We start from the raw sequence: 85,273 nt of genomic DNA on the forward strand, positions 1-85,273 counted from the left end.
TCTAAGTTCTAAGTTCTAAGTTCTAAGTTCTAAGTTCTAAGTTCTAAGTTCTAAGCTCTAAGCCATAAAAAAACGATCTTACCGGCGCGGCTATCGCCTCGGTTAATTTTTATAAAAAAACATCTTTTCTTTTGCCCCACAAATTTGGTGACTTATGTCACGGAATTTACCCCTGCCTCGCGATCCTGCTGACGATGCTTCACGTGTCATGATTATCTGCCGATTTATGCTGATGCTTTCGGCTGCCATGCTGGCCGCAAAGCAATCGTTTGTATTGCCGCGCGCGTAAATTTTGATATTTTGACAGAAGGCTGACTTATTCCTCACGGAGTCAGTCACTTCTGAAGTCTGCTGAATAGGGTCGGGAAATGGCAAAAGTATCACTGGAGAAAGACAAGATTAAGTTCCTGCTGGTCGAAGGCGTGCACCAGAGCGCGATTGAGAATCTTCGGGCGTCAGGCTACACCAACATAGAATTTCACAAGGGCGCGCTGGACAGCGAAACGCTGAAAGAAGCGATCCGCGATGCGCACTTTATTGGTATCCGCTCGCGTACCAACCTGACCGAAGAGATTTTCGCCGCGGCAGAAAAACTCGTCGCGGTAGGCTGCTTCTGCATCGGCACTAACCAGGTCGATTTGCAGGCCGCAGAAAAACGCGGTATTCCGGTGTTCAATGCGCCTTTCTCCAATACCCGATCCGTAGCAGAACTGGTCATCGGCGAGCTGCTGCTGATGCTGCGCGGCGTACCGGCCGCCAATGCTAAAGCGCACCGCGGCATCTGGAACAAGCTGGCGGTCGGCTCTTATGAGGCGCGCGGCAAAAAGCTGGGCATTATCGGCTATGGCCATATCGGTATGCAGCTGGGCGTGCTGGCCGAAAGCTTAGGGATGCACGTCTACTTTTACGATATCGAAAGCAAGCTGCCGCTCGGCAACGCCACGCAGGTTCGCTACCTCTCCGAACTGCTGAATATGAGTGATGTGGTCAGCCTGCACGTGCCGGAAACGGCCTCCACCCAGAATATGATGGGTGCGGAAGAGCTGGCGATGATGAAACCCGGCTCGCTGCTGATCAACGCTTCACGCGGCACGGTAGTGGATATTCCGGCGCTGTGCAAAGTGCTGGCGGACAAACATCTGGCCGGCGCGGCCATCGACGTCTTCCCGGAAGAGCCGGCAACTAACGCCGATCCGTTTAATTCGCCGCTGTGCGAGTTCGACAACGTGATCCTGACGCCGCATATCGGCGGTTCAACGCAGGAAGCGCAGGAAAATATCGGGATTGAAGTAGCGGGTAAACTGGCGAAATACTCAGATAACGGCTCGACGCTGTCAGCGGTTAACTTCCCGGAAGTGTCGCTGCCGATGCATGGCCAGCAGAGCCGCCTGCTGCATATTCACGAGAACCGTCCCGGCGTGCTGACCGCCATCAACAATATCTTTGCCGGTCAGGGCATCAACATTGCCGCGCAGTATCTGCAAACCACGCCGCAGATGGGCTATGTGGTGATCGATATCGATGCGACGAAGGAAGTGGCCGACAACGCGCTTCAGCAGATGAAAGCGATTCCGGGCACCATTCGCGCTCGTCTGCTTTACTGATGACGCAAAGCGTCCCCGCTCGTGGGACGCTTTTCCTGCCATTGCCAGAGCCGCGAAGGCGTAATTATCGCCGGCAAAGGCACATCCCATTCCGCCACGGGCAATGTTTCTACCTGCTGACAGTCATGCGCCAGGCCAATCGGCAACAGGCCGTGCTGCGGCCAATTTTGCAGAGTGCGGTCATAAAAGCCGCCGCCCATACCCAGACGCTGTCCGGCCCGATCGAACGCCACCAGCGGCACCATTATCACATCCAGCTCGTCCAGCGTGGCCAGGTTGCGGATATCCAGCGGCGGTTCCGGGATACGCAGACGGTTAGGCTGCAACAGCGTTTCCGTGTCATAGCGCAGAAAAAGCAGCTGGCCGCGTGAAAAAGGGTGCAGTACGGGCAGATAAACTTCCTGATGACGCTGCCAAAGTTTGGCAATCAGCGGACGGGTATCCAGTTCGCCGTCGAAGGACAGGAACAGCGCGATTTTGCGGGCCTGCTGAACGGGTTTGAAGCTTAGCGCATGTTCGGCGACCGTTACGGCGGCCAGGCGCTGCTGTTCTGGTGTCAGGTCACGACGCAAATGGCGAATGTGAGTACGAATATCCTGACGATCGAGAAGGCTGAGGTTCATCAGTTTCACCGTGTCGGAAGCGGGATAAAGCAGGGAACCCGAAAGCGCCGGGAAAAACATGGCTTTGCAGGTGGTAAAGAAGGGAATCTCCGAGATGCCGCCGCAGGCTGTAACCCTTGAACCCTTGGTTCAAGGTGAGTGTACCGTCATAACCATCAGGCTTCTCGGACGGACCGAGCATGCACACAGGTTACAGAGCGCCACACTCTGTTTGGTATGAAATATCGGCTCAGGGGACTGGCCCGCTTGCAAACACCTCAGAGAATTTTTTACATCACCGTTACTGTAACACAGATAACGTTAACGTGTTATTCGAATTGCGTTCCAGTTCTTTCCGTAATGCGACCTTGTTCAAGCAATGCCTGCTCGATAGTCTGCTGTAACATTCGGATACGCTGTTCCATATTACTGGCATAATCGCGGGTTTTCATCTTTTCCTGCGCTAACTCGTGGCAGATGTTCAACGCGGCGATAAAAACCAATTGTTCAGTATTGGTGACTCTAGTGCGAACTTTAAGATCTTGCAACCGTTGATTAAGGTCTTCGGCGGCCAGATTCAGCGCATCTTGCTGTTCAGGCGGACAATTCACTCTTAAGGAACGGCCAAAAATTTGAATATCTACGGGCTGTGCAGACATAAAACCATCCTGACTGATTACTTCGCCGGTAATCTCCCTTGCCGCTCAATGGCTTGGGAGGGGCGCAACTATATCTACCCCTGGCAGAAGAAACAACCCCTTTCTGGAATCAAAGAGGCACCTGGTGGTAGCATAACACGAACTTATCCAGCCAACGATGACCAAAACCTATGTCACTAACAAACACAATGCCGGGCTACGACGCGCTGGCTTCAGCACTGACGCAGCAGGGCGTGGGAATGACCCCGGCTGAAATACACGGCCTGATCAGCGGAATTCTCTGCGGCGGTAACAAGGACAGCAGCTGGCAGACGCTGGTACACGACTTAACGAACGAAGGCATGGCCTTCTCGCAGACGCTGGCTCAGCCTTTACAGCAGCTGCACCAGGGCATCGGCGATACGCTGGAAGACGAAGGTTTCCTGTTTCAACTCTATTTGCCGGAAGATGACGATATCACCGTCTTCGATCGGGCGGATGCGCTGGCGGGCTGGGTTAACCACTTTCTGCTGGGCCTGGGCGTGTCGCAGCCGAAGCTCGATAAGGTCAAGGGCGAAACGGGCGAGGCGATTGACGATCTGCGTACTATCGCCCAGCTCGGCTATGATGAAGATGAAGACCAGGAAGAGCTGGAACAGTCGTTGGAAGAGGTGATTGAGTATGTGCGCGTAGCGGCGCTGCTTTGCCACGACACCTTTACCCATATCGCGCCAACGGCGGTGGAAGTGAAAAAACCAACGCTGCACTAATTTCTGCCACGCCAGGGGCGGCGACAGAAAAAAAGCGCGCTGTATGCGGGCGCTAAGATGGATTGCATTCAGGAGAAGCGGATGACACAGCAAGAGTTCGTGCGCCGTCGCCAGGCGCTGCTGGCAAAAATGGCACCGGCCAGCGCGGCGGTGATCTTTGCCGCGCCGGAGGCGACGCGCAGCAATGACAGCGAGTACCCTTATCGGCAGAACAGCGATTTCTGGTATTTTACCGGCTTTAACGAGCCTGAAGCGGCGCTGGTGCTGATCAAAAGCGCGGAAAACCATAACCACAGCGTGCTGTTTAATCGCGTTCGCGATCTGACCGCTGAAATCTGGTTTGGCCGTCGTCTGGGTCAGGATGCCGCGCCGGAAAAACTCGCTGTCGATCGCGCGCTGCCCTGGGATGCCATCAGCGACCAGCTGCCGCAGCTGCTGAACGGCCTGGACGTGGTTTATCACGCACAGGGGCTTTACGAGCAGGCCGACACGCTGCTGTTTGGCGCGTTGGAGAAGCTGCGGCGCGGCGCTCGTCAGAGCCTGACCGCGCCGTCGACGCTGACCGACTGGCGGCCCTGGGTGCACGAGATGCGCCTGTTTAAATCGCCGGAAGAGCTGGCCGTGCTGCGTGAAGCCGGTCGTATCAGCGCGCTGGCGCATACGCGGGCGATGCGGCAGTGTCGGCCCGGAATGTTTGAGTATCAGCTCGAAGGCGAAATCCAGCACGAATTCAACCGTCACGGCGCGCGCTTTCCCTCTTACAACACCATAGTTGGCGCCGGTGAAAACGGCTGCATCCTGCACTACACCGAAAACGAGTCCAGGATGCGCGACGGCGATCTGGTGCTGATTGATGCGGGCTGCGAGCTGAAAGGCTACGCGGGCGACATTACGCGCACTTTCCCGGTTAACGGCAAATTCAGCAAGCCTCAGCGCGCCGTCTACGATATCGTGCTGGCATCGCTTAATCGGGCGCTGGAACTGTTTCGTCCCGGCACCAGCATCCGCGAAGTTAATGCGGAAGTCGTGCGCATTATGGTGACGGGGCTGGTCGGGCTGGGCGTAATGCAGGGTGATGTTGAGACGCTGATTGCGGAACAGGCGCATCGCCAGTTCTTTATGCACGGCCTGAGCCACTGGCTGGGGCTGGACGTGCACGATGTCGGCGGCTACGGTCACGAGCGCGATCGCGTGCTGGAGCCGGGCATGGTGTTGACGGTCGAGCCCGGTCTGTATATCGCGCCGGATGCGGATGTGCCTGTGGAATATCGCGGCATCGGTATCCGGGTGGAAGATGACATTCTGATCACCGAGGATGGCAACGAAAACCTGACCGACAGCGTGGTGAAAGATCCGGATGAGATTGAAGCATTAATGGCGGCGGCTAAAACATTATGAGCATGATCATCGCAGGCGGCGGGATGACGGGCGCGACGCTGGCGCTGGCTGTTTCCTGGCTGACCCAGGGCAGGCTGCCGGTGACGCTGGTCGAAGCGCAGGATCCGGCTTCAAGAGCGCATCCCGGCTATGACGGACGGGCGATAGCGCTGGCGGAAGGCACCTGCCAGCAGCTGGCGGCGATCAACCTCTGGCCCGCGCTGAAAGCGTGCGCCACGCCGATCACCCACGTTCACGTCAGCGATCGCGGGCATGCCAGCTTTGTGTCGCTGGCTGCGGAAGATTATGACATTCCCGCGCTGGGGCAGGTGGTTGAGCTGCACGATATCGGCCAGCGGCTGTTTAAGCTGCTGCAAAAAGCGCCGGGCGTACGCGTGGTCTGTCCGGCGAAGGTGGCGAAGGTCGAGCGAACGCAGCAGCAGGTCAGCGTGCTGCTGGATAATGACGAAACGCTGACGGCGCAGCTGCTGGTGGCCGCAGACGGTTCCCGCTCCGCCGTGGCCGCCTCCTGCGGCGTGCAGGTGGCTTCTGAGGATTATCAGCAGGTTGCTGTTATTGCCAACGTTTCCACCGCACAGCCGCATCAGGGAAGGGCATTTGAACGCTTTACCGAAAATGGCCCGCTGGCGCTGCTGCCGATGTCCTCTGGTCGCAGTTCGCTGGTGTGGTGCCACCCGCTGGCGCAAAAAGCGCAGATTGATAGCTGGGACGATCGGCAATTTTTAGACGAGCTGCAAAAAGCCTTTGGCTGGCGGCTGGGACGCTTTACCCAGGTTGGGCAGCGCTACAGCTATCCGTTGGCGCTGCTGTCCGCTTCGCAGCACGTTTCCCATCGGCTGGCGCTGGTTGGCAACGCGGCGCAAACGCTGCATCCGATTGCGGGCCAGGGATTTAATTTAGGTATCCGGGACGTAATGTCGCTGGCGGAATCCGTGGCCGCCGCCTGGCGGGCGCAGCAGGATATCGGCAGCTACGGCGTGCTACAACAGTTTCAGCAGCGTCGCCAGCCGGATGCCGTTGCTACTATCGGGATAACCGACAGTCTGGTCAGGCTGTTTGCTAACCGCTACACGCCGCTGGTGCTGGGGCGAAATCTGGGCCTGATGGTGATGGATTCGCTGCCGCTGGCGCGTAATTTGCTGGCCGAGCGCACGTTAGGCTGGGTCGAGCGTTAAGGAGAAAGCAGTGATGCAAACTTATGATGTTATTGTCGCCGGTGGCGGAATGGTCGGCCTGGCCGTCGCCTGTGGCTTACAGGGCAGCGGCATGAAAATCGCCGTGCTGGAACGCGAAGCGCCGCAGGCGACGAACGACAGCGCGCCGGCGCTGCGCGTCTCCGCCATTAATGCCGCCAGCGAGCGCCTGCTGCAGCACCTTGATGTCTGGAGCGCCATTCAGGCCAACCGCGCCAGCGCCTATCACGGGATGGAAGTCTGGGATCGCGACAGCTTCGGCCGGATTGAATTCGATGACGCTCAGCAGGGCCTGGCGCATCTGGGCCACATTATTGAAAATCCGGTTATTCACCGGGCGCTGTGGCAAAAAGCCAGCGAATCACGGGATATTACGCTGATTACGCCAGCGGAGCTGCAGCAGGTGGCGTTTGGCGATAACGAAGCTTTCGTCACGCTGGGCGATGGCACCATGATGACGGCGCGGCTGCTGGTGGCCGCCGACGGCGCCAACTCCTGGCTGCGTAACAAGGCGGATATTCCGCTGACGTTCTGGGATTACGATCACCATGCGCTGGTCGCTAATATTCGTACCGAACAGCCGCACGACGCCGTAGCGCGCCAGGTGTTTCACGGCGAAGGTATTCTGGCGTTTCTGCCGCTCAGCGATCCGCACCTCAGCTCAATCGTCTGGTCGCTGCCGCCGCAGGAAGCCACGCGTTTACAGTCAATGCCGGAAGAGGTCTTTAACCAGCAGCTGTCGGTCGCCTTCGATATGCGTCTGGGGCTGTGCAAACTGGAAAGCGAGCGTAAGGCTTTCCCGCTGATGGGCCGCTATGCGCGTAATTTCGCGGCGCATCGTCTGGCACTGGTTGGCGACGCGGCGCATACCATTCATCCCCTGGCGGGGCAGGGCGTTAACCTGGGCTTTATGGATGCCGCCGAGCTGATCGGCGAGATCAAACGTCTGCATCAGCAGGGCAAAGATATTGGCCAGCACCTTTACCTGCGACGCTACGAGCGCAGCCGCAAGCACAGCGCGGCCGTGATGCTGGCAAGTATGCAGGGCTTTCGCGAGCTGTTTAAAGGCAATAATCCCGCGAAGAAGCTGCTGCGTGATATCGGCCTGAGCCTGGCAGATAATTTGCCTGGCGTGAAGCCGCGTCTGTTAAAGCAGGCGATGGGCCTGCACGATCTGCCGGCGTGGCTGCGGTAATAAATTGCAGCGTTCAGGCCCAACCTGAACGCTGGTTATTTTCTTATCAGCTGTTGCAGACGGGCGCTCTGCCACTTTTTAAGCTATTACTTTTCATTTTTTTCCCCTTTATCAGTTTCTGCCTGCATATTAATCCTCCCGGCGTGCCTAATCATGACAGTAACCCGACTTCTGCCCGACACCAGCCCGATCGCAATAAAATGTGAAGCTGTACCCAGCGTAGCTCCGGCACTTCCCATACCCGGAACGAGAGAAGATTCGCATGGTATCGCTTATCCGGCTGCACGTAGTAAACCGTCAGGTCCCGGTCATTTGATTCGCCTGTGATCATAACTTCTTTGCGCAGCCCGGTGCGCAAAACCGGCTCGGCGATGCTGCGCTCGTCGTAACGTGGGAACAGGTATTGTTCGATGCTGTATGTGCCGGTGGTTGATGCGGCCATGGTGAGTCCGCGTAATAAAAATTGCGGGAATGGGTTGCTATACAGGAACTAAATCTATGGAAGCGCCCGGCGCGCTGGTTTGTGCCATCCGTGGAAGTTTGAAAAGAGCCCTTTCAGCTGCGGGCTATGTGAGGGTTGTGCAGGAAGTCGCTTGTCAAGGCTCTTTTCTGAGGGAAATAAAAAGCCCACTGTTACGCGGGCTGGTGGCAGAGGTCAAAGGAACCATTGCGGCTTCACGCCGAACCGGTGCGAAAGCGCCTTGATGTGTGAGATCGTCAGGGAGCGCTGGCCGGAGAGTATCTGGCTCACCAGGGATTTAGATCCGATCTCCTCCTTCAGGTCGGAGTAGGACAGCTTATGCTGGTCAATCAGCGTGCGCAGCAGCGCGACGCCAACCGGCATTTCATCCACTGACTTATTGAACTCGGCGAAACGCTTGCTGTTATCTTCGTAGTCAGCGATGCTGGCCGCCAGTAAGTCGATCAACGGATTTTCGTCGTCGTGGTCGATCAGGTAGTCCACCAGCGCCAGTGCGTCACGGTAGTCTTTTTCTGAGGCGCTGCCCCCCAGCAGGGGAACAGCGGCTACCAGTTGTTTCGTTGCTTCGATAGCTTTAATGGGGTCGGCGATCATTCTTTGTTCTCCCGATAGTAGCGAGTCAGCTTATCGTATTCAGCGTGGGTGGCAATGTGCTTCACGTAGAAGCGCTTATTCACGAAGTTGATGTAGGCGATGATTCGCAGATTGTTCCCACCAACATCTAAAACCCACCATTTGTTACGGTACTTAAAATTATCCAGGCTTGACACGGCGGCACGCAGTTCATCCGGGGATTTAAAATCTGTTTCGCGAACCAGATGATACAGCGCCTTTATGGCTGTGGCATCGTTTGGGAAGAGCCGCGCCGCTTGCTCAAATGGCTCTCTGGAAATGACGTGCATTAAAAGATTCCCTTCCTGTGTTCACAATATGTAAACACTTTAACGCACAATAACCCCGGTGGCAATACGGTTCTAAAAGCTGATGGAGAAGGATAAAAGCTCGCCGTAGCTGTTGCTCACCAGACGGCAGATATGCCCTGCCATTAGTATGACTTGCCCGCGCTTATTCACCTCTGGTCAGGGTTTCGTCAAAGTATCTTGCCGAAAGCGAAACAGTTTTTCGTATTGCTGCACCTTTAACAGGCAGCCTGCCCCAAACGGGCGCGTCGTTTGAGAAATTCTAATTTAGCGTGCTTCTTCGCATTACTTTTACTAATCATCAGGTTTGAGCCATAAAGCAGGTTTTTATCTTCAACGGGCTGATACCTTACTTTTATCCTGAGATTTTGGCTGCTTAATAACATATTTGCGTATTAACTGCGCAAAAAGTGGTGATTTTATCTGTCTGATTTTGCTGCCTGAGAACACCGTCAAAAAAATCATACCCGTTTTAACTTATGGTTAACGCTGGATTTCGGTGGTAAGTTCGGAGCAAGGATATCGTTTGCGCCGGGCTGCCTGCCGACGCCGAACACTTTGCCTGAGGAAGAAGATGAAACAGACCCCTTTGTTCGAACAGCATCAGGCCTGCGGCGCGCGCATGGTGGATTTTCATGGCTGGATGATGCCGCTGCACTACGGTTCGCAGCTGGATGAGCATCATACGGTTCGTAGCGATGCCGGCATGTTCGACGTGTCGCATATGACTATTGTCGATCTGCACGGCGTCCGCACCCGGGAATTTTTACGCTACCTGCTGGCCAACGACGTCGCCAAACTGACCCAGCCCGGCAAAGCGCTTTATACCGCTATGCTCAACGCCTCCGCTGGCGTAATTGACGATCTGATTGTTTACTTTATGACCGAAGAGTTTTTCCGGCTGGTGGTGAACTCCGCCACGCGGGAAAAAGATCTCGCCTGGATTACCCAACATGCGGAAGGCTATGGCGTGACGCTGACCGAGCGCGACGACCTGGCGCTGATCGCGGTGCAGGGGCCGCAGGCGCAGGCAAAAGCCCGTTCGCTGTTCGATGAGGCGCAGCGGGAGGCCGTAGCGGACATGAAGCCCTTCTTTGGCGTGCAGGCTGGCGAGTTGTTTATCGCTACCACAGGCTACACCGGCGAAGCCGGGTATGAAATCGCCCTGCCCAACGAGCAGGCGGCGGATTTCTGGCAAAAGCTGCTGGCGGCGGGCGTGAAGCCTGCCGGTCTGGGCGCGCGCGATACCCTGCGCCTGGAAGCCGGCATGAATTTATACGGGCAGGAAATGGACGAGGGCGTTTCGCCGCTGGCGGCCAATATGGGCTGGACAATCGGCTGGCAGCCTCAAGAGCGCGATTTTATCGGCCGCGAGGCGCTGGCGTCGCAGCGTGAAAAAGGCACCGAGCAGCTGGTCGGTCTGGTGATGACCGAGAAAGGCGTACTGCGCAACGGCTTACCGGTGCGCTTTACCGACGCGACCGGCAACCTGCAGGAAGGCATTATCACCAGCGGCTCTTTCTCGCCAACTTTAGGCTACAGCATTGCGCTGGCTCGCGTTCCCGCAGGCATTGGCGAGCAGGCGATTGTGCAAATCCGCAACCGTGAAATGCCGGTTCGCGTGACCAAACCCGTTTTTGTACGCGCCGGTAAAGCGGTGGCGTAAAAGGCGCTTTCCGCGCTTCAGCTGCGGAAAACGACCCGGAATTATTTTAAGGAGATCAGGCGATGAGCAATGTTCCAAACGAACTAAAATACCGTGAAAGCCATGAGTGGGTGCGTAAAGAAGAAGATGGTACCTATACCGTAGGCATCACCGCCCACGCGCAGGAGCTGCTGGGCGATATGGTGTTTGTCGATCTGCCCGAAGTGGGCAACACCTACAGCCAGGGCGAAGACTGCGCCGTAGCCGAGTCGGTAAAGGCCGCATCCGATATTTATGCGCCGGTCAGCGGCGAAATTGTCGAAGTCAACGGCGCGCTGGCAAGCGAACCGGAGCTGGTCAACAGCGATCCCTACAGCGATGGCTGGCTGTTCCGCATTAAGGCCAGCGACGAGTCCGAACTGGAATCGCTGATGGACGCGGACGCCTACAAAACCAGCATTGACGAATAGACGGCGGCAGCGCGGGCCGTGCTTCTGCGGCCCGGATTTATTTCGTCAGCAATTTATTAGCCCTCTCCGGAGCTTCGTCTCCTTAATGCCTTTGCCCGATGCAGGATTTACCGCTAATGACTACTCTCAGCCAGCTTGAACATACCGGCGCTTTTATCGAACGCCATATCGGCCCTTCGCCAGCCCAGCAGGAAGCGATGCTGAACGCGGTAGGCGCCGCCTCTCTCAGCGAGTTGATTACCGCTATCGTCCCGGCTGATATTCAGCTGCCCGGCGCGCCTGCCGTCGGCGATCCCCTGACCGAACATCAGGCGCTGGCCGAGCTGAAAGCGATCGCCAGCCGCAACCTGCGTTATAAATCCTGTATCGGGATGGGCTACACGCCGGTGCTGACGCCGCCGGTTATTCTGCGCAACATGCTGGAAAATCCCGGCTGGTACACTGCCTACACGCCTTATCAGCCCGAGGTTTCTCAGGGCCGACTGGAAGCGCTGCTGAACTTCCAGCAGGTCACGCTGGATTTGACCGGCCTGGATATCGCCTCTGCTTCGCTGTTGGATGAAGCAACCGCCGCCGCCGAGGCGATGGCGATGGCGAAGCGTGTCAGCAAGCTCAAAAACGCCAACCGCTTCTTTGTGGCCGAAGATATTCATCCGCAAACGCTGGACGTGGTGCGGACGCGGGCGGAAACCTTTGGCTTTGAGGTGGTGGTCGATAAGGCGGCGCGCGTGCTGGATCATCAGGACGTGTTCGGCGTGCTGCTACAGCAGGTCGGCACCACTGGCGAGGTACATGACTACACCTCGCTGATCCATGAGCTGAAGGCGCGGAAAGTGATAGTTAGCGTCGCTGCGGATTTTATGTCGCTGGTGCTGCTGACCGCACCGGGAAAACAGGGCGTGGATATCGTGTTTGGCTCTGCGCAGCGTTTTGGCGTTCCGATGGGCTACGGCGGCCCTCACGCAGCCTTCTTTGCCGCCCGTGACGAATACAAACGCTCAATGCCAGGGCGCATTATCGGCGTCTCGCGCGATGCGGCGGGCAACACGGCGCTGCGGATGGCAATGCAGACTCGCGAGCAGCATATCCGTCGTGAAAAGGCCAACTCCAATATTTGTACGTCACAGGTGCTGTTGGCCAATATCGCCAGCCTGTACGCGGTCTTCCACGGCCCGCACGGCCTGAAACGCATCGCCTCGCGCATTCATCGCCTGACGGATATCCTGGCGGCCGGGCTGCAAAAGGGCGGCATGACGCTGCGCCATCAGAGCTGGTTCGATACGCTGACCGTTGAAGTCACGGATAAAGCCGCGGTGCTGGATCGCGCGCTGAGTTTCGGCATCAATCTGCGCACCGATATCCACAACGCGGTGGGCATCACCCTGGATGAAACCACGCTGCGGGAAGATGTGGCGGCGCTGTTCTCCGTGCTGCTGGGCGAAAATCACGGTCTGGATATCGACGAGCTGGACAGCGCCGTGGCCGACAGCGCGTCCGTTCCGCCAGCGATGCTGCGCAAAGAGCCCATCCTGACGCATCCGGTCTTTAACCGTTACCACAGCGAAACCGAGATGATGCGCTATATGCACAGCCTGGAGCGCAAGGATCTGGCGCTGAATCAGGCGATGATCCCGCTCGGCTCCTGCACCATGAAGCTGAACGCCGCCGCTGAGATGATCCCGATTACCTGGCCGGAATTCGCGGAGCTGCACCCGTTCTGTCCTGCCGATCAGGCCGCCGGCTATCTGCAAATGATCGGCCAGCTGTCGCAGTGGCTGGTGCAGCTGACCGGCTATGACGCGCTCTGTATGCAGCCTAACTCCGGCGCGCAGGGCGAGTATGCGGGCTTGCTGGCGATCCGCCGCTATCATGAAAGCCGTGGCGAAGCCGGACGTAATATCTGTCTGATCCCCAGCTCGGCGCATGGCACCAATCCGGCATCGGCACAGATGGCGGGCATGGCGGTAGTCGTGGTGGCCTGCGACAAACAGGGCAATATCGATCTGCACGATCTGCGGCAGAAAGCGGAACAGGCGGGCGAAGCGCTCTCCTGCATTATGGTGACCTATCCTTCCACGCACGGCGTCTATGAAGAAACCATCCGCGAGGTTTGCCAGATCGTTCATCAGTATGGCGGCCAGGTTTATCTGGACGGTGCCAACATGAACGCCCAGGTCGGCATCACCACGCCTGGCTATATCGGCGCGGACGTCTCGCACCTTAACCTGCATAAAACCTTCTGTATTCCGCACGGCGGCGGCGGGCCAGGCATGGGGCCGATTGGCGTAAAAGCCCATCTGGCGCCATTTGTGCCGGGCCACAGCGTGGTGCAGATTGACGACATGCTGACGCAGCAGGGCGCGGTGTCCGCCGCGCCGTTCGGCAGCGCTTCTATTCTGCCTATCAGCTGGATGTATATCCGCATGATGGGCGCGGAAGGGCTGAAGCAGGCCAGTTCGGTAGCGATCCTGAACGCCAACTATATTGCTGCGCGCCTGAAATCGGCCTATCCGATCCTGTATGCCGGACGGGATGGGCGGGTAGCGCATGAATGCATCCTGGATATTCGTCCGCTGAAAGAGCAAACCGGCATCAGCGAACTGGATATTGCCAAACGCCTGATCGACTATGGCTTCCACGCGCCGACCATGTCCTTCCCGGTGGCGGGCACGCTGATGGTGGAGCCGACGGAATCGGAAAGCAAAGTGGAGTTGGATCGCTTTATCGACGCCATGCTGGCTATCCGCATGGAGATCGACCGCGTGGCGGAAGGTGAGTGGCCAGCGGAAGATAACCCGTTAGTTAATGCGCCCCATACGCAAATGGAGCTGGTCGGCGAGTGGTCGCATCCCTACACGCGCGAGCTGGCGGTCTTCCCGGCGGGCAGCGCGAATAAATACTGGCCGACCGTCAAGCGTCTTGACGATGTTTATGGCGATCGAAATCTGTTCTGCTCCTGTTTGCCGATGAGCGAATATGAATAAAGCAGCATAGCGATACAGACTGAAGGGCACCCTGGTGCCCTTTATTTTTATCGGGAGGCAAAAATGAAAACGGCTTTGGTAACCGGCGGCAGCCGGGGAATTGGGCGAGCCACCGCGCTGCTGCTGGCGCAGCACGGCTATCAGGTTGCGGTTAACTATCGTCAGCGTGAGGAAGCGGCGGCGGAAGTAGTGTCGCTTATTCAGCAACAAGGCGGAAAAGCGTTCAGCGTGCAGGCCGATATTTCTGATGAACAACAGGTAGTAGCGATGTTTCGCAGCCTTGATCAACAGGGCGCCGTGCTAAGCGCGTTGGTCAATAATGCCGGGATCCTGTTTCAGCAGACCAGCGTGGCGCAGCTAAACGCCGAACGCATCAATCGCGTTTTCGCTACCAATGTCACCGGAACCTTTCTCTGCTGTCGCGAAGCGGTAAAGCGCATGAGTTTTCAGTACGGTGGGCAGGGCGGTGCAATCGTAAACGTCTCTTCCGCCGCAGCCCGTAGCGGTGCGCCGCACGAATATGTCGATTATGCCGCCTCGAAAGGGGCTGTAGATACGCTAACCAGAGGGCTGGCGTTGGAAGTGGCGGCGCAGGGCATCCGGGTTAACGCGGTACGGCCGGGATTAATCTATACCGATATGCATGTCGACGGCGGCGAGGCGGATCGCGTCAACCGTATTGCGCCGACTCTTCCCATGCAGCGCGGCGGCGAGCCGGATGAAATTGCCAACGCCATTCTCTGGCTGCTTAGCGAAGCGGCTTCTTATGTTACCGGCACTTTTATCGATGCCGCTGGCGGACGATAACGGGATAAAGGCTGCCGAATAACGGCACCCGCGCCATTTTGTGGCTGCTTAGCGAAGCGGCTTCTTATGTCACCAGCACTTTTATTGCTGCCGCAGCCGGGCGTTACAGGGTGAAGGTCGCCGAATAACGGCCTGTTTTTCCTGGTTAAACAGCTGTTACAGCCGTTCACAGTTTATTTAAGCTTACAGTTGTACTCTGAAATCACTCTCGTCTAAGCTAAACGTGCGCAACTTTCGGACGGGCGGCTGAAAACGAGCCTGGATGCGATCCCCTTTGGCCGCCCCTCCGCTTCAGATTGGAAGAGGACAATGCATGACCAATAAAAAAGTGTTAACGGAGGGCTACTCCGTTGCAGAGGAGATAGCTAATAGCATCAGCCACGGCATCGGCTTTATCTTTGGTATTGTAGGGCTGGTGCTGCTGCTGTCGCAGGCGCTCGACAGCCAGGCCAACGCCGTCGCCATCACCAGTTACAGCCTCTATGGCGGCAGCATGATCCTGCTGTTTCTGGCCTCGACGCTTTATCACGCCATCCCTCATCCGCGCGCCAAAAGCTGGCTGAAAAAGCTGGACCATTGCGCTATTTACCTGCTGATTGCCGGCACCTATACGCCTTTTCTGCTGGTGGGACTTAAGTCGCCGCTGGCGCATGGCCTGATGGTGGTGATCTGGAGCCTGGCGCTGGTGGGCGTGCTGTTTAAACTGTTTTTTGTGCACCGCTTCGAAGCCTTATCGGTCATAACCTATCTGCTGATGGGCTGGCTGTCGCTGGTTGTGATTTATCAGCTGGCGATGAAACTGTCGGCGGGCGGCGTCTGGCTGCTGGCGGCGGGCGGCATTATCTATTCGCTGGGGGTGATTTTTTACGTCTCAAAGCGCATTCCCTATAACCACGCCATCTGGCACGGCTTTGTGCTTGGCGGCAGCATCTGCCATTTTCTGGCGATTTACTTTTATATTTCATAAAAAAAGGGGCCGTCCGGCCCCTTATTATTACGAAATCTCGTAGGGCAGCGGCTGGATAGCCAGACTGCCGCCTTCGTCGCCCTGTACCCGCAGCGCCGTTTCCGGCTCCAGATCGTTATTCAGCACCGCCTGCACCCAGACATCGCCATTATCCAGCTGACAGGCGGCCAGAATGGTGCCGGTGCGGCGCCAGTTGTCGCCCAGCTTCATTTCCAGCGCATCCGCAGCGGCCGGAACGCGGGCGGCCTTGCCGGCCAGCCAGTAAAGCGCACGCTTGTTGGCGCCGCGGAATTTAGCGCGCGCCACCATCTCCTGGCCCGTATAGCAGCCTTTTTTAAAGCTGATAGCGTCCAGCGCCTGCAGGTTTGTCGCCTGAGGAATAAACTGCGCGCTGTTCGCCGCGTCGATAACGGGCAGGCCAGCTTCGATATTCAGCGCCAGCCACTGCGAGCTGTCGGTTAGCTGTGCCTGACCGTCCAGAGCCGCGCGCAGCGCTAGTGCACTGTCGCGATTCAGGATTAGCAGAAAGCGTTCCGCCGGTGCGGAAAACCACAGCAGCGTGGCATCATCCTGCTGCACGACTGGGTTTTCAGCGTCCGGCAGCGTGTCAAACAGCCCGGCCAGCGCGGTGCGCGCCTGAAAACCGGCTACACCCAGCAGCACCGCTTCGTCATCCGCTTCGATAGCGACTTTGGCGAAAACGGCATACTTTTTCAGCTCGCTGATTTGCGTATCGCGCAGGCTGCGGCGTTCCAGATAGGCAAAGCCTTCGCCACGGTGAAACAGACGCAGATTGCTCCACATTTTCCCTTTTGCATCACAGTGGGCGGCGGGAAGATGCGCATTGGCATCCAGCGCAGCGACGTCCAGCGTCAGCTGACCCTGCAAATAGCTGACGCGGTCCGCGCCGGTCACGTTGACCAGCGCCCACTCTTCCAGCGAGATCAGCGTAAGCGGCAGACGGGCAGAGGCCGCAGGTTGACGAGGCGGGAAAGATAAAGTCGGCATAGCGGATTCCTGAAGTCAAATAAGCCTGCATTCATGTTAAAAGAGCCGCCCGGCTTTGCAACCAGTTTTCTGAAGGCGACGCACAAAAGGCGCGCTTGCGCGGCAACAAATGCTTTTATCGTGCGGCGCATTACGCAAAGCCAAATTGCGCCATCAACATCGGCTTAAAAAAGCGCTACACTAGCGGCCATCTTTCACCGACTGACGATGGAAAGCATGGATATTGAAAATAGAGCGCGCGTGCAGTGGGCCTGCCGGCGCGGTATGCGGGAACTGGATATCTCCATCATGCCGTTCTTTGAATATGAATATGACACGCTGAGCGATAGCGATAAAAAGATCTTTATTCGCCTGCTGGAAAGCGACGATCCCGATCTGTTCAACTGGATGATGAATCATGGCGAACCTGCCGATCCGGAACTGAAACGCATGGTTCACCTGATCCAGCAGCGAAACCAGCAGCGTGGCCCTGTGGCGTTCTGATCTGCGGGTCTCCTGGCAGGCGCAGTGGATGTCGCTCTCGCTGCACGGCGTGGTAGTGATAGCGCTGCTGTTGGCGCCGTGGCCGGCCAGCTTAACGGTAGTGTGGATGCTGCTGCTGACGCTGGTGGTGCTGGAGTGCGTGCGTAGCCAGCGACGCATTCGCAGCCGGGAAGGCGATATCGCGCTGCTGGCGGACCATCAGCTGCAATGGCGGCAGAAGCACTGGCGCATCTGCGGTCGGCCGTGGATGACGCGGCGGGCGATCCTGCTGGCGCTGCGCTCCGCTAAAGGCGAGCGCGAGAAGCTCTGGCTGCTGCGCGACAGCATGAACGAAAGCGAGTGGCGGCAGCTCCGTCAGCAGCTGCTCGCTATTCACTAAACGGCAGGCTTACAGCGTGGCGGCCATTTCCGTCAGGATTTGTTCGCACCACTGCGCGATACGCTCGTCCGTCAGCTCAAACTGGTTAACGTCGTCCAGCGCCAGGCCGACAAACTGCTGGCCGTCGGCGGTTAGCGGTTTGCGGCTGATAAACTCGTAGCCTTCGGTAGGCCAGTAGCCGACAAAAACGACGCCCAGCGGCTGCAGCACCTCATGCAGCATGCCAAGCGCGTCCAGAAACCACTCGCTGTACTCGGCCTGATCGCCCATGCCGTACAGCGCCACGGTTTTGCCGCGCAGGTTTAGCGTAGCGAGGTCGGTCCAAACCGCCTCCCAGTCCTCCTGGATTTCGCCGAAATCCCAGGTGGGAATGCCCAGGATCAGCATGTCGTACTGCTCCATCAGCTGCGGCGAGTCCTCTTTCAGATTGTGCAGCGTAACAAGATCCTCGCCGATAAAATCGCGGATTTTCTCCGCCGCCATCTCGGTGTAGCAGGTGCTGGAACCGTAAAAAAGCCCGATGTTCATACGCGGTTTACTCAATTCTCCTGGTTCAATGGCGCGAATTATATCAGAATTGAGCTTTGACGGCGTGCCGTCGGGTAAGTGGAAAAGGAGTCAACGTGCAGGACAGCGATCTGACAGAGCAGTTTCTTGATGCCTTATGGATTGAGCGAAATCTTGCGCAAAATACGGTGGCTTCCTATCGGCTTGATCTGATGTCGCTGGTGAACTGGCTGGCGCATCACCAGCTGGATCTGCTGCATGTAGACAGCGCCGGGCTACAGAACTTTCTGGCCGAGCGCGTGGAAGGTGGCTATAAGGCCAGCAGTTCCGCTCGCCTGCTCAGCGCCATGCGGCGCCTGTTCCAGTATCTTTACCGGGAAAAGCTGCGTGAAGACGATCCCAGCGCGCTGCTGGCCTCGCCTAAACTGCCGCAGCGGCTGCCGAAAGATCTCAGCGAAGCGCAGATAGAGCGGCTGCTGCAGGCGCCCTCTACGGATATCCCGATAGAGCTGCGCGACAAAGCCATGCTGGAGCTGCTTTATGCCACCGGACTGCGCGTCACGGAGCTGGTCAGCCTGACGCTCAACAACGTCAGCCTGCGCCAGGGCGTGGTGCGCGTGGTGGGAAAAGGCGATAAAGAACGGCTGGTACCGCTGGGTGAAGAGGCGCTGCACTGGCTGGAGCATTACATTGAATATGGTCGTCCGTGGCTGCTGAACGGACAGACGCTGGACGTGCTTTTCCCCAGCAACCGCGCGCAGCAAATGACCCGACAAACGTTCTGGCACCGCATCAAGCATTATGCGACGCTGGCGGGCATCGACAGTGAAAAGCTCTCCCCCCACGTGCTGCGACACGCTTTCGCCACGCATCTGTTGAACCACGGCGCGGATCTGCGGGTCGTACAGATGCTGTTAGGGCATAGCGACCTGTCCACCACGCAAATTTATACCCATGTCGCCACCGAGCGGCTACGGCAGTTACATCAACAGCATCATCCCCGCGCCTGACGCGGTGATCAAACGGCCAAACTATAAGGCCATGAGGATAATCAATGAAAAAGCGTTACTTTCTCCTTTCTCTGCTGGTAGCAGCTGGCCTGGCGCATGCCGACGATGCGGCCATCAAGCAATCCCTGGCGAAGCTGGGACTGCAGCAGATGGAGATCCAGCCGTCGCCTTTGCCAGGGATGAAAACCGTGCTGACCGAAAGCGGCGTGCTTTACGTCAGCGAAGACGGCAAGCAGTTTATTCAGGGGCCGCTGTACGACATCAGCGGCGCGCAGCCGATCAACGTCACCAACAAACTGTTGGAGAAAAAAGTCGACGCGCTGAGCAGCGAAATGATCGTGTATAAAGCGCCGAAAGAGCAGCATGTCATCACCGTCTTTACCGACATCACCTGCGGCTACTGCCATAAGCTGCATTCGCAGATGGCGGACTACAACGCGCTGGGGATCACCGTGCGCTATCTGGCCTTCCCACGCGAAGGCATGAACGGACAGGTCGCCAAAGAGATGAAATCAATCTGGTGCGTGGCCGATCGCAAAAAAGCGTTCGACGCGGCGATGAAAGGCGAAACCCCTGCGGCGGCCGACTGCAAAATTGACCTGGCTAAGCATTACCAGCTGGGCATTCTCTACGGTATTCAGGGCACGCCAGCCATCCTGCTGCAAAACGGTATGATGATCCCTGGCTATCAGGGGCCGCAGGAGATGAAAAAGCTGCTGGATAGCCAGAAGACAGGCGGCTAAGCCCAGTGAAAGGAAAAACCGAATTACGCCGCCGCGTGGCGGCGCAGGCGTGCGAGCTGCCGGAGGATCTCCATCCTCTGCTGCGTCGCCTCTATGCGCATCGGGGCGTTAAGCAGGCCGTGGAGCTGGAGCGCGGTGCCAAAAATCTTCACGCGTTTCACTCGCTCAGCGGCATTGAGCGGGCGGCAGAGATCCTGCAAAAGGCCATTGCCGATAACCTGTGCATTATGATCGTTGGCGATTTCGACGCCGACGGCGCCACCAGCACTGCGCTGACCGTGCTGGCTTTACGCAGCATGGGCGGCCGCAATATCAAATATCTGGTGCCAAACCGGTTTGACGATGGCTACGGCCTGAGTCCGGAAGTGGTGGAGCAGGCGGCGGCGCGCGGTGCGCAGCTGATTATGACCGTGGATAACGGCATTTCTTCCCATGCTGGCGTCGCGCTGGCGCACGAAAAAGGCATCGCCGTAGTGATCACCGATCACCACCTCCCCGGCGATACGCTGCCGGATGCGGAAGCGATTGTTAATCCTAACCTGGCGGACAGCGAGTTTCCTTCACGCACGCTGGCGGGCGTGGGCGTCGCGTTTTATCTGATGCTGGCGCTGCGCGCGCGGCTGCGCGACAGCGGCGTCGCCACGCTGCCAAACCTGGCCGAGCTGCTGGATCTGGTGGCGCTGGGCACGGTGGCGGACGTGGTGCCGCTGGACGCCAACAACCGCATCCTGGTCTGGCAAGGGCTGAGCCGTATTCGCGCCGGCAAATGCCGCGTCGGCATCCGGGCGCTGCTGGAAATCGCCAATCGCGACGCGCGCCAGCTTGCCGCCAGCGACCTGGGTTTTGCGCTGGGGCCGCGTCTCAACGCTGCCGGACGGCTGGACGATATGTCGGTCGGCGTCGCGCTGTTGCTTAGCGAAGACATCGCCCAGGCGCGCATGCTGGCCAGCGAGCTGGATGCGCTGAACCAGACGCGCAAAGAGATAGAGCAGGGGATGCAGACGGAAGCGCTGGCGTTGTGCGATGCGCTGGAGCGCAGCAGCGAAGCGCTGCCGCTTGGTATCGCCATGTACCATCCGGAATGGCACCAGGGCGTGGTCGGCATCCTGGCTTCGCGGCTGAAAGAGCGCTTTCACCGTCCGGTTATCGCCTTTGCGCCCGCCGGTGACGGCACGCTGAAAGGGTCGGGACGCTCCATCAGCGGGCTGCATATGCGTGACGCGCTTGAGCGGCTGGATACGCTCTATCCCGGCCTGATTATCAAGTTTGGCGGCCACGCGATGGCGGCGGGCCTGTCGCTGGAGGCAGAAAAGTTCGATGAATTCCGCCAGCGCTTTGGCGAGCTAATCGGCGAATGGCTCAGCGAAGAGTCTTTGCAGGGCGTGGTCTGGTCAGACGGCCAGCTGATGGCGCAGGAGCTGACGTTGCCCACCGCAGAGCTGCTGCGTGAAGCCGGGCCATGGGGGCAGGCGTTTCCCGAACCGCAGTTTGACGGCAAATTTAAGCTGATCCAGCAGCGGCTGGTGGGCGAGCGTCATCTGAAGGTCATGCTGGAGCCGCTGGGCGGCGGGCCGCTGCTGGACGGTATCGCTTTCAATATTGATACCGCGCTCTGGCCCGATCCCAGCGTGAAGCAGGTAGAGCTGGCCTACAAGCTGGATATCAACGAGTTTCGCGGCAACCGCAGCGTGCAGCTGATTATCGAGCATCTCTGGCCGCTGTAGCCTGAACAGGCAAGTCTTACTCAGTCAGGAAGAGGTTGTGATTTGTCATGGCAGAGGGATAGCGTAATAAGTAAGCGCTTTTCATTATCTTGCAGTCCCAAAATGGGACTGGTATAGTCAAGGCGAATGTTTACCCAGGGAGGGGACATGAAGATTATCGCGGTAGCGCCATTACGGGAATTCTGGACCCTCCACAATCAGGCTGAGCAACCGCTTAAGGCCTGGGTTGATGAAGTCAGAAAAGCGACCTGGCGGACGCCACAGGATATAAAGAGGCGCTATCCGTCAGCCGATTTTGTGGCGAAAAACCGGGTGATATTCGAGATAAAGGGTAACGACTATCGGTTAATAGCCGCTGTGGCTTACCGCTTTCAGGCGGTATACGTGAAGTTTGTTGGAACCCACGCCCAATATAACGACATTGACGCTAAGACGGTGGAGCTATGACAAAGTATCAAATCAAACCTATTCGCACTGAAGAAGATTATCACTATGCGCTGGCTGCGGTTTCGCCGCTTTTTGATAATGAACCTGAACCCGGCTCAGAGGCGGCAGATTTTCTGGAAGTGACTATTTTGCTTATAGAAAAATATGAGCAGGAGCATTATCCCATTGAAGCGCCGGATCCAGTCGCGGCCATTAAATTTCGCATGGAGCAAATGGGAATGACCGCCAACGATCTGGTGCCGGCAATCGGTCTCAAAAATCGCGTTTATGAGGTGCTGAATTATAAACGAACGCTGACGCTGCCGATGATCCGCAGGCTGCATAAGATGTTTAACATTCCTCTGGCTTCGTTAGTGGCAGAATATCCGCCCGAGCCCCCAGCTTCTGCCGGTTAAGCGTCAACAAGCGTAACCAGCGCCGGTGCGCCTTCCGACTAAGGGATTGGCTGCGGTAAACTGCTGCCGCGCTAACGCTACAAACTCCCCGCAAATTCGTTTAAACTGCGTAGTTACATTGCAGACTTTTGAAGATCTAAATCATGTTTGAAATTAATCCGGTAAAGAACCGAATTCAGGATCTCACTGAGCGCAGCAGCGTTCTCAGGGGGTATCTTTGACTACGATGCCAAGAAAGAGCGCTTAGAAGAAGTTAACGCCGAGCTGGAACAGCCGGACGTCTGGAACGAGCCTGAACGCGCGCAGGCGCTGGGCAAAGAGCGTTCCGCGCTGGAAGCGGTAGTAGAAACGCTGGATCAGCTGAGCCAGGGGCTGGAAGATGTTGCCGGCCTGCTGGAGCTGGCGGTAGAAGCGGACGACGAAGAAACCTTCAACGAAGCGGTTGCCGAGCTGGACGGGCTGGATAAAAAGCTCGCCGATCTGGAGTTCCGCCGCATGTTCTCCGGCGAATACGACGGCGCGGACTGCTATATCGATATTCAGGCCGGCTCCGGCGGTACGGAAGCGCAGGACTGGGCCAGTATGCTGGTGCGTATGTACCTGCGCTGGGCCGAAGCGAAAGGCTTTAAAACGGAAGTGATCGAAGAGTCCGAAGGCGAAGTAGCCGGTACTAAATCCGCCACGCTGCGCATCAGCGGCGATTACGCTTTCGGCTGGCTGCGTACCGAAACCGGCGTGCATCGTCTGGTGCGTAAAAGCCCGTTCGACTCCGGCGGTCGTCGTCATACCTCTTTCAGCTCCGCGTTTGTCTACCCGGAAGTGGATGACGATATCGATATCGAGATCAACCCGGCCGACCTGCGTATTGACGTTTACCGCGCTTCCGGCGCCGGTGGTCAGCACGTTAACCGTACGGAATCGGCGGTGCGTATCACCCATATTCCAACCGGTACGGTGACCCAGTGCCAGAACGACCGTTCTCAGCATAAGAACAAAGACCAGGCGATGAAGCAGATGAAGGCGAAGCTGTACGAGCTGGAAATGCAGAAGAAAAACGCTGAGAAACAGTCGCTGGAAGATAACAAATCCGATATCGGCTGGGGCAGCCAGATCCGCTCCTACGTGCTGGACGATTCACGCATCAAGGATCTGCGCACCGGCGTGGAAACCCGTAATACTCAGGCGGTGCTGGACGGCGATCTGGACCGATTTATTGAAGCAAGTTTGAAAGCAGGGCTATAAGGAACTGACATGTCAGAACAACAACCGCAGGGCGCCGACGCCGCACTTGAGCTGAATAATGAACTGAAAGCGCGTCGCGAAAAGCTGAGCGCGCTGCGTGAGAACGGCGTGGCATTTCCCAACGATTTCCGTCGCGACAGCCTTTCCGACAAGCTGCACGCAGAATATGACGCGAAAGAGAATGAAGAGCTGGAAGCGCTGGGCGTAGAAGTCAGCGTGGCGGGACGAATGATGACGCGCCGTATTATGGGCAAGGCATCCTTTGTTACGCTGCAGGACGTAGGTGGCCGCATCCAGCTGTATGTTTCTCGCGACGATCTGGCGGAAGGCATTTACAACGAACAGTTTAAAAAGTGGGATCTCGGCGATATCGTCGGCGCTCGCGGCAAGCTGTTTAAAACCAAAACCGGCGAGCTCTCTATCCACTGTAGTGAACTGCGTCTGCTGACCAAAGCGCTGCGTCCGCTGCCGGATAAGTTCCACGGCCTGGCCGATCAGGAAACCCGCTATCGCCAGCGCTATCTGGATCTGATCTCCAACGACGACTCGCGCAAAACCTTTAAAATTCGTTCGCAGATCATGGCGGGCATCCGCAGCTTTATGGTCGGCCGCGACTTTATGGAAGTGGAAACGCCAATGATGCAGGTGATCCCCGGCGGCGCGTCTGCCCGTCCGTTTATCACCCATCATAACGCGCTGGATATTGACATGTATCTGCGCATCGCGCCCGAGCTTTACCTGAAGCGCCTGGTGGTCGGCGGCTTCGATCGCGTCTTCGAGATCAACCGTAACTTCCGTAACGAAGGGATCTCGCCGCGCCATAACCCAGAGTTCACCATGATGGAACTCTATATGGCCTATGCGGACTACAAGGATCTGATCGAACTGACCGAAAGCCTGTTCCGTACGCTGGCGCAGGACGTGCTGGGCACCACGGTAGTGCCTTACGGCGATCAGGAGTTCGACTTCGGCAAGCCGTTCGACAAACTGACGATGAAAGAAGCCATTCAGAAATACCGTCCGGAAACCGATCTGGCCGACCTGGATGATTTTGACAAAGCCTGCGCTATCGCGCAGTCGCTGGGCATCAAGGTTGAGAAGAGCTGGGGTCTGGGCCGCGTGGTAACGGAAATCTTCGAAGAGACGGCGGAAAGCCATCTGATCCAGCCGACCTTTATCACCGAATATCCGGCCGAAGTGTCGCCGCTGGCTCGCCGCAACGACGTTAACCCGGAAATTACCGACCGCTTCGAGTTCTTTATCGGCGGCCGTGAAATCGGTAACGGCTTCTCCGAGCTGAACGACGCGCAGGATCAGGCTGAACGCTTCCTGCAGCAGGTTAACGCCAAGGATGCGGGCGACGACGAAGCGATGTTCTACGACGAAGACTACGTAACGGCGCTGGAGCACGGCCTGCCGCCAACCGCAGGCCTGGGCATTGGTATCGACCGTATGGTGATGCTGTTTACCAACAGCCACACCATTCGCGACGTGATCCTGTTCCCGGCGCTGCGTCCGTCAGGAAAATAAGCAACGGCTGTGGAATTAAGGGGCGACTTGTCGCCCCTTTTTTATGGCTGATTTCAGGCGGGAGCTGGCGATGGCCTGAACGGTTCCGGGAAGTCCCCATCAAAATGACGGATTTTGCTCTTCTCTGGGCTAAAGCCTGCGCTGGAATAAAGTACGTAATGTTTACCTGCGCAAAACCGGTTTGTTACTGGAGCCGCCAGCGCGTCCGGTGCCGCTCTTTGACCACCATCGCCCTTCATGTCGAAATAGCGATAAGCTCCTGCGCCAGCGGAGTAAGCCGCCATGCCGTTACGATTTTATCGCCTCGTCCAGCCAATCCTTAAAGCGCGCGTAGGGCACGTACAGCGAGACGTTTTTATACAGCGTTTTACCGGTTTTAATATCGTTAATGCGGTTGGAATAGCCAACGATAACGCCTGCCACGGAGTCATCGGACGCGTTATAGACCGCGCCGCCGGACATGCCCTGCACCACGCCCGCGTCGGAAGCCACCACGACGCAGCTCAGCTTGTTCCAGTCGTTCTTCAGGCCGGTATTCACCAGATTGGTGCCGGTTGAGGCCACCGGCATGGCAGAGATAAAGCTGTAGCCATACAGATTGATTTTGTCGCCCATAAAGCCGTTACGGAAGCGCGGCGCGGGAACGTTGCCGTTTTTATGGTAAACCACCGCCAGGTCGCATTCAGGATGGCGCGACTTAACGCGATAAAGCGAATATTTCGCCACGTGCGCCGCCGTCAGGCTGTAATCGGCGGTCAGCGGAATAGTGGTGCCCAGCGTGCCCACGCCCAGAATGGTCGGAATGCCGGTAACGGTCATATCCACACGCTTCTCTGCTTCGCTGCTGTACTCATATTTTCCTACTGAGCACCCGGTGATACTCAGCGTCAGCAGGCAAATAGCCAGTCGCATCTTTGCTCCTCGGTAATGAATCGATCAAGCACAGCTCAATAAACGCCCGTTGCATCCATCATCGAGGTATCGGCCAACACTCGGAAAACTTTACCTATTTAACCTCACTCCGCGTCAAATGATTATCAGATAATTGATAATTTTCCGTAATGAGTACCGTCTCAATGCGCGCAAAACACGACCATTATTTACTAAAGTAGCGGCGTATTTTCCTCAAGTATAGACAAACCGCGAGGCCCGAAAACGCGCCGGAAAGGCTAAAATCGGTGGATCTGACGGTCAGTCGGCGGTGATTATTGCCTTTCAGGCAAGAGATTGTTGCCTGAGAAGGGGTATAAGTCCCTGATGAGCTGTGCTTTAATCTCTGATGTGATGCAGATCAAAATTCACATTATGTAATACTTTCCCCGCCCTTTTTTTGCCTGTCGACCGCTGTCGGCGGAAAGATAATTTTTTCTGGAGAAGATGAGATGCCCGTTTCTTTACTGGCGCTGGCGCTGAGCGCTTTTGCTATAGGCACCACGGAATTCGTTATTATGGGCCTGCTGCCGGAAGTGGCAGGCGATCTCGGCGTAACGATCCCTTCGGCGGGCTGGTTAATCAGCGGCTATGCGCTGGGCGTGGCGATCGGCGCACCGATTATGGCGCTGCTCACGGCTAAGCTGCCGCGTAAAAAGACGCTGATCTTGCTGATGTCGATCTTTATAGTCGGCAACGTGCTTTGCGCGCTGGCTTACAGCTACAACCTGTTGATGATGGCTCGGGTGATCACCGCGCTTTGTCACGGCGCATTTTTCGGCATTGGCGCCGTGGTAGCCGCCAGCCTGGTCGCGCCCGACAAGCAGGCTTCCGCCGTGGCGCTGATGTTTACCGGCTTAACGCTGGCTAACGTGCTGGGCGTGCCGTTGGGTACCTGGTTCGGCCAGCTGTTTGGCTGGCGCGCCACCTTCTGGGGCGTGGCGGTGATTGGCGTTCTGGCCTTTATTGCGCTGATCGTCAGCCTGCCCACCAACCGCAACGAAAAGCCGGTACATCTGGCCAGCGAGGTCAGCGCGCTGGCTAACGGCAAGCTGTGGCTGTCGCTGCTGATGACGGTGTTTTTCGCCGCCGCCATGTTTGCGCTGTTCAGCTATATTGCGCCACTGCTGCTCCAGGTTACCGGCATCAGCAACAAAGGCGTCAGCTGGACGCTGTTTTTAATCGGCGGCGGCCTGACCGTCGGCAATATCCTGGGCGGCAGGCTGGCCGACTGGAAAGTCTCTTTTAGCCTGATCCTCAGCTTCTCGCTGATCGCGCTGTTTTCGCTCGCCTTTAGCTGGACCAGCCATGCGCTGTGGCTGGCGGAAATCACCCTGTTTTTATGGGCGATGGCAACGTTCTCTACCGTGCCGGGACTGCAAATCAACGTGGTTCGCCACGGCAAAGAGGCGCCGAACCTTGTGTCTACGCTGAATATCTCTGCGTTTAACGTCGGCAACGCGTTTGGCGCATGGGCGGGCGGTGCAGTGATTGACGGCGGTTACGGGCTGACTTCCGTGCCGGTCGCAGCGGCCGTACTGGCCGTTATGGGCCTGCTCATTTGCCTGCTGACCTTCCGCCGCCCGCGCGGCCAGCAGCAGGCGGCGCGCGCTTAAGCCAGTAATGCCGCGAGGCGCTGGTTGAACAGGCTGCTATGCTCGCGCAGATGCAGACTGAACGCGTCAACCAGCGCCGAGCCGGGGCGGTGCTGCGGCCGGATCAGGCTGACGGTAAAAGGCACCGCAATGCTGAAGCGGCGGATCGCCACGCCGTTGCCCGCATAGTCCAGCGCCGTGAGCGGATTGACTATCGAAACGCCCACGCCCGCTCTTACCATCGCACAAACCGAGGCCGCGCTGTGCGTCTCCATCACCATTCTGCGCTGAACGCCCTGCTCGCTGAATAGCTGATCCAGTAACTGACGATAGCTGTCCGTTTGCGACAGGCTGATAAAGTTTCTCCCGGCGAAATCCTGCGGCGTCAGGCAGCTTTTTTCCGCCAGCGCGTCGTCCTGCGGCAGCACGCAAACCTCATTACCGGTAAAGATTACGCTGCGTTCCGTGCCGGCCGGCGTCTGGCCGGTTTCCGTTAAGCCTAAATCGTAACGCTGCGCCGACAGCCACTCTTCCAGCAGCGGCGACTCCTGCGGAATGATATTCAAACTGACGTCGGGATAACGCTGCAAAAAGGGCTGGCAGAGCAGGGGAAGCAGCGACTGGGAAAACACGGGCAGACAGGCCACAGACAGCTCGCCCTGGCGAAACTGGCGCAGGCTTTCGGCCGCGTTGATAATCCTGTCCAGACCGTACCAGGACCGCTGCACTTCCTCAAACAGCTTCAGTCCCTGAACGGTAGGGTGCAGACGGCCCCGGATGCGATCGAACAGCTTCAGGCCGGTCAGCTTTTCCAGCCTGGCCAGTTCGCGGCTGACCGTGGGCTGCGAGGTATGCAGCATGACCGCCGCTTCGGTCAGATTGCCGGTGGTAACAACCGCATGAAAAATTTCGATATGCCGCAGCGTGATGCCAGCCATAAAAACCCCCGCAAAAAGACTAATTCATATCATGAATGAATAGACTTCGCTAAAACAGATATTTTTCATCCCGCTGTCGCTATGGCGTAATAACGCTATTACTGACAGGAGAAAGCCCGATGCCACGCCCGCTGAACACCACTGAAACCGCTCTGAACCGTGACAATTTGCTCCAGCTGGCGCGCCAGTATGGCGGCCCCGTCTGGGCTTATGATGCCGATGTCATTGCCGACCGTATCGCGCAGCTGCAACAGTTTGACGTGGTGCGTTTTGCGCAAAAAGCCTGCTCTAACGTTCATATCCTTAAGCTGATGCGCGCAGCGGGCGTTCGCGTTGATTCGGTTTCGCTGGGAGAAGTGGAGCGTGCGCTGGCGGCAGGCTTTCAGCCCGGCGGGGAAGAGATCGTCTTTACGGCCGATCTGCTGGATGCGCCTACGCTTGCCCGTCTGGCAGAGCTTGCGATCCCGGTGAATGCCGGTTCAGTTGATATGCTGCATCAGCTGGGCGAAGTGTCGCCGGGCCATAAGGTTTGGCTGCGCGTTAATCCGGGGTTTGGTCACGGCCACAGCCAGAAAACCAATACCGGCGGTGAAAACAGCAAGCACGGGATCTGGCACGGCGATCTTCAGCTGGCGCTGGCCGCTATCCGGCAGCATCGGCTGCAGCTGGTCGGCATCCATATGCATATTGGATCGGGCGTGGATTATGGTCATCTGGAGCAGGTTTGCGACGCGATGGTCAGGCTGGTTATCGACTTCGGACAGGATGTGGAGGCGATCTCAGCCGGCGGCGGGCTTTCCATTCCTTACCGTTTTGGCGAAGAAGCGATCGATACCGCTCACTACTTTGGGCTGTGGGATGCGGCGCGCCAGCGAGTGGCGCAGCATTTAGGCCATGCGGTGAAGCTGGAAATTGAACCGGGACGCTTTCTGGTGGCGGAATCTGGCGTGCTGGTGTCTGAAGTGCGCGCCGTTAAACAGATGGGCAGCCGCCACTTCGTGCTGGTGGACGCCGGTTTTAACGATCTGATGCGTCCGGCGATGTATGGCAGCTATCATCATATCTCCGCCATTGCCGGTGATGGACGCGATCTGCAAGAGAGCCGGACGATTGACACCGTGGTGGCGGGGCCGCTGTGCGAATCCGGCGACGTTTTCACCCAGCAGGAAGGCGGCAAAGTCGAAACCCGCGCGCTGCCGCACGTCAGGCCGGGCGACTATCTGATATTTCATGATACCGGCGCTTACGGCGCGTCGATGTCCTCTAACTACAACAGCCGCCCGCTGCTGCCGGAAGTGCTGTTTGAAAACGGCCAGCCGCGCCAGATCCGCCGCGCGCAGACCGTTCAGGAGCTGCTGGCGCTGGAGACGTAAGCATCAGTCCGGCGAGCCGACCGAATGGCGGCGCACCAGCGTCGGACTGAACAGATTGGTCACCTCCGGCAGCGGCTGGTTATTAGCCAGCGCTAACGCCAGCTCCGCTGCCTGCTGCGCCATGGTGACGATAGGGTAGCGCACCGTGGTCAGCCTCGGGCGGACATAGCGCGATACCAGCACATCATCAAAACCAATCAGCGACATCTCTTCCGGCACCCGCACGCCGTTATCGCTGAGTACCGCCAGCGCGCCCGCCGCCATTGAATCGTTATAGCAGGCTACGGCGCTAAAGGCTTTGCCGCGCCCCAGCAGCTCCGTCATCGCCTGTTCGCCGCCGATCTCATCCGGTTCGCCAAACGCGACCAGGCGATCGCTGCCCGGCAGATTGTGCTCCTTCAGCGCGTCGTAATAGCCCTGCAGCCGCTCGTCCGCATCGGAAATAGGGTGGTTTGAGCAGATAAAAGCGATGTTCTGATGGCCCTGTTGGATTAGATGGCGCGTTGCCAGCCACGAGCCGTAGCGATCGTCCAGCGCAATGCAGCGCTTTTCAAAACCCGGCAGCGCACGGTTAATCAATACCATGCCGGGGATCTGCTTCATCAGAGGGATCAGGTCGGCGTCCGGGATTTTTTTTGTATGCACCACCAGCGCGCCGCAGCGGTGCCGGATCAGCTGTTCAATCGCCTGGCGCTCTTTTTGCTCATTGTGATAACCGTTGCCAATCAGCAAAAAGTTGCCGGTGCCGTAGGCGACCTGCTCGACCGCCTTGACCAGCGCGCCGAAAAAGGGATCGGAAACGTCGCCGACGACCAGCCCCATGGTTTCCGTTGACTGCTGCGCCAGCGCGCGAGCGTTAGCGTTGGGATGATACTGCAGCTCTTCCATTGCGCTGTTAACGGCCTGGCGAGAAGCGTCGCTGGCTTTAGGCGAATTATTAATTACGCGAGAGACCGTAGCGACGGACACACCCGCCAGCCTGGCGACATCCTTAATGGTAGCCATAGTGACAAAGCCTTCCAGGGTAAACGTTTACATGGCTCCAGTGTTGCGGAAATTGCCAGCTACTTCAAGCAGACAGAATGCTGCGAATGTCGCAAAGCCGATGAAAAAGGCGAGGTATTATCGGCGGATCCTTTTACCGGGCCGTCTTTCCCTTAACGCTTTGCCGCTTTCGGTGTAAAAGCACGGCAGGTCCAGGCACTGCAAATATGCAAAGAGCAGCTTCAGTAATGTGCTTTTAGCGCATCAGGCACCGGGTCAGCGGGCTTTTACCACCGCATATCGGCCGCACAGAAGTTTGCTGAAACGCACCGGAAAAATGGTAGCCTGTAGGCTGACACGAACACCAGCCGGACTGCCTGCCATGACTCTAAAAAAAGTGCCGCATCTTGCCCACTGGGGCGCCTTTACCGCCGTTGTCGAAAACGGCAAACTGCAGCGCTGCGAACCCTTTTTCGCCGATCGCGACCCGTCGCCAATGCTTAACACTATTCCCGAGCTGGTCTATTCCGACCGGCGCATTCGTCAGCCGATGGTGCGCCGCTCCTGGCTTAAATCGCGCGAGAAAAGCGACCGTACGCTGCGGGGCCGGGAAGATTTTGTGGCGGTGGACTGGGAAACAGCGCTGGATTTAGTGGCGGAAGAAAACCGTCGGGTGCGCGATCGCTACGGCGCCGCCGGTATTTTTAACGGTTCTTACGGCTGGTCTTCGGCGGGGCGCGTTAACCATGCCCGCACGCTGATCCGCCGCTTCTACTTTACCGGCGGCGGCGGCGTCGATCAGCTGGGCAACTACAGCTGGGGTGCCGCGCAGTTTTTCCTGCCCTATATCATCGGCACCTATATGCCGTTGACCGGTCGCGTTACCGACTGGCCGAGCGTGGTAGAACATTGCGAAATTTTTGTCGCCTTTGGCGGGCTGGCGCTGAAAAATGGCCAGGTTGCCTCCGGCGGCGCAGGGCAGCACAGCCTGAAACCGGCGCTGCTTGAACTGGCGGCCAAAGGCACGCCGGTGATCAACATCAGCCCGATGCGGGATGACTGCCCGGAATTTGTTAACGCCGAATGGATCCCGATCCGACCTAATACCGACGTGGCGCTGATGCTGGCGCTGGGGTACGAAGTGGAGCGGCTGGGCGCGGCGGATCGCACTTTTCTGGCTTCGCACTGCGTTGGCTATCCGCAGCTGCGTGGCTATCTGCTGGGCGACAGCGACGGGGTGGCGAAAACCCCGCGCTGGGCCAGCGAGATCACCGGTATTCCGGCCGCGCGCATTGAACTGTTGGCCAGACAGCTGATCGGCAAACGCAGTTTTATGACCAGTTCTTATTCCGTGCAGCGTGCCCATCGCGGCGAACAGCCTTACTGGATGATGATCGCGCTCTCGTCGATGCTGGGCCAGCCGGGCCTGCCGGGCGCCGGGTTCTCTTTTGGACATGGTTCCATGAACAGCGTGGGCAACCCGCGCATTGACGGGCCGGCACCGATGATGTCAACCGGCGTCAATCCCATTGCCGACCAGGCGATCCCGGTAGCGCGCATCAGCGATATGCTGCTGCATCCGGGCGAGCCATACGCTTTCCAGGGCCAAACCCATACTTATCCCGATATTCAGCTGATCCACTGGGCGGGCGGCAATCCGTTTCATCATCATCAGCAGCTTAACCGGCTGGTCGAGGGCTGGCAGAAGCCGGAAACGGTTATCGTGCAGGATATCGTCTGGACGCCTGCGGCGCAGATGGCGGATATCGTGCTGCCGGTGACCACCTCGCTGGAGCGCAACGATATCGGCGGCTCGTCCCGCGACCGCTTTGTGCTGGCTATGCATCAGGCGATCGAACCGCAGCATCAGGCGCGTAACGACTTTGATATTTTTGCCGATCTGGCGGAGCGCCTGGGCTATCGCGACGCTTTTACCGAAAACCGGAACGAAGCGCAGTGGATTGAGCACCTTTACCAGCAGTGCGGGGTGGCGCACCAGCGTCGGGGCGTCGACTGGCCGGATTTCCAGACTTTCTGGGAACGGGGCTACGTGGAGGTGCCAGAAGGCGACAAGCCGTTTATTTTTATGGAGGATTTTCGCCGGGATCCGCAGCAAAACCCGATCCAGACCGCCAGCGGCAAAATTGAGCTGTTCAGCGAAACCATTGCGGGCTTTGGCCTGGTGGATTTTGCGCCGCATCCGGAATGGCAGCCGCCGCAGGAGTGGCTGGGAGCGGAAATCCGCCAGCGCTTCCCGCTGCATATGATCTCCATGCAGCCTGGCGATCGACTGCACAGCCAGATGGATGCGACGCCGACGGTGCAGGCTAACAAAACGGCCGGAAGGGAAACGCTGTGGATGCATCCGGAAGATGCCGAAACGCGCGGGATTGCCGATGGCGACACCATTGAGGTCAGCAACGATCGCGGGCGGATGCTGGCTGGCGTCAGGCTTACGGACGGCGTCAGCCGCAGCGTGGTGCTGATCGCCACCGGCGCCTGGTTCGACCCGGGTTTTGGCAAAGCCTGGCTGCCGTATGACCAGGCGGGCAATCCCAACGTGCTGACGCTGGATATCGGCACCTCGTCGCTGACGCAGGGGCCAAACGCCATGAGCTGCCTGGTAGAAATCTGCAAGGCGACGGAAGTCTGATGCCAGCAACAAAACGGGCACCACTCTGATAGTGCCAATAATTGTTGATAATGGAGTGAAAAAGATTAAAAATTAGCCTGCTGACAGACCGGGCAATACAGATAAAAACCGTAAAGATCGTTTCTGCTGTCCTGGAGTGGATGGCAGTTTTGAAAGCTTTCAAGGGATTATCATCCGGTTGCCCGCCGTCTGGCTAAAAAATAGCCATGATATAGCTATCAGGGAGGGATAAATTATGTATGGAACTGAAAGGGATGCGGTGCCGTTTCCCGGCTATTGGGAAAAAAGCGGCGGCAGAGGGGGAAATATGCGAAATCTTGTAAGGAAGCTGGAAGAAGACGTAGCGGGCATTCGGATTGATATTGCCGTCATCAAGTCGAACTATATGACAAAGCAGGATCCCGGCGTTTTCAGAGACGAACTGAAAGGGGATAACAGCACCCCTTTAGAAGAGGTTCGCAAGTTGAACGTGGCAATTAGCGATGCAAAAAACGCAATTATTTTTTGGTGCGTCAGCGCCGTGATTTTTGCCCAGATCATACCCACTCTGCCAGCTATCCTGAAAATTCTCTTTCCTTCCTGAGTCCGGCAGTCATCCCGCTAAGGCGGGATGTAGCTTTCAGCAACCCACTAACGTTGCAAAAACACATAGAAATCACATGGCTGGTTACATTTTGCGGGTAACTGTTGCGAATGTGGGCTGGCGAGCAGGCTGGCCCGGTTGCTACAGTTTATGTCCCAGAGGTATTGATGGGTGAACATCAAAATAACTTTGTTTCACCGACCTGCGCAGATGCGCAGGTTTTTTTTATCTGACGCTTTTGCTAAACCGCACGGCAATAATCACGATATGAAACACAGTTTTCCTGTTATCACCCCTGCATTTTTTGTATAACTCCCGGTCAGTTATCCGCTATTCGCCGACAGAAGAGCCATGCCCCGCTTAAAGAAATCACTGGCTAAAGACCAGGAGCCGTTTCATCCCGTTCGCTTTCGCCTGATTTGTCTTGGCGTGTTCGTTTCCATGCTGCTGCTGTTGCTCTGGGTAGGGGATTTGCAGCTGATTAATCATCCTATGCTGGAAAAACAGGCGGACGAGCGCTCGCTGCGCACGGTCACTATTCCGACTAATCGCGGCACGCTGTTGGATCGTAACGGCGAAGCGCTGGCGCTGAGCGTGCCCTCGCGCGATATTATTGCCGATCCGCAGCGCGTGCTGGAAGCCAATCCCGATTTTACCAGCGCGAAATGGGAATATCTGGCTAACGCTTTGGATCAGCGACCTGAAGAGATCGCCCGGCAGATCAAAGCCAATCCCAACCGTCGCTTTCTTTACCTGGGCCATAAAATCGAGCTGGGTATCGCTAAAGATATCGCTAAACTGCATCTTTCCGGCATTTCCACCGTCTATGACGACAGCCGCTTCTATCCGATGAGCGAGGCGACTGCGCCGCTGCTTGGCATTGTCGGCGCGGACAATAGCGGCCTGAACGGGCTGGAAAAAGGTTTTGATAAGGTGTTGCAGGGCACGGCAGGCGTAGAGAAATATCGTCAGGATGCCCACGGCAATATTATCGCCATGATTAACTATGAGCCGCCTCGCCAGCCGCCGACGGTGCAGCTCAGCATTGATAAATTCGATCAGTACACCCTGTACACTAAGCTGCGCGATGGCGTACTTCTGAATAAAGCCGATTCCGGCGCGGCGGTGCTGGTTAAAGTCGATACCGGCGAAATTCTGGGGATGGCGTCTTATCCTTCCTATAATCCCAATAATTTCAGCAACGTTTCGCCTGACCAGATGCGTAATGCGGCCATTAACGACAGCTATGAACCCGGCTCAACGGTAAAACCGCTGGTGGTGATGGAAGGGCTGGCGCGCAAGCTGGTGCGCCCGGATTCCGTGCTGGATACCACGCCTTATCGCGTTAACGGCCACCTGATCCGCGACGTGGGCCACTGGCCGCGACTGACCATGACCGGCATCCTGCAAAAATCGAGCGATATCGGCGTATCGCATATTGCGCTGGCGATGCCCGCTGAAGTGCTGGTCAACACCTTCCACTCTTTTGGCCTGGGGAAACCCACCGGCCTGGGGCTGACCGGCGAAAGCGTAGGCTACTTCCCGCTGCACCGTGAACGCTGGGCCGATATCGAACGGGCCACTTTCTCCTTTGGCTATGGTCTGCGCGTCACGCCGCTGCAAATAGCGCGTGAATACGCCACGCTGGGATCTTTCGGCGTTTATCGTCCGCTTTCGATTACCAAAGTGACGCCGCCCGTGATCGGCACGCGGGTAGCAGACGAAGATATCGTGCGCTCGGTGGTCCATATGATGGAAAGCGACGCGCTGCCCGGCGGCAGCGGCGTGCGCGCGGCGGTACCGGGCTATCGACTGGCAATTAAAACGGGAACGGCCGAAAAAATGGGCGCGAGCGGTAAATATGACGGCGGCTATATCAACTATACCGCGGGCGTAGCGCCAGCCAGTAATCCTCAGGTCGCGCTGGTGATTATGATCAACCACCCGACGGCAGGGGATCACTTTGGCGGCTCGGTCGCCGCGCCGGTCTTCGGCAATATTATCGGCCCCGTGCTCAAGCATATGAACGTGGCACCGGACGCGCTCTACTCCACGCACAGCGGCACCTGATACTGTCCAATATCTGAGGCCGCCGTCAACAAGAAGCCCACGCCAGCGCGTGGGCTTTTTTTATCTTAGCCTCCCGTCATCCGCTCCGGCTTTAACGCACAAATACCTCTGTTAAACATCAGCTATTCTGACAATTGGAAATTGTGTGATCTATTAAAATATCAATATCTGTTATATCTCCAGATAAGATCTAAACTGTTTATATCAAAGCATGGATGGCTCTACTTTCATACGATCCAAGAGGACATTCGTGCACATTATCAGATCGACTCCTGACTTTCCGGCACCTTCTCAGCTATCGGTGCTGGCCGTTTTAATCAGTACGTTATTACTTGTCGGATGTGGTGGTGGTGGTGGTGGTGGCGGCGGTGGCGGCGGCGAAACGCTGAACATGGCGCCGGCGCCTGTAAACAATCCCGCGCCAACGCCGACGCCGACGCCAACGCCGACAACCGAACCCGTAGCCGAGACGACGCCGACTACCGATTCGGCGCCAACCCCAGAGCCGATGCCGGTTTCGCCAGTCGTTACCTACGGCAAGGTTAAAGTCGGTATTGTCGATTCGGGCCTGGCGGCCGGTCGTTCTGACATCAACTATGACAACGTCCATTTCGCCTCTTATCTTTCCGGCGGCAGCCAGACCCTGAACGATAATAACGGTCAGGCAGGGCACGGCACGTTGGTGGCGCTGACGGCGGCCGGCCTGGCCAGCGGGGCGTTTGCCGGCGGCGTGGCGCCGGACAGCGATTTATGGATAGCGCAGGCTTCCAGTAATAACCTTTTTTATTACCAGGATACGCAAAAGGCTATCAGCGGGCTGCTCAATAACGGCGTAAAAATAATTAACATGTCTTATGCTTCCAGCGAGAGGCTGGCTACTACGGCACAGCAGCAAAGCGCCAGAACCAGCGGGCGTTACGATCTGCTGCGTGACAGCCTGAGCAGCATCGTCAGCGCTAACGCGTTGGGCGTAGTGGTGACCGGCAACAACGGGACGTCCACGCCTTCGCCGAACGCGCAGATCCCTTTAATCTACAATGACCCCAGCCTGCAAAAAGGGCTGATCGCCGTGACCGGCTATGTGCCTGGCTATACCGTGGCGCAGGGCAGCCGTCCGCCGGAGCTGTTTGTGTTTGACGCCTGTGGCGATGTCGCCGCCTGGTGTCTGGCCGCGCCCGGCTATGCGGATTACCTGCAGGACAACGGCACGCTGGGTCGCAAATACGGCACTTCTTTCGCCGCACCTCGCGTGACCGGCGCGGCATCCCGTGTGTCGGCGCAGTTTCCGTGGATGACCGGCTACAACCTTCAGCAAACTTTGCTGACGACGGCGGATTACCACAGCGATGCCGTGGCGGGCGTCAGCCAGGACACCGCCAACGGGCGGCCCTATAACAACACCTTCGGCTGGGGAAATGTGAATGTCGATAAGGCGTTACGAGGCCCGGGCATGTTTTATGGCGATGACTTTACCGCCGCGCTGACCTACGGCAGCTACGTGTTTGCCAACGATATCAGCGGCAGCGGCGGCCTGATTGTCAGCGGCGCCAGCAACGCGGGCGGCAGCCTGACGCTGAGCGGCAATAACACCTACACCGGCGCAACACGGGTGGAAAGCAACAGTCTGTTTATCGACGGCAGCGTCGCCAGCGACGTGCGCGTAACGGGCAGCGGGCTGCTGGCAGGCTCGGGCCGGATCAACGGTAATCTGAGCAACCAGGGCACGGTGGTAACCACCGCCGCTGGCGGGCTGCGCGTGGTCGGCAGCTATCAGCAGAGCGCCGACGGCACGCTGCGGATAACGCTCTCTCAGCCGCTGACGGTTGCAGGCCCGGCGACGCTCAACGGCGCGCTTCAGGTTACCTTGCCTTCCGATACCTATATTGTGCAGACCAACGAATCGCTGCTGGAAAGCGGACAGGGCATCAGCGGACAGTTCACCAGCGTGGATACCGGCGTCTTCCTGAAAGGCACGGTGGCCTACAGCGCCAACAGCGTTACCGGACATTTTCAGCGAGTGAATACCGTTCAGGCGGCCCAGGCGGCGGGACTGACCGGCAAAGCAACGCTGCAAAGCGCCGCCAACGTCGAGCGGGCGTTGCAGGCGGCCGACAGGCTGTCGACGCAGTCGGGCCTTTCCGCGCAGCAAACCGAACTGTTGCAGGATGCGGCGGCTTTCCAGCGTATCGGCAGCGGCGCGGCGGCTGAAGCGGTGCTGGATTCGCTTTCCGGCCAGGCACACGCCAGCGGCAATGCTATTCTCTTCAACAGCCTGGATTACCAGAACCAGCTGCTGAATAACCGCCTCGATCCGGCGCGGCAAAAGCCTTACGGCATGTGGGCGGAAACGGGCACGCTGCACGGCGATTTGCAGCAGGATGGTTATCTGGGCAGCCACTACCGCACCAACACTACTGCGATTGGCGTGGACAGCAGTTTCGACGTGCCGGGACTGCGGGTAGGCGCGGCCGTCACCGATAGCGAAATCCGGGCCAGCTACGAAGGCAGCGGCGGCAACAGCACCAACAGTTTGCAGGGCGTTATGCTTTATGGACAGTATGCCGTAACGCCGGAATGGTTCTGGCAGGGCAACCTGAGCTATCAGCATGGCGAGACCGATCTCGATCGCGTGCTGCTGCTGAACGGCGTGCGTTCATCTTCATCAGAAACGCGCAACGACAGCTGGCAGGCGCTGGTCAAAACCGGCTACCGCTGGTCGCTGGACGACAGGCTGACGCTGCAACCTTATGTCGGCATGAAGCTGAGCCAGCTCTATACCGGCGGCTTTAACGATGAGGCCGGCGCGCTGGGACTGCAAGGCGACAGTGCCCGTTACAGCCGCACCGTTGGCCTCACCGGCCTTAACCTGAGCGCGCCTCTGCTTGAGGTCGATCAATGGTGGTCGCTGCTTTCCGTCTACGGCGAGCACCAGCACGCCTTTACCAATCCGTCGCTGGATGTGAACGCCCGCTGGACAGGCACCGGTTCTGAAGGCGACAGCTTCGCCATTCCGGGCATGACGCTGGACAGGGATTCTCAGTGGTACGGGATGCGGCTGGACGTAGGCAAAGCGAAAGATGCGCGCCTGTTCCTGCGAGTGGACAAGCACGTGGCGGAGAAAGGCGACGAGTCGGTCTTCCGCGGCGGCGTGGATATCGCCTTTTAATCGCGGCGCGACACTGATAAAAGCTGGCCTTGCTGCCAGCTTCAGACTGCAGGCAAACTTAAATAGCGGATGCAGTCTGGTGTTTTTTACAGCGACCCAGCTGTTTCACGGCGGCAGAGGCTGAGCGGATAAGCGGACCGTTTTGGCGCATGGACGCGCCAAACGAGCCTACAGGGACGTATCTACGGCGTGTCCGTGTTCCGATCTGCCTCTGCTGCTTTTCACCGGCCCGAACGCAATTTGATGACAGAATATGAGTTTGTCAACAACCTCAAGCTGGCCTTGCTGCCAGCTTTTTTTTCGCCCGTGCTTAAAATGCCTACGCCCTGACGGCAGATGGCAATAACGCGGCGGTCTGAATTCGACGGCTGAGACTTGTAAACCACCCTTAACGGAAACCTTACGTTCTGAGCATGGAATTTAATCAGCCTGCTCAATCATAATACCGCCGGGTCAGATGACCTGCTTTTTTCTGGCGGTGACGAGATGCTGCCGCTTCTTTGTTTTATTTGATCCGACTGAGCCTCATGACCTCTACAACAGCAAAACCCTTCCGTCGCAAACTTATCCTTGCCGCTCTTATTATTCTGGCCATTTTGCTGGTCTGGCGTTTCTGGCCGCACGGCAGCGGCGCGGGCAGGCCGGGCGGCCCCGGCATGATGATGGCCGGCCCGGTAGCGGTTCACGCCGGGCTGGTTACCACCGCCGACGTACCGGTTTACCTGACCGCGCTCGGCACGGTGATCCCTAATGCTACCGTTACTGTTACCAGCCGCGTGGACGGGCAGCTGATGAAGGTTTACTTTACGGAAGGGCAGCAGGTCGAAGCCGGCCAGCTGCTGGCGCAGATCGATCCGCGCAGCTATGAGGCCACGCTGGCGCAGTACCAGGGCGATCTCAGCCAGAACCAGGCGCTGCTGCAAAGCGCGGAGCTGACGCTGGCGCGCTACCGCAAACTCTATGCACAGGACTCTTTAGCCCGCCAGGATTTGGATACGCAGGCCGCCACGGTGGGGCAGTATCGCGGGGCGGTCAAAGCCGACCAGGCGCAAATCGCCTCGGCAAAGCTGAATATTGAATTTACACGCATCACCGCGCCGGTTTCCGGGCGCGTTGGCCTGCGCCTGGTTGACGAAGGCAATATGGTGCAGAGCAGCGACACCACCGGCCTGGTGACCATTACCCAGATGCAGCCCGCCGCCGTAACTTTCAGCGTTCCGCAAAGCAACATTCCCACGCTGATTAAGGCGCTGCACAACGGGCAGACGCTGCCAGCAACCGCGTTCGATCAGGATGGCGATAAGGCGCTGGCTTCCGGCAGCGTGCGGTTTATCAGCAACCAGATCGACACCGCTACCGGCACGGTCGAGCTGAAAGCGCTGTTCGACAATCAGGACGAGGCGCTCTATCCCAACCAGTTTGTGGATCTGCGGCTGCAAACCGGCACCCTGAAGCAGGCGACCGTGATCCCGGCGCAGGCGTTGCAGCTCAGCAGCGACGGCAGCTTCGTCTACGTGATCGGCAGCGATAAAACGGTTACGCGCCGCGCGGTGAAAACCGGGCCGACGCTGGGCGACACGCAGCAGGCGATTACCGAAGGCGTGAAGGCGGGCGAGCAGGTCGTTACCGTAGGCATCGATCGGCTAAGCAACGGCAGCAAAGTCACTGTGGTTACGGCTGATGAAACTCCGGCCGCCAGCGACAAAGCGAAAGCGCAATGAATCCGTCCCGCATTTTTATCGCGCGTCCGGTCGCCACTATCCTGCTGATGATCGGCGTGCTGATCTCCGGCGTTTTCGCCTATAAGTTTCTTTCTACCTCCGCGCTGCCGCAGGTGGATTATCCGACCATTCAGGTCACCACGCTCTATCCGGGCGCGAGTCCGGACGTGATGGCATCGGGCGTTACCGCGCCGCTGGAAAGGCAGCTCGGGCAGATGGCGGGCCTGAGCCAGATGGCCTCCAGCAGCTCGGGCGGCTCGTCGGTGATCACGCTGAAGTTCTCGCTGGATCTGTCGCTGGACGTGGCGGAGCAGGAAGTGCAGGCGGCCATCAACGCCGCCAACAGCCTGCTGCCCTCCGACTTGCCTAATCCGCCAACCTATAAAAAGGTGAACCTGGCGGATACGGCGGTGATCACGCTGGCGGCCAGCTCGGATACGCTGCCGCTGATTAAAGTCCAGGACCTGGTCAACACCCGCGTCGCGCTGAAGCTGTCGCAAATCTCCGGCGTCGGCATGGTGACGCTGGCGGGCGGCCATCAGCCCGCTATCCGCGTGCAGATGGATCCCAAAGCGCTGGCGGCGCACGGGCTGACGCTGGAAGACGTCAATACGCTGATTAGCAACAGCAACGTCAACGGCTCGAAAGGCGGTTTCGACGGCAAATACCATTCGATAACCATCGACGCCAACGACCAGCTGCGCACCGCAGAGGAATACGGCAACCTGATCCTTACATATCAGAACGGCGCGGCGCTGCGGCTGAAGGATATCGCCCATATCGAAGAGGCGGCGGAAAACAGCTATCAGTCGGCCTGGGCCAACAACAGCCCGGCGATTGTGATTAGCGTCCAGCGCCAGCCCGGCGCCAACGTGATTGCGGTGGTGGACAACATTAAAAAGCAGCTGCCGACGCTTCAGGCCGCGCTGCCGGACGGGGTAAAAGTGCAGATCCTCTCCGACCGTACCCAGACCATTCGCGCCTCCATCAGCGACGTGCAGTTTGAGCTGATGCTGTCGATTGCGCTGGTGGTGATGGTGACCTTTCTGTTTCTGCGCAACGTGGCGGCGACGCTGATCCCGAGCGTGGCGGTGCCGCTGTCGCTGGTCGGCACCTTTGGCGTGATGTATCTGGCGGGCTTCAGCCTGAATAACCTGTCGCTGATGGCGCTGACTATCGCCACCGGTTTCGTTATTGATGACGCTATCGTGGTGGTGGAAAATATCTCAAGGCGGCTGGAGCAGGGCGAAACGCCGATGGAGGCGGCGCTGAAAGGCTCGGCGCAGATTGGCTTCACCATTATCTCGCTGACCTTTTCGCTGATTGCGGTGCTGATCCCGCTGCTGTTTATGGGCGACGTGGTCGGACGGCTGTTTCGCGAGTTCGCCATTACACTGGCGGTGTCGATTCTGGTTTCCATGCTGGTTTCGCTGACGCTTACGCCGATGCTTTGCGCCTGTCTGCTGCGCCATATCCCGGAAGAGAAGCAGAGCCGCTTTTACCGCAAGGGCGGTCAGTTCTTCGATAAGCTGGTGGCCGGTTACGATCGCCTGCTGACGATAGTGCTTAACCATCAGCGCCTGACGTTGCTGGTAGCGCTGGCGACGCTGGCGCTGACCGCGCTGCTCTATCTGGTTATTCCCAAAGGCTTTTTCCCGGCGCAGGATACCGGACTGATCCAGGGCGTGACCGTCGCCTCTCAGGACGTTTCCTTCGGTGAAATGGCGAAGCGGCAGCAGCAGCTGGCGGCTATCGTGCTGAAGAACCCGGCGGTGGCGAGTCTTTCTTCCACTATCGGCATCGACGGCAACAATACCAGCCTGAACAGCGGGCGGCTGCAAATCAACCTGAAGTCGTTTGACCAGCGCGACGAGCGGGCCGACCAGGTGATTGCCGAACTGCAACAGGCGACCCGCAGCGTGCCGGGCATTCAGCTTTATATGCAGGCCGCGCAGGATCTGACGGTCAACGATCGGGTCACGCCGGATCGCTATCAGTTCTCGCTGGACGACGCCGACAGCGAGAACCTGGTCGCCTGGACGCCGAAGCTGGTGGCCGCGCTGGAAAAACGGCCGGAGTTCAGCTCGGTGGTCAGCGATTTGCAGGATCAGGGGCAGGTCGCCTGGGTCGAACTGAACCGCGATGCGGCGGCGCGTTACGGCATTACCGCCGCCGACGTGGATACCGCGCTGTATAACGCTTTCGGCCAGCGGCTGGTCTCCACCATTTTTACCCAGTCGAATCAGTACCGGGTGGTGCTGGAGGTCGCGCCGCAGTATCAGCAGTCTCCGGCCTCGTTTAACGACATCTGGCTGGCGGCTGCCGCTTCGTCCTCGACCACCTCCACGAGCAGCGGCACCTCAAGCGATACCGACAGCAGCTCGTCTGACAGCGCTTCTTCAACCAGCAGCGGCGGCATGGTGCGGCTGACCTCAGTCGCCACCATTCATCAGCGCATCGGCTCGCTGGTGCATATGCGGCTGAACCAGTTCCCGGCGGTGACCGTCTCGTTCAATCTCAACGACGGCTACTCGCTGGAAGAGGCGCAAAAGGCGATAGCGGAGACGCAGCAAAGCCTGAAGGTGCCGTCCAGCATGACGCTGCGCTATCAGGGCGAAACCGAAGCTTTCCAGAACGCTACCGGCAACACGCTGTGGCTGATCCTGGCCGCGCTGCTGACCATGTACGTGGTGCTGGGCATTCTTTATGAAAGCTTTATTCATCCGGTGACCATTCTCTCCACGCTGCCGTCGGCGGCGGTCGGCGCGCTGCTGACGCTGCTGCTGGCGGGCACGGAATTCAGCCTGATTGCGCTGATTGGGGTGATATTGCTGATCGGCATTGTGAAAAAGAACGCGATTATGATGATCGACTTTGCGCTGGATGCGGAGAAAAAGCAGCACCTCAGCCCGCGGGAAGCGATCCATCAGGCCTGTCTGCTGCGCTTCCGCCCGATCCTGATGACCACCATGGCGGCGCTGCTTGGCGCGCTGCCGCTGATGCTGGCCTCCGGCTCGGGCGCTGAACTGCGTCAGCCGCTGGGGCTGGTGATTGTCGGCGGCCTGATCTTCAGCCAGGTGCTGACGCTGTTCTCCACACCCGTGATCTACCTGTGGTTCGATCGCCTGGCCGGGCGGGCACGCCGCAGAATGCGGGCGGCTAAATGATTACGCGCTTTTTTATCTTCCGGCCCGTTACCACGCTGCTGTTAACGCTGGCGCTGCTGCTGCTGGGCGCGCTGGGCTATCGTTTGCTGCCCGTCGCGCCGCTGCCGCAGGTCGATTTCCCGACCATTATGGTTTCCGCCAGCCTGCCGGGCGCCAGCCCGGAGACGATGGCGGCCACGGTCGCCACGCCGCTGGAGCGCGCGCTGGGGCAAATCGCGGGCATTACCGAGATGACCTCCAGCAGCTCGCAGGGCTCCAGCAATATCATTTTGCAGTTTGAGCTGACCCGCGACATCAACGGCGCGGCGCGGGATGTGCAGGCGGCTATCAACGCCTCACGCAGCCTGCTGCCGAGCAGTATGCCGTCGCTGCCGACGTATCGCAAAGCCAACCCGTCCGATGCGCCAATCGTGATGCTGGCGCTGACGTCCACCACTCGCTCCAAGGGCGAGCTGTACGATATCGCCGAGAGCAAAATCGACCAGAAAATCGCGCAGGTGCAGGGCGTCGGCGACGTCTCGCTGATGGGCAGCGCGCTGCCGGCGGTCAGAATAGATCTACAGCCGCAAATGCTGACCCATGCCGGGATCTCGCTGGATACGGTGCGCGCCGCCATCGCCAACAGCACCAGCAATCTGCCGAAAGGGATGTTGCAGGGCGCTAACCAGAGCTGGGTGATTGACGGCAACAGCCAGCTGGACGGCGCAAAGCAGTACCGCGATTTGGTGGTCAGCTATCAGCACGGCCGCGCTATCCGCCTCAGCGACGTCGCCACCGTTTACGATTCGGTAGAGGACCAGTACAACGTCGGCTACTTCAACGGTTCGCCGTCGGTGATGATCGGCGTCACGCGCCAGGCGGGCGCCAATATGCTGCAAACCATTGATGCCATCAAAGCGCAGCTGCCGGCGCTGGAGGAAAACCTGCCGGCCGACGTCTCGCTGAAAATCGTGGTTGACCGCTCTCCCAACGTGCGCGCGTCCCTTTATGACACCGAAGAAACGTTGCTGATCGCTATCGCGCTGGTGATTGGCGTGGTCTTTATTTTCTTACGCAATTTGCAGGCGGTGGCCATTCCCGCGCTGGCGCTGCCCGTTTCGCTGGTGGGTACCTGCGCGGTGATGTATTTGCTCGGCTACAGCCTGGATAACCTGTCGCTGATGGCGCTGATCATCGCCACCGGCTTTGTGGTGGACGACGCCATCGTGGTGCTGGAAAACATCACGCGCTATATCGAAGAAGGATTAAGCCCGGTGCGCGCCGCGCTGAAAGGCGCGAACGAGGTGAGCTTTACCGTGCTGTCGATGACGCTGTCGCTGGTGGCGGTGTTTATCCCGATCCTGCTGATGGGCAGCATCGTTGGCCGCCTGTTTCGCGAGTTTGCGGTGACGCTGACCGTTTCGCTGATTATCTCTATGCTGGTGTCGCTCAGCCTCACGCCGATGCTCTGTTCGCGGCTGCTGAAGCGTAAACCCGGCGTCACCGCGCGGCCGCATCCGCTTTATCAGTGGATCGAAAACGGCCTTAATCGTCTGCTGGCCGCCTACGCCCGCGGGCTGAACTGGGTGATGCGCCATCAGCGGCTGACGCTGTTTAGCTTGATGCTGACGGTGATCCTCAATCTGTTTCTCTATTCGGTGGTGCAGAAAGGCTTTTTCCCCAATCAGGATACCGGTCTGCTGATGGGGATGCTGCGCGCCGATCAAAACGTCTCTTTCCAGGCGATGAAGCCGAAAATGGAGGCGTTCGCCAGACTGATCCAGCAGGATCCGGCGGTGGACGGCGTGATGTCGTCAATGGGCAGCGGCGCGTTCGGTTCGCGCAACACCGCCAACTTTTTCGTGCATCTGAAAGACTTCGACCAACGTGACGCGACGGCGACGGAAGTCGCCAACCGGCTGAGCGGCAAAACGCGCAACGTGCCGGGCGTGGAGCTGTTTCTGATGGCGGCGCAGGATATTCATATCGGCGGCCGCAGCGCCAACGCCAGCTATCAGTACAGCCTTCAGGCTGACAATCTGGAGACGCTGCGTGTCTGGACGCCGAAGGTCAAGGCCGCGCTGGAGGCGATCCCACAGCTGACCAGCGTCGATTCCGACTCACAAACCGGCGGCCAGGAGGTAATGGTCACGATCGACCGCGACCGCGCCAAACGGCTGGGGGTCAACGTGGAGATGGTCGATACGCTGCTGAATAATTCGTTTGCGCAGCGCCAGGTCGCCACGCTGTACAAGACGCTGAATCAGTATCATGTGGTGATGTCATTGCAGGATACGTGGACGCGCGATCCGGAAACGCTTAACAAGCTGTATGTGATTAACGATGCCGGCGACCAGGTGCCGCTTTCGGCTTTCGCCCGCTTCAGCGGCGCCAACGCGCCGCTGTCGGTGGCGCATCAGGGCCAGTCGGCCACCAGCACGATTGCCTTTAACCTGGCGGACGGCGTTTCGCTGGAGCAGGCTTCGGTACTGATTAAAGCCGCGATGGCGAAAATTGCGCTGCCGGGCGATATTCAGGCCGGTTTCCAGGGCACGGCGAAAGCCTTTGGCGATCTCACCGCGTCCATGCCGTGGCTGATCCTTGCCGCGCTGGCGGCCGTCTATATCGTGCTGGGGATGCTCTATGAAAGCTATATTCATCCGCTGACCATCCTTTCCACGCTGCCGTCCGCAGGCGTTGGCGCGCTGTTGCTGCTGCTGATGACCGGCACGCAGCTGACGGTGATCGCCTTGATAGGCATTCTGCTGCTGATCGGCATCGTAAAAAAGAACGCCATTATGATGATCGACTTCGCGCTGGCGGCGGAACGCAAGCAGGGCATGACGCCGCAGCAGGCGATTGTGCAGGCCTGCCTGATGCGCTTCCGGCCCATTATGATGACCACGCTGGCCGCCTTTTTCGGCGCGCTGCCGCTGGCGTTGGGCAGCGGCGGCGATGCCGATCTGCGCAGTCCGCTGGGCCTGGCCATCGCTGGCGGCCTGGCGCTGAGCCAGCTGTTAACGCTGTTTACCACGCCGGTGGTTTACCTCTATCTCGATCGTGCCAGCCGCGCCGCTAAACGTCAGTGGGCGCGCCTCAGAGCTTAAATAATGACAATGAAAAAATTACCGTTTCTGTCCGGGCAAAGGACAAGCTCCAGGCTCGCGCCTGTTTTTCTGGCGCTGCTGTTAAGCGGCTGCGCCGTCGGCCCCGATTACCATCGTCCGGCGGTGAACGTGCCCGCGCACTATAAAGAAGCGCAGGGCTGGCGCGAGGCCGCACCGCAGGATGCACAAAGCAAAGGCGACTGGTGGTCGGTCTATCACGACGATACGCTGAGCGGTCTGCTGCGGCAGGTTGCCGTTTCAAACCAGAACGTGGCGCAGTATGAAGCGCAGTATCGCCAGGCCAGGGCGCTGGTCAGTGAAGCGCGCTCTGACCTTCTGCCCGGTGCGACCTACAGCGGTTCCTCAACGCGCAGCGGCAGCGCTTCCACGGGCACGGGCCAGCGCACCGCCAGCGACAGCCATTCGCTACAGGCCAGCGCCAGCTGGGAAGTGGATATCTGGGGCAAGCTGCGGCGTACGCTGGAAGAGAACAAAGCCAGCGCGCAGGCAAGCGAGGCGGAGCTGGCGAATATCACCCTCAGCGCCCAGTCCGAGCTGGCGCAGGATTATTTCCAGCTGCGCATTATGGACCAGCAGATCGCGCTGTATCAGGAAAGCGTCGCGGCCTATCAGCGCTACCTGACTATTATTGAGAATAAATATCAGGCCGGCAGCGAGTCTCGCGCCACGCTCGCGCAGGCGCAAATGCAGCTGGAAACCTCGCGGGCTTCGGCGCTCGACCTCAGCTGGCAGCGGGCGCAAACCGAACACGCTATCGCTATCCTGCTCGGTAAAACGCCGGCGGAATTCAGCCTGCCGGTAACGAAAGCGATGACCGCCACGCTGCCCGCCATCCCGCAGGCCGTGCCCTCGACGCTGCTTGAGCGCCGCCCGGATATCGCTTACGCAGAACGCACTGTGGCAGCGGCCAATGCCGCCGTTGGCGTGGCGATCGCAGGCTACTATCCCGACCTTACGCTGAGCGCCACCGGCGGCTTTACCAGCTCGGCGCTGCATAATTTGCTGTCGCTGCCGAATCGCGTCTGGTCGCTCGGGCCGTCGCTCAGCGGCACGCTGCTGGACTTTGGCGCCACCTCGGCGAAAGTGGAGCAGGCGAGAGCGGCCTATGACGCCGACGTGGCCAGCTATCGCCAGGCGGTGTTGACCGGCTTTGAGGAGGTGGAAAACTACCTGGTGGAGCTGCATACGCTGCAAAACGAAATCGTGGCGCAGCAAAACGCCACCTCGGCGGCGCAGGAGTCGGCCCGCGTCACGCGTAACCAGTATGAAGCGGGGATGATTGACTATCTGGATGTCGTCACCACTGAAAACAGCAGCCTGAGCCAGCAGCAGAGCCTGCTGGCGCTGCAAAGCACGCAGTGGGTCGCCAGCGTGCAGCTGATCGCCGCGCTGGGCGGCGGCTGGCGGGAGGCATCGCGCTAACATATGGGCGTTATCGCCCCGGCGGAAACCGGTCTGAAAAGCAATTGGAATATCAGCATGGCGGGCAGTATCATCGTTAAGACTGCCCGCATCACGAATACAAATTCCAGTGCCTACAAATATCGCCACTTTGGCCGTAAAATATCTCTGGCAGCCTTAACTACATTATTTCCCGGCCAGTTGGGCCGCTGCAGCCGGGTCGTAACCTACATTATTTACCCGCCAGTTGTGCCGCCAGAGCCGGGTCGTAACGACCATCAAGCTGAACGAACAGGATACGGCAGGACTCCTGCGATCGGTTGGACCACGCATGATTAGTGCCCCGCTGTACAACTACGCTGCCGGGCCTGAGCAGCACCTCTGAGTCATCAAGCACAAGATAAACTTCGCCGTGTACGATCACGCAATAATCGACCGCCTCGCTGCGGTGCATCATGGGGTGGGGCGAATCGGCTTTTACCGTCAGCCCGTCGGTATAGTTAACCTGTTCAAAAAGATCTTTAATGCGGTTATCTTCCTGATCCAGATAAGAGGCATCAGGCGGCAGATCGACGAAGCGAATACGCGTGCCGTTGGTTGGCGCGTTGTGCATTACCGGTCCGCTAGTGGGATCCGGATCGTTATTAACCGGCGCGGGCGATGCCGACGTTTCCCAGACCTCGTGAAAAATCAGCCCCGGGATCGCTTCCGTCTCAATGACCGAAGGCAGCGAACCCTCGCTATAAATCGTTGATTTTCCTTTGGCGTCGTGTCCGGTAACAATGCGGTGGATGGCGGGTAACGGCATAGCGTACTTCTCCTCTGCGGCGAAAAATATAAATGCTCAGGCAATCCGAACATCCCTTTATTTCAGCCAGTATGTTTAAACATCTGTGTGACAGCGTTATGGCTGATGCAGCATAAATTGGGACGCGCCCATACAGCACGCCCGAAAAGTTTTAATCGCGCGTTATTAATGCTGCCCGGATGGCTCGGTGAAGTAGCGCAGCGTCCTGCTGTCATTCAGCATATGATCGCGCATGTAGTCCATATCAGCGGTGCTGAAATCCTTTTTTGTCTCCTGGCTGGTTTTTATTTCATTGGCTGCCAGATCGACGGAAAGCGCAGAGTGCGCGGTAGAAACATGGACGTTATCGTCGTCCAGATCCAGATAATCATATTGCGACCTGAGATTTTGCTGAAGCGCTGCTAAACGGGTTTGCTGCTGGTCGGCAACGGCCGGATCTTTGTCGAGAACGGTAGCCAGCGTGAGATTAATTTCAGATTCAAAATGATCGTCGAACGCCTGGCGGACGTTGGCAGCAAAATCTTTGATATCCGCTTCCGGTTGCAGATGAGCAAGCAACCCGCTTGTTTCCCCGTCACGAGAACGATAAGTGATGCCTACGCCAATACAGGGGCCGCATCCGCCTGTCTCCATCTGCTGATTATCTCCTTTAAGCAAGGCGACCTGTCCCATCCCCAACAATCCTTGCCGAAGGTTGTCAGGGGCAACGCTTCCTTTAATGCCAGCCGCGCCATGATGCAAGCCGTTTAGCGGCCCTTGTAAATGGCGGGTTGCAGAGGCTGCCTGTTTATTCTGCTCTGTAGCCAGAGCGGGCGCCGATATGCCTGAACGATTAACCTGCACGCGTCTTCCTCAATAAAAGTGATGTGATATGAGGGGGCTTTAGTGTCCTTAACGCGTCAACGGTTCCCGTAAAATAATGGAATGGCCAGCAACCCGGGCGGAGCAATCGTTGTAAGGAACCATAAGTTTCACGTCGCCACTAAAGCGCTTTAGAAAATAAGGTGAACTTATGAAATTCGTTTCCGGCCAGCTAAGGCCATACCAAAACCCGAGCCAGGGAAACAGGTTACGTGAGGAAAGCACTACGCCGTTGCGCAGCGGAGAGGCTCACCAGGCCGGGCGGCCTGGCGGGCGTCGTCACAGTATGGATAGTGGGTCGGCGAATTTACATTTGCAACAACAGGTTACTGAGCTTGAAGAGCAGGTTAATAAGATCCGGGCAAAGGACGATCTCGAAGCCGCGCCCGGCACGTTCAGCGCTGATTTGCATCAGCATATGCTGGGCCAGCGTCGCTATGAAAAAGCGGCCACGGCTGATCTTTTGGGAACGCAAACCTGGAAGCGTATGCGGTGCGCGCAATTGAACGCTACTCCGGGCGGGCAGGTGGCCGCCGCGCAGTATGGGTTGGGGTTTGCGCATGATGAAACAAGCGGTAAAGTCCCGTTCGGCAAGCTGGAGATCGGGCATGAAATGAATGGCTACTATCAGCGTATGGCGCCTTCGGGAAAAACCCTCAATCTGTGCCACCAGCTCTACCAGCTGCGTTATCCGCAGGCGAAGCAGCAGCAGCGTCTGTTTATCAACAGCGAATTTATGACGGATAAAATTGTTAAACGTTTCCAGGCCCAGCATCCCGGGCACGGGCCGTTAAAACAGGAAGCCGTCGCGCCGGGTATTATTGCCATCAGCTGCGACAGTGTGGATGACTGGCAAGCGCTGGATTTACTCGCTGATAAATTCGGCGCCCGTCCTTCGGCTTATCAGGTGGCCCGGAACGCCGTCGGCGCACAGCAGCAGCCTTTCATCAACGACCCGCGAGTACAGAATCACCTGACTGTTGCGGCGCTTCGCTCTCCTCATGCCCAGGGGCCGGTTACGCAGCTGAGAAAGATACCTGACTCGCTCAGCACCAGCGTGCTGGCCCGGGCGGATGCGGATATGATCGACGAACTTACCCGCATACTCAGCTACCCGCAGCTGGCCCAGCGTCATCAGCAAAATCCTTTGGTTGCGCAGGGATTGCAGGGCATCCGCTTTATTGCCGAAGCCATGCCCGCGCTGGCTACGGACAGCACCCGATTCGGCAACGCTCACCGGGCGCTGATGGAGGAAATGCAGGTGTTGCTGGGCGCCATAAGCCCGTACAAGGCCAACGCCTTTAAGGCGTACGCTTCGCAGCGCATCCGCGAAGCGCTGCCGCCGCAGCAGGCGATGCAGCTCAATCCGATCGAACCTTTCTTGTTATCCTCAGGAATGCAGGCGCTTACGGAAGCCCTTGAGGCCGCCCTGATCGCCAGCCGCAGCGGATTAGCGCCCCTGAAGAACGGGGAAAAGTGCACGCAATTCTATTACGAGGCCGAGGAGTATGCGGACAGCTTCGGCAAGCTGGCCGATCCGCAAAAGCAGTCGCCTGCGTTTTACACCTCTTTCTGCGACAGCTTTGTCGCCCACAACAGTCAACCCGAACACAGTTGGTCTTTGCAGGATATGATTGAGGGCATCGGGCAGGAGATGAAAAACCGCAAAAATAAAGCGGAGCCGCTTAACGTGGTTATCGACACCACCATTGAAAAAGAAGGAGAAATGAAGGCGCTAATGGGGACCTTTAGCGAAGCGTTAGCCAATAATGAACTCCGCTTATTCCTGTGCAAAAGCCATCAAAAGTTCGGCAATCTGGGCGCAACCAAAGTGCTGGGAGGGAGCCTGACGCTGGTGGGCGCGAAAACAGAGGGAAACGAAGCCCTACAAAAGCGGTTTCGCCATTACGAGGCCAGCCAGAACTGGTTTCATCATGGTGAAGGCCAGCTCCTTACGCACATTACTCATGCAGCCATCAGGCATGAGCCAAAAATGCTACAGCAGTCCATTGATAACGGTAACTTTATTGCTCAACACTGTTTTAATGGTGAAAACGGGCACGGCCGTTTTGCTGGTCACGATACCGATAAGCCTTTTTCCATGCTGAACACCTATAGCCTCGAACCGGAAGCGCGCTATCCCAGCTTTAAATTGAACGCAAATTCAGGGAAGGCGCAGCGCTGGTCGTACAGTCCTGCTGAGGTTGTAGAGAGTGATTTGATTCGCGCCCGCGGCTCCTTTGGCTTTACCGAAAGTACGATTAGCTCGATAGGTAATCTGCCGGGTTATGACGACAGAATGCTGCGTCTCAGTCACGGCAGCGAAACGAAACCTGAAAGCATTGAAAGAAACTGGATGCTGAGCAGGGAAATGCAGCTGGATCGTCCTTCTCTCACTATTGGATCAGCTCTGCATCTGGCAAAACAGCTGGTTAATGATTCCCTGACGCCGGAGCAGCGCCGTTCGCTGCACGACAGGCCCTTCAGCGAAAAGCTGCGCCAGGCGGGGAAAAATGCCGCTCCGGTAATCAGTAATCAACAAAGAAATGAAGCCAGCGTCGCGGAGCTGCGCGCTACGGCGGCCCTTCCTGAAAACTTCACGCTGAATAAAGTGGCTTCGATTGTGGGGTATCTTAACCACCTGATAAGCAGTGAGGATCTGACGGAGGAAGTGGCCTACTCGGACGATCGTCAGGCGCTGGATGAACTGCTGGGGGGATTTATCGATTCCGGCATGCCCGGCGTTTCCCGTACGGGTCGTGAACAGGCGGTCAGATTACGCTGTGAGCTGAGCCTTGAAGATATGTGGAGCGACGATCCCGAAACGCGGCGGCGCGGCACCGATCATCTGCTGGCGGCTTCCGACAGCCATATCAGCCGCGGCATGGGCGTGCTTAAAGAGGCGGTGCCGGATAAAGCCTGGCAGGAAATGCCGCAAAAAGTGCGGGACCGGTTGGTCAGCGTTATTTTCGACAGGCTGGATGTTAACAGTCAGCTCGAATTTCTGCACCATAACAGCCAGTTAACCGGGCGCGGGCAGTTTACCCAGGAGTGTGCCATGCGGCTGGCCGGCAGTCTGAACGCCAGTTCGCCGGAAGCAACAAGCCAGCACTGGCAGGCCACAATAATGCAGGCCATGCTGCGTCGGGGCATTATTACGCCGGGCAATAGCTGAGAAAGGCATGGGCCGCAGGAAAATCAGCTTGCTGAGCCGGGCTGCCATCGCCTGATTTTTTATGTTGCCGTGTAGCGCAGGTGCTAAAAAAAGCGTGAGCGCTACTGGTTTTGGTTGTTCGCCAGCAGGAGCCTGTTTCTTCGGCCAGCGCCGCAAATCTTTTTGCAACGCTGCGGTATCCACACATAAATTGATTCAGCACGTCCTGATTTTTATGTTCCGCCATTGTCATGCGCAGCCATATCCTGCATCGTTACAGGCAAATTTATCTGCTAAGGAGATGGCATGCTGCTTTCATTTTTCCGTCTGCTGGTTGGGGTGCTCTACCGTACCCGGCTGGCTGGCGATCTTTCCCCGCTGCACCAGCCAAAGGTGCTGATTGTGCCCAACCATATGTCGTTTCTGGACGGCATGCTGCTGGCGCTGTTTTTGCCGGTTAAGCCGGTATTTGCCGTCTACTCTTCCATCAGCGAAAAATGGTATATGCGCTGGGTGCGCCCGCTGGTGGATTTTGTGCCGCTGGATCCGGCAAAGCCGCTGTCGGTCAAGCGTCTGGTAAAAACAATCGCGCAGGGCCGTCCGGTGGTGATTTTTCCCGAGGGGCGAATTACCGTCACCGGATCGCTGATGAAAATTTACGACGGTGCCGGTTTTGTCGCGGCAAAGTCGCAGGCTACCGTTGTGCCGCTGCGGATAGAGGGCGCGGAGTTTTCGCCGTTTGGTCGCCTGGCCGGCGTGTTTAAGCGCCGCCTTTTCCCGCGTATCAGCATGACCGTGCTTCCTGCCACCACCATCCCGATGCCGGAGGCCAAAACCGCGCGGGAGCGCCGCAGGCTGGCGGGAGAGCATCTGCACCATATTATGATGGAAGCGCGGATGGCGGTGCGCCCGCGCGAGACGCTTTATCAGGCGTTTCTGGCTGCCCGCACGCGCTATGGCTATTTCAAATCCTGTATTGAAGACGTCAATTTGCAGCCTGACAGCTACACGGGGCTGCTGAAGAAATCGCTGGGCGTCGGCCGGATCCTGGAGCGTTATACGTCGCCAGGCGAATACATTGGCCTGTTGCTGCCGAATACCACGGTGACCGCCGCCGCGATCCTGGGCGCGTCGATGCGTGGCCGCGTTCCGGCGATGCTTAACTACACCGCTGGCGTTAAAGGCGTGGGCAGCGCGCTGAAAGCGGCAGAGGTAAAAACGGTTTTCACCTCCCGTCAGTTTCTGGACAAGGGCAAGCTCTGGCATCTGCCCGAGCAGCTTACCGGGGTAAAATGGATCTTTCTGGAAGATCTGAAAGGAACGATTACCACGCAGGATAAACTCTGGATCCTCGGCCATCTTCTTCTGCCACGCCATGCTGAAGTGCAGCAGCAGCCGGAAGACGCGGCGATGGTGCTGTTTACCTCCGGCTCGGAAGGTCATCCTAAAGGCGTGGTGCATTCGCATAAAAGCCTGCTGGCGAATGTGGAACAGATCCGCACGGTGGCCGACTTTACGCCGCGCGACCGCTTTATGTCCGCGCTGCCGCTGTTTCACGCTTTCGGCCTGACCGTTGGGCTGTTTACGCCGCTAATGACCGGGGCAGAAGTGTTCCTTTATCCCAGCCCGCTGCACTATCGTATTATTCCGGAGCTGGTGTATGACCGGAACTGCACCGTACTGTTCGGCACCTCCACCTTTTTGGGCAACTACGCGCGCTTTGCTAATCCGTATGATTTCGCGCGCCTGCGCTACGTGGTGGCCGGTGCAGAAAAATTGCAGGAGGGCACGCGTCAGGTCTGGATGGAGAAATTCGGCATCCGCATTCTGGAAGGGTACGGCGTGACGGAGTGCGCGCCGGTGGTGGCCATCAACGTGCCGATGGCGGCGAAAAACCATACCGTCGGGCGTATTCTGCCGGGCATGGATTCTCGTCTGATTTCCGTGCCGGGGATTGAGCAGGGCGGGCTTCTGCAGCTGCGCGGGCCGAATATTATGAAAGGCTACCTCCGGGTAGAAAAACCAGGCGTGCTGGAAGCACCGCAGGCGGATAACGGCGAAGGACAGATGGAAGCAGGCTGGTACGATACCGGTGATATCGTCAGCTTTGACGAGCATGGTTTTTGTCAGATCCAGGGGCGCGCAAAGCGGTTTGCTAAGCTGGCGGGCGAAATGGTGTCGCTGGAAATCGTCGAGCAGATTGCGCTGAAGGCATCGGCAGAAAAACAGCACGCCGCGTCGATAAAGCCCGACGGCAACCGTGGCGAAGCGCTGGTGCTGTTTACTACCGACGGCGAATTAACCCGCGACAGGCTGCAGAAGGCGGCTCGCGAGCTGGGCGCACCGGAGCTGGCGGTGCCGCGCGATATTCGCGTGTTGCCGCAACTGCCGCTGTTGGGCAGCGGGAAACCCGACTTCGTTACGCTGAAAAGCATGGCGGAACAGCCGGAAAAAGAGGCGGAAAATGCATAACTCATCCGGCAGCGAAAAGCTGCTTTCGCGCGGCATGATGGCGGTTATCGCCGCGCAGTTTTTGTCGGCTTTTGGCGATAATGCGCTGCTCTTCGCCACGCTGGCGGTGCTTAAAAACCAGGTTTATCCGGACTGGAGCCAGCCGGTGCTGCAAATGGTTTTTGTCGCCACCTATATCATCCTGGCGCCTTTCGTCGGCCAGGTTGCGGACAGCTTCGCCAAAGGTCGGGTGATGATGGTCGCCAACGGCCTCAAGCTGCTGGGCGCGCTGACTATCTGTTTCGGCTTTAATCCTTTTATCGGCTATGCGCTGGTTGGCGTTGGCGCGGCGGCCTATTCACCAGCCAAGTACGGCATTTTGGGCGAAATCACCGGCGGCGAAACGCTGGTCAAGGCAAACGGCCTGATGGAATCCTCAACCATTGCGGCTATTTTGCTGGGATCGATCGCGGGCGGCGTGCTGGCGGACTGGAATCTGACCGGCGCGCTTATCGCCTGCGTGCTGGCCTACGGGCTTGCCGTAGCGGCGAACGTGCTGATCCCAAAACTGGCGGCGGCGAGGGCGGGGCAAAGCTGGCATCCGCTGCGCATGTCGCTCAGCTTTTTCCACGCCTGTCGCGAGCTGTGGCGCAATGGCGAAACGCGTTTTTCGCTGGTGGGCACCAGCCTCTTCTGGGGCGCGGGCGTCACCCTGCGTTTTCTGCTGGTGTTGTGGGTGCCGGTCGCGTTGGGTATTACCGATAACAAAACGCCCACGCTGCTGAATGCTATGGTCGCCATCGGCATTGTGTTCGGCGCAGGCGCGGCCGCGAAGCTGGTGACGCTGAAAACGGTCGGCAGATGTATGCCGGCGGGCGTGCTGATTGGCGTGGCGGTGGTCTTTTTCGCCTTGCAGCACACGGCGGCAGGCGCTTACGGATTACTGATAGTTATCGGCATGCTTGGCGGCTTCTTTGTGGTGCCGCTGAACGCGCTGTTGCAGATGCGCGGCAAGGAGAGCGTCGGCGCAGGCAACGCTATTGCGGTACAAAACCTGGGTGAGAACGGCGCGATGTTGATCATGCTGGGGCTTTACTCGCTGGCCGTGAAGCTGGGCGCGCCGCCGGTAGCCACCGGCGTGGGCTTCGGTGCGCTGTTTGCGCTGGCGATTGCCGTGCTGTGGGGCTGGCAGCTGGCGCAGCATCGCCACACCAGAGTGGGGAAATAAACGGATTTTCAGAGCAAAAAAGGGGCGGAAATATTCCGCCCCTTTTTACTGGCTACCGTTAACCGTTTTCGTCAAAAAACGAGTTAAGGCGACGGGAAGGTGTAGCGGCGATGGATAGCTTCCAGCCCCTGCATCACTTCCTCATCCAGCGTCAGATTATAGCTGTCGATATTCAGCTGCAGCTGTTCCAGGGTAGTCGCGCCCAGCAGCGTACTGGCGACGAAAGGCTGCTGACGGACAAAAGCCAGCGCCATCTGGGACGGGTCAAGATTATACTTTTTCGCCAGCGCCACATACCCGGCAATAGCCAGCTCGGCCTGTTCGCCGCTGTAGCGGGTAAAGCGGCTGAACAGCGTGTTGCGCGCGCCGGCAGGCTTAGCGCCGTTCAGGTATTTGCCGCTCAGCGTGCCAAAGGCCAGGCAGGAATAGGCCAGCAGCTCGACGCCTTCGTGCTGGCTGATTTCCGCCAGACCCACTTCAAAGCTGCGGTTCAGCAGGCTGTAGGGGTTCTGAATAGAGACAATGCGCGGCAGCTCGTGCTTTTCCGCCAGCTGTAAATAGCGCATCACGCCCCACGGCGTTTCGTTCGAGACGCCGATATAGCGTATTTTACCGGCACGAACCTGCTCGTTCAGCGCTTCCAGCGTCTCCAGCAGCGTGACCGTGGCGGTATCTTCCGCATATTCGTAGTTCAGCCGTCCGAAGTAGTTGGTCTGTCGCTGCGGCCAGTGCAGCTGGTAAAGATCCAGATAGTCGGTGTTCAGCCGCTTCAGGCTGGCGTCCAGCGCCTGACGGATGTTCTTGCGATCCAGCGCCTGGCCCGGTCGGATTGAAGCATCCGCACCGCGTACCGGCCCGGCGACTTTAGAGGCCAGCACCACTTTTTCGCGATTGCCGCGCGCCTTCAGCCAGCTGCCAATATAGGTTTCGGTTAACCCCTGCGTTTCCGGGCGCGGCGGCACCGGATACATCTCAGCGGTATCGATCAGGTTAATGCCGGAACGGAGCGCCAGATCAAGCTGCGCATGGGCATCGGCTTCACTGTTTTGCTCGCCAAACGTCATGGTGCCTAATCCCAGGCTGCTGATTTCCAGCGTACTGTGGGGGATGCGATGATAATGCATGTGCCGGCTTCCTTTTTTCATTATTAAAAGACCAGCCTGGCGTGCGGGGTAAAACTGTTGAAGCAAACGCCAGATCCGGCTTTTGACTATAACCGTCGGGCGCTACAGGGGGAAGAGCGGATTTATCGGGAAGTGCGGTGGGGGCCACCTGTCGGAAAGCGTCAGGTGGCGGGATTGGGCTTAGCGTTCAACAATCGATGAAACCTCATCGCCGTTGATTTGCAGCTCATGGCCGGAGCGATCGGTGTACTTCACCAGACCGGTATCCTGATCGATCTCCGGTTTACCCTGGGTCATAATCATCTTGCCTTCTTTTGTCGCCATCACGTAATCACTGCTGCAACCGCCGAGCAGCGTGGCCAGCATCAGAACGGCCGCGCCAGACATCAACTTCATACTTCGCTCCCTTAGCCTTCAATTTGCCTGCATCAGTAATAGCGCATTTTACAGAAAGCGTTAACCGCAGAACTCCTAAAAAGGCGTCACAGCACGACGAACTATTGACTTTGATCGTAAAAACAACAGGAAGAAGCCGACCGGCAGCGCCGGTCGGCCTGGTATCAGGCGTGGTTTTTTTTGCCGCGTAGCAGGTTAAGACACTCTACCGACATGGAGAAGAACATCGCGAAATAGATATAACCTTTTGGCACGTGAATATTGAAGCTTTCCAGGATCAGGGTGAAACCTACCAGGATCAGGAAAGTCAGCGCCAGCATTTTTACTGAAGGATGGCGGTCAACAAATTCACCGATAGCGCGGGCGGCAAACATCATCACGCCCACTGCAATTACCACGGCCGCCATCATAATAATCAGATGATCGGACAGGCCAACGGCAGTAATTACCGAATCAAGACTGAAGATAATATCCAGCAGCATAATCTGCACAATCGCGCCGGCGAAGGAATGAACATTGCTTTTATGTTCTTCTTCACCGCCTTCTATTGTTTCGTGGATCTCCATACTGGACTTCCACAGCAGAAAAAGCCCCCCGAACAGCAGGATTAAATCGCGCGCGGAAAAAGAGTGGTCCATCAGCGTAAACAGCGGCGTGGTCAGGCGAATGACCCAGGCAATCGAGGCCAACAGACCCAGACGCATCAGCATGGCGCCCGCCAGGCCGATACGGCGCGCGGCGTTCTGCTGCTGTTTGGGAAGTTTAGCCACCACCAGAGAAAGAAAAATAATATTATCAATACCCAGAACGATTTCCAGAATCGTCAGTGTACCCAGCGCCAGCCAGGCGTTGGGATCGGCAATCCAGTCAAACATACAACGTTGCATCCTAAACGAAAGTTAAACGAAGAGTATACTCATCCGGATGCCGCTCAGCTAAAGCTTTACAGTAAAAAATGACGTGCCAGTAAGGGCGCGGTGAAAGCCTTTTTCAGGTAGAAGCCCCTGGGCAGCGTCATTACCGGCTGGCCGTTTTCGCCAATGCCTTCCGTCAGGGCTTTGCTGTTGGCGGCTTTGGGCCGGATTTGCAGCACTTCGCCGTGGCGGGCGGTAATACGCTCTACCTGTCCCAGCACGATCATATCCATCAGCTCTTCCCAGTCGCGCCGCAGCAGCAGCTCTTCTTCTTCACTGGGACTCCACAGCAGCGGGGCGCCGACGCGACGTTCGGCCAGCGGAATTGCCCGATCGCCTTCTACCGGGATCCATAATACTCTCGCCAGCTTATGTCGCACATGGCTGGTTTCCCAGACCAGACCGCTGTTGCCGGTCAACGGCGCCACGCAAACAAAGGTGGTTTCCAACGGGCGGCCCTGCGCGTCGACAGGAATAGTTTTCAGCTCCACGCCGATGTCGGCAAAATCCTGTTCTGGTTTGCTGCCTGCGCTGGCGCCCAGATAGCGTTCCAGTAGCATACCCACCCAGCCCTTATCGCGACGCAGGTCGCGCGGTATCGTAAGGCCCGCTCTCAACGCCAGTTCGCCCAGCGTAAAGCCAGCCAGCTGGCGCGCGCGTTCCAGTAACGCGGCTTCGTTTTCCGGCGGTAAAACCGGAGAAAAATAGTCTGGCATCGCCTGCTCTTGGTTGTTGGTTAAAAAATGAACAGTAGTTTTCCCTATTAAAAGGGATGCGTTCATCCCTGAGGAAAAGCGCAATAATAGCATGATTAATCGCGGCTTTTTTTTGTCACTTTGCGGCCGCGATCGGGAAGTTGAAAAGGTTATGCCTGTCTGCGCACCGACAATGAACAGGATCTTACACGTAGTTATCCACAGAAAAATGGGATAAGTCGATTTTTAAAATAATACTGTTTCGATTTACAGGCTTGACGCGGCGGTTTTACCCGGGTTACCGCATTTTTTGCTTAGGATAGCAACATATCCTGTGGATAAAAAAGTCGGTGTTCGATCTTTCGCCACCTGCCTGGTGTCGTCATTGATCGGGGGCCCTGAAACAGCAGAAGGACGCGGTAGAATTGGATAAATCCCAATATTTATAATGCGTTAACCAAAGTATTAACCTTGGGCTAAAAGGCGCCACTCTGAGTTTTCCCCAGCGGCCAGGAGAGTTCTGCACAAAGATATCCACAGAAAAGGTGAATAAGATCGCGCAAAAGTGGCGATTTCTGTTTATAACTCTACGAATGTTCGCAAGTTATCCCGCGAATGCCGTCAGTAACGCCCCAAAAGCAGTGGTTTACCGTCTGTAAGGAGTATGAAACAATCAGGCTATCCGAGTATTAGTTTTGAGGTAGTCCAGTGATCGATGATGATGGCTACCGCCCGAATGTTGGTATCGTAATTTGTAACAGGCAGGGACAAGTGTTGTGGGCCAGAAGGTATGGCCAGCACTCCTGGCAGTTTCCTCAGGGAGGCATCAACCCTGGCGAAACGGCAGAACAGGCGATGTATCGAGAACTCTTTGAGGAAGTCGGTTTGCACCGCAAAGATGTGCGCATCCTTGCCTCTACCCGGAACTGGTTACGCTATAAGTTGCCGAAACGTTTGGTGCGTTGGGACACAAAGCCGGTTTGTATCGGCCAGAAACAGAAGTGGTTTCTTCTGCAACTCTTGTGCAATGACGCGGATATCAACATGCAAACCAGCAGCACGCCGGAGTTCGACGGCTGGCGCTGGGTGAGCTTCTGGTATCCTGTACGTCAGGTTGTCTCTTTTAAACGCGACGTTTATCGCCGGGTGATGAAGGAGTTCGCCAGCGTGGTGATGCCCCTGCAGGAGAATGCCGTACCGCGAAATACGCCTTATCGACGGAAGAGAGGGTAAGCCGCTCAGATATGCTTATACAGCTGCGCGAGATAGTGGAGAAAGTGGCAGGAGCGCCCCGGCTGACCGAGGCGCTCGACATTCTGGTCAGCGAAATCTGCCTGGCAATGGATACCGAAGTCTGTTCGGTCTACCTGGCCGATCACGACCGTCGCTGCTATTACCTGATGGCGACGCGCGGCCTGAAAAAGCCGCGCGGCCGCACCGTCGCGCTGGCTTTCGACGAAGGGATCGTCGGGCTGGTAGGGCGTCTGGCTGAACCTATCAACCTTGCCGATGCGCAAAGTCATCCCAGCTTCAAATATATTCCTTCCGTAAAAGAAGAGCGCTTCCGTTCTTTTCTCGGCGTGCCGGTTATCAGCCGCCGCCAGCTGCTGGGCGTACTGGTCGTTCAGCAGCGCGAGCACCGCCAGTTTGACGAGAGCGAAGAATCGTTTCTGGTGACGCTGGCTACGCAAATGGCCACTATTCTCTCTCAATCGCAGCTTAATACGCTGTTCGGACAGTACCGGCAAACCCGCGTGCGCGCCCTGGCCGCCGCGCCGGGCGTGGCGGTGGCCGCAGGCTGGGTAGAAAGTAACCAGCCGTCGCTGGATACCGTTTCGGCGGCCTCCACGCTGGATGCGGTGCGCGAGCGCGAAAGGCTGTCGCTGGCGATGGACGAGGCTTCCGGCGAGTTTCGCCGCTACAGCAAACGTTTCACCTCCAGCGTGCATAAAGAAAGCGCCGCCATTTTCGATCTCTATTCGCACCTGCTCAGCGACAACAGGCTGAAAAAAGATCTTTTTGCGGAGATCGACAACGGCTTCGTGGCGGAATGGGCGGTAAAGAAGGTCATTGAGAAGTTTGCCGCCCAGTTTGCCAGCCTGCAGGACAGCTATCTGCGTGAAAGGGCGGGCGATCTGCGCGCGCTGGGGCAGCGTTTGCTGTTTCACCTCGACGACACCATGCAGGGCACCAATACCTGGCCCGAACGCTTCGTGCTGGTGGCCGACGAGCTGACCGCCACGACGCTGGCCGAGCTGCCGCACGATCGCCTGGCAGGCGTGGTGGTCAGGGATGGCGCGGCCAACTCGCACGCGGCGATTATGGTGCGCGCGATGGGCATTCCGACCGTGATGGGCGCGGATATTCAGCCCGAGGCGCTCAACGGCAGGCTGCTGATCGTGGACGGCTATCGCGGCGAGCTGCTGGTGGATCCGGAACCGGTGCTGGTGCAGGAATATCAGCGGCTGATCAGCGAAGAAAACGAGCTGAGCAAGCTGGCGGAAGACGTGGTGGAGCGGCCTGCGACGCTGAAGTCGGGCGAGCCGGTAAAAGTGATGCTCAACGCGGGCCTGAGCGCGGAGCATGAGCAGGCGCAGGGCGGCCGCGTGGATGGCGTCGGGCTTTACCGTACGGAAATCCCCTTTATGCTGCAAAACGGTTTCCCTTCCGAAGAGGAGCAGGTCGCGCAGTATCAGGGGATGCTGCAACTCTTCCTGGAAAAGCCGGTTACGCTGCGCACGCTGGATATCGGCGCTGACAAACAGCTGCCCTACATGCCGATAAGCGAGGAGAACCCTTGCCTGGGCTGGCGCGGTATCCGACTAACGCTGGATCAGCCGGAGATTTTTCTGGTCCAGGTACGCGCCATGCTGCGCGCTAACGTCGCCAGCGACAACCTCAGCATTCTGCTGCCGATGATCACCAGCATTGATGAAATCGACGAGGCGCTCAGGCTAATCGAACGAGCCGGAAAGGAAGTGGAAGAGATGCTGGGCTACCCGATTCCCAGGCCGCGCGTCGGCGTGATGATTGAGGTACCCTCGATGATCTTTATGATCGGCCACCTGGCAAAGCGGGTCGATTTTATCTCCGTCGGCACTAACGATCTGACGCAGTACCTGCTGGCCGTCGATCGCAACAATACGCGCGTCGCCAGCCTTTACGACAGCCTGCATCCGGCGATGCTGCGCGCGCTGAAAACCATTGCGGAAGAGGCGAAGCGGGCCAATATCGAACTCTGTCTGTGCGGCGAAATGGCGGGCGATTCCAGCTGCGTCGCCCTGCTGGTGGGGCTGGGCTATCACCATCTGAGCATGAACGGACGCAACGTCGCCAGGGTGAAATATCTTCTGCATCATATTGATTACGAAGAGGCGCAGAAGCTGGCGGAAGCGGGCCTGCAGGCGGAACAGGCAAATGAGGTGCGCCACCTGGTCGCCGCCTTTATGGAACGGCGCGGGCTGGGCGGTCTGATCCGCGGTGGTCGATAGTTCTCTTATTAAAGTTTACAAAGTTCCATCGGGCCGCCTTCGTGCGGCCTGTGCTATGATGCGCGCCTCTGCGCGGCGCCGCACGCGCGCTTTATTCATTCCGTCACCTGAAATCAGGGACTATTAATAATGGTGAAAGATGACTAACGGCTATCTGGCTTTCCCCCAATTTGATCCGGTAATTTTCTCCGTCGGGCCGATCGCCCTGCACTGGTATGGCCTGATGTATCTGGTCGGCTTTATCTTTGCCATGTGGCTGGCCGTACGCCGCGCCAACAAGCCGGGCAGCGGCTGGAAAAAAGAAGAGGTTGAGAATCTGCTCTATGCGGGGTTCCTCGGCGTCTTCCTGGGCGGCCGCATCGGCTACGTGCTGTTTTATAATATGCCGCTGTTTCTGGATAATCCGCTCTATCTGTTCAAGGTCTGGGATGGCGGCATGTCGTTCCACGGCGGCCTGCTGGGCGTTATCTGCGTGATGCTGTGGTTCGCCCACCGTACCAAACGCAACTTTTTCCAGGTGGCGGATTTTATCGCGCCGCTGATCCCTTTCGGGCTGGGCGCCGGCCGTCTGGGCAACTTTATCAATGGTGAACTCTGGGGACGCGTAGCGCCCGATCTGCCATGGGCGATGCTGTTTCCCGGCTCGCGCGGCGAAGACGTAGCGCTGGCCGCCACCCATCCTGAATGGCAGTCGCTGCTGGCTACTTACGGCGTGCTGCCGCGCCATCCTTCTCAGCTCTATGAACTGCTGCTGGAAGGCGTGGTGCTGTTTATCATTTTGAACGTTTTTATCCGTAAAAATCGTCCGATGGGCGCGGTATCAGGCTTGTTCCTGATCGGCTACGGCGTATTCCGCTTTATCGTGGAGTATTTCCGTCAGCCAGACGCCCAGCTGGGCCTGTTCGACAATTTTATCAGCATGGGGCAAATCCTTTCGACGCCGATGATTATCGCCGGCGCGATTATGATGATTTGGGCGTATCGCCGCCGTACCGTGCAACACGTTCGTGAGGAAAAATGAAACAGTATCTGGAATTAATGCAGAAAGTGCTCAACGAGGGCACGCCGAAAAATGACCGTACCGGTACCGGCACGCTGTCGATTTTTGGTCATCAGATGCGTTTCAACCTGCAGGAAGGCTTTCCGCTGGTGACCACCAAGAAGTGCCATTTGCGTTCGATTATCCATGAGCTGCTGTGGTTTCTGAAGGGCGACACCAATATCGCCTATCTGAAAGAAAATAAAGTGACCATCTGGGACGAGTGGGCCGATAAAAACGGCGACCTTGGCCCGGTATACGGCAAGCAATGGCGCAGCTGGGGCGCGCCGGACGGCCGCCAGATTGATCAGCTGGCAAAAGTGATGGAGCAGCTGAAAAACGATCCGGACTCGCGCCGCATCATCGTCTCCGCGTGGAACGTGGGCGAGCTTGACGAGATGGCGCTGGCGCCGTGCCATGCCTTCTTCCAGTTCTACGTGGCGGACGGCAAGCTTTCCTGCCAGCTCTATCAGCGCTCTTGCGATGTGTTCCTTGGCCTGCCGTTTAATATCGCCAGCTATGCGCTGCTGGTGCATATGGTGGCGCAGCAGTGCGATCTGGAACCGGGCGACTTTGTCTGGACGGGCGGCGACACGCACCTCTACAGCAACCATCTGGAGCAGGCGAATCTGCAGCTGACCCGCGAGCCGCGTGAGATGCCGAAGCTGGTGATCAAACGTAAACCCGCTTCGCTGTTTGATTATCGTTTTGAAGATTTCGATATCGAAGGTTACGATCCGCATCCTGCCATTAAGGCGCCGGTCGCCATCTGACCGACTAAGGGAGCGAGCTTTCGCTCCCTTTTTTACGACCCGACAAAGCTGCTGCCGTTCTCTCTGCTGTACTAAATTTAAGTATCCCCGTGTTGCCACCGTTATTTCTGCCTTTTTCTTTTCTGCCCGGAGCTTAAGCGTCGCTCTCTTGCCGCTGCCGTTCTCTTAACCGCTTTCTTTTCTGCCCGGAGCTTAAGCGCCCACCTGTCTGAACTTTATTTTTGCCGACAGGATGGCGCGGTAAAACCGCAGCGGAAAAGGTTGTTTTTCCAATACAGGCCGCAAAAAAACAGGTAATGAAACATCCAAAGCGTAAACGGCCGGAAAGCCGCTCGCATGATGGCTTTTTGTGGCTGGCAACTTTGCTCGCCAACGGCACAATAGAGCACATGAACAGAGCAGGCTTTACCTTACCGGAATTGCTGATCGTCATGACTATCGCCAGCATGCTGATGGCCGGCGCGGTCGGTGGCTGGCAGCAGTGGCAGCAGACGCAGCGGCTAAACGCGAGCGCGCGGCAAATCCAGCATTTTTTACTGCGGCTGCGCAGCGAGACAAACTGGCATAACCGGCAGGCGCTGCTGTGGAAAACGGATGGCGCTTCGTGGTGCCTGGGCAGCGGCCCGGTGCAGGCGTCCTGCCATGGCCGCCAGCGCCGAACGTTAACTGCGCCCTGGCCTGCGATAAAAATAGCCTCGCTCACGGAGGGGATGGGATTTTATGGCCGCCGCAACGTGGCCAAACCGGGCCGGATCGTGATCGTCGGCGCGGCGGGCGAACGTCATATTATCCTGTCGTCGAGGGCAAGGGTGCGCATTTGTCAGGATGCCTGTCCGTGAAGCGCGGTGGTTTTACCCTGCCGGAAATGTTAGTGGCGTTGGCGATTAGCGGCGTACTGATGCTGGGCGCGGCAAAATTTCTGCCGCTGTTGCAGATCGGCAATCTGCGGATCCTGCTGACCTTTCAGCTTCACGAAGAGCTACAGCTGATGATGAGCACGCTGGAAAAAAGCGTGCGGCGCGCGGGCTACTGTCACGGCAAATGCCAGGGCGAAGGGCTGCAGACGATCGGCGAAAAAAACGCATGCCTGCTGGTGCGCTGGGACGAGAACAGCAACGGCCGCTGGGAAGGGCCGGGCAATGACAACAGCGACTACTATGGCTTCCGGCTGCGCGACGGCAATCTGGAGGCGCAGCGCGGCGTACAGAGCTGCGACAGCGGCGGATGGGAAAAAATGAACGACCCGGACAGCATAGTAATCAGCGATTTTCGCGTGCTTAAGCAGGCGAGACAGATCCGACTGCTGCTTGGCGGCTATGCCAGACGTTTTCCGCAGCTGCCGCTAACCGTCGAGCGCTGGATCACGGCGGAAAACTTGTGAATACGCAGCAGGGAAGCGGTGCGCTGCTGATGGCGATCCTGCTGTTGCTGATGTCGACGGCGCTGCTCAACGCCACCCGACAGCAGCTGGATGCATCGTTAAGCCTTGTGGCGGACGAGCGGCTTTATCTGCGGCAGGCCAGCCTGGCCGCTTCGGCGCTGGAGGCGGGGAAAAGGGAAAAATGGGCGTCGACGGTGGTTTGGCGCTGCCTTACGGCACGGCAGCAGCCTGACTGGCGGGCCTGTTTTAAAGTGACAACGAAAGGCGAAGCCTTATTACGTGGTGACGGCGGCAAAGACACTATCGCCTTTTATCAATGGGTAACCCACGATGAACAAAATGGCCGCGTACATCCACAGCCGCACGGCTGGCTTGATTTTTGTCCGTTGGCGCAGGAAGAAGACTGCCTGCCGGACAGGGAAACCGCAGGGCTTTAGCCTGCCGGAAACGCTGGTGGCGCTGCTGCTGTTTAGCCTGAGCTCGCTGGCGCTGGTTCAGTATCAGCTGGCGCTGGGAAGAAGCTTTCAGCTGCAGCTACAGCAGCGGGAAGCGGTCAGGCTGGCCCGGCAGCGGTTCGAAGGCTATCAGGCGCCCGGCTGGCAGACGATGCTGGAACAGCAAACGCTGACCGAAGGCTGCATGCTGTTAACGGCGCGGGTTATCAGTCCTGCCGGGGCTAAAGCTGCATTATCGCAGCTGAGCTGTAAAAGCGAAGACCAACAGGAAAGTGCAGAGCTGCACAGGTAGTTTATGCTGTCGTCGTTTTGAAAAAGCCTGAAAGCAGCCAGCGGCCGATTATCTCTTTATGAGAGATAACAGCCGGAAATCTTTTTTCTGCTGCCACAGAAAAAAACAAGCTGGCAAAATAGCGAAGGTTCGGGACGTAACTATCCATTACTTTCCCTGTCATAATATTTTTGTTTTTATCAAGTGACTTTGCTTTTCAGGCGGTTTTGAAAGTTTTTATAAAAATATCTTTTCCCGTGTCAGTATTAACACAGAACGGCAGCGGCTTTTTGTATTAAGGAGGTATACCAGGACGGTTAACTATCCCGACTGAATCTGCCTGGCAATTAATGCAGTCAGTAACAGGCTCTTTTAATAAACCTTCACGGATGAAACAAGATGAAAATAGCAACGAAACTTTTACTCTCCCTCTCTTTATCCGCGGTATTTCTTCCCCCGGCGGGCGCAGATGCCGTCAAAGATGTGACCGTGGATTATCGACACGGCTACCGCCTGCGCGACCGCACCCACTACGATAAGCTGGCGCTGGGTGCCAGCCTGCCTGATAATTACGTTTTTAGCGTCGAAACCAAATTTAAAACCGGCGGCCCGGACCCGAAAGATAAATATTATAACGACATAGTTTTGAACGTAGTCGAAATGACGCTGATGAAAAACTTTTTTTATGGCGACTGGACTTTTACCCCTTTTATTCAGCCAGAGTTCAGTTCGGTGAGAACGGAATGGAAATTTGGCGTCGTGCCCTGGTATAAAATTAATGACAGCTGGTCTGTTGGCGGCATGTATCGCCTGGAGCTAAGCGACTATGCGCATGACGGCCAGTGCGGTGAAGCCGGTCACGACTATTGCAGCCTGGACAAGCACCGTACCGTTAACCGCTTTGATGCCTATTTCCGCTACCGCTGGAAAGATTTAACCACCACCTATAAATACATTTATATGCACGGTGACGATTTACTGTTCGCCAATAAGAAAAATAACTACGAGCAGGAGCTACAGTTTGATTATGTAGTTGGCGCGAACAGAGAGTGGCGGCCTTATGTCACCTTCGCCGATATCGGCCGCAGCGCTTATTCCAGCGAGCGCCAGCTCCGCTTAAGGCTGGGGGTCGCTTACACCTTTAAATAACTTTCGGCTACATAAACGGTAAACGGCCTGACAGCCGCATTTGCAACAGCCTCCGGACGGGGTAGAGTGTGCACGCAGAGCGCAACACCGTACCAGGAGCAGGCATGTTTACCGTTTATCACTCGAATCAGCTGGATCTTTTAAAAACGCTGGCGGCTTTTCATATTGAAAACCAGCCGCTGCGCGATCCTTTCCAGTCCGAAGTGGTGCTGGTGCAGAGTCCCGGTATGGCGCAGTGGCTGCAAATGTCGCTGGCCGAGCAGTTCGGCATTGCGGCTAATATTGCCTTTCCGCTGCCCGCGTCCTTTATCTGGGATATGTTTGTCCGCGTTCTGCCGGGCATTCCTAAAGAGAGCGCCTTCAGCAAAGCCAGCATGAGCTGGAAGCTGATGACTATCCTGCCGAAGCTGCTGTCGCGGCCGGAATTCGTTATGCTGAGCCACTACCTTTCCGATGATGAAGACAAGCGCAAATTGTTTCAGCTCGCGTCGCGTGTGGCCGATCTTTACGACCAGTATCTGGTTTACCGCTCGGAGTGGCTTAACAGCTGGGAAAAAGGGCAGCAGATCGAAGGGCTGGGCGAAGCGCAGCAGTGGCAGGCGCCGCTGTGGGCGGAGCTGGTTGCCTGGAACCGCGAGCTGGGCCATCCGGAATGGCACCGCGCCAATCTTTACGCGCGGTTTATCGCCACGCTGGAACAAAGCAGTACCCGGCCGCCAAATCTGCCGGATCGCGTATTTATCTGCGGCATCTCCGCGCTGCCGCCGGTGTACCTCCAGGCGCTTCAGGCGCTCGGCAAGCATATCGATATCCACCTGCTGTTTACCAACCCGTGCCGCCATTATTGGGGTGACATTCAGGATTACGCTTTTCTGGCTAAGCTGCAAAGCCGCCGCCGCGAGCACTACAAACAGCAGCGGGAAAGCGCGCTGTTTCGTGAAGAAGACGCCGCCAGCCTGTTTAACGAGGCGGGCGAGCAGCAGCTGAGCAATCCGCTGCTGGCCTCCTGGGGCAAGCTGGGGCGCGACAACCTGTTTTTGCTGGCGCAGATGGAGTGTCGGGAAATCGACGCCTTTGTCGATATTGAACCGACCACGCTGCTGCAAACGCTACAGCACGATCTGCTGGAGCTGGAAGACAATGCCGTGATCGGCCTGAAGCGGGAAGAGTGGGAATCCAGCCTGGGCAAGCGGGTGCTGGATCCCGACGACCAGTCGGTGACTTTTCACCTCTGCCACAGCCCGCAGCGCGAGGTGGAAGTGTTGCAGGACAGGCTATTGGCGATTATGGCGGAAGATCCGCAGCTTTCGCCGCGCGACATTATCGTGATGGTGGCGGATATCGACGCCTACACGCCGTTTATCCAGGCGGTTTTCGGCAATGCGCCTGCGGAACGCTGGCTGCCTTTTTCCATCTCCGACCGTCGCGCCAGCCAGGCGCATCCCGCTTTGCAGGCCTTTATTGCGCTGCTGAGCCTGCCGGACAGCCGCTTTACCTCCGAAAGCGTACTGGCGCTGTTGGAAGTGCCGGCGGTTGCCAGCCGTTTCTCTGTTGATGAAGAAGGGCTGCGGCGGCTGCGGCACTGGGTTGGCGAGTGCGGCATTCGTTGGGGGCTGGATGACGACACGGTGCGCGAGCTGGATCTGCCGCCAACCGGACAGCATACCTGGCAGTTCGGCCTGACGAGAATGCTATTGGGCTACGCCATGCACAGCGATATCGGCCACTGGCAGGGCGTGCTGCCCTATGATGAATCCAGCGGCCTGATTGCCGAGCTGGTGGGGCACCTGGCCGAGCTGTTAATGCAGCTGCGTCGCTGGCGCGAGCGGCTGAGCGAGCCAAGAGCACTGGAGGCGTGGCTGCCGCTCTGTCGCGAGCTGCTTGGCGATTTCTTTGAAGGCGATGCCGAGGCGGAAGCGGCGCTGGCGCTGATTGAAGAGCAGTGGCAGCAGGCCATCAGCTACGGTATTCAGGCCGAATATCAGCAGGCTATCCCGCTGTCGCTGCTGCGCGACGAACTGCGCGCCAGGCTGGATCAGGAGCGGATCAGCCAGCGCTTTCTTGCGGGCCCGGTTAACTTCTGTACGCTGATGCCGATGCGATCCATTCCCTTTAAGGTGGTTTGCCTGCTGGGCATGAACGACGGCGTCTACCCGCGCACGCTGCCGCCGCCGGGTTTCGATCTGATGAGCCAGCAGCCGAAAAAAGGCGACCGTAGCCGTCGCGACGACGACCGCTATCTGTTTCTGGAAGCCATTAACTCCGCCCAGTATCAGCTCTATATCAGCTATATCGGCCGCACCATTCAGGACAATTCGGAACGATTCCCCTCGGTGCTGGTCAGCGAGCTGGTGGATTATATCGGGCAAAGCTTCTGTCTGCCGGAAGACCGTCAGAGCGATGTGGATACCAGCGCGGCGCGGGTTATCGCGCATCTGCATCACCTACACAGCAGGATGCCGTTTGCGGCGGAAAACTTTCTGCCGCAGGCGCGTTATCAGAGCTATGCGGCGGAGTGGCTACCGGCAGCGAAGGCGAGCGGCGTGCCGCATCCGCCATTTATGCAGCCGCTGCCGGAGGAAAATATTACCGAGCTTAACTTCGACCAGCTGCTGCGTTTCTGGCGTCATCCGGTACGCGCCTTTTTCAGCCTGCGGTTGGGCGTCAGCTTCAGCGCGGAAGACATGGAACTGCCGGATGCGGAACCTTTTATTCTGGATAACCTCAGCCGTTACCAGCTTAATACCCAGCTGCTGAATACCCTGATTGAAGGCCAGCCGGGCGAACCGCTGTTCGATCGTCATCGCGCGGCGGGCAATCTGCCGTATGGCGCCTGGGGCGAACTGTTCTGGCAGGATCAGCTGGCGGATATGGCCGAACTGGCCGGCGTGGTGCGCGAGCAGCGCAAGGATGCCGTCAGCCAGGAAATCAATCTTCAGGTTGGCGGGCTTCAGCTGAGCGGCTGGCTGCCTGCCGTACAGGACGATGGCCTGCTGCGCTGGCGGCCAGGCCACCTTAACTTTACCGACGGGCTGGCGCTGTGGCTGGAACATCTGGTCTACTGCGTGCTGGGCGGCAGCGGCGCCAGCCGCATGTACGGACGTAAAGAGAGCCGCTGGTGGTTCCCGCCGCTTTCCGCCATTGAGGCCAGCGGCTGGCTTGAACGCTATATCGAAGGCTATAAAGCAGGCATGTGCGCGCCGCTGCTGCTGCTGCCCAAAACCGGCGGTGCCTGGCTGGAGGCCTGCTATGACGAAAAGGCGGCGGCGGTCTCTTACGATGAGGCGACGCAGGCAAAAGCGCGCAATAAGCTGCTGCAGGCCTGGCAGGGCAATATGCAAATAGAAGGCGAGGGCAGCGATCCCTATCTGGCCCGGCTGTTCCGCACGCTGGATGAAGCAACGCTACAGCAAATCACGCACAACGCCGAAGTCTGGCTGCTGCCGCTGCTGCGGATGAATGACATTAACTGAGACATCCTGTAGTGTTACTTTATAACCCCATTTCGCTTTTTTTTCTGTCCGCTCTTAGCCAGCGGAGTCTTTAGGGTCGTCGTTTAGCTGTCGCCGCTTCGGGGGCGCAGAAAGCACGTTAGATTGTCGAGGAGTTTGAATGCGTCGTTATGCAGTCTGGTTCACCACGCTGTTTCTGCTTTTTACCTTCTGGAGTCCGCTGAGCCAGGCACAGTCAGGCTGGCAGCCGATCCCTGAAGCTATCCGCAAAAGTGAAAAAGATCCGCGCCAGTATCAGGCGATCAAACTCGACAACGGCATGACGGTACTGCTGGTTTCCGATCCGCAGGCGACAAAATCCCTGTCGGCGCTGACGCTGCCCATCGGCTCGCTGGACAACCCGCGTAACCAGCAGGGTCTGGCGCACTATCTTGAGCATATGCTGCTGATGGGGTCAAAACGCTATCCGCAGCCGGATAATCTGGCGGAGTTCCTGAAAAAGCACGGCGGCAGCCACAATGCCAGCACGGCGTCCTACCGCACGGCTTTCTACCTGGAAGTGGAAAACGATGCGCTGGCCCCGGCGGTGGATCGGCTGGCGGATGCCATCGCCGAACCGCTGCTGGATCCGGTTAATGCCGATCGCGAGCGCCACGCGGTGAATGCCGAGCTGACGATGGCGCGCTCGCGCGACGGCTTGCGCATGGCGCAGGTCGGCGCGGAAACGCTGAATCCTGACCATCCCAGCTCGCTTTTTTCCGGCGGCAACCTGGACACGCTGAAAGACAAACCGGACAGCAAGCTGCACGATGCGCTGAAGGATTTTTATCAGCGCTACTATTCGGCCAACCTGATGAAAGCGGTGATTTACAGCAATAAGCCGCTGGCGGAACTGCAAAAAATCGCGGCCACTACGTTTGGCAGAGTGGCGAACCACAATGCCGCAGTGCCTGCGATTACCGTGCCGGTGGTGACGGATCAGCAGAAAGGCATTGTGATCCACTACGTGCCGGCCCAGCCGCGCAAGCAGGTCAGGATCGAGTTTCGCATCGACAATAACAGCGACCAGTTTCGCAGCAAGACCGATACGCTAATCGCCTATCTGATCGGCAATCGCAGCAAAAATACGCTTTCCGACTGGCTGCAAAGCCAGGGCCTGGCCGATTCTATTGATGCCGGCGCCGATCCGGTTATCGATCGCAACGGCGGCGTCTTTTCCATCTCTATTTCGCTGACCGATCGGGGGCAGGCAAACCGCGATCGGGTGGTGGCCGCCGTGTTCAGCTATCTGAACAAGCTGCGTAACGAAGGCATCGACAAACGCTATTTTGATGAAATGGCGCACGTGCTGGATCTGGACTTCCGCTATCCGTCGATCACGCGTGACATGGACTATATCGAATGGCTGGTGGATACCATGCTGCGCGTGCCGGTTACCGACACGCTGGTCGCGTCCTATATCGCCGATCGCTACGATCCGCAGGCGATTAAAGCGCGTCTGGACGGCATGACGCCGCAGAACGCCCGGATCTGGTTTATCAGCCCGAACGAGCCGCACAATAAGACCGCCTATTTCGTTAATGCGCCTTATCAGGTCGATCGCATCACGCCGGAGCGTTTTGCCGCCTGGCAGAAGGAAAGCGCGGCTATTTCGCTGGATTTGCCCGTGCTGAATCCCTATATCCCGTCTGATTTCACGCTGATTAAACCGGCGCAGCAGGTTGACCGTCCGCAGACGCTGGTTAACCAGCCGGGCCTGCGCGTGTTTTATATGCCAAGCCGCTTTTACGCGGACGATCCCAAAGCCAACATCACGCTGGCGCTGCGGAATAAAGAGGCGATGAGTACCGCCAAAAATCAGGTACTGTTCGGCATGAATGACTACCTGGCAGGCCAGGCACTGGACGAGCTGAACTCGCAGGCTTCGGTTGGCGGCATCAGCTTCTCCACCAGCGAAAACGACGGCGTAACCTTTAACGCCAGCGGCTTTACTCAGCACCTGCCGGAGCTGATGCAGACGCTGCTGAAACAGTACGCCAGCTATCAGCCAACGCAGCAGCAGCTGGATCAGGCGAAGTCCTGGTATCTGGAGCGTCTGGACGCCGCCGAAAAAGGGAAGGCCTTCGAGCTGGCTATTCAGCCCGCGCAAATGCTGTCGCAGCTGCCCTATACCCAACGCAGCGAGCGCCGTAAGCTGGTGGCCGGTATTACGCTGGCCGATCTGAAGAATTACCGCAGTATGCTGTTGGAAAAAGCGACGCCGGAGCTGATGGTGGTCGGCAATATGACGCCGGAAAGCGTCAAGGCGCTGGCGACCACGCTGAAAGCGCAGCTTAACTGCGAAGGGCAGAGCAGCTGGCACAGCGATTATCTGACGGTGGATAAAACGGCAAACGCCAATTTACAACAGGCCGGCAGCAGCACCGATTCCGCGCTGGCCGCGCTGTACGTGCCGCTCGGCTATGAAGAGTTCGACAGCATCGCCAGCAGCGCCATGCTCAGCCAGATTGTGCAGCCGTGGTTCTATAACCAGCTGCGTACTGAGGAGCAGCTTGGCTATGCGGTATTCGCCTTCCAGATGCCGGTTGGTCGCCAGTGGGGCATCGGCTTCCTGCTGCAAAGCAACGTTAAGCAGCCCGCTTATCTGCTGCAGCGCTTTGAGGCGTTCTATCCGACGGCGGAAAAGCGCCTGCGCGAGATGAGCAAAGAGGATTTCGCCCAGTATCAGGCGGCAATGATCAACGAGCTGAAGCAGCGTCCGCAAACGCTGGATGAAGAAGCGGGCCGCTACAGTAAAGATTTCAACCGGCAGAACTACCGCTTCGACACCCGTGAAAAAGTGGTTGCCCGTATTCAGGCGCTGACGCCAGAGAAGCTGGCGGCCTTTTTCCACGATGCGGTCAGCAAACCGCAGGGCCTGACGCTGCTGTCGCAGATCTCCGGCAGCCAGCACGACAAGGCCGACTATGCGAAGCCGGCGGGCTTTACCACCTGGCAGGAAGTGTCGAAGCTACAGCAATCTTTTCCGGTGCAAAGCGATAAATGAAGGTCCAGCGTCTCGATCCCCTGACGCTGCCGCTGAAAGGCGAAAGGCTGATAGAAGCCTCGGCGGGCACGGGGAAAACCTTTACCATCGGCCTGCTCTACCTGCGTCTGCTGCTGGGGCTGGGCGGCGAAGCGTCGTTCGGGCGGCCGCTTTCGGTTGAAGAGATCCTGGTGGTGACCTTTACCGAAGCGGCCACCGCAGAGCTGCGCGGCCGCATCCGTGAAAACATCCACCGGCTGCGTATCGCCTGCGTGCGCGGATATACGGCTGACGGCGTACTGGCCCAGCTGCTGACGGAAATCGACGACCTGCCGCAGGCGGCCGCGCAGCTGCTGGCCGCAGAACGGCAGATGGACGACGCCGGGATTTTTACCATCCACGGCTTCTGCCAGCGCATGCTGAACCTGAACGCCTTTGAGTCAGGCATGCTGTTTGAGCAGCAGCTGATTGAGGATGAGTTTCCGCTGCGCCGTCAGGCCGCCGCCGACTTCTGGCGCCGCTACTGCTATCCGCTGCCGCTGCCGATAGCGCGGGTAATGACCCAGATGTGGCAGGGGCCGGAGCAGCTGCTGACCACGCTGCTGCCCTGGCTGAACGGTGAAGCGCCGGTGCTGAAATATCCGCTTGATTTGCAGGAAACCTTTAGCGAACGTCACGACAAAATTATCGCGCAGATCGACGGCCTGAAAGCGGCCTGGCTGGCGGCCGGTAATTTGCACGATCTGATCGCGCAATCGGGCGTGGATAAGCGAAGCTACAGCAGTAAGCACTTACCTAACTGGCTGGACAAGCTGAACCAGTGGGCGATGGCGGAGACGCTGGACTATCTGTTTCCCAAAGAGCTGGAACGCTTTGGCCAGCGCGTGCTGCATGAAAAAACCAAAAAGGGCGAGCCGCCGCAGCATCCGCTGTTCGAAGAGATCGACCGTTTTCTGGCCGAGCCGCTGTCGCTGCGCGATTTAGTGATCGCCACCGCGCTGGAGGAAATCCGCCAGGCAACCCAGAAAGAGAAGCGCCAGAACGCGCTGCTGGGGTTTGACGATTTGCTACAGCGCCTCGACAGCGCGCTGCGGCAGCCGGGCGGCGAGGCGCTGGCGCAGGCGATCAGAACCCGCTATCCGGTCGCGCTGATTGATGAATTTCAGGATACCGACCCGCAGCAGTACCGTATTTTCCGCGGTATCTACGGCCAGCAGCCCGACAACGCGCTGCTGCTGATTGGCGATCCCAAACAGGCGATTTACGCTTTTCGCGGCGCGGATATTTTTACCTATATGAAAGCGCGTGGGGAAGTCAGCGCTCACTACACGCTGGAAACTAACTGGCGCTCGTCGCCGATGATGGTTAACAGCGTTAACCAGCTCTTTTCCCGCATGCAGGATCCCTTTCTGTTCAGCGAAATTCCCTTTATTCGCGTTGAGCCAGCCGCGCCCAACGCCGCGCTGAGCTTTACCGTTGAGGGCAAGGAGCAGCCCGCGCTGCGCTTCTGGCTACAGCCGGGCGACGGCGTGGGCGTGACGGAATATCAGCAGTTTATGGCGCGCCAGTGCGCGGCGGATATCTGCCGCTGGCTAAGCGCGGGTCAGCAAGGCACGGCGCAGATCGGCAAGGGCGACGAGCTGCGGCCGGTGCAGGCTTCGGACGTCACCGTGCTGGTGCGCAGCCGCAGCGAAGCCGCGCTGGTACGGGAAGCGCTCAACGCCCTGAATATTCCTTCGGTCTACCTTTCCAACCGCGACAGCGTGTTCGCCACCCAGGAAGCGCGTGAAATGCTGTGGCTGCTTCAGGCGGTGCTGGCGCCGGAGCAGGAACGCATTCTGCGCAGCGCGCTCGCTACCAGCATCTTCGGGCTGGATGCGCCGACCTTGCAGGATCTGAGCGAGGACGAGCGCAAATGGGATGCGCTGGTGGATGAGTTCGACCACTATCGTCAGCGCTGGCTGAAGCGGGGCGTGCTGCCGATGCTGCGCGAGCTGATGGTCAACCGGCAGATTGCGGAAAACCTGCTGGCTTCGGAAAGCGGCGAGCGCCGCCTGACCGATCTGCTGCATCTGGGCGAGCTGTTGCAGGAAGCTTCCGCGTCGCTCGACAGCGAGCACGCATTGGTGCGCTGGCTGGCGCAGGAAGTGGCGCAGCCCAACGGGCAGTCGGCCAGTCAGCAGCTGCGGCTGGAGAGCGATCGCCACCTGGTGCAGATCGTCACTATCCATAAATCGAAAGGTCTGCAATATCCGCTGGTGTGGCTGCCGTTTGTTGCCAACTATCGCGAAGCGGCCACGGGCATCTATCACGATCGACAGAATTATCAGGCGCTGCTGGATCTGCGCGAGGACGAGGAAAGCCTTGAGCTGGCCGAACAGGAGCGGCTGGCCGAGGATCTGCGCCTGCTCTATGTGGCGCTGACGCGCTCCGTTCATCACTGTAGCGTGGGCGTTGCGCCGCTGATCAAAGGCAACCGTAAAAAAGAAGGCAACAGCGATCTGCACCGCAGCGCGCTGGGCTGGCTGTTGCAGCAGGGCGAACCGGCTGACGCCACCGCGCTACGCGAGCAGCTGCTTACAATGCAAAACGAGGCGGTAGAAACCGTGCTGGCGGAGACGCCGGAAAGCGCTCCCTGGCAGCCGCAGCGGCACGCCTTACACGCGCTCAGCAGCAAAGCGATGGCGCGCAAGCTGCGCGACGAGTGGCGGGTGACCAGCTATTCCGGGCTACAGCAGCACGGCCATTCCGTCACGCTGGATCTGCTGCCGCGCCTGGACGTTGACGCGGCGGGCGAGGCGCAAAGCCAGCAGGCTGCGCAATTGACGCCGCATACTTTTCCTCGCGGCGCGGCGCCGGGCACTTTTCTGCACGGCCTGTTTGAAAACCTCGACTTTACCCAGCCGGTGGATGAAGCCTGGCTGAGCGAACAGCTTGCCGGACAGGGGCACGACCTTGCCTGGCTGCCGGTGATGAAACAGTGGCTGGAAAACGTGCTGACCACGCCGCTGAATGAAACCGGCGTCAGCCTGAGCCAGCTACCGGCGGAAAGCCGTCAGGTGGAGCTGCAATTTTATCTGCCCATCAAACAAATGCTGATGGCGGAAAAGCTGGATCGGCTGGTGCGCCATTACGATCCGCTGTCGGCCGGCTGCCCGCCGCTTAACTTTCAGCAGGTGCAGGGAATGCTGAAAGGTTTTATCGATCTGGTGTTTTGCTGGCAGGGAAAATATTATCTGCTGGATTATAAATCCAACTGGCTGGGCGAGTCGGGCGAGCACTACACGCCGGAAGCGATGGCGGAAGCGATGCGCGCGCACCGTTACGATCTGCAATATCAGCTTTATACGCTGGCGCTGCATCGCTATTTGCGTCATCGTCTGGCTGACTACGATTATCAGCGCCACTTCGGCGGCGTTATCTATCTTTTCCTGCGCGGCGTGGACGGTACGGCGCGTGAAAACGGCATCTTCCGCACCTGCCCGGAAGCGGCTTTTGTGCAGTCGCTCGACGCGCTGTTTGCCGGGGAATTTCAGGAGGAACTATGGCCATAGCGCAACTGCTGCTCTCCGCCTGTGAGGCGCGACTGCTGCGTCCGCTGGACGTGCAGTTCGCCCGCATGGTGGCGGGCGACGATCATCCCGCGCTGATGCTGGCTGCGGCCTGCGTCAGCGCCGAAGCGGGCGAGGGGCACGTGTGCCTGCCGCTGACGCATCTCAGCGAAGCGCTGCTGTTCGGCGGACGCCATCCTGAGCTGGCCGGTCAGCTGTGGCAGGCCGTTGGCGAGCCGGACTGGCATCACCTGCTGTCATCGGCGCAGGCCGTGGGCGACGGCACGACGGCAACGCCGCTGGTACTGCATCAGCAGCGGCTCTATCTGCATCGCATGTGGCAGTCGGAAGGGCAGGTGGCGCAGTTTATCGTGCGTGAAGCCCATACGCCCTTTGACGAACAGCGGCTGCGCAGCGCGCTCGACAGGCATTTTGGCGAGCAGCCGGATAACTGGCAGAAAATCGCCGCAGCGGTGGCGATCACGCGGCAAATTGCGGTGATCTCCGGCGGACCGGGAACGGGCAAAACCACCACGGTAGCCAAACTGCTGGCGACGCTGCTGGAGCTTTCTTCCGGCTCGCTGCGTATTCGCCTGGCCGCCCCGACGGGTAAAGCGGCGGCGCGGCTGACCGAATCCCTGGGCAAAGCGTTGCAGCGGCTTGAAGTCAGCGAAGCGGAAAAACAGCGTTTTCCTGCCGAGGCCACCACGCTGCATCGCCTGCTGGGCGCGGTGCCCGGCAGCCAGCGGATGCGCTATCACGCGGGCAATCCGCTGCATCTGGATCTGTTAGTGGTGGATGAAGCTTCTATGGTGGATTTGCCGATGATGGCGAGCCTGATCGCCGCGCTGCCGCCGCACGCCAGGGTGATCTTTCTGGGCGATCGCGACCAGCTTGCCTCGGTGGAAGCGGGCGCGGTGCTCGGCGATATCTGCCGCTGCGCGGAGTCCGGCTACAGCAGCCAGCGCGCGGAAATGCTGATGCGCCTGACCGGCTGCGAGATTGCAGGCCAGGAGGACAAGCTGGCGCCAGCGGTGCGCGACAGCATTTGCCTGCTGCGTAAAAGCTACCGTTTCGACGCCTCATCGGGCATCGGGCAGCTGGCGCTGGCGGTCAACGCGGGCGATATCCATCAGGTTGAAAAAGTATTTAACGCGGATTTTGCTGATATTACCCGCTTTACGCTGAGCAGCAGCGCAGAGTATCAGCATCTGCTGGACACCAGCGTGGCAGGCTATCGCGACTATCTTGAGCAGATTGCCGACCAGGCGGAACCTCGCCGGGTGATTGAGGCGTTTGGCCGCTTTCAGCTGCTGTGTGCGCTGAGGGAGGGGCCGTTTGGCGTGTTCGGACTTAATGAGCGTATTGAGGCCGCCTTGCAGAAAAAACGGCTGATCCAGCGCCAGCCGGGCAGCAAATGGTATATCGGCAGGCCGGTAATGATCGCCCGCAACGACAGCGCGCTGGGGCTGTTTAACGGTGATATCGGCATTGCGATGAACGATGCGGAAGGCGCGCTGAAGGTGTTCTTCCCGCTGCCCGACGGCAGCATTCGGGCCGTGCAGCCAAGCCGCCTGCCGCCGCATGAAACCGCCTATGCGATGACCGTGCATAAATCACAGGGCTCGGAGTTTGATCATACGCTGCTGGTGCTGCCGAATCAGTTCGCGCCGGTGCTAACGCGCGAGCTGGTTTACACCGCCATCACCCGCGCCAGAGAGCGGCTGACGCTGTATGCGGATAATCAGGTGCTGAACAGCGCGGTGAAGATGCGCACGCGCCGCCGCAGCGGCCTGGTGGAACGGCTGGCGGGGTAAAGTGAGAAAATAGCTGACTTGCTTAATCTGACATTACAACGTTATGCCTGTCAGACATCTTCTTTCTGCAACTAAACAGCTCGGTAATGCTAACCTGATGTTCGGCTAACTTTTTGTAATCGTTCAAACAAAGCCCGGGTTTCACGGGCTTTTTTGCAAAGTTCACGATCGATAAATTTGTCGTCAAGCTCATAATCTTTTCTGTTCGCACTAAGAAATATATAAAGCTGTTCGAGGATTTTATAGAGAGGGATATTCTGACGTGTCTGGATACGTCGCCAGGCACTGTGCTGCGTAAGTTGGATGAAACTGTCTAAAAAGCGTCTGGCGTGACGAAAGTGCTCAAACTCGAACTTATCCAGTAAAAAATAGAATACGGGAAGCATCAGGCTCTTAATCCGAAGGCTTTCAGTTTCTGTATCGGGCTTGATTTTTTCGGCAATATTAGCGAAACGCGATCTCATACAGGCAACAGGATTAAGCACTCTGACCAGATCATGGCTTTCCGGCACGCCGGATTTTATATGACGCGTTATAAATGGTTCTGTGTTTAACAGTAGCTTTTCACCGGTGAACTCGTCATGCTGAAAGCCGGAAGGCCTGTCTATAATATCGATAATATTTTCACGATATTGAATATCAGCATTAGAAAACAGGCGTCCGCCAAACTCTTTTATCTTTGCCGTGTCTCGATCAATCAGTGAAAAAATTGCGATAGACGGAGGGGTAAAAGGTTCCTGAAATTTCGGTTCGATATTAAGCGCTTTACCTATACCGATCACATTTCTTTTTCTGGAAACATAATCGATATCCACAGAGCGAAGTGCGCGTTCTTCTGGTTGCTCGGTTGCGGGGTAAAGTTCCTGATAATAAGATGCCCAATAAAAAACAGCCTGACCGCCGACCGTAATTACCGGATCCTGTAGTTCATTCGCATGTGCTATCAGCTCATGATTCAGTAGGTAAACCTGCTCAGAAGTGGGAATGTGTAGTTCTGCCATAGCGTTAACCAACAAAATTAAAAAAGATGTCGATAGCGGATGGGCTCAGTAAAATAAAGTCAGTGAGGCAAATCAGGCAGTTGAGTTAATCATTATTAATACAAAAATAACCATCCCGAGGAGGGTTTATTTTCACTATGCAAAGCTAACGTTAGCCCGACGAGAAGACTTACGACTGGCGCTATAGCAGGGCTTTTCACTCAAAGGTTGAGGAGCAAGCTGGCCTTTGTTAAGCGCTTTCATACGCTCTGCATAGACCTGATGTTGTTTTTCTTTAAGCTCACGCGGCGACATAGCTAAATCCTGCTCTGGAATATTGACGGGGTCGTCAATGCATAACTGGTTAAATATTACGCCACACCTGCGATGAGTTCAACTGCCTCCACGGCTGATTTAATCGTCCCCTGGAGGCAGGTACATAGCTTTTTCGCTACGCCATCCGCGCATGGCTCAGATCGGCCATCAGCACCTTTGAGCGGCGCTGGTAGTTATACATCTGCTTTTTGCTTTCCGGCAGCTCTTCGATATCGACCGGCGTAAAGCCGCGCTCCTGGAACCAGTGAATGCTGCGCGTGGTCAGCACGAACAGCTTTTTCAGCCCCATCTGCCGCGCCTGCAGCGCCACTCTTTCCAGCAGCGCTTCGCCGCGCGACGAGCTGCGGTAGTCCGGGTGTACCGCGACGCAGGCCATCTCGCCGATTTTCTCTTCCGGGAAAGGGTAGAGCGCCGCGCAGCCGATGGTGAGGTTATCCCGCTCGATAATCGTAAATTTGTCGATTTCGATCTCTAACTGCTCGCGCGAGCGACGCACCAGAATGCCCTGCTGCTCCAGCGGGCGGATCAGCTCAAGGATGCCGCCGATGTCGTTGATGGTGGCGCGGCGGATCTGCTCGGCGCTTTCCATCACAATCTGCGTACCGATACCGTCACGCGAGAACAGTTCCTGCAACAGCGTGCCGTCCTCCTGATAGCTAATCAGGTGGCTGCGGCGCACGCCGCTGCGGCAGGCCTTCACCGCGCCGCGTAAAAAGCGCACGGTCGCAGACAGATAGTCATGGCCTTCTTCCAGCTCGATAATGCGCTGCTGCGCTTCGTTCGGGAACAGCTCGGAGATAATTGCGCCTTCGCTGTCGGTCACGCCCTGTTCCGCGCAGAAGCCGATCATTTTTTCCGCCTTCAGCTTGATCGCCAGCTGGGTGGCGACTTCTTCCGAGGTCAGGTTAAAGCTCTCGCCGGTCACGGAAACGGCAACCGGCCCCAGCAGCACGATAGCGCCGCTGTCGAGCTGGCGGTGAATAGCCTCTTCATCGATGCGGCGGATACGGCCGCTGTGGCAGTAATCCACGCCGTCATCCACGCCCAGCGGCTGCGCGATAATAAAGTTGCCGCTGACGACGTTGATATGCGCGCCCTGGAGCGGCGTGTTGTTCAGGCTCATCGACAGGCGCGCGGTGATATCCAGCTGTAAACGGCCTGCCGCCTGCTTGACCAGCTCCAGCGACTGCGCGTCGGTGACGCGGGTATGCTTGTGATAAACCGGCTCCAGCTGATGCTCCGCCAGATTGGCGTCAATCTGCGGCCTCGCACCGTATACCACCACCAGGCGAATGCCGAGGCTGTGCAGAAGGCCAATATCATTAACGATGCTTGAGAAGTTATCATGCTCAATGGCTTCGCCGCCCAGCATAATGACAAACGTCTTACCACGATGGGCATTGATATAGGGCACGGTATGGCGAAACCCCTGAACCAGCTCGGTACTCCGTTCCTTCACGGCAAACCCTCTATGAATTATTATTCGCTAAAAATGTATTTTTATTCTTTTATCGCGCGGGCGCAAGTGCCAATTTTCAACCTTCTCTTTAACGTAGCTTAACGCTGCGGCCCGTGAAGGGCTTTTGGGGGTGACACCGGCAGCAGGATTCGCTACAGTTTTGCGCCTGGTGGTTTTTTGGTTTTATTTTTCTTTACAAAACAGCAATTTCTTACTGGAGTGGCATGTCTGATTTACCTTCGCCCGGCCGACGTCGCTGGCTACAGGGCGCTGGCGCAGCGCTGCTGCTGAGCGTCAGCAAAGCGGGACTGGCGGCAAGCAGCCATATTGTGGCCGTGCGCATCTGGCCGTCTTCAACCTATTCCCGCGTCACGCTGGAATCCAATACTCCGCTGAAATATAAACAGTTTGCGTTAAGTCATCCTGAACGCATAGTGGTGGATATCTCCGGCGTGCACCTGAATCAGACCCTGCATCAGGTCGGGCATCTGGTGCGCAGCGACGATCCCTATATTAAAAGCGCGCGCGTCGGCCAGTTCGATCGCCATACGGTGCGGCTGGTGCTGGAGCTGAAGCAGAGCGTGACGCCAAAAGTCTTTACGCTCGATCCGGTCGCCGGCATCAAAAACCGCCTGGTGCTGGATCTCTATCCGGCCAGAAACCGCAGCCATAACCATGAAGACGATCCGCTGCTGGCGCTGTTGCAGGATTACAATAAAGGCGAGCTGGAAAGCGGCCAGCCCGCTTCCGCGCCGTTGCCCGGCAAAGCGGGGCGGGATCGTCCGATTATTATCATGATCGATCCCGGTCACGGCGGCGAAGATACCGGTGCTATCGGCAAGCATAAAACCAAAGAAAAGGACGTGGTGCTGAAAATCGCCCGTCGGTTGAAAGCGCTAATCGATAAGCAGCCCAATATGCGCGCGCATATGACACGTAGCGACGACGTATTTATTCCGTTGAAGGTGCGGGTGGCAAAAGCGCGCAGATTACGCGCCGATCTGTTTGTTTCTATTCATGCCGATGCCTTTACCAGCCGGGCGGCGCGAGGCTCTTCCGTGTTCGCGCTGTCGACTAAAGGCGCAACCAGCACCGCCGCGCGCTATCTGGCGCAAACGCAGAACGAATCGGATCTGATCGGCGGCGTCAGCATGAGCGGCGATCGCTACCTTGATCACACTATGTTCGATATGGTACAGAGCCTGACCGTTAACGACAGCCTGAAGTTCGGCAAGGAAGTGCTGGGACATATGGGCAAAATTAATCATCTGCACAAGAAGAAGGTGGAGCAGGCGGCTTTTGCGGTGTTGAAAGCGCCGGATATTCCTTCCATTCTGGTGGAAACGGCTTTTATCAGTAATCTGGAGGAGGAGCGCAAACTGCGTACGGCAGCGTTCCAGCGTCAGGTGGCGGAGTCGATTCTGGCAGGGATTAAAGGCTATTTTGCCCACGGCGCACCGTTAGCACCAAGATAGGAAAGCGGGCGGCGACAGGTCGTCCGATAAAATAAGAAAGTTGGAACGCCAGAAACAAAAAAACACCCGAAAGGGTGTTTAGTTGGTTGCGGGAGCCGGATTCGAACCGACGACCTTCGGGTTATGAGCCCGACGAGCTACCAGGCTGCTCCATCCCG

At 57.8% G+C, this 85,273-nt stretch carries 67 protein-coding genes and 1 other RNA gene; 46 read left to right on the top strand and 22 right to left on the bottom strand.

What is annotated here, in order from left to right:
• Positions 1-368: 368 nt before the first annotated feature.
• Positions 369-1,604, top strand: coding sequence for a phosphoglycerate dehydrogenase (gene serA, locus QCD69_RS14365; RefSeq protein ID WP_253458643.1), 1,236 nt, complete (start codon positions 369-371; stop codon positions 1,602-1,604).
• On the opposite strand, the gene QCD69_RS14370 is transcribed toward serA, so the two are convergent.
• The 3 genes from QCD69_RS14370 to zapA all read right to left on the bottom strand — a co-directional run bounded on the left by QCD69_RS14370 (position 1,598) and on the right by zapA (position 2,865).
• Positions 1,598-2,227, bottom strand: coding sequence for a 5-formyltetrahydrofolate cyclo-ligase (locus QCD69_RS14370; protein ID WP_253458645.1), 630 nt, complete (start codon positions 2,225-2,227; stop codon positions 1,598-1,600). The two genes, serA and QCD69_RS14370, sit on opposite strands and share 7 nt — an antisense overlap.
• 82 nt (positions 2,228-2,309) lie before the next feature.
• Positions 2,310-2,494, bottom strand: a non-coding RNA gene (gene ssrS / locus QCD69_RS14375) — 6S RNA.
• 41 nt (positions 2,495-2,535) lie between these two features.
• The gene (gene zapA / locus QCD69_RS14380) at positions 2,536-2,865 is read right to left on the bottom strand and encodes a cell division protein ZapA (RefSeq protein WP_125287340.1); all 330 of its coding nucleotides are present in this window, start codon (positions 2,863-2,865) and stop codon (positions 2,536-2,538) included.
• A gap of 170 nt (positions 2,866-3,035) precedes the next feature.
• On the opposite strand from zapA, the gene QCD69_RS14385 reads away from it, so the two are divergent.
• The 4 genes from QCD69_RS14385 to ubiI all read left to right on the top strand — a co-directional run bounded on the left by QCD69_RS14385 (position 3,036) and on the right by ubiI (position 7,400).
• Positions 3,036-3,614: a YecA/YgfB family protein gene (locus QCD69_RS14385; RefSeq protein ID WP_301252507.1), complete on the top strand. Its 579-nt coding sequence runs from the start codon at positions 3,036-3,038 to the stop codon at positions 3,612-3,614.
• An 81-nt stretch (positions 3,615-3,695) separates the two neighbouring features.
• A complete protein-coding gene (pepP, locus tag QCD69_RS14390; RefSeq protein ID WP_301252509.1) occupies positions 3,696-5,012 on the top strand; it encodes a Xaa-Pro aminopeptidase in 1,317 nt (438 codons plus the stop codon).
• Positions 5,009-6,187, top strand: a complete 1,179-nt coding sequence (gene ubiH / locus QCD69_RS14395; RefSeq protein ID WP_301252510.1) for a 2-octaprenyl-6-methoxyphenyl hydroxylase — start codon at positions 5,009-5,011, stop codon at positions 6,185-6,187. The genes pepP and ubiH overlap by 4 nt, the downstream gene beginning before the upstream one ends.
• Positions 6,188-6,200: 13 nt before the next feature.
• The gene (gene ubiI, locus QCD69_RS14400) at positions 6,201-7,400 is read left to right on the top strand and encodes an FAD-dependent 2-octaprenylphenol hydroxylase (protein ID WP_301252511.1); all 1,200 of its coding nucleotides are present in this window, start codon (positions 6,201-6,203) and stop codon (positions 7,398-7,400) included.
• Between the two features lie 151 nt (positions 7,401-7,551).
• Here ubiI and QCD69_RS14405 read toward each other — a convergent pair whose 3' ends face one another.
• From QCD69_RS14405 to QCD69_RS14415, 3 genes are all read right to left on the bottom strand, one after another.
• Entirely contained in the window at positions 7,552-7,842 is a 291-nt protein-coding gene (locus QCD69_RS14405; RefSeq protein WP_301252512.1) for a hypothetical protein, read from the bottom strand.
• Between the two features lie 213 nt (positions 7,843-8,055).
• Complete coding sequence (locus QCD69_RS14410; protein WP_301252513.1) at positions 8,056-8,475, bottom strand: helix-turn-helix domain-containing protein; 420 nt, start codon at positions 8,473-8,475, stop codon at positions 8,056-8,058.
• Positions 8,472-8,783: a type II toxin-antitoxin system HigB family toxin gene (locus tag QCD69_RS14415; RefSeq protein WP_301252514.1), complete on the bottom strand. Its 312-nt coding sequence runs from the start codon at positions 8,781-8,783 to the stop codon at positions 8,472-8,474. The genes QCD69_RS14410 and QCD69_RS14415 overlap by 4 nt, the downstream gene beginning before the upstream one ends.
• Before the next feature lie 592 nt (positions 8,784-9,375).
• Here QCD69_RS14415 and gcvT point away from each other — a divergent pair.
• The 5 genes from gcvT to trhA all read left to right on the top strand — a co-directional run bounded on the left by gcvT (position 9,376) and on the right by trhA (position 15,674).
• The gene (gene gcvT / locus QCD69_RS14420) at positions 9,376-10,467 is read left to right on the top strand and encodes a glycine cleavage system aminomethyltransferase GcvT (protein WP_253458653.1); all 1,092 of its coding nucleotides are present in this window, start codon (positions 9,376-9,378) and stop codon (positions 10,465-10,467) included.
• A 62-nt stretch (positions 10,468-10,529) separates the two neighbouring features.
• Positions 10,530-10,916, top strand: coding sequence for a glycine cleavage system protein GcvH (gene gcvH / locus QCD69_RS14425; protein ID WP_253458655.1), 387 nt, complete (start codon positions 10,530-10,532; stop codon positions 10,914-10,916).
• A gap of 116 nt (positions 10,917-11,032) precedes the next feature.
• A complete protein-coding gene (gene gcvP / locus QCD69_RS14430) occupies positions 11,033-13,900 on the top strand; it encodes an aminomethyl-transferring glycine dehydrogenase (RefSeq protein ID WP_394148241.1) in 2,868 nt (955 codons plus the stop codon).
• 63 nt (positions 13,901-13,963) lie between these two features.
• Complete coding sequence (locus QCD69_RS14435) at positions 13,964-14,707, top strand: SDR family oxidoreductase (RefSeq protein WP_301252515.1); 744 nt, start codon at positions 13,964-13,966, stop codon at positions 14,705-14,707.
• A gap of 313 nt (positions 14,708-15,020) precedes the next feature.
• Entirely contained in the window at positions 15,021-15,674 is a 654-nt protein-coding gene (gene trhA, locus QCD69_RS14440; protein ID WP_253458664.1) for a PAQR family membrane homeostasis protein TrhA, read from the top strand.
• A gap of 27 nt (positions 15,675-15,701) precedes the next feature.
• On the opposite strand, the gene ygfZ is transcribed toward trhA, so the two are convergent.
• Positions 15,702-16,682, bottom strand: a complete 981-nt coding sequence (gene ygfZ / locus QCD69_RS14445; RefSeq protein WP_301252516.1) for a tRNA-modifying protein YgfZ — start codon at positions 16,680-16,682, stop codon at positions 15,702-15,704.
• A 216-nt stretch (positions 16,683-16,898) separates the two neighbouring features.
• Between ygfZ and sdhE the strand changes: the two genes are divergently transcribed.
• Both sdhE and QCD69_RS14455 read left to right on the top strand, forming a co-directional pair.
• A complete protein-coding gene (gene sdhE / locus QCD69_RS14450; RefSeq protein WP_301252518.1) occupies positions 16,899-17,165 on the top strand; it encodes an FAD assembly factor SdhE in 267 nt (88 codons plus the stop codon).
• The gene (locus QCD69_RS14455; RefSeq protein ID WP_253458670.1) at positions 17,146-17,544 is read left to right on the top strand and encodes a protein YgfX; all 399 of its coding nucleotides are present in this window, start codon (positions 17,146-17,148) and stop codon (positions 17,542-17,544) included. The genes sdhE and QCD69_RS14455 overlap by 20 nt, the downstream gene beginning before the upstream one ends.
• Before the next feature lie 9 nt (positions 17,545-17,553).
• Here QCD69_RS14455 and fldB read toward each other — a convergent pair whose 3' ends face one another.
• Positions 17,554-18,072 carry a flavodoxin FldB gene (gene fldB, locus QCD69_RS14460; RefSeq protein WP_253461228.1) on the bottom strand — a complete coding sequence of 173 codons (519 nt, stop codon included), beginning with the start codon at positions 18,070-18,072 and terminating at the stop codon, positions 17,554-17,556.
• Positions 18,073-18,167: 95 nt separating this feature from the next.
• Here fldB and xerD point away from each other — a divergent pair, with 95 nt between their 5' ends.
• The 7 genes from xerD (at position 18,168) to lysS (ending at position 25,142) form a co-directional block, all read left to right on the top strand.
• Positions 18,168-19,061, top strand: coding sequence for a site-specific tyrosine recombinase XerD (gene xerD / locus QCD69_RS14465; RefSeq protein WP_253458672.1), 894 nt, complete (start codon positions 18,168-18,170; stop codon positions 19,059-19,061).
• A 44-nt stretch (positions 19,062-19,105) separates the two neighbouring features.
• Entirely contained in the window at positions 19,106-19,804 is a 699-nt protein-coding gene (dsbC, locus tag QCD69_RS14470; protein WP_253458674.1) for a bifunctional protein-disulfide isomerase/oxidoreductase DsbC, read from the top strand.
• A 5-nt stretch (positions 19,805-19,809) separates the two neighbouring features.
• Complete coding sequence (gene recJ / locus QCD69_RS14475; RefSeq protein WP_301252520.1) at positions 19,810-21,528, top strand: single-stranded-DNA-specific exonuclease RecJ; 1,719 nt, start codon at positions 19,810-19,812, stop codon at positions 21,526-21,528.
• Between the two features lie 147 nt (positions 21,529-21,675).
• Positions 21,676-21,975 (top strand): type II toxin-antitoxin system HigB family toxin, encoded by a 300-nt coding sequence (locus tag QCD69_RS14480; RefSeq protein ID WP_301252521.1) that lies wholly within the window; start codon positions 21,676-21,678, stop codon positions 21,973-21,975.
• Positions 21,972-22,370 (top strand): helix-turn-helix domain-containing protein, encoded by a 399-nt coding sequence (locus QCD69_RS14485; protein ID WP_253458680.1) that lies wholly within the window; start codon positions 21,972-21,974, stop codon positions 22,368-22,370. The genes QCD69_RS14480 and QCD69_RS14485 overlap by 4 nt, the downstream gene beginning before the upstream one ends.
• A gap of 143 nt (positions 22,371-22,513) precedes the next feature.
• A protein-coding gene (gene prfB, locus QCD69_RS14490; protein ID WP_125287358.1) for a peptide chain release factor 2 occupies positions 22,514-23,612 on the top strand; the annotation gives its coding sequence in 2 pieces (ribosomal slippage) (positions 22,514-22,588 and positions 22,590-23,612; 1,098 coding nt in all).
• Between the two features lie 9 nt (positions 23,613-23,621).
• Positions 23,622-25,142 carry a lysine--tRNA ligase gene (gene lysS, locus QCD69_RS14495; protein ID WP_253458682.1) on the top strand — a complete coding sequence of 507 codons (1,521 nt, stop codon included), beginning with the start codon at positions 23,622-23,624 and terminating at the stop codon, positions 25,140-25,142.
• A 288-nt stretch (positions 25,143-25,430) separates the two neighbouring features.
• Here lysS and QCD69_RS14500 read toward each other — a convergent pair whose 3' ends face one another.
• Positions 25,431-26,054: a serine protease gene (locus tag QCD69_RS14500; protein ID WP_253458685.1), complete on the bottom strand. Its 624-nt coding sequence runs from the start codon at positions 26,052-26,054 to the stop codon at positions 25,431-25,433.
• 470 nt (positions 26,055-26,524) lie between these two features.
• On the opposite strand from QCD69_RS14500, the gene QCD69_RS14505 reads away from it, so the two are divergent.
• Entirely contained in the window at positions 26,525-27,688 is a 1,164-nt protein-coding gene (locus QCD69_RS14505; protein WP_253458688.1) for an MFS transporter, read from the top strand.
• On the opposite strand, the gene QCD69_RS14510 is transcribed toward QCD69_RS14505, so the two are convergent.
• A complete protein-coding gene (locus tag QCD69_RS14510) occupies positions 27,685-28,605 on the bottom strand; it encodes a LysR family transcriptional regulator (protein WP_253458691.1) in 921 nt (306 codons plus the stop codon). The genes QCD69_RS14505 and QCD69_RS14510 overlap by 4 nt on opposite strands.
• Before the next feature lie 119 nt (positions 28,606-28,724).
• Here QCD69_RS14510 and lysA point away from each other — a divergent pair, with 119 nt between their 5' ends.
• Positions 28,725-29,978, top strand: coding sequence for a diaminopimelate decarboxylase (lysA, locus tag QCD69_RS14515; protein WP_301252523.1), 1,254 nt, complete (start codon positions 28,725-28,727; stop codon positions 29,976-29,978).
• A gap of 3 nt (positions 29,979-29,981) precedes the next feature.
• On the opposite strand, the gene galR is transcribed toward lysA, so the two are convergent.
• Positions 29,982-30,983 (bottom strand): HTH-type transcriptional regulator GalR, encoded by a 1,002-nt coding sequence (gene galR, locus QCD69_RS14520; protein ID WP_125287364.1) that lies wholly within the window; start codon positions 30,981-30,983, stop codon positions 29,982-29,984.
• 361 nt (positions 30,984-31,344) lie between these two features.
• Here galR and QCD69_RS14525 point away from each other — a divergent pair, with 361 nt between their 5' ends.
• From QCD69_RS14525 to QCD69_RS14560, 8 genes are all read left to right on the top strand, one after another.
• Positions 31,345-33,615 carry a molybdopterin guanine dinucleotide-containing S/N-oxide reductase gene (locus QCD69_RS14525; protein WP_301252525.1) on the top strand — a complete coding sequence of 757 codons (2,271 nt, stop codon included), beginning with the start codon at positions 31,345-31,347 and terminating at the stop codon, positions 33,613-33,615.
• Between the two features lie 235 nt (positions 33,616-33,850).
• Positions 33,851-34,198 carry a hypothetical protein gene (locus QCD69_RS14530; protein ID WP_301252526.1) on the top strand — a complete coding sequence of 116 codons (348 nt, stop codon included), beginning with the start codon at positions 33,851-33,853 and terminating at the stop codon, positions 34,196-34,198.
• Between the two features lie 351 nt (positions 34,199-34,549).
• Positions 34,550-36,268 (top strand): penicillin-binding transpeptidase domain-containing protein, encoded by a 1,719-nt coding sequence (locus QCD69_RS14535; protein WP_301252527.1) that lies wholly within the window; start codon positions 34,550-34,552, stop codon positions 36,266-36,268.
• A gap of 250 nt (positions 36,269-36,518) precedes the next feature.
• Positions 36,519-39,434, top strand: a complete 2,916-nt coding sequence (locus tag QCD69_RS14540) for a S8 family serine peptidase (protein ID WP_301252529.1) — start codon at positions 36,519-36,521, stop codon at positions 39,432-39,434.
• A gap of 527 nt (positions 39,435-39,961) precedes the next feature.
• The gene (locus QCD69_RS14545; RefSeq protein ID WP_253458708.1) at positions 39,962-41,155 is read left to right on the top strand and encodes an MdtA/MuxA family multidrug efflux RND transporter periplasmic adaptor subunit; all 1,194 of its coding nucleotides are present in this window, start codon (positions 39,962-39,964) and stop codon (positions 41,153-41,155) included.
• Complete coding sequence (locus QCD69_RS14550; RefSeq protein ID WP_301252530.1) at positions 41,152-44,322, top strand: efflux RND transporter permease subunit; 3,171 nt, start codon at positions 41,152-41,154, stop codon at positions 44,320-44,322. The genes QCD69_RS14545 and QCD69_RS14550 overlap by 4 nt, the downstream gene beginning before the upstream one ends.
• Positions 44,319-47,408 carry a multidrug efflux RND transporter permease subunit gene (locus tag QCD69_RS14555; protein ID WP_301252532.1) on the top strand — a complete coding sequence of 1,030 codons (3,090 nt, stop codon included), beginning with the start codon at positions 44,319-44,321 and terminating at the stop codon, positions 47,406-47,408. The genes QCD69_RS14550 and QCD69_RS14555 overlap by 4 nt, the downstream gene beginning before the upstream one ends.
• 9 nt (positions 47,409-47,417) lie before the next feature.
• Entirely contained in the window at positions 47,418-48,851 is a 1,434-nt protein-coding gene (locus QCD69_RS14560) for an efflux transporter outer membrane subunit (protein WP_301252534.1), read from the top strand.
• Between the two features lie 211 nt (positions 48,852-49,062).
• On the opposite strand, the gene QCD69_RS14565 is transcribed toward QCD69_RS14560, so the two are convergent.
• Both QCD69_RS14565 and QCD69_RS14570 read right to left on the bottom strand, forming a co-directional pair.
• A complete protein-coding gene (locus tag QCD69_RS14565) occupies positions 49,063-49,638 on the bottom strand; it encodes a cupin domain-containing protein (protein ID WP_253458721.1) in 576 nt (191 codons plus the stop codon).
• A 165-nt stretch (positions 49,639-49,803) separates the two neighbouring features.
• Positions 49,804-50,271 (bottom strand): hypothetical protein, encoded by a 468-nt coding sequence (locus tag QCD69_RS14570; RefSeq protein WP_253458725.1) that lies wholly within the window; start codon positions 50,269-50,271, stop codon positions 49,804-49,806.
• Positions 50,272-50,650: 379 nt separating this feature from the next.
• On the opposite strand from QCD69_RS14570, the gene QCD69_RS14575 reads away from it, so the two are divergent.
• Positions 50,651-53,674 carry a hypothetical protein gene (locus QCD69_RS14575; RefSeq protein ID WP_301252536.1) on the top strand — a complete coding sequence of 1,008 codons (3,024 nt, stop codon included), beginning with the start codon at positions 50,651-50,653 and terminating at the stop codon, positions 53,672-53,674.
• On the opposite strand, the gene QCD69_RS14580 is transcribed toward QCD69_RS14575, so the two are convergent.
• A complete protein-coding gene (locus tag QCD69_RS14580) occupies positions 53,655-53,906 on the bottom strand; it encodes a hypothetical protein (protein ID WP_301252537.1) in 252 nt (83 codons plus the stop codon). The genes QCD69_RS14575 and QCD69_RS14580 overlap by 20 nt on opposite strands.
• A 53-nt stretch (positions 53,907-53,959) precedes the next feature.
• Between QCD69_RS14580 and aas the strand changes: the two genes are divergently transcribed.
• Both aas and lplT read left to right on the top strand, forming a co-directional pair.
• Positions 53,960-56,125 carry a bifunctional acyl-ACP--phospholipid O-acyltransferase/long-chain-fatty-acid--ACP ligase gene (aas, locus tag QCD69_RS14585; RefSeq protein ID WP_301252539.1) on the top strand — a complete coding sequence of 722 codons (2,166 nt, stop codon included), beginning with the start codon at positions 53,960-53,962 and terminating at the stop codon, positions 56,123-56,125.
• Positions 56,118-57,332, top strand: coding sequence for a lysophospholipid transporter LplT (gene lplT / locus QCD69_RS14590; protein ID WP_253458737.1), 1,215 nt, complete (start codon positions 56,118-56,120; stop codon positions 57,330-57,332). The genes aas and lplT overlap by 8 nt, the downstream gene beginning before the upstream one ends.
• A gap of 83 nt (positions 57,333-57,415) precedes the next feature.
• On the opposite strand, the gene QCD69_RS14595 is transcribed toward lplT, so the two are convergent.
• The 4 genes from QCD69_RS14595 to mutH all read right to left on the bottom strand — a co-directional run bounded on the left by QCD69_RS14595 (position 57,416) and on the right by mutH (position 60,482).
• Positions 57,416-58,456, bottom strand: coding sequence for an NADP(H)-dependent aldo-keto reductase (locus QCD69_RS14595; protein ID WP_301252541.1), 1,041 nt, complete (start codon positions 58,454-58,456; stop codon positions 57,416-57,418).
• 180 nt (positions 58,457-58,636) lie between these two features.
• The gene (locus QCD69_RS14600; protein ID WP_125287384.1) at positions 58,637-58,852 is read right to left on the bottom strand and encodes a YgdI/YgdR family lipoprotein; all 216 of its coding nucleotides are present in this window, start codon (positions 58,850-58,852) and stop codon (positions 58,637-58,639) included.
• A gap of 164 nt (positions 58,853-59,016) precedes the next feature.
• Positions 59,017-59,727 carry a TerC family protein gene (locus QCD69_RS14605; RefSeq protein ID WP_253458743.1) on the bottom strand — a complete coding sequence of 237 codons (711 nt, stop codon included), beginning with the start codon at positions 59,725-59,727 and terminating at the stop codon, positions 59,017-59,019.
• A 68-nt stretch (positions 59,728-59,795) separates the two neighbouring features.
• Positions 59,796-60,482 (bottom strand): DNA mismatch repair endonuclease MutH, encoded by a 687-nt coding sequence (gene mutH, locus QCD69_RS14610; protein WP_253458745.1) that lies wholly within the window; start codon positions 60,480-60,482, stop codon positions 59,796-59,798.
• Positions 60,483-61,169: 687 nt separating this feature from the next.
• Between mutH and rppH the strand changes: the two genes are divergently transcribed.
• From rppH to QCD69_RS14650, 8 genes are all read left to right on the top strand, one after another.
• A complete protein-coding gene (gene rppH / locus QCD69_RS14615) occupies positions 61,170-61,694 on the top strand; it encodes an RNA pyrophosphohydrolase (protein WP_125287387.1) in 525 nt (174 codons plus the stop codon).
• An 11-nt stretch (positions 61,695-61,705) separates the two neighbouring features.
• Positions 61,706-63,952 (top strand): phosphoenolpyruvate--protein phosphotransferase, encoded by a 2,247-nt coding sequence (ptsP, locus tag QCD69_RS14620; protein WP_253458747.1) that lies wholly within the window; start codon positions 61,706-61,708, stop codon positions 63,950-63,952.
• 139 nt (positions 63,953-64,091) lie between these two features.
• The gene (gene lgt / locus QCD69_RS14625) at positions 64,092-64,973 is read left to right on the top strand and encodes a prolipoprotein diacylglyceryl transferase (protein ID WP_253458750.1); all 882 of its coding nucleotides are present in this window, start codon (positions 64,092-64,094) and stop codon (positions 64,971-64,973) included.
• Entirely contained in the window at positions 64,970-65,764 is a 795-nt protein-coding gene (thyA, locus tag QCD69_RS14630) for a thymidylate synthase (RefSeq protein WP_253458753.1), read from the top strand. The genes lgt and thyA overlap by 4 nt, the downstream gene beginning before the upstream one ends.
• A gap of 296 nt (positions 65,765-66,060) precedes the next feature.
• Entirely contained in the window at positions 66,061-66,603 is a 543-nt protein-coding gene (locus tag QCD69_RS14635; protein ID WP_370734695.1) for a prepilin-type N-terminal cleavage/methylation domain-containing protein, read from the top strand.
• Entirely contained in the window at positions 66,594-67,145 is a 552-nt protein-coding gene (locus QCD69_RS14640; protein ID WP_253461231.1) for a prepilin peptidase-dependent protein, read from the top strand. The genes QCD69_RS14635 and QCD69_RS14640 overlap by 10 nt, the downstream gene beginning before the upstream one ends.
• Positions 67,142-67,582 (top strand): DUF2509 family protein, encoded by a 441-nt coding sequence (locus tag QCD69_RS14645; protein ID WP_253458756.1) that lies wholly within the window; start codon positions 67,142-67,144, stop codon positions 67,580-67,582. Before QCD69_RS14640 ends, QCD69_RS14645 begins: the two co-directional genes overlap by 4 nt.
• Positions 67,583-67,598: 16 nt before the next feature.
• Complete coding sequence (locus QCD69_RS14650) at positions 67,599-67,892, top strand: prepilin-type N-terminal cleavage/methylation domain-containing protein (protein WP_253458758.1); 294 nt, start codon at positions 67,599-67,601, stop codon at positions 67,890-67,892.
• A gap of 1 nt (position 67,893) precedes the next feature.
• On the opposite strand, the gene QCD69_RS14655 is transcribed toward QCD69_RS14650, so the two are convergent.
• Positions 67,894-68,040, bottom strand: coding sequence for a hypothetical protein (locus tag QCD69_RS14655; RefSeq protein ID WP_253458761.1), 147 nt, complete (start codon positions 68,038-68,040; stop codon positions 67,894-67,896).
• Positions 68,041-68,270: 230 nt separating this feature from the next.
• Between QCD69_RS14655 and QCD69_RS14660 the strand changes: the two genes are divergently transcribed.
• The 5 genes from QCD69_RS14660 to recD all read left to right on the top strand — a co-directional run bounded on the left by QCD69_RS14660 (position 68,271) and on the right by recD (position 80,865).
• Positions 68,271-69,020 (top strand): oligogalacturonate-specific porin KdgM family protein, encoded by a 750-nt coding sequence (locus QCD69_RS14660; RefSeq protein ID WP_253458764.1) that lies wholly within the window; start codon positions 68,271-68,273, stop codon positions 69,018-69,020.
• A 104-nt stretch (positions 69,021-69,124) separates the two neighbouring features.
• Positions 69,125-72,493: an exodeoxyribonuclease V subunit gamma gene (gene recC / locus QCD69_RS14665; RefSeq protein ID WP_301252545.1), complete on the top strand. Its 3,369-nt coding sequence runs from the start codon at positions 69,125-69,127 to the stop codon at positions 72,491-72,493.
• 139 nt (positions 72,494-72,632) lie between these two features.
• Positions 72,633-75,518, top strand: a complete 2,886-nt coding sequence (gene ptrA / locus QCD69_RS14670) for a pitrilysin (protein WP_253458770.1) — start codon at positions 72,633-72,635, stop codon at positions 75,516-75,518.
• Positions 75,515-79,051 carry an exodeoxyribonuclease V subunit beta gene (gene recB, locus QCD69_RS14675; RefSeq protein ID WP_301252547.1) on the top strand — a complete coding sequence of 1,179 codons (3,537 nt, stop codon included), beginning with the start codon at positions 75,515-75,517 and terminating at the stop codon, positions 79,049-79,051. The genes ptrA and recB overlap by 4 nt, the downstream gene beginning before the upstream one ends.
• Positions 79,042-80,865 (top strand): exodeoxyribonuclease V subunit alpha, encoded by a 1,824-nt coding sequence (gene recD, locus QCD69_RS14680; protein WP_301252548.1) that lies wholly within the window; start codon positions 79,042-79,044, stop codon positions 80,863-80,865. The genes recB and recD overlap by 10 nt, the downstream gene beginning before the upstream one ends.
• Before the next feature lie 89 nt (positions 80,866-80,954).
• Here recD and QCD69_RS14685 read toward each other — a convergent pair whose 3' ends face one another.
• The 3 genes from QCD69_RS14685 to argA form a co-directional block, all read right to left on the bottom strand.
• Entirely contained in the window at positions 80,955-81,866 is a 912-nt protein-coding gene (locus tag QCD69_RS14685) for a hypothetical protein (protein WP_301252549.1), read from the bottom strand.
• A 135-nt stretch (positions 81,867-82,001) separates the two neighbouring features.
• Positions 82,002-82,160, bottom strand: a complete 159-nt coding sequence (locus QCD69_RS14690; RefSeq protein WP_301252550.1) for a hypothetical protein — start codon at positions 82,158-82,160, stop codon at positions 82,002-82,004.
• 136 nt (positions 82,161-82,296) lie between these two features.
• A complete protein-coding gene (gene argA, locus QCD69_RS14695) occupies positions 82,297-83,640 on the bottom strand; it encodes an amino-acid N-acetyltransferase (protein WP_253458786.1) in 1,344 nt (447 codons plus the stop codon).
• A gap of 224 nt (positions 83,641-83,864) precedes the next feature.
• Here argA and amiC point away from each other — a divergent pair, with 224 nt between their 5' ends.
• Positions 83,865-85,115, top strand: coding sequence for an N-acetylmuramoyl-L-alanine amidase AmiC (gene amiC / locus QCD69_RS14700; RefSeq protein ID WP_253458789.1), 1,251 nt, complete (start codon positions 83,865-83,867; stop codon positions 85,113-85,115).
• The last annotated feature ends 158 nt before the right edge of the window (positions 85,116-85,273 follow it).

Source organism: Erwinia sp. PsM31 (assembly GCF_030433775.1).
Classification (GTDB): domain Bacteria; phylum Pseudomonadota; class Gammaproteobacteria; order Enterobacterales; family Enterobacteriaceae; genus Erwinia; species Erwinia aeris.

What these genes read in the sequence shown, in the direction of transcription:
- QCD69_RS14485 (WP_253458680.1), top strand. Translation starts at nt 21,972, where the DNA reads ATGACAAAGTATCAAATCAAACCTATTCGCACTGAAGAAGATTATCAC.
- QCD69_RS14570 (WP_253458725.1), bottom strand. Translation starts at nt 50,271, where the DNA reads ATGGAGACAGGCGGATGCGGCCCCTGTATTGGCGTAGGCATCACTTAT.
- gcvP (WP_394148241.1), top strand. Translation starts at nt 11,033, where the DNA reads ATGACTACTCTCAGCCAGCTTGAACATACCGGCGCTTTTATCGAACGC.
- QCD69_RS14600 (WP_125287384.1), bottom strand. Translation starts at nt 58,852, where the DNA reads ATGAAGTTGATGTCTGGCGCGGCCGTTCTGATGCTGGCCACGCTGCTC.
- QCD69_RS14660 (WP_253458764.1), top strand. Translation starts at nt 68,271, where the DNA reads ATGAAAATAGCAACGAAACTTTTACTCTCCCTCTCTTTATCCGCGGTA.
- QCD69_RS14565 (WP_253458721.1), bottom strand. Translation starts at nt 49,638, where the DNA reads ATGCCGTTACCCGCCATCCACCGCATTGTTACCGGACACGACGCCAAA.
- QCD69_RS14530 (WP_301252526.1), top strand. Translation starts at nt 33,851, where the DNA reads ATGTATGGAACTGAAAGGGATGCGGTGCCGTTTCCCGGCTATTGGGAA.
- aas (WP_301252539.1), top strand. Translation starts at nt 53,960, where the DNA reads ATGCTGCTTTCATTTTTCCGTCTGCTGGTTGGGGTGCTCTACCGTACC.
- lysA (WP_301252523.1), top strand. Translation starts at nt 28,725, where the DNA reads ATGCCACGCCCGCTGAACACCACTGAAACCGCTCTGAACCGTGACAAT.
- lgt (WP_253458750.1), top strand. Translation starts at nt 64,092, where the DNA reads ATGACTAACGGCTATCTGGCTTTCCCCCAATTTGATCCGGTAATTTTC.
- QCD69_RS14405 (WP_301252512.1), bottom strand. Translation starts at nt 7,842, where the DNA reads ATGGCCGCATCAACCACCGGCACATACAGCATCGAACAATACCTGTTC.
- QCD69_RS14605 (WP_253458743.1), bottom strand. Translation starts at nt 59,727, where the DNA reads ATGTTTGACTGGATTGCCGATCCCAACGCCTGGCTGGCGCTGGGTACA.
- QCD69_RS14500 (WP_253458685.1), bottom strand. Translation starts at nt 26,054, where the DNA reads ATGCGACTGGCTATTTGCCTGCTGACGCTGAGTATCACCGGGTGCTCA.
- gcvH (WP_253458655.1), top strand. Translation starts at nt 10,530, where the DNA reads ATGAGCAATGTTCCAAACGAACTAAAATACCGTGAAAGCCATGAGTGG.
- ygfZ (WP_301252516.1), bottom strand. Translation starts at nt 16,682, where the DNA reads ATGCCGACTTTATCTTTCCCGCCTCGTCAACCTGCGGCCTCTGCCCGT.
- recC (WP_301252545.1), top strand. Translation starts at nt 69,125, where the DNA reads ATGTTTACCGTTTATCACTCGAATCAGCTGGATCTTTTAAAAACGCTG.
- mutH (WP_253458745.1), bottom strand. Translation starts at nt 60,482, where the DNA reads ATGCCAGACTATTTTTCTCCGGTTTTACCGCCGGAAAACGAAGCCGCG.
- QCD69_RS14410 (WP_301252513.1), bottom strand. Translation starts at nt 8,475, where the DNA reads ATGATCGCCGACCCCATTAAAGCTATCGAAGCAACGAAACAACTGGTA.
- trhA (WP_253458664.1), top strand. Translation starts at nt 15,021, where the DNA reads ATGACCAATAAAAAAGTGTTAACGGAGGGCTACTCCGTTGCAGAGGAG.
- gcvT (WP_253458653.1), top strand. Translation starts at nt 9,376, where the DNA reads ATGAAACAGACCCCTTTGTTCGAACAGCATCAGGCCTGCGGCGCGCGC.
- QCD69_RS14595 (WP_301252541.1), bottom strand. Translation starts at nt 58,456, where the DNA reads ATGCATTATCATCGCATCCCCCACAGTACGCTGGAAATCAGCAGCCTG.
- QCD69_RS14525 (WP_301252525.1), top strand. Translation starts at nt 31,345, where the DNA reads ATGACTCTAAAAAAAGTGCCGCATCTTGCCCACTGGGGCGCCTTTACC.
- dsbC (WP_253458674.1), top strand. Translation starts at nt 19,106, where the DNA reads ATGAAAAAGCGTTACTTTCTCCTTTCTCTGCTGGTAGCAGCTGGCCTG.
- QCD69_RS14435 (WP_301252515.1), top strand. Translation starts at nt 13,964, where the DNA reads ATGAAAACGGCTTTGGTAACCGGCGGCAGCCGGGGAATTGGGCGAGCC.
- galR (WP_125287364.1), bottom strand. Translation starts at nt 30,983, where the DNA reads ATGGCTACCATTAAGGATGTCGCCAGGCTGGCGGGTGTGTCCGTCGCT.
- thyA (WP_253458753.1), top strand. Translation starts at nt 64,970, where the DNA reads ATGAAACAGTATCTGGAATTAATGCAGAAAGTGCTCAACGAGGGCACG.
- lplT (WP_253458737.1), top strand. Translation starts at nt 56,118, where the DNA reads ATGCATAACTCATCCGGCAGCGAAAAGCTGCTTTCGCGCGGCATGATG.
- QCD69_RS14555 (WP_301252532.1), top strand. Translation starts at nt 44,319, where the DNA reads ATGATTACGCGCTTTTTTATCTTCCGGCCCGTTACCACGCTGCTGTTA.
- QCD69_RS14635 (WP_370734695.1), top strand. Translation starts at nt 66,061, where the DNA reads ATGAAACATCCAAAGCGTAAACGGCCGGAAAGCCGCTCGCATGATGGC.
- amiC (WP_253458789.1), top strand. Translation starts at nt 83,865, where the DNA reads ATGTCTGATTTACCTTCGCCCGGCCGACGTCGCTGGCTACAGGGCGCT.
- ubiH (WP_301252510.1), top strand. Translation starts at nt 5,009, where the DNA reads ATGAGCATGATCATCGCAGGCGGCGGGATGACGGGCGCGACGCTGGCG.
- QCD69_RS14480 (WP_301252521.1), top strand. Translation starts at nt 21,676, where the DNA reads ATGAAGATTATCGCGGTAGCGCCATTACGGGAATTCTGGACCCTCCAC.
- ubiI (WP_301252511.1), top strand. Translation starts at nt 6,201, where the DNA reads ATGCAAACTTATGATGTTATTGTCGCCGGTGGCGGAATGGTCGGCCTG.
- QCD69_RS14505 (WP_253458688.1), top strand. Translation starts at nt 26,525, where the DNA reads ATGCCCGTTTCTTTACTGGCGCTGGCGCTGAGCGCTTTTGCTATAGGC.
- ptsP (WP_253458747.1), top strand. Translation starts at nt 61,706, where the DNA reads ATGCTTATACAGCTGCGCGAGATAGTGGAGAAAGTGGCAGGAGCGCCC.
- QCD69_RS14545 (WP_253458708.1), top strand. Translation starts at nt 39,962, where the DNA reads ATGACCTCTACAACAGCAAAACCCTTCCGTCGCAAACTTATCCTTGCC.
- lysS (WP_253458682.1), top strand. Translation starts at nt 23,622, where the DNA reads ATGTCAGAACAACAACCGCAGGGCGCCGACGCCGCACTTGAGCTGAAT.
- QCD69_RS14690 (WP_301252550.1), bottom strand. Translation starts at nt 82,160, where the DNA reads ATGTCGCCGCGTGAGCTTAAAGAAAAACAACATCAGGTCTATGCAGAG.
- recB (WP_301252547.1), top strand. Translation starts at nt 75,515, where the DNA reads ATGAAGGTCCAGCGTCTCGATCCCCTGACGCTGCCGCTGAAAGGCGAA.
- recD (WP_301252548.1), top strand. Translation starts at nt 79,042, where the DNA reads ATGGCCATAGCGCAACTGCTGCTCTCCGCCTGTGAGGCGCGACTGCTG.
- QCD69_RS14370 (WP_253458645.1), bottom strand. Translation starts at nt 2,227, where the DNA reads ATGAACCTCAGCCTTCTCGATCGTCAGGATATTCGTACTCACATTCGC.
- QCD69_RS14580 (WP_301252537.1), bottom strand. Translation starts at nt 53,906, where the DNA reads ATGACAATGGCGGAACATAAAAATCAGGACGTGCTGAATCAATTTATG.
- pepP (WP_301252509.1), top strand. Translation starts at nt 3,696, where the DNA reads ATGACACAGCAAGAGTTCGTGCGCCGTCGCCAGGCGCTGCTGGCAAAA.
- QCD69_RS14655 (WP_253458761.1), bottom strand. Translation starts at nt 68,040, where the DNA reads ATGGATAGTTACGTCCCGAACCTTCGCTATTTTGCCAGCTTGTTTTTT.
- QCD69_RS14510 (WP_253458691.1), bottom strand. Translation starts at nt 28,605, where the DNA reads ATGGCTGGCATCACGCTGCGGCATATCGAAATTTTTCATGCGGTTGTT.
- QCD69_RS14535 (WP_301252527.1), top strand. Translation starts at nt 34,550, where the DNA reads ATGCCCCGCTTAAAGAAATCACTGGCTAAAGACCAGGAGCCGTTTCAT.
- QCD69_RS14550 (WP_301252530.1), top strand. Translation starts at nt 41,152, where the DNA reads ATGAATCCGTCCCGCATTTTTATCGCGCGTCCGGTCGCCACTATCCTG.
- fldB (WP_253461228.1), bottom strand. Translation starts at nt 18,072, where the DNA reads ATGAACATCGGGCTTTTTTACGGTTCCAGCACCTGCTACACCGAGATG.
- sdhE (WP_301252518.1), top strand. Translation starts at nt 16,899, where the DNA reads ATGGATATTGAAAATAGAGCGCGCGTGCAGTGGGCCTGCCGGCGCGGT.
- QCD69_RS14385 (WP_301252507.1), top strand. Translation starts at nt 3,036, where the DNA reads ATGTCACTAACAAACACAATGCCGGGCTACGACGCGCTGGCTTCAGCA.
- QCD69_RS14685 (WP_301252549.1), bottom strand. Translation starts at nt 81,866, where the DNA reads ATGGCAGAACTACACATTCCCACTTCTGAGCAGGTTTACCTACTGAAT.
- QCD69_RS14575 (WP_301252536.1), top strand. Translation starts at nt 50,651, where the DNA reads ATGAAATTCGTTTCCGGCCAGCTAAGGCCATACCAAAACCCGAGCCAG.
- serA (WP_253458643.1), top strand. Translation starts at nt 369, where the DNA reads ATGGCAAAAGTATCACTGGAGAAAGACAAGATTAAGTTCCTGCTGGTC.
- zapA (WP_125287340.1), bottom strand. Translation starts at nt 2,865, where the DNA reads ATGTCTGCACAGCCCGTAGATATTCAAATTTTTGGCCGTTCCTTAAGA.
- QCD69_RS14560 (WP_301252534.1), top strand. Translation starts at nt 47,418, where the DNA reads ATGAAAAAATTACCGTTTCTGTCCGGGCAAAGGACAAGCTCCAGGCTC.
- QCD69_RS14415 (WP_301252514.1), bottom strand. Translation starts at nt 8,783, where the DNA reads ATGCACGTCATTTCCAGAGAGCCATTTGAGCAAGCGGCGCGGCTCTTC.
- ptrA (WP_253458770.1), top strand. Translation starts at nt 72,633, where the DNA reads ATGCGTCGTTATGCAGTCTGGTTCACCACGCTGTTTCTGCTTTTTACC.